The 110932-nt window shown below is 71.1% G+C and carries 114 protein-coding genes and 1 pseudogene (2 of these 115 only partly in view); 53 read left to right on the top strand and 62 right to left on the bottom strand.

Features of this window, described 5'->3' with window-relative positions:
- The 5 genes from KV102_RS05955 to KV102_RS05975 all read left to right on the top strand — a co-directional run.
- Nucleotides 1-808, top strand: the 3' portion of a protein-coding gene (locus KV102_RS05955; protein WP_220345587.1) for a class I mannose-6-phosphate isomerase. The gene continues 230 nt to the left of window position 1, outside the view; the window shows 808 of its 1038 coding nt (coding positions 231-1038); the start codon falls outside the window, past its left edge; it ends in the stop codon at nt 806-808.
- Nucleotides 808-1572: a L,D-transpeptidase family protein gene (locus KV102_RS05960; protein WP_220345588.1), complete on the top strand. Its 765-nt coding sequence runs from the start codon at nt 808-810 to the stop codon at nt 1570-1572. Before KV102_RS05955 ends, KV102_RS05960 begins: the two co-directional genes overlap by 1 nt.
- Nucleotides 1573-1711: 139 nt before the next feature.
- Complete coding sequence (locus tag KV102_RS05965) at nt 1712-1855, top strand: GPGG-motif small membrane protein (RefSeq protein WP_220342620.1); 144 nt, start codon at nt 1712-1714, stop codon at nt 1853-1855.
- Between the two features lie 24 nt (nt 1856-1879).
- Nucleotides 1880-2737 (top strand): hypothetical protein, encoded by an 858-nt coding sequence (locus KV102_RS05970; protein ID WP_220345589.1) that lies wholly within the window; start codon nt 1880-1882, stop codon nt 2735-2737.
- Between the two features lie 3 nt (nt 2738-2740).
- Nucleotides 2741-3271 carry a DUF1697 domain-containing protein gene (locus KV102_RS05975; RefSeq protein WP_220342622.1) on the top strand — a complete coding sequence of 177 codons (531 nt, stop codon included), beginning with the start codon at nt 2741-2743 and terminating at the stop codon, nt 3269-3271.
- Between the two features lie 3 nt (nt 3272-3274).
- Here KV102_RS05975 and KV102_RS05980 read toward each other — a convergent pair whose 3' ends face one another.
- A complete protein-coding gene (locus tag KV102_RS05980; protein ID WP_220345590.1) occupies nt 3275-3973 on the bottom strand; it encodes a YafY family protein in 699 nt (232 codons plus the stop codon).
- 49 nt (nt 3974-4022) lie between these two features.
- On the opposite strand from KV102_RS05980, the gene KV102_RS05985 reads away from it, so the two are divergent.
- On the top strand, nt 4023-4712 hold the full coding sequence (locus KV102_RS05985) for an alpha/beta fold hydrolase (RefSeq protein ID WP_220345591.1): 690 nt from the start codon (nt 4023-4025) through the stop codon (nt 4710-4712).
- 3 nt (nt 4713-4715) lie between these two features.
- Here the strand turns inward: KV102_RS05985 and serA are convergent, their stop codons facing one another.
- Nucleotides 4716-5960: a phosphoglycerate dehydrogenase gene (gene serA / locus KV102_RS05990; protein WP_255559874.1), complete on the bottom strand. Its 1245-nt coding sequence runs from the start codon at nt 5958-5960 to the stop codon at nt 4716-4718.
- Between the two features lie 211 nt (nt 5961-6171).
- Entirely contained in the window at nt 6172-6609 is a 438-nt protein-coding gene (locus KV102_RS05995) for a PaaI family thioesterase (protein WP_301022058.1), read from the bottom strand.
- Nucleotides 6610-6669: 60 nt separating this feature from the next.
- On the opposite strand from KV102_RS05995, the gene KV102_RS06000 reads away from it, so the two are divergent.
- From KV102_RS06000 to KV102_RS06010, 3 genes are read left to right on the top strand one after another with little or no spacing between them, the layout of a single operon-like run.
- Nucleotides 6670-6960, top strand: coding sequence for a metal-sensitive transcriptional regulator (locus KV102_RS06000; RefSeq protein ID WP_220342625.1), 291 nt, complete (start codon nt 6670-6672; stop codon nt 6958-6960).
- A 49-nt stretch (nt 6961-7009) separates the two neighbouring features.
- Nucleotides 7010-7228, top strand: a complete 219-nt coding sequence (locus KV102_RS06005) for a heavy-metal-associated domain-containing protein (RefSeq protein WP_220342626.1) — start codon at nt 7010-7012, stop codon at nt 7226-7228.
- Nucleotides 7225-9444 carry a heavy metal translocating P-type ATPase gene (locus KV102_RS06010; protein WP_308290237.1) on the top strand — a complete coding sequence of 740 codons (2220 nt, stop codon included), beginning with the start codon at nt 7225-7227 and terminating at the stop codon, nt 9442-9444. The genes KV102_RS06005 and KV102_RS06010 overlap by 4 nt, the downstream gene beginning before the upstream one ends.
- A 99-nt stretch (nt 9445-9543) precedes the next feature.
- Here the strand turns inward: KV102_RS06010 and KV102_RS06015 are convergent, their stop codons facing one another.
- Nucleotides 9544-10509 carry a GlxA family transcriptional regulator gene (locus KV102_RS06015; RefSeq protein ID WP_220345592.1) on the bottom strand — a complete coding sequence of 322 codons (966 nt, stop codon included), beginning with the start codon at nt 10507-10509 and terminating at the stop codon, nt 9544-9546.
- Nucleotides 10510-10596: 87 nt separating this feature from the next.
- Between KV102_RS06015 and KV102_RS06020 the strand changes: the two genes are divergently transcribed.
- The 3 genes from KV102_RS06020 (at nt 10597) to KV102_RS06030 (ending at nt 12578) form a co-directional block, all read left to right on the top strand.
- Nucleotides 10597-10734 carry a hypothetical protein gene (locus KV102_RS06020; RefSeq protein WP_220342628.1) on the top strand — a complete coding sequence of 46 codons (138 nt, stop codon included), beginning with the start codon at nt 10597-10599 and terminating at the stop codon, nt 10732-10734.
- Nucleotides 10735-10948: 214 nt separating this feature from the next.
- A complete protein-coding gene (locus KV102_RS06025) occupies nt 10949-11671 on the top strand; it encodes an alpha/beta hydrolase (RefSeq protein WP_220345593.1) in 723 nt (240 codons plus the stop codon).
- A 61-nt stretch (nt 11672-11732) separates the two neighbouring features.
- Nucleotides 11733-12578, top strand: a complete 846-nt coding sequence (locus KV102_RS06030) for an NAD(P)H-binding protein (protein WP_220345594.1) — start codon at nt 11733-11735, stop codon at nt 12576-12578.
- Here KV102_RS06030 and KV102_RS06035 read toward each other — a convergent pair.
- Both KV102_RS06035 and KV102_RS06040 read right to left on the bottom strand, forming a co-directional pair.
- The gene (locus KV102_RS06035) at nt 12559-13656 is read right to left on the bottom strand and encodes a dipeptidase (protein ID WP_308290238.1); all 1098 of its coding nucleotides are present in this window, start codon (nt 13654-13656) and stop codon (nt 12559-12561) included. The two genes, KV102_RS06030 and KV102_RS06035, sit on opposite strands and share 20 nt — an antisense overlap.
- A 79-nt stretch (nt 13657-13735) precedes the next feature.
- Nucleotides 13736-14302, bottom strand: a complete 567-nt coding sequence (locus KV102_RS06040; protein ID WP_220345595.1) for a DJ-1/PfpI/YhbO family deglycase/protease — start codon at nt 14300-14302, stop codon at nt 13736-13738.
- Between the two features lie 100 nt (nt 14303-14402).
- On the opposite strand from KV102_RS06040, the gene KV102_RS06045 reads away from it, so the two are divergent.
- The gene (locus tag KV102_RS06045; RefSeq protein WP_255559825.1) at nt 14403-16388 is read left to right on the top strand and encodes an ABC transporter ATP-binding protein; all 1986 of its coding nucleotides are present in this window, start codon (nt 14403-14405) and stop codon (nt 16386-16388) included.
- A 16-nt stretch (nt 16389-16404) separates the two neighbouring features.
- Here the strand turns inward: KV102_RS06045 and KV102_RS06050 are convergent.
- Both KV102_RS06050 and KV102_RS06055 read right to left on the bottom strand, forming a co-directional pair.
- Nucleotides 16405-16617, bottom strand: a pseudogene (locus KV102_RS06050) (VOC family protein); the annotation flags it as partial.
- 109 nt (nt 16618-16726) lie between these two features.
- A complete protein-coding gene (locus KV102_RS06055; RefSeq protein ID WP_220345597.1) occupies nt 16727-18175 on the bottom strand; it encodes an FAD-dependent oxidoreductase in 1449 nt (482 codons plus the stop codon).
- A 121-nt stretch (nt 18176-18296) separates the two neighbouring features.
- On the opposite strand from KV102_RS06055, the gene KV102_RS19535 reads away from it, so the two are divergent.
- Complete coding sequence (locus KV102_RS19535; protein ID WP_220342634.1) at nt 18297-19958, top strand: NAD(P)/FAD-dependent oxidoreductase; 1662 nt, start codon at nt 18297-18299, stop codon at nt 19956-19958.
- A complete protein-coding gene (locus KV102_RS06065; RefSeq protein ID WP_220345598.1) occupies nt 19939-20376 on the top strand; it encodes an SRPBCC family protein in 438 nt (145 codons plus the stop codon). Before KV102_RS19535 ends, KV102_RS06065 begins: the two co-directional genes overlap by 20 nt.
- A gap of 135 nt (nt 20377-20511) precedes the next feature.
- Here the strand turns inward: KV102_RS06065 and KV102_RS06070 are convergent, their stop codons facing one another.
- The 3 genes from KV102_RS06070 to gluQRS form a co-directional block, all read right to left on the bottom strand.
- Nucleotides 20512-21993: an NAD-dependent succinate-semialdehyde dehydrogenase gene (locus tag KV102_RS06070; protein WP_220345599.1), complete on the bottom strand. Its 1482-nt coding sequence runs from the start codon at nt 21991-21993 to the stop codon at nt 20512-20514.
- Nucleotides 21994-22089: 96 nt separating this feature from the next.
- Complete coding sequence (locus tag KV102_RS06075) at nt 22090-22629, bottom strand: hypothetical protein (protein ID WP_220342637.1); 540 nt, start codon at nt 22627-22629, stop codon at nt 22090-22092.
- 9 nt (nt 22630-22638) lie between these two features.
- Nucleotides 22639-23529: a tRNA glutamyl-Q(34) synthetase GluQRS gene (gene gluQRS / locus KV102_RS06080; protein WP_220345600.1), complete on the bottom strand. Its 891-nt coding sequence runs from the start codon at nt 23527-23529 to the stop codon at nt 22639-22641.
- Between the two features lie 80 nt (nt 23530-23609).
- On the opposite strand from gluQRS, the gene KV102_RS06085 reads away from it, so the two are divergent.
- The gene (locus KV102_RS06085; protein WP_255560567.1) at nt 23610-24539 is read left to right on the top strand and encodes a DNA-3-methyladenine glycosylase; all 930 of its coding nucleotides are present in this window, start codon (nt 23610-23612) and stop codon (nt 24537-24539) included.
- Nucleotides 24540-24591: 52 nt separating this feature from the next.
- Entirely contained in the window at nt 24592-25167 is a 576-nt protein-coding gene (locus tag KV102_RS06090; protein ID WP_220342639.1) for a hypothetical protein, read from the top strand.
- On the opposite strand, the gene KV102_RS06095 is transcribed toward KV102_RS06090, so the two are convergent.
- Genes KV102_RS06095 through KV102_RS06110 form a run of 4 tightly spaced genes read right to left on the bottom strand, consistent with a single transcriptional unit; the run spans nt 25080 to nt 27916 of the window.
- Nucleotides 25080-26477 (bottom strand): FAD-binding oxidoreductase, encoded by a 1398-nt coding sequence (locus KV102_RS06095; RefSeq protein ID WP_308290239.1) that lies wholly within the window; start codon nt 26475-26477, stop codon nt 25080-25082. The genes KV102_RS06090 and KV102_RS06095 overlap by 88 nt on opposite strands.
- The gene (locus tag KV102_RS06100; RefSeq protein ID WP_220342640.1) at nt 26474-27313 is read right to left on the bottom strand and encodes a PhzF family phenazine biosynthesis protein; all 840 of its coding nucleotides are present in this window, start codon (nt 27311-27313) and stop codon (nt 26474-26476) included. The genes KV102_RS06095 and KV102_RS06100 overlap by 4 nt, the downstream gene beginning before the upstream one ends.
- A gap of 49 nt (nt 27314-27362) precedes the next feature.
- Nucleotides 27363-27527 carry a hypothetical protein gene (locus tag KV102_RS06105; RefSeq protein WP_220345601.1) on the bottom strand — a complete coding sequence of 55 codons (165 nt, stop codon included), beginning with the start codon at nt 27525-27527 and terminating at the stop codon, nt 27363-27365.
- A gap of 38 nt (nt 27528-27565) precedes the next feature.
- A complete protein-coding gene (locus KV102_RS06110) occupies nt 27566-27916 on the bottom strand; it encodes a UBP-type zinc finger domain-containing protein (protein ID WP_220342642.1) in 351 nt (116 codons plus the stop codon).
- An 81-nt stretch (nt 27917-27997) separates the two neighbouring features.
- Here KV102_RS06110 and KV102_RS06115 point away from each other — a divergent pair, with 81 nt between their 5' ends.
- On the top strand, nt 27998-28552 hold the full coding sequence (locus KV102_RS06115) for a DsbA family protein (RefSeq protein WP_220342643.1): 555 nt from the start codon (nt 27998-28000) through the stop codon (nt 28550-28552).
- Here KV102_RS06115 and nhaA read toward each other — a convergent pair.
- On the bottom strand, nt 28520-29920 hold the full coding sequence (gene nhaA / locus KV102_RS06120) for a Na+/H+ antiporter NhaA (RefSeq protein WP_220345602.1): 1401 nt from the start codon (nt 29918-29920) through the stop codon (nt 28520-28522). The genes KV102_RS06115 and nhaA overlap by 33 nt on opposite strands.
- Before the next feature lie 105 nt (nt 29921-30025).
- On the opposite strand from nhaA, the gene KV102_RS06125 reads away from it, so the two are divergent.
- Nucleotides 30026-30949, top strand: coding sequence for a DMT family transporter (locus KV102_RS06125; protein WP_301022665.1), 924 nt, complete (start codon nt 30026-30028; stop codon nt 30947-30949).
- Between the two features lie 3 nt (nt 30950-30952).
- Here the strand turns inward: KV102_RS06125 and KV102_RS06130 are convergent, their stop codons facing one another.
- Nucleotides 30953-31555 carry a TetR/AcrR family transcriptional regulator gene (locus KV102_RS06130; protein WP_220342645.1) on the bottom strand — a complete coding sequence of 201 codons (603 nt, stop codon included), beginning with the start codon at nt 31553-31555 and terminating at the stop codon, nt 30953-30955.
- 275 nt (nt 31556-31830) lie between these two features.
- Between KV102_RS06130 and KV102_RS06135 the strand changes: the two genes are divergently transcribed.
- The gene (locus KV102_RS06135) at nt 31831-32157 is read left to right on the top strand and encodes a hypothetical protein (protein ID WP_220345603.1); all 327 of its coding nucleotides are present in this window, start codon (nt 31831-31833) and stop codon (nt 32155-32157) included.
- A gap of 2 nt (nt 32158-32159) precedes the next feature.
- On the opposite strand, the gene sigJ is transcribed toward KV102_RS06135, so the two are convergent.
- The 3 genes from sigJ to KV102_RS06150 all read right to left on the bottom strand — a co-directional run bounded on the left by sigJ (nt 32160) and on the right by KV102_RS06150 (nt 34912).
- On the bottom strand, nt 32160-33116 hold the full coding sequence (sigJ, locus tag KV102_RS06140; RefSeq protein WP_308290240.1) for an RNA polymerase sigma factor SigJ: 957 nt from the start codon (nt 33114-33116) through the stop codon (nt 32160-32162).
- Nucleotides 33092-33850 (bottom strand): SDR family oxidoreductase, encoded by a 759-nt coding sequence (locus tag KV102_RS06145; protein ID WP_220345604.1) that lies wholly within the window; start codon nt 33848-33850, stop codon nt 33092-33094. The genes sigJ and KV102_RS06145 overlap by 25 nt, the downstream gene beginning before the upstream one ends.
- Before the next feature lie 72 nt (nt 33851-33922).
- Complete coding sequence (locus tag KV102_RS06150; RefSeq protein ID WP_220345605.1) at nt 33923-34912, bottom strand: sigma-70 family RNA polymerase sigma factor; 990 nt, start codon at nt 34910-34912, stop codon at nt 33923-33925.
- A gap of 198 nt (nt 34913-35110) precedes the next feature.
- On the opposite strand from KV102_RS06150, the gene KV102_RS06155 reads away from it, so the two are divergent.
- Nucleotides 35111-39769, top strand: coding sequence for a family 78 glycoside hydrolase catalytic domain (locus KV102_RS06155; RefSeq protein WP_308290241.1), 4659 nt, complete (start codon nt 35111-35113; stop codon nt 39767-39769).
- A 418-nt stretch (nt 39770-40187) separates the two neighbouring features.
- Here KV102_RS06155 and KV102_RS06160 read toward each other — a convergent pair whose 3' ends face one another.
- The 10 genes from KV102_RS06160 to KV102_RS06205 form a co-directional block, all read right to left on the bottom strand.
- Nucleotides 40188-40397, bottom strand: a complete 210-nt coding sequence (locus tag KV102_RS06160) for a LuxR C-terminal-related transcriptional regulator (protein WP_220345606.1) — start codon at nt 40395-40397, stop codon at nt 40188-40190.
- 28 nt (nt 40398-40425) lie between these two features.
- Nucleotides 40426-41655, bottom strand: coding sequence for an alpha-hydroxy acid oxidase (locus KV102_RS06165; protein WP_220345607.1), 1230 nt, complete (start codon nt 41653-41655; stop codon nt 40426-40428).
- Entirely contained in the window at nt 41655-43082 is a 1428-nt protein-coding gene (locus tag KV102_RS06170) for a rhamnulokinase family protein (RefSeq protein ID WP_220345608.1), read from the bottom strand. The genes KV102_RS06165 and KV102_RS06170 overlap by 1 nt, the downstream gene beginning before the upstream one ends.
- A gap of 9 nt (nt 43083-43091) precedes the next feature.
- Nucleotides 43092-45161 carry a bifunctional aldolase/short-chain dehydrogenase gene (locus KV102_RS06175; RefSeq protein WP_255560569.1) on the bottom strand — a complete coding sequence of 690 codons (2070 nt, stop codon included), beginning with the start codon at nt 45159-45161 and terminating at the stop codon, nt 43092-43094.
- Nucleotides 45161-46324, bottom strand: coding sequence for an L-rhamnose isomerase (rhaI, locus tag KV102_RS06180; protein ID WP_220342651.1), 1164 nt, complete (start codon nt 46322-46324; stop codon nt 45161-45163). Before rhaI ends, KV102_RS06175 begins: the two co-directional genes overlap by 1 nt.
- A 1-nt stretch (nt 46325) precedes the next feature.
- Complete coding sequence (locus KV102_RS06185; protein WP_308290242.1) at nt 46326-46718, bottom strand: L-rhamnose mutarotase; 393 nt, start codon at nt 46716-46718, stop codon at nt 46326-46328.
- A gap of 167 nt (nt 46719-46885) precedes the next feature.
- Nucleotides 46886-47932, bottom strand: coding sequence for a rhamnose ABC transporter substrate-binding protein (gene rhaS / locus KV102_RS06190; protein ID WP_220342653.1), 1047 nt, complete (start codon nt 47930-47932; stop codon nt 46886-46888).
- A complete protein-coding gene (locus KV102_RS06195) occupies nt 47929-49038 on the bottom strand; it encodes an ABC transporter permease (protein WP_220345610.1) in 1110 nt (369 codons plus the stop codon). Before KV102_RS06195 ends, rhaS begins: the two co-directional genes overlap by 4 nt.
- Nucleotides 49035-50078: an ABC transporter permease gene (locus KV102_RS06200; RefSeq protein ID WP_220342655.1), complete on the bottom strand. Its 1044-nt coding sequence runs from the start codon at nt 50076-50078 to the stop codon at nt 49035-49037. Before KV102_RS06200 ends, KV102_RS06195 begins: the two co-directional genes overlap by 4 nt.
- Nucleotides 50075-51592 carry a sugar ABC transporter ATP-binding protein gene (locus tag KV102_RS06205; RefSeq protein WP_220345611.1) on the bottom strand — a complete coding sequence of 506 codons (1518 nt, stop codon included), beginning with the start codon at nt 51590-51592 and terminating at the stop codon, nt 50075-50077. Before KV102_RS06205 ends, KV102_RS06200 begins: the two co-directional genes overlap by 4 nt.
- A 180-nt stretch (nt 51593-51772) precedes the next feature.
- On the opposite strand from KV102_RS06205, the gene KV102_RS06210 reads away from it, so the two are divergent.
- A complete protein-coding gene (locus tag KV102_RS06210) occupies nt 51773-52804 on the top strand; it encodes a LacI family DNA-binding transcriptional regulator (protein WP_301021954.1) in 1032 nt (343 codons plus the stop codon).
- Nucleotides 52805-52921: 117 nt separating this feature from the next.
- On the opposite strand, the gene KV102_RS06215 is transcribed toward KV102_RS06210, so the two are convergent.
- From KV102_RS06215 to KV102_RS06230, 4 genes are all read right to left on the bottom strand, one after another.
- Nucleotides 52922-54355: an ATP-binding protein gene (locus tag KV102_RS06215; protein ID WP_308290243.1), complete on the bottom strand. Its 1434-nt coding sequence runs from the start codon at nt 54353-54355 to the stop codon at nt 52922-52924.
- A complete protein-coding gene (locus KV102_RS06220) occupies nt 54352-56040 on the bottom strand; it encodes an FAD-dependent oxidoreductase (protein ID WP_220345612.1) in 1689 nt (562 codons plus the stop codon). The genes KV102_RS06215 and KV102_RS06220 overlap by 4 nt, the downstream gene beginning before the upstream one ends.
- 80 nt (nt 56041-56120) lie before the next feature.
- A complete protein-coding gene (locus KV102_RS06225; RefSeq protein ID WP_308290244.1) occupies nt 56121-57833 on the bottom strand; it encodes a cation:proton antiporter in 1713 nt (570 codons plus the stop codon).
- Between the two features lie 183 nt (nt 57834-58016).
- Nucleotides 58017-58241, bottom strand: coding sequence for a hypothetical protein (locus KV102_RS06230; RefSeq protein ID WP_220345613.1), 225 nt, complete (start codon nt 58239-58241; stop codon nt 58017-58019).
- Nucleotides 58242-58315: 74 nt separating this feature from the next.
- On the opposite strand from KV102_RS06230, the gene KV102_RS06235 reads away from it, so the two are divergent.
- The 10 genes from KV102_RS06235 (at nt 58316) to KV102_RS06280 (ending at nt 70564) form a co-directional block, all read left to right on the top strand.
- Nucleotides 58316-59017 carry a GAP family protein gene (locus KV102_RS06235; protein WP_220345615.1) on the top strand — a complete coding sequence of 234 codons (702 nt, stop codon included), beginning with the start codon at nt 58316-58318 and terminating at the stop codon, nt 59015-59017.
- Between the two features lie 116 nt (nt 59018-59133).
- A complete protein-coding gene (locus KV102_RS06240; protein WP_220342662.1) occupies nt 59134-59613 on the top strand; it encodes a hypothetical protein in 480 nt (159 codons plus the stop codon).
- A 69-nt stretch (nt 59614-59682) separates the two neighbouring features.
- On the top strand, nt 59683-60285 hold the full coding sequence (locus KV102_RS06245) for a DUF1707 domain-containing protein (protein ID WP_220345616.1): 603 nt from the start codon (nt 59683-59685) through the stop codon (nt 60283-60285).
- Between the two features lie 143 nt (nt 60286-60428).
- A complete protein-coding gene (locus KV102_RS06250) occupies nt 60429-62111 on the top strand; it encodes an ABC-F family ATP-binding cassette domain-containing protein (protein WP_220345617.1) in 1683 nt (560 codons plus the stop codon).
- Between the two features lie 102 nt (nt 62112-62213).
- Nucleotides 62214-62915 carry an ABC transporter ATP-binding protein gene (locus KV102_RS06255; RefSeq protein ID WP_220342666.1) on the top strand — a complete coding sequence of 234 codons (702 nt, stop codon included), beginning with the start codon at nt 62214-62216 and terminating at the stop codon, nt 62913-62915.
- Nucleotides 62912-64270, top strand: a complete 1359-nt coding sequence (locus KV102_RS06260; RefSeq protein WP_220345618.1) for an FtsX-like permease family protein — start codon at nt 62912-62914, stop codon at nt 64268-64270. The genes KV102_RS06255 and KV102_RS06260 overlap by 4 nt, the downstream gene beginning before the upstream one ends.
- A gap of 125 nt (nt 64271-64395) precedes the next feature.
- Nucleotides 64396-65556: a hypothetical protein gene (locus KV102_RS06265; RefSeq protein WP_220345619.1), complete on the top strand. Its 1161-nt coding sequence runs from the start codon at nt 64396-64398 to the stop codon at nt 65554-65556.
- The gene (locus KV102_RS06270; protein WP_220342669.1) at nt 65553-66731 is read left to right on the top strand and encodes a sensor histidine kinase; all 1179 of its coding nucleotides are present in this window, start codon (nt 65553-65555) and stop codon (nt 66729-66731) included. The genes KV102_RS06265 and KV102_RS06270 overlap by 4 nt, the downstream gene beginning before the upstream one ends.
- Nucleotides 66728-67384: a response regulator transcription factor gene (locus tag KV102_RS06275; RefSeq protein ID WP_220342670.1), complete on the top strand. Its 657-nt coding sequence runs from the start codon at nt 66728-66730 to the stop codon at nt 67382-67384. Before KV102_RS06270 ends, KV102_RS06275 begins: the two co-directional genes overlap by 4 nt.
- A gap of 87 nt (nt 67385-67471) precedes the next feature.
- A complete protein-coding gene (locus tag KV102_RS06280; protein WP_220345620.1) occupies nt 67472-70564 on the top strand; it encodes a M14 family metallopeptidase in 3093 nt (1030 codons plus the stop codon).
- A gap of 69 nt (nt 70565-70633) precedes the next feature.
- On the opposite strand, the gene KV102_RS06285 is transcribed toward KV102_RS06280, so the two are convergent.
- Nucleotides 70634-71467: an NmrA family transcriptional regulator gene (locus tag KV102_RS06285; RefSeq protein WP_220345621.1), complete on the bottom strand. Its 834-nt coding sequence runs from the start codon at nt 71465-71467 to the stop codon at nt 70634-70636.
- Between the two features lie 121 nt (nt 71468-71588).
- Between KV102_RS06285 and KV102_RS06290 the strand changes: the two genes are divergently transcribed.
- Nucleotides 71589-72539: an AraC family transcriptional regulator gene (locus KV102_RS06290; protein ID WP_220345622.1), complete on the top strand. Its 951-nt coding sequence runs from the start codon at nt 71589-71591 to the stop codon at nt 72537-72539.
- Here KV102_RS06290 and KV102_RS06295 read toward each other — a convergent pair.
- A complete protein-coding gene (locus KV102_RS06295; RefSeq protein WP_220345623.1) occupies nt 72490-73005 on the bottom strand; it encodes an NUDIX domain-containing protein in 516 nt (171 codons plus the stop codon). The two genes, KV102_RS06290 and KV102_RS06295, sit on opposite strands and share 50 nt — an antisense overlap.
- A 39-nt stretch (nt 73006-73044) precedes the next feature.
- On the opposite strand from KV102_RS06295, the gene KV102_RS06300 reads away from it, so the two are divergent.
- Nucleotides 73045-73632 (top strand): DUF1707 domain-containing protein, encoded by a 588-nt coding sequence (locus KV102_RS06300; protein WP_220345624.1) that lies wholly within the window; start codon nt 73045-73047, stop codon nt 73630-73632.
- An 18-nt stretch (nt 73633-73650) separates the two neighbouring features.
- Here KV102_RS06300 and KV102_RS06305 read toward each other — a convergent pair whose 3' ends face one another.
- Entirely contained in the window at nt 73651-74859 is a 1209-nt protein-coding gene (locus KV102_RS06305) for a putative protein N(5)-glutamine methyltransferase (RefSeq protein WP_308290245.1), read from the bottom strand.
- A gap of 64 nt (nt 74860-74923) precedes the next feature.
- On the opposite strand from KV102_RS06305, the gene KV102_RS06310 reads away from it, so the two are divergent.
- Nucleotides 74924-75472: a GNAT family N-acetyltransferase gene (locus KV102_RS06310; protein ID WP_220345625.1), complete on the top strand. Its 549-nt coding sequence runs from the start codon at nt 74924-74926 to the stop codon at nt 75470-75472.
- A gap of 122 nt (nt 75473-75594) precedes the next feature.
- Nucleotides 75595-76674 carry an acyl-CoA desaturase gene (locus tag KV102_RS06315; RefSeq protein ID WP_220345626.1) on the top strand — a complete coding sequence of 360 codons (1080 nt, stop codon included), beginning with the start codon at nt 75595-75597 and terminating at the stop codon, nt 76672-76674.
- Here KV102_RS06315 and map read toward each other — a convergent pair.
- Complete coding sequence (gene map, locus KV102_RS06320; protein ID WP_220345627.1) at nt 76671-77477, bottom strand: type I methionyl aminopeptidase; 807 nt, start codon at nt 77475-77477, stop codon at nt 76671-76673. The genes KV102_RS06315 and map overlap by 4 nt on opposite strands.
- Nucleotides 77478-77538: 61 nt before the next feature.
- Between map and KV102_RS06325 the strand changes: the two genes are divergently transcribed.
- On the top strand, nt 77539-77826 hold the full coding sequence (locus KV102_RS06325) for a helix-turn-helix domain-containing protein (protein ID WP_220345628.1): 288 nt from the start codon (nt 77539-77541) through the stop codon (nt 77824-77826).
- Nucleotide 77827: 1 nt separating this feature from the next.
- Here the strand turns inward: KV102_RS06325 and KV102_RS06330 are convergent, their stop codons facing one another.
- The 4 genes from KV102_RS06330 to KV102_RS06345 all read right to left on the bottom strand — a co-directional run bounded on the left by KV102_RS06330 (nt 77828) and on the right by KV102_RS06345 (nt 80081).
- A complete protein-coding gene (locus KV102_RS06330) occupies nt 77828-78115 on the bottom strand; it encodes a DUF1905 domain-containing protein (RefSeq protein WP_220345629.1) in 288 nt (95 codons plus the stop codon).
- A 58-nt stretch (nt 78116-78173) separates the two neighbouring features.
- Nucleotides 78174-78917, bottom strand: a complete 744-nt coding sequence (locus KV102_RS06335; protein WP_220345630.1) for a VOC family protein — start codon at nt 78915-78917, stop codon at nt 78174-78176.
- 104 nt (nt 78918-79021) lie between these two features.
- Nucleotides 79022-79603, bottom strand: a complete 582-nt coding sequence (locus KV102_RS06340) for a dihydrofolate reductase family protein (RefSeq protein WP_220345631.1) — start codon at nt 79601-79603, stop codon at nt 79022-79024.
- Nucleotides 79604-79712: 109 nt separating this feature from the next.
- Nucleotides 79713-80081, bottom strand: a complete 369-nt coding sequence (locus tag KV102_RS06345; protein WP_220342684.1) for a DUF4180 domain-containing protein — start codon at nt 80079-80081, stop codon at nt 79713-79715.
- Nucleotides 80082-80150: 69 nt separating this feature from the next.
- Between KV102_RS06345 and KV102_RS06350 the strand changes: the two genes are divergently transcribed.
- Nucleotides 80151-80897, top strand: a complete 747-nt coding sequence (locus KV102_RS06350; RefSeq protein WP_220345632.1) for a metallophosphoesterase — start codon at nt 80151-80153, stop codon at nt 80895-80897.
- 9 nt (nt 80898-80906) lie between these two features.
- On the opposite strand, the gene KV102_RS06355 is transcribed toward KV102_RS06350, so the two are convergent.
- The gene (locus KV102_RS06355) at nt 80907-81419 is read right to left on the bottom strand and encodes an SRPBCC domain-containing protein (protein WP_220345633.1); all 513 of its coding nucleotides are present in this window, start codon (nt 81417-81419) and stop codon (nt 80907-80909) included.
- On the bottom strand, nt 81416-81793 hold the full coding sequence (locus KV102_RS06360) for a helix-turn-helix transcriptional regulator (RefSeq protein ID WP_220345634.1): 378 nt from the start codon (nt 81791-81793) through the stop codon (nt 81416-81418). The genes KV102_RS06355 and KV102_RS06360 overlap by 4 nt, the downstream gene beginning before the upstream one ends.
- A 109-nt stretch (nt 81794-81902) precedes the next feature.
- Between KV102_RS06360 and KV102_RS06365 the strand changes: the two genes are divergently transcribed.
- On the top strand, nt 81903-82727 hold the full coding sequence (locus KV102_RS06365) for an alpha/beta fold hydrolase (protein WP_220345635.1): 825 nt from the start codon (nt 81903-81905) through the stop codon (nt 82725-82727).
- Here the strand turns inward: KV102_RS06365 and KV102_RS06370 are convergent.
- The 3 genes from KV102_RS06370 to KV102_RS06380 form a co-directional block, all read right to left on the bottom strand.
- Nucleotides 82724-84433: an FAD-dependent oxidoreductase gene (locus KV102_RS06370; protein WP_308290310.1), complete on the bottom strand. Its 1710-nt coding sequence runs from the start codon at nt 84431-84433 to the stop codon at nt 82724-82726. The two genes, KV102_RS06365 and KV102_RS06370, sit on opposite strands and share 4 nt — an antisense overlap.
- Complete coding sequence (locus KV102_RS06375) at nt 84339-85202, bottom strand: CAP domain-containing protein (protein WP_220345637.1); 864 nt, start codon at nt 85200-85202, stop codon at nt 84339-84341. Before KV102_RS06375 ends, KV102_RS06370 begins: the two co-directional genes overlap by 95 nt.
- Before the next feature lie 67 nt (nt 85203-85269).
- Nucleotides 85270-86193 (bottom strand): M15 family metallopeptidase, encoded by a 924-nt coding sequence (locus tag KV102_RS06380; RefSeq protein WP_220345638.1) that lies wholly within the window; start codon nt 86191-86193, stop codon nt 85270-85272.
- 75 nt (nt 86194-86268) lie between these two features.
- Between KV102_RS06380 and KV102_RS19540 the strand changes: the two genes are divergently transcribed.
- A complete protein-coding gene (locus tag KV102_RS19540; protein WP_220345639.1) occupies nt 86269-87306 on the top strand; it encodes a phosphatase PAP2 family protein in 1038 nt (345 codons plus the stop codon).
- Nucleotides 87307-87420: 114 nt separating this feature from the next.
- Entirely contained in the window at nt 87421-87903 is a 483-nt protein-coding gene (locus KV102_RS06390) for a hypothetical protein (RefSeq protein ID WP_220345641.1), read from the top strand.
- A gap of 13 nt (nt 87904-87916) precedes the next feature.
- On the opposite strand, the gene KV102_RS06395 is transcribed toward KV102_RS06390, so the two are convergent.
- From KV102_RS06395 to KV102_RS06405, 3 genes are all read right to left on the bottom strand, one after another.
- Entirely contained in the window at nt 87917-90025 is a 2109-nt protein-coding gene (locus KV102_RS06395) for a M1 family metallopeptidase (RefSeq protein WP_220345642.1), read from the bottom strand.
- Nucleotides 90026-90119: 94 nt separating this feature from the next.
- Nucleotides 90120-90542 carry a hypothetical protein gene (locus KV102_RS06400; RefSeq protein WP_220342695.1) on the bottom strand — a complete coding sequence of 141 codons (423 nt, stop codon included), beginning with the start codon at nt 90540-90542 and terminating at the stop codon, nt 90120-90122.
- Nucleotides 90543-90552: 10 nt separating this feature from the next.
- The gene (locus tag KV102_RS06405; RefSeq protein WP_220345643.1) at nt 90553-91191 is read right to left on the bottom strand and encodes a TetR/AcrR family transcriptional regulator; all 639 of its coding nucleotides are present in this window, start codon (nt 91189-91191) and stop codon (nt 90553-90555) included.
- Nucleotides 91192-91420: 229 nt separating this feature from the next.
- On the opposite strand from KV102_RS06405, the gene KV102_RS06410 reads away from it, so the two are divergent.
- Nucleotides 91421-92263, top strand: a complete 843-nt coding sequence (locus KV102_RS06410) for an alpha/beta hydrolase (protein ID WP_220345645.1) — start codon at nt 91421-91423, stop codon at nt 92261-92263.
- Nucleotides 92263-93072 carry a phosphotransferase family protein gene (locus tag KV102_RS06415; protein WP_220345646.1) on the top strand — a complete coding sequence of 270 codons (810 nt, stop codon included), beginning with the start codon at nt 92263-92265 and terminating at the stop codon, nt 93070-93072. Before KV102_RS06410 ends, KV102_RS06415 begins: the two co-directional genes overlap by 1 nt.
- Here KV102_RS06415 and KV102_RS06420 read toward each other — a convergent pair whose 3' ends face one another.
- Nucleotides 93073-93738: a VOC family protein gene (locus KV102_RS06420; protein ID WP_220345647.1), complete on the bottom strand. Its 666-nt coding sequence runs from the start codon at nt 93736-93738 to the stop codon at nt 93073-93075.
- 93 nt (nt 93739-93831) lie between these two features.
- On the opposite strand from KV102_RS06420, the gene KV102_RS06425 reads away from it, so the two are divergent.
- Complete coding sequence (locus KV102_RS06425; RefSeq protein ID WP_220345648.1) at nt 93832-94293, top strand: thioesterase family protein; 462 nt, start codon at nt 93832-93834, stop codon at nt 94291-94293.
- A gap of 3 nt (nt 94294-94296) precedes the next feature.
- Here KV102_RS06425 and KV102_RS06430 read toward each other — a convergent pair whose 3' ends face one another.
- The gene (locus KV102_RS06430) at nt 94297-94884 is read right to left on the bottom strand and encodes a TetR/AcrR family transcriptional regulator (RefSeq protein ID WP_220345649.1); all 588 of its coding nucleotides are present in this window, start codon (nt 94882-94884) and stop codon (nt 94297-94299) included.
- Between the two features lie 9 nt (nt 94885-94893).
- Nucleotides 94894-95703: a hypothetical protein gene (locus tag KV102_RS06435; protein WP_220345650.1), complete on the bottom strand. Its 810-nt coding sequence runs from the start codon at nt 95701-95703 to the stop codon at nt 94894-94896.
- Between the two features lie 80 nt (nt 95704-95783).
- Between KV102_RS06435 and KV102_RS06440 the strand changes: the two genes are divergently transcribed.
- Nucleotides 95784-96371, top strand: coding sequence for a QsdR family transcriptional regulator (locus KV102_RS06440; protein ID WP_220342703.1), 588 nt, complete (start codon nt 95784-95786; stop codon nt 96369-96371).
- Between the two features lie 4 nt (nt 96372-96375).
- Here the strand turns inward: KV102_RS06440 and KV102_RS06445 are convergent, their stop codons facing one another.
- Nucleotides 96376-97965: a carboxylesterase/lipase family protein gene (locus KV102_RS06445; protein WP_220345651.1), complete on the bottom strand. Its 1590-nt coding sequence runs from the start codon at nt 97963-97965 to the stop codon at nt 96376-96378.
- A 163-nt stretch (nt 97966-98128) separates the two neighbouring features.
- Here KV102_RS06445 and KV102_RS06450 point away from each other — a divergent pair, with 163 nt between their 5' ends.
- Complete coding sequence (locus tag KV102_RS06450) at nt 98129-98593, top strand: hypothetical protein (RefSeq protein ID WP_220345652.1); 465 nt, start codon at nt 98129-98131, stop codon at nt 98591-98593.
- A 7-nt stretch (nt 98594-98600) separates the two neighbouring features.
- Here the strand turns inward: KV102_RS06450 and KV102_RS06455 are convergent, their stop codons facing one another.
- Nucleotides 98601-99461, bottom strand: coding sequence for a CHAD domain-containing protein (locus tag KV102_RS06455; RefSeq protein ID WP_220345653.1), 861 nt, complete (start codon nt 99459-99461; stop codon nt 98601-98603).
- Between the two features lie 53 nt (nt 99462-99514).
- Between KV102_RS06455 and KV102_RS06460 the strand changes: the two genes are divergently transcribed.
- Nucleotides 99515-100474, top strand: a complete 960-nt coding sequence (locus tag KV102_RS06460; protein ID WP_220342707.1) for a DUF389 domain-containing protein — start codon at nt 99515-99517, stop codon at nt 100472-100474.
- Between the two features lie 70 nt (nt 100475-100544).
- On the opposite strand, the gene KV102_RS06465 is transcribed toward KV102_RS06460, so the two are convergent.
- The 3 genes from KV102_RS06465 to KV102_RS06475 form a co-directional block, all read right to left on the bottom strand.
- Nucleotides 100545-101207, bottom strand: coding sequence for a pentapeptide repeat-containing protein (locus KV102_RS06465; protein WP_220342708.1), 663 nt, complete (start codon nt 101205-101207; stop codon nt 100545-100547).
- Between the two features lie 6 nt (nt 101208-101213).
- The gene (locus tag KV102_RS06470; RefSeq protein WP_220345654.1) at nt 101214-101687 is read right to left on the bottom strand and encodes an iron chaperone; all 474 of its coding nucleotides are present in this window, start codon (nt 101685-101687) and stop codon (nt 101214-101216) included.
- 85 nt (nt 101688-101772) lie between these two features.
- A complete protein-coding gene (locus tag KV102_RS06475; protein WP_220345655.1) occupies nt 101773-102894 on the bottom strand; it encodes an alanine racemase in 1122 nt (373 codons plus the stop codon).
- A 590-nt stretch (nt 102895-103484) separates the two neighbouring features.
- On the opposite strand from KV102_RS06475, the gene KV102_RS06480 reads away from it, so the two are divergent.
- The 3 genes from KV102_RS06480 to KV102_RS06490 all read left to right on the top strand — a co-directional run bounded on the left by KV102_RS06480 (nt 103485) and on the right by KV102_RS06490 (nt 105484).
- A complete protein-coding gene (locus KV102_RS06480) occupies nt 103485-103844 on the top strand; it encodes an MmcQ/YjbR family DNA-binding protein (protein WP_220342711.1) in 360 nt (119 codons plus the stop codon).
- A gap of 69 nt (nt 103845-103913) precedes the next feature.
- Nucleotides 103914-104225, top strand: coding sequence for a helix-turn-helix domain-containing protein (locus KV102_RS06485; RefSeq protein ID WP_220345656.1), 312 nt, complete (start codon nt 103914-103916; stop codon nt 104223-104225).
- The gene (locus tag KV102_RS06490; protein WP_220345657.1) at nt 104222-105484 is read left to right on the top strand and encodes a type II toxin-antitoxin system HipA family toxin; all 1263 of its coding nucleotides are present in this window, start codon (nt 104222-104224) and stop codon (nt 105482-105484) included. Before KV102_RS06485 ends, KV102_RS06490 begins: the two co-directional genes overlap by 4 nt.
- Here KV102_RS06490 and KV102_RS06495 read toward each other — a convergent pair.
- Complete coding sequence (locus KV102_RS06495) at nt 105477-105869, bottom strand: nuclear transport factor 2 family protein (RefSeq protein ID WP_220345658.1); 393 nt, start codon at nt 105867-105869, stop codon at nt 105477-105479. The two genes, KV102_RS06490 and KV102_RS06495, sit on opposite strands and share 8 nt — an antisense overlap.
- Before the next feature lie 94 nt (nt 105870-105963).
- Between KV102_RS06495 and KV102_RS06500 the strand changes: the two genes are divergently transcribed.
- Complete coding sequence (locus tag KV102_RS06500; RefSeq protein WP_220345659.1) at nt 105964-106317, top strand: hypothetical protein; 354 nt, start codon at nt 105964-105966, stop codon at nt 106315-106317.
- Here KV102_RS06500 and KV102_RS06505 read toward each other — a convergent pair.
- The 3 genes from KV102_RS06505 to KV102_RS06515 form a co-directional block, all read right to left on the bottom strand.
- Nucleotides 106314-107051 carry a hypothetical protein gene (locus tag KV102_RS06505; protein WP_220345660.1) on the bottom strand — a complete coding sequence of 246 codons (738 nt, stop codon included), beginning with the start codon at nt 107049-107051 and terminating at the stop codon, nt 106314-106316. The two genes, KV102_RS06500 and KV102_RS06505, sit on opposite strands and share 4 nt — an antisense overlap.
- A gap of 102 nt (nt 107052-107153) precedes the next feature.
- On the bottom strand, nt 107154-108545 hold the full coding sequence (dnaB, locus tag KV102_RS06510; protein WP_374107001.1) for a replicative DNA helicase: 1392 nt from the start codon (nt 108543-108545) through the stop codon (nt 107154-107156).
- A gap of 431 nt (nt 108546-108976) precedes the next feature.
- On the bottom strand, nt 108977-109471 hold the full coding sequence (locus KV102_RS06515) for a GbsR/MarR family transcriptional regulator (protein WP_220345663.1): 495 nt from the start codon (nt 109469-109471) through the stop codon (nt 108977-108979).
- 90 nt (nt 109472-109561) lie between these two features.
- Between KV102_RS06515 and KV102_RS06520 the strand changes: the two genes are divergently transcribed.
- A complete protein-coding gene (locus KV102_RS06520; RefSeq protein ID WP_220345664.1) occupies nt 109562-110491 on the top strand; it encodes an ABC transporter ATP-binding protein in 930 nt (309 codons plus the stop codon).
- Nucleotides 110488-110932: the 5' end (the start) of an ABC transporter permease gene (locus KV102_RS06525; protein WP_220345665.1), read on the top strand. It continues 1145 nt past the right edge of the window; only the first 445 of its 1590 coding nucleotides appear in the window; its start codon is at nt 110488-110490; its stop codon lies off the right edge, out of view. Before KV102_RS06520 ends, KV102_RS06525 begins: the two co-directional genes overlap by 4 nt.

Consider the following 110932-nt stretch of genomic DNA (forward strand, 5'->3'; position numbering starts at 1 on the left):
CATCGGCGGCGACACCGGGATCCTGCTCAAGCTGCTCGACGCCGGCCAGCGGCTCCCCGTCCACGTCCACCCCGATCGTGACTTCGCAGCGCGCCATCTCGACTGCCCGTACGGCAAGACCGAGGCATGGCTCGTGCTGGAGGCCACCGGCGACGCGGCGGTCTATCTCGGGTGGAGCGCCGACGTGGACCCCGACGAGCTCGCCGAGCGCCGAGACGCGCAGGACAGCGACTGGATGCTGAGCCGGCTCAACCGCATCCCCGTCCGTCCCGGCGACGCCTTCCTCGTCCCGGCCGGCACGCCGCACGCGATCGGCGAGGGGGTCTTCGTCGCCGAGGTGCAGGAGCCGACCGACTTCTCGATCCTGCTCGAGTGGTCGATCACGACCTCCACGCGCGACGAGTCCCACCTCGGCCTGGGCTTCGACCAGGCGATGGCGGCCGTCTCGACCGCGGGTCTGAGCGGTCAGGCGCTCGAGCAGCTCGTCGTCCACCACGACCTGGACGACCGCGTCGCGACGCCCGTCCCCCTCCTCCCGGAGGCGGGCGACCCCTACTTCCGGCTGCACCTGCTCGCCCCCGGGCCGGACGACGCCCCGGAGGTCCGGGAGGGCTTCGCCGCGCTCGTCGTGCTCTCGGGGACGGGGGTCCTCGAGGGCGCCACAGGGTCGGTGCCGGTCGGCGGCGGGCAGTCTCTCGTGGTGCCGAGCGCCTTCGGGCCGTGGCGGTTGGTCGGCGACGCACGCGTGCTCGTGGCGCGTCCGGGCGAGGGGTGGCGCGAAGCCCTCGGCCAGCGCATCGTGGGGTGATGTCGCCACGACTCCTCCTCGCGCTGCTCGGCGCCGCTGCCCTCGTCGTGGGCATCCCTGCCACGGCGACGCCCGTGACCTCCACGACCACCTCGACGTCCTCGGCCGCGAGCCCGGCGGCGGCGTCTCGCGCCGCCTCCACCGTCCGGCTCGACGGCGTGACCGTACGGCTGCGCGCCGGCACCCGCCAGGTGGTGACGGTCAACCGCACCCGGTCGTACCATGCGCGGGTCACGTTCTGGGTGCTCCGCGACGGCCGGTGGATCGTCAAGCGGCGCACCACCAACGGACGCATCGGGTACGGCGGGCTGGTCGCCGCGACCAAGCGCAAGCAGTCCACGGGCACGACGCCGCTCGGGACGTTCACGATGACCGAGGCGTTCGGACTCCGCGCCCGCCCGAGCGGCACGGCTCTGCCGTACAGGAAGGTCCGCAAGGGGGACTACTGGGTGCAGGACAACCGCTCCCGCGCCTACAACACGCTGCGCAACAAGAGCGCGGGCGGCTTCAGGTGGTGGCTCCCCGCCTCGAACCGCAACGCCTCGGAGCGTCTGCGCGACTACCGCCGCGCCTACGTCTGGTCGATCGTCGTCGACTTCAACCGTCCACCGAACGCGGTTCGCTATCGCGGGTCGGGCATCTTCCTCCACGCGAACGGCACGGGCGCGACCGCCGGATGCGTGTCCGCTCCAGCCTCGTTCATCCGCTTTGTTCTAAAATGGCTACGGGCAGATCGTGTACCTCTGATAACGATCGGGCGCTAAAAGTTCCCGATTCCGAGGAAAAGTCCCTCCGCGATCTGTCAAGCCCCCACGGAGGGGCTAGCGTTCTCAATCGTGCGGCGACGATGTCGCACCCCCCTAGCCCCGGGGCCCCCCGGCCCGGGAGAACGGAGTGAGAGACATGTCTTTCCTTCTCTGGATCCTTGCCGTCATCCTCGTCGTGGCCGGCATCGTTGCACTGGTTCGTCGCCAGGTCCTGTGGGGCGTCGTCCTCATCATCGTGGGCCTGCTCGTTGGCCCGGGTGGCGTGAGCCTCTTCGCTTAACCTCCGAACGCGTAGGCTGACGACATGGAGCTCGTAATCCTCGTCGTCGTCGCCGCGATCGCCCTGTACCTGGTCAGCGAGCGTCGCAAGACGGTTGCGCGAGAGCGCGCCGAGCTCGCTGACCAGGTTTCAGCGGTTCGTAAGACCGCGTTCGAGGACGTCACGGCCCTCGGCGAAGAGCTCCAGAAGCTCGATGCCGATCTGGTCGGGACACCCCTCGACGAGGGTGCCAACGCCGACTACCAGCGGGCCCTCGATGCGTACGAGTCGGCAAAGACGGCCGTCGATGCCCTCGAGAAGCCCGAGGATGTCCGGCACGTCACCGAGATCTTGGAAGACGGGCGCTACGCCATCGCGTGCGTCCAGGCGCGGGTGGTGGGCGACCCCCTCCCCGCGAAGCGCTCCCCCTGCTTCTTCGACCCGCGGCACGGCCTGTCGGTCGAGGACGTCCAGTACGCACCCACCGACGGCATCGTCCGCGACGTCCCCGCCTGCGCGCTGGACGCCGAGCGGGTCAGGGCGGGCGCCGAGCCCGACACCCGCAAGGTGATGGTCGGCGCGCAGCGCCTTCCCTACTGGCAGGCCGGTCCGGCCTACGCGCCGTACGCCGCCGGATACTTCTCTGCGTTCGCCTTCATGCCGGCGCTGTTCATGGGCACGATGCTCGGCGGCATGTTCGCCAGCGACGCCGGCCTCTCCGCCGCCGAGTACGGCGACGGCAGTGAGGGCGGCGGTGACGGCGGCGGGGATGCTGGCGGCGACGCTGGTGGTGACGCCGGCGGCGATGCTGGTGGTGACGGCGGCGGCTTCGACGGTGGTGGTGGCGGCTTCGACTGGGGCGGCGGCGGAGACGGCGGCGGGTTCGACTTCGGCGGCTTCTAGGCCGTGGCGTCCCAGAAGGTCGCCTACCTCCTGCGGGCCGTCAATGTCGGTGGCCACACGGTGCCGATGGCAGACCTGCGTACGCTCGCGAGCGACCTCGGCGCCCTCGACGTGGCGACGTACGTGAACAGCGGCAACCTCGTCTGCACGCCGCCGGGCGACCCAGCAGCCTTCGGCGCATCCCTCGAGGCGGGGATCGCCGACCGGATGGGCGTCACGACGGACGCCATTCCTCGTACCGCCGCCGAGCTGCGAGCCGCGCGCGACGCCTACCCGCACGATGTCCACGAGCCAAAGCTCTGCCACGTGTGGTTCCTCGCCTCCGAACCCAGCGCCGACGCGGTGCGCGCCCTTGAGTCCTACGACTTCGGCCCCGACCGCGTCGCACCGATCGGGCGAGAGCTGCACCTCCGCTACGCCGACGGGGTGGCACGCAGTGCGATCACGGCACCGCGGCTGCTCAAGCTGTCCGGCGTCGTCGGCACGGCGCGCAACCTCAGGACGGTCGAGAAGCTCGCCGCGATGGCGCAGTGACGCTCACAGGTCCGCGACGGGTGCCGCGGTCGCCGGCGGGGCTCCGATGCTCTCGACCGGGAGGTCGACGGCACGTGCTGCCGTGAGCCTCGCACGCTCGATCCGGTCCAGCCGGAACCAGCGGAGCGCGTCCTGCGTGCGGCAGTGCGCCACGAGGTACCACGAGCCGCGCGTGGAAGCGAGGATCTGCGGATCGACGCGGCGATCAGTGACGACCCCCGATCCGTCCCGATAACGCAGCGAGAGCACGCGCCTCTCCTGGAGCGCCACCTCCACCGCCCGGCGGGACCGCGCGTCGCCGGTGGTGTCGTCCGCGCGGTCGATCCACACCCGCTCGGAGAGAGCGGTCGCACGGAGGCGGGTCGGTGGCGCCATCCCGTCGAGCACCTTGGCGAGGGCGGCGCGCGCCTGGGTGTCGAACGGCTCGCCCCGATGGGCGGAGATCGCCGCGGCAAGCCCGGAGACCTCGGCCTCGGAGAAGTTCAACGGCGGAAGGGTCGCGTCCGGGTCCACGACGTAGCCCCCGTGACGACCCAGGCGCGCCCAGATCGGGAACCCGCCCTGCTGCAGTGCCGACACGTCCCGCTTGATCGTCCGGACGCTGACCTCGTACGTCGCGGCCAGCTGCTCGGCGGTGCGGCCCCGCGCGCCGGCGCGGCGCAGCTCCTCCCGGATCGCGTAGAGCCGATCGGTGCGGTTCATGAGAAAAGGGTGACACAAGGGTGACGAGTTCTGACGAGACGATCGGGTGATGACGAACTCCGGTGGACCTGTCCTCCTGCTCAGCGGCGCCGGGCTCCCGGCGTGGATCTGGGACGCGGCGCGCGAAGCGCTCGGCCCCGACCACGAGACCGCGGTCGCCTCCCGGCCCGACGGTCGTACGCCGAGCCTCTCCTCGTACGTCGACGCTGCCCTCGACTCCGCGCCGTGGGACCGGTTTGCCGTGGTCGCGCACTCGTCCGGCGGCGTCGTCGGCACCGAGCTCGCCCGTCGGGCTCACCCACGGGTCAGCGCCGTGATCGGAGTCAGCGCCGTCGTCCCGCCACCCGGCGGGTCGTTCGTCTCCTCGATGCCCTTCCCGCAGCGCCACCTGCTGAGCCTCGCGATGCTGCTCGCGGGCACCCGGCCACCGGACGGCGCCCTCCGCCGCGGCGTCGCCGCGGGCCTGGACGAGCCCACTGCCGCGCGGATCGTCGCCGAGTTCGCACCCGAGTCGCCCGACCTCTACCGCGGGCGGACCGGGACCGACGCGCTACGGGTGCCGACCGGGTACGTGACGACGACGCAGGACCGCGAGCTCTCCCCTGGCCTCCAAGGACGGTTCGCTGCCCGGCTCGGTACCCGCCGTGAGCGGAGCCTCGCCACGGGCCACCTGCCGATGCTCGAGGACGCGACCGGGCTCGCCGGCGCCCTCGCTGAGATGCTCGACCAGCGCGGCTGAGCGTCAGGTGAGCTGGCGGAGCCGGATCGTCTCGGGCAGCGTGCCGAGCGCCGCGAGCGTCTCGGGCTCGAGCTGCTTGTCGATGTCGGTGAGCACGTAGCCGATCTCGCCGCGAGTCCCCAGGATCTGACCGTCGATGTTGACGCCGTGGTCGCCGAGCACCACGTTGATGGCCGACAGCACGCCCGGCACGTTGTGGTGGATGTGCGCGAGACGGTGGTGGTCGCCGTACGACGGCAGCTGGAGGTGCGGCAGGTTCGGGGAGAGGTCGGTGGACCCGTCGACGAGGTAGGAGTGCAGCTTGCCCGAGACGAAGCGGCCGATGTCCTGCTGAGCCTCCATCGTCGAGCCGCCGACGTGCGGCGTGAGGATCACGTTGGGGAGCCCGCGAAGGTCGGACTCGAACGGCTCGCCCTGCTTCTTGGGCTCCACGGGGAACACGTCGACGGCGGCACCGGCGATGTGGCCCGACTCGATGTGCGCCCGCAGCGCGACGGTGTCGACGAGGATGCCGCGGGAGAGGTTGAGGAAGAGCGAGCGCGGCTTCATCCGCGCGAACTCCGCGGCGCCGAAGAGGCCGGCGTTGCCCGGCCGGCCGTCGACGTGCAGCGTCACGACGTCGACGGTCTCGAGCAGCTCGTGGAGCGTCGCGCACCGCTTGGCGTTGCCGAGTGCGAGCTTGTCGGCCACGTCGTAGTAGGAGACCTGCATGCCGAGGGCCTCAGCGAGCACGGACAGCTGGCTGCCGATGTTGCCGTAGCCCACGATGCCGAGCTTGCGGCCACGGATCTCGTGGCTGCCCTGCGCGGACTTGTTCCAGATGCCGGCGTGCATGTCATTGGTCTTCTCGTTGAGCCGGCGCGCGAGCGAGATGATCTCGCCGATGGCGAGCTCGACGACCGAGCGCGTGTTGGAGTACGGCGCGTTGAAGACGGCCACCCCGCGGGCCGCCGCCGCCTTGAGGTCGATCTGGTTGGTGCCGATGCAGAAGGCGCCGACCGAGAGGAGGTCGGGCGCCTGCGCGAGCACGCGCTCGGTGACGTACGTCGTGGAGCGGATGCCGAGGAGGTGAACGCCCTGGACTGCCTCGATCAGCTCGTCCTCGCCGAGGGCTCCGGTGCGCGTCTCCACCTGGTAGCCCTGCGCGCGCAGGAACTCGGCGCCGTCGGCGTGGATGTTCTCCAGCAGGAGGACACGGATGTCGTGGTCCTCGAGCCGTGGCGTGGTCACGGGAAGGTCTGAGGTCATGGTGTAGAGCGTCTGTGTCGTCACGGGGACGAGTCCTCCTGGTCAGGTCGGTCCACCCGGAGGTGGCGGTCGACCCAGGGCCCAGGCGTACGGTCCCGCGGTCTGTGCTGGTGTGTCGCTCCCTGGTGGTCGACCCACCTGAACGCCAGTCGCGACCGGACCAGTCTAGGTCGTCCTCCCGGCACGGCCGAACGCATTCCGCGCTTCGGGCCTACTCGGCGCCAAGCAGAGCGAGGAACTCCTCGGGCGGCGTCCCCGGGATGTGGGCGAGACGGACCTGTCCGCGGGCGACGAGCTTCCCCTCGGCGTTCGTCGTGTTCATCTCCCACAGCTGGGTCGTCCGCCCGCGGTGGATCGGCGTCGCGACCGTACGGAGCGTCTCACCCTCGCGGGCCTGCCGGAGGAAGTCGGTGTTGTTGTTGACCCCGACCACCAGACCCCTGTCGCGGAGCCACGCCTGCGCGCCCATGCTGGCGGCACTCTCGTGGGCCGCACAGTGCACACCGCCGTGGACGATCCCGAACGGCTGGAGGTGCTGCGCTCCCACGGTCCACTCGATGGTCGCGCGGTCACCGGAGAGCTCCACGAAGCGGAAGCCGAGGGCTCCGCCGAGGCCGGTCTCCGACATGGACGCCGTTGCATCAGTCACACGACGAGTGTGCCCACCGAGGTCTTGTCCCTCATACCCCCTAGGGGTATTCTCGGCGGCATGGACACCCACGCACCCGGTTACAGCGACGACAAGGCCGCAGTCCTCAAGCGGCTCAGGCGCGTCGAGGGTCAGGTCCGCGGGCTCCAGCGGATGGTCGAGGAGGACGTCTACTGCATCGACGTCCTCACCCAGGTCTCCGCCGCCACCAAGGCGCTGGAGTCCGTCGCCCTGACCTTGCTCGACGAGCACCTCTCGCACTGCGTCCACGACGCCATCGCCTCCGGCGACAGGGCTGAGGAAAAGATCGCCGAGGCCTCCGCCGCGATCGCTCGCCTCGTGCGGTCGTGACCCCAGCCCTTCCCCGTACCCTGCTCGACCGACTCTCGAGGAGCCCATCATGAACACGACCTACCACGTCACCGGGATGACCTGCGGCCACTGCGCAGGCGCCGTCAAGGAGGAGATCGGGGCGCTGGAGGGCGTCCGGTCCGTGGACGTCGACCTCGTCGCCGGCGGCACCTCGTCGGTGCACGTGACCAGCGACGTCCCGCTCGACGACGCCGCCGTCGCGGCCGCGGTCGACGAGGCGGGGAGCTATCAGGTCGTGGGGTCGTGACGCTCCAGACCCACGAGCTCGACATCGGCGGGATGACCTGCGCCTCGTGCGCCGCCCGTGTCGAGAAGAAGCTCAACAAGCTCGAGGGCGTCGAGGCGTCCGTCAACTTCGCGACCGAGCGGGCGTACGTGTCCGCGCCGGCGTTCGTCGACGTGGCCGACCTCGTCGCCACCGTCGAGAAGACGGGCTACTCCGCCGCTCCCGTCCGTGATCTGCCGGAGCCGGCCGCGACGGGGGACGCGACCGGCTCCGGCGCCACGCCCGACGAGGATCCCGAGCTGGTGTCCCTGCGGCAGCGGCTCGTGGTCTCGGCGCTCCTCGCGGCCCCGGTCCTGGTGCTGTCGATGGTTCCCGCGTGGCAGTTCGACAACTGGCAGTGGCTCGCGCTCACGCTCGCCGCCCCCGTCGCGGTGTGGGGTGCCTGGCCGTTCCACCGTGCCGCGCTGATCAACGCGCGCCACGGCGCCGCGACGATGGACACGTTGATCTCGATCGGCGTCACCGCCGCGTTCGCCTGGTCCGTCTATGCGTTGTTCTGGGGTCACGCCGGCGTGACCGGCATGACGATGGAGCTCACCTGGTTCGCCCAGGGGTCCGGGGCCGACGAGATCTACCTGGAGGTGGCCAGCGCGGTCACCGTCTTCATCCTGCTCGGTCGCTATCTCGAGCAGCGCGCCAAGCGGGACTCCGGCGCCGCCCTCCGCGCGCTCCTCTCGCTGGGCGCCAAGCGGGTCACTGTGCTCCGTGGCAACCGAGAGGTCGAGGTCCCCGTCTCCGAGCTCGGGGTCGGTGACACCTTCGTGGTGCGACCGGGCGAGAAGGTCGCCGCCGACGGTGAGGTCGTCTCGGGCAGCGCGTCGATCGACGCCGCGATGCTGACCGGCGAGAGCGTCCCGGTGGACGTCACAGCCGGTGACCGTGTCGTGGGCGGAACGGTCGCCGCCGGCGGCCGGCTCGTCGTCCGCGCCACGGCCGTCGGCGAGCGCACGCAGCTCGCCCAGATGGCACGCCTGGTGGAGAACGCTCAGAGCGGCAAGGCGCCGGTCCAGCGCCTCGCGGACCGCATCTCCGCCGTCTTCGTGCCGGTCGTCATCGTGATCGCCCTCGGCACGCTCGCCGGGTGGTTGCTGGCGGGCGGGACGCCCACGGAGGCGTTCACCGCGGCGGTCGCGGTCCTCATCATCGCCTGCCCCTGCGCTCTCGGGCTCGCGACGCCGACGGCGCTCCTGGCCGGGACCGGCCGCGGGGCGCAGATGGGCATCCTCGTCAAGGGCCCGGAGATCCTCGAGTCCACCCGCCGGGTCGACACCGTCGTGCTCGACAAGACCGGCACGGTGACCGAGGGAGCGATGCACGTCGTCGGCGTGGAGACCGTCGCCGGCACCGACGCCGGCGAGCTCCTGCGGCTCGCCGGTGCGGTCGAGGCGGCGTCGGAGCACCCCCTGGCCCGTGCGGTGACGACGGCGGCCCGCGAGGCGGGGGACCTGCCCGAGGTGCACGAGTTCGTCACCACGACTGGGCTCGGGGTCGGCGGCGTGGTCGAGGACCGCAAGGTTCTCGTCGGACGCCTCCCGTGGCTCCTCGAGCAGGGATCGAGCCTTCCTGACGGCCTGCCGGACACCGGTCCTGCGACCACGCCGGTCCACGTGGCGGTCGACGGCGAGGTTCGTGGGGTCGTCGCGGTGGCGGACCGGGTCAAGCCGACGTCGGCCGAGGCCGTACGCCGGCTGCGCGCGCTCGGCCTCGAGCCAGTCCTCCTCACCGGCGACCGACGCTCGGTCGCCGAGGACGTGGCGCGCGAGGTCGGCATCACCGAGGTCGTCGCCGAGGTGCTGCCGGAGGACAAGGCCGCGGCCGTCGCCGACCTGCAGGCCCGCGGGCGTACGGTCGCGATGGTCGGTGACGGGGTCAACGACGCACCGGCCCTCGCCGTCGCCGATCTCGGGATCGCCATGGGCACCGGCACCGACGTGGCGATCGAGGCGTCGGACCTGACCCTCGTCCGCGGCGACCTGCGCCTCGCTCCCCGGGCCATCGAGCTGTCGCGCCGTACGCTGCGCACCATCAAGCAGAACCTCGGATGGGCGTTCGGCTACAACGTGGCGGCGATCCCGCTCGCGGCGGCCGGCTTCCTCAACCCGCTGATCGCCGGCGCCGCGATGGCCGCGAGCTCGGTGCTCGTCGTCACGAACTCGCTGCGGCTGCGCAACCTCTGACCCGCCCCGCGCCGCGCCCCGTCCGCGTTTTGTCGAGTTGCGGTCGGTTTTCCCGGACGGAAGCGACCGCAAGTCGACGAAACGCGGACGGGGGCTCGTTCACGCCAGGGCGAAGGTCTTGCGGTACTCCCCCGGCGTGACGCCGACCAGTCGCCGGAAGTGGTGACGCAGCAGCGTGCCGGACGAGAAGCCGCAGCGGTGCGCGACGTGGTCGATGTCGAGGTCGGTCGACTCCAGGAGAGTGCGGGCCCGGAGGATCCGCTGCTGAGCCAGCCACTGGATCGGCGTCGTCCCCGTCTCTGCGGTGAAGCGACGAGCGAACGTCCGCGGCGACATCCCGGCGAGCTCCGCCAGGCGCGAGACCGGCTGCTGCTCCTCCAGGTGTTCGACCATCCAGTCGAGCACCTCGGCGAACATGTCGTCGCTGCACTCGGGCACGGGATGGTCGATGAACTGCCGCTGACCACCGTCGCGCTGCGGCGCCACCACCATGCGCCGCGCGATCGCGTTGGCGGCCTCGCTCCCGATCTCCCGGCGCACGAGGTGGAGTGCGGCGTCGATCCCGGCCGCCGTACCGGCGCTCGTGACGATGTCACCGTCGTCGACGAAGAGGACGTCCTCGTTGACCTCCGCGACCGGGAACATCGTGCGGAGCAGGGCGGCATGGCGCCAGTGGGTCGTGCACGGGCGCCCGTCGAGCAGCCCCGCCTCCGCGAGGATGAACGCGCCGCTGCAGAGACTGAGCATCGTGGCTCCGGAGGCGTGAGCGGCGCGCAGGGCGGACAGGATCGCCTCGTCCAGCGGCACGAGCGCCTCGCCGGTCCGTCGCCACGACGGGACGACGGCGACGAGATCGGCCCCCAGCAGCCCGTCGAGACCGTGGTCGGGGACGATCGACCCGCCGACCGAGAGGCGGACGGGAACTCCTGCCTCCGGGCCGCAGATCCGGAAGTCGAACGGCGGGACGCCATCCTCGGTCCGGTCGATCCCGAAGACCTCGCACACCACCCCCAGCTCGAAGGCGGTGACGTCGTCGGCGACCAAGGCAGCGACCGTACGGATCATGGAGTCGACGCTACGTGGCAGGATCTGTGCGGTCAACGACTTTTACACACCTTCTGTCTCGATCTGTACGAGCGCATGGTTGTTGCCATGAGGCATTCACGAAAGCATCTGATCACGACCAGCCCACGCTTCCCGGCGTTCCGCGTCGGCAACGGCAACCGCGACGCGCAGCGCCTGCGGTCGGAGCTCCAGGCGATCGCGACCCACAGCCAGCCCAAGGACTGAGGCGCGGCGACGCGCACCGAGACCGATCAGCGGAGGCGGGAGCCCCACATTGGTCGACCCGGAGAAGGGTCCTTGCTAGCCTTTCCGCACGCTGTGCGAGAGAACGAGGAGGTGCTACCCGTGAACGCAATGACGTGGGTGCTCCTCGGCGAGGTCACAGCCGGGCGATAGGTCGTCCGGGAGCGCCGTTCAAGCACTCCCGAAAGGCACGACCATGCGCATCACCTCCGAAGAACGCCTCGACGACGGCGTCCTCGAACGAGAGTTCACCCTCGGCGGCATCCCCGGCATGCTGTGGACCCCCACGTCCTCGCCAGCGCCGGTGCTCCTCATGGGCCACCCTGGCGGGCTTCGAACGATGTACCCGCGGCTGGTGGGGCGAGCGAGACACTCCGCAGCGAACGGCTTCGCCGCGGCCACGATCGAGCTGCCAGGGGCCGGCGGTCGACCTCCGTCGGCCGACGCCGAGCAGGCCCGGGCCGACCTGCGGCGAGCGGTGCTGGCCGGCGAGCCCGTCGACGAGATCGTCGACAGGCTGGTCCTTCCCCTGGTCGAGAACGCCGTCCCCGAGTGGCAGACGCTCCTGGACGACCTCCTCGCGCTGCCAGGGATCAGCGGCCCGGTCGGTTACTCGGGCGGGGTGACCGCCCTCGGGATCAGGCTGGCGCTGGTCGAGCCACGCATCGCGGCGCTAGGGCTGTTCGCCGGAACCTTCGTGCCGCGCGTCATGTTCGACGAGGCCCGTCAGATCACCGTGCCGCTGCACGTCCTGCTGCAGTGGGACGACGAAGGGAATGACCGGCAGCGGGCACTGGACCTCTTCGATGCCTTCGGCTCCCAGGAGAAGACGCTGCAAGCCAACATGGGCGGGCACACCGGGGTTCCGCCGTTCGCGGCGGACGACGCGGCCAGGTTCTTCGCCCGGCACCTGAGGTGACGCCACGTTCTCAGACCGGAGAGGCGACGCACCTCCAGACTCCCGTGTCACGATCGGGGGCATGACCACCCTCATCGGCATCACGGGAGCGACCGGCCGCGTCGGCCGGGCGGCCGCACGCCACCTCGCCGACGGCGGGTATGCCACGCGGCTGATCGTCCGCGATCCGGCACGCACGCCGACTCTGCCCCGGTCGGAGGTCGCGGTCGCCTCGTACGACGACGCGCCCGCATGCCGGGCGGCGTACGAAGGACTCGACACCCTCTTTCTGGTCTCGGCGACAGAGTCGGCCGACCGCGTCGCCCAGCACCGTACGGCGGTCGACGCGGCGGTCGCTGCGGGCGTACGCCAGCTGGTCTACCTGTCGTTCGTCGGGGCGGGTCCGGACGCAGGGTTCCTCCTCGCCCGCGACCACGGCGCGACCGAGGAGCTGATCGCCGCCGCTCCGGTGGAGTGGACGTTCCTGCGCGACAACCTCTACACCGAGGCGATCCAGACGATGTTCGGCGACGACGGCGTGATCCGCGGGCCCGCCGGTCGCGGCAGGGTCGCCTCCGTCTCCCAGGCCGACGTGGCGGCGGTGGTCGCACACGTGCTCGAGGACCCCACAGCGCACACGGGCAGGACGTACGAGCTCACCGGGCCCGAGGCCCTGACGCTCGACGAGATCGCGGCGCTCCTCACCACGGCGACCGGCAGACCTCACCGGTACGTCGCCGAGACGGTGCAGGAGGCGTTCGCCAGCCGGGCACGGTACGAGGCACCGCGCTGGCTGGTCGAGGCGTGGGTCAGCACCTACACCGCCGTCGCCGACGGCGAGCTGGAGCACGTGAGCGACGACGTTCCCGCGCTGCTGGGGCGCCCCGCGACCACGGTGGCGGAGGTGTTCAGCGGCCGCCGGACGTGACCGCGTCGAGCACGCGGAGCGCGTTGCCGCCCGCGAGCGCCGCCATGTCGTCGGCACTCCACCCCCGGGTTGCGAGCGCCTCGAGGACGCGCGGGTAGGTCGAGACGTCCTCCAGACCGACGGGGAACCGCACGAAGCCGTCATAGTCACCGCCCAGCCCGACGTGCTCGACGCCCATCACCTCACGAGCGTGCTCGATGTGGTCCACGACGTCTTGGACGGTGACCCGAGGCTCGGGGCCGACCTCGCCGCCGTGACGCCAGCGCGCCCAGCTCTCGCTGAGGAAACTCGGCACGAAGGCCACCATCAGCACGCCCCCGTTGTCACGCAGGCGGAGCAGCACGTCGTCCGGCACGTTGCGAGGGTGGTCGGTCACCGCGCGGCAGCTGGAGTGGCTGAAGATCACCGGCGCCGCCGTGACGTCGAGGGCGTCGTGCATGGTCGTCGTCGCCACGTGGGACAGGTCGACGAGCATCCCGAGCCTGTTCATCTCCCGAACCACGTCGCGACCGAGGTCGGTGAGACCGCCGTGGACCGGCTCGTCGGTCGCGGAGTCGGCCCACGCCGTGTTGTCGTTGTGCGTGAGGGTCATGTAGGCGACGCCGAGCCGCGAGAGCACCCGCAGCACGGCGAGCGAGTCGTCGATGCTGTGACCGCCCTCGGCGCCCAGCAGGGAGGCCACCTTGCCGTCGGCCCACACCGCCCGGACGTCGTCGCCCGTCCGTGCGAGCGCGAGGTCGTCCGGGTAGGCCGCCACCAGCCGGTGGACGAAGTCGATCTGCTCGAGGGTCGCCTCGACCGCGTCGGCACCCGCGAGCGACGTCGGCACGAACACCGACCAGAACTGTGCGCCGACCCCGCCACGGCGCAGGCGAGGGACGTCGGTGTGGAAGCGCCCGTGCGGAGCGACCTCTCCCAGGCCGTCCGTCGCGTACGCCGCCTCGACCCGCGACTCCCACGCGAGGTCGTTGTGGCCGTCGAAGACCAGCGCCTTCTCCAGCGCCGAGCGCACCGTCGGGTCGCCGGTCACCGCGAGCCGGGCTGCGGGATGGGGTGAGGAGGACGCCGCTGGATTCACCGGGCAACCCTGGCACGCCAGGAGCTGGTCGCGCACGGACCCGTCGTGGAGCGTGTCACGCGACGGGTCCGCACGCGAGCTATCGGGACCCCGAAAGCGCCCTGTCGATCTCCCGGAGGAAGTCCTCGAGGTCCTTCGGCGTCCGCGAGGTGATCAAGGTCGGCGTCCGGCTGTCGTCGACCACCGCGGCGTCGTCGACCCACTGGCCTCCGGCGTTGCGGATGTCGGTCTGTAGCGAGGCGTACGACGTGAGCCGTCGGCCGTCGACGACGCCGGCCTCGACCAGCGCCCACGGACCGTGACAGATCGCGGCGATCGGACGGCCGTTGCTCTCGAACGCCGTCACGACCCCGACCGCGTCCTCGTCGAGGCGGAGCTGGTCGGCGTTGATGGTGCCGCCCGGGAGCAGCAACAGGTGGTACGCCGACGGGTCCACCTGCGAGATCGTCGTCGTGGGAGTGACCGACTTGCCGGGGTCCTTGTCGCCGACCAGGGTCTCGATCGGGTCGTCCTCCACCGCGGCGACATCGACCTCGGCCCCGTGCTCACGCAGGTGGTCGACGGGCACCACGAGCTCGTCCTGCTCGACGCCGTAGTTGCTGACCAGGGCCAGGACTCGGCGTCCGCTGAGGTCGGGCTTGGACATCAGATGTCTCCTCTCGACTAGCGGAAGGTTGCCTCCGCCAGGTACCCACGTGGGGAGCCGTCACACCTTCGCCCCGCCGGATGCGACCTACGCTCGACCCATGACGTCATCGATGGAGGAGACGGCGCGTGCCGCGCGCCGCGCCGTCACCCGGGAGGACGCGGGGCGGGTGCTGCCGCGGATCGCCCACCTCCTCGCGCCGTACAAGCGCAAGATGCTGCTCGTCGGCCTCGCCGTCGTCGCCGGCGCCGTGCTGGCCTCGCTCGCGCCGTTCCTGACCAAGGCGGTGTTCGACGACGCCTTGTTCCCGCCCGGTGGTGGTGGCCCCGACCTCGGGCTCCTCGGGTGGCTGGTCGCCGGGCTGTGCGCGATCCCGGTCGTCACCTCGCTGATCGCGATCGGCCAGAACTATCTCACGTCGACGATCGGCAACTCCGCGATGGCGGACCTGCGCGGACGACTGTTCGCGCACCTGCAGACGATGGAGCTCGGCTTCTTCACCGCGACGAAGACCGGGGCGATCCAGTCGCGCCTGGCCAACGACGTCAGCGGCGTACGGACGGTGCTGACCGACACCGCGACCACCATCCTCCAGAACGCCGTCACGGTCCTCTCGGCCTTCGTCGCGATGGTGATCCTGTCCTGGCAGCTCACGATCATCACGCTGATCCTGATGCCGGTGTTCGTCGTCATCCAGGTGCGGGTCGGGCGGCGGCGCCAACGGCTCGCCCGCAAGACCCAGGAGTCGCTGTCGGAGATGACCGCGATCACCGAGGAGGCGCTGTCGGTCTCCGGGATCCTCCTCGCCAAGGTGTTCAACCGCGCCGAGAGCGAGACGCTGCGCTACCGCGACGAGAACCACCGCCAGACCCACCTCCAGGTCAGGGCCGCGATGACGGGCCGGACGTTCTTCGCGATGGTCCAGACGTTCTTCGCGATCACACCGGCCCTGATCTATCTTGTCTCGGGCCTGATGCTGACCGGGCGGCTGGACTCCTCCGGCGCCGCGCTGACGGCGGGCACCCTCGTCGCGTTCACCACGCTGCAAGCCCGGCTGCAGATGCCCCTGATCCAGCTCATGCGCGTCACCCTCGACGTCCAGACGTCGCTCGCGCTGTTCCGACGGATCTTCGAGTACCTCGACCTGGAGCCGGCGATCGTCGAGCGGCCCGACGCCCGGCCGCTTCCCGACACCGGAGAGGGAGGACGCGTCGAGTTCCGCGGCGTGTGGTTCCGCTACCCGCCACCGCGGCTCGTGGGCATCCAGCAGCCCCGCGGCACCGACGACCAGGACCCCGTGACGGAGGAGCGCTGGACGTTGCAGGACGTCTCGCTGACGGTCGAGCCGGGTCAGCTCGCGGCCATCGTGGGGCCGTCGGGATCGGGCAAGACCACCATGACGTACCTCGTACCCCGCTTCTACGACGTGACCGACGGCGCCGTCCTCATCGACGGCGTCGACGTCCGCGACGCGACCGAGCACTCGCTGGCGACCACGGCCGGGATGGTGACGCAGGAGCCGTACCTCTTCCACGGCACCGTCTACGACAACATCGCGTACGCCAAGGAGGGCGCGACGCCGGAGGAGGTCGAGCAGGCTGCGCGCGACGCCAACATCCACGACCGGATCATGAGCTTCGCCGAGGGCTACCAGACGGTGACCGGTGAGCGCGGCTACCGGCTGTCAGGGGGCGAGAAGCAGCGGATCGCGATCGCGCGAGTGTTCCTGATGAACCCCAGGGTCCTCATCCTCGACGAGGCGACGTCGGCGCTCGACACCGAGACCGAGCGCCTCGTCCAGGACGCTCTCGAGCGCGCGACCGTCGGGCGCACCACGATCGCGATCGCGCACCGGTTGTCGACGATCCAGAACGCCGACGTCATCTTCGGGCTCGAGGAGGGCCGGCTGGTGGAGCAGGGCACACACGCCGAGCTGCTCGCCGAGGGCGGGCTGTACTCGCGGCTCTACGTCGAGCAGTTCGGCGGCGGCGAGATCGAGGGCCGCTTCCGCGACGGTGTCGTGTTCCGCGACGGCGCGGTCTTCCACGACCGTGAGGACCACGTCCGCGCCGACGTCCCGCTCTGACCTGCCTCGCGTCTGGCTACTGCTGGATCACCGAGAGCACGTTGCCCGCGGGGTCGGTGAACCACGCGATGAGTGGTCCTCCTCCACGGAAGATGCCCGTGGCATCGGTGGCCATGGGCGTGCCCTCGTACCTCTCGAACGACACACCGCGCCCGGCGAGGGTGTCCACGGCCGTCTCGATGTCGGGCACCGGGAAGTTCAAGATGGTGAACGACGCCGGCTGGTGCTGGTCGCCCTTGGGGTAGACGAGCGTGTCGCCGCCGCCAGCGTCATGGTCGCCCTCCTTGCGGGGTCACGTCCGGACCCCTCCCGGTGCTGACCGGCTCAGCGTGCGGAACTCACCGGCACGGCTTGAGCGGACGGGTCGCCGGACCCTCGATGACCGAGCCGTCCTCGGCGAACCGCGACCCGTGCAGGGGGCAGTCCCAGGACCGCTCGGCGTCGTTCCACTCCACGATCCCGCCGAGGTGGGTGCAGACCGCCGAGACCGGCGCGCCGTTACCGGAGTCCGCGCAGGGCGGCACCCCGCCGACCGACGGCGGGGCGCCGTCGCGCGTCACCGCGGCCGAGACCCATCCCTTGCCCATCTCCACACCGACCGACGCGTTGAGCTCAGCCGCCTTCGCCGCATCACGCAGCGCGGGTCGGCGCCAGGATCTGACAGCGTCGCGCCACGAGGGCGTCTCGCCCAAGAGGTCACCGGCGAGGGCGAGGCCCGCGGCCGCACCCATCGCCAACCCCCACTTGTTGAAGCCGGTCGCGACGTGGACCGCCCCGCGGTTCGGCAGCAGCTTGCCGACGTAGGGCAGACCGGAGGCGGGCGCGTAGTCCTGCGCCGACCACGTGGCCAGCGGGTCCCCCACGCCGAAGGTGCTCTGGGACCAGGCGACGAGGTCGTCGACCTTCTGCGCCTCGGACCGGGCGCGCCCGGTGGTGTGCCCGTTGCCGCCGACGACGAGCACCGACTCGTCGGGCGTCGACGTCCGCAGGGAGCGGGTCGGAGTGTCGATCGACAGGTGCATCGCGTCCACCGCGGGACCGTCGGTGCGGAAGGCGGCGGCGTACGACCGCTCCGGGGAGAGGCGGGCGAAGAAGCCGCCACGGTCGAGGATCGGTATCCCGGTGGCGAGGACGACGTGGCGCGCGTCGACCGTCGCGTGCTCGGTCCGGACCCGGGGCCTCTCACCGCCGTCCACGCGAAGGACACGGGTCTGCTCGAAGAGCCGCGCCCCCGCCTCGACGGCATCGGCCATGATGCGGTCGGTGACCGCGACGGCATCGATCTGCCCCTGCCCGGCGAGCCGGATCGCGCCTCGCACCTCGTACGGGAGCTCGAGGCTGTCCTCCCACACCACCGGCAGTCCTGCCTCCACGCACGCCTCGTGCTCGCGCCGCAGCTGGCTCTCGCCGTGCGCGGTGGTCGCGTACGTCACCGCGTCGCGGACGTCGTACGGCAGACCGCTGCTCTGGCAGAACGCTCGGATCCACTCCTGGCCGGAGCGGTTGGCCTCGACGTAGCCCCGGAGGCGCTCGGGGTGGTGCCGCTGGAGCGTCGAGAGGCGCGAGCCCTGGAGGAGGCTCACCTTGCCGGTCGTACCCCCTGTCGTCCCGGCAGCGACGGTGCGCCCTTCGAGCACGACGACCGAGGTTCCGGCGCGAGCGAGCGCGAGCGCGGTCGTGGCCCCGACCAGGCCCGCGCCCACGACGACGACGTCGCACGAGAGGTCCTCGCTCAGCGGGGAGTAGGTCGGGCGGTCAGGGTTCTGGTCGTACCACCAGGAGTGCATCGGGTTCGTTCCTTCCGTCGGGCTCACCGGTACCCAGCCTCGCGCAGGACACGCGGGGTTTCAGACCGCCCTCCAGGGGTACCGCCGGGGGGCCGTCTACCGGATCCGAGAGGGAGTTCACGTGGCCACGACCGAGTACGACGCGGTCGTCGTCGGGGCCGGGCCGAACGGTCTCGTGGCGGCGAACCTCCTCGCCGACGCGGGACTCGACGTGGTCGTCCTCGAGGCGCAGCCGGAGGTGGGTGGAGCCGTGCGCAGCGCGCGCGACGTGCACCCCGACTACGAGCACGACACGTTCAGCTCGTTCTATCCCCTCGCGGCGGCGTCGGGCGCGATCGGCGGGCTCGGCCTCGAGAGGCACGGTCTGGAGTGGAGCCACGCGCCCGCCGTCCTCGGGCACCCGCTCCCTGACGGCTCGTGGGCGATGCTGCACCGTGACGTCGACGCGACCGCCCGGTCCCTCGAGGCGCTCGGCTCCGGCGACGGCGACCGCTGGCGCGCCTGGGTCGACGATTGGCGTCACGTCGGCGACGCGATGGTCGACGCCCTGACGACGCCGTTCCCGCCGCTGCGTGCCGGGGCCAGGACGTTGTGGGCGCTGCGCTCGGTCGGAGGGATCGACTACGTACGCCGTCTGCTGGAGCCCGCGGCCGCCCTCGGCAGCGACGGCTTCGAGGGTCCAGGCGCGGGCCTGCTGATCGCCGGCAACGCCGCGCACGCCGACATCCCCGCCGACGCCGCCGGCTCGGGGTTGATGGGTCTCCTCATGACGATGCTGGGGCAGACCGTCGGGTTCCCGGTGCCTCGGGGTGGGGCCGGCCGGCTCTCGGCGGCGCTGGCACGGCGGTTCGCCTCCCTGGGGGGCGACATCCGTACCTCCTCGCGCGTCGACCGTGTCCTGCTCCGTGACGGACGAGCGGTCGGCGTCCGGGTCGCGGACGGCGAGGTCGTCACCGCCCGACGTGCGGTCGTGGCCGACGTCGTGGCCTCGTCGCTGTACGGCGACCTGATCCCGGAGGCCGAGCTCCCCGCGCGCCTGCGCCGTCGGATGCAGCGGTTCCAGCTCGACCCGGGGACGATCAAGGTCGACTGGGCGCTCGACGGCCCGGTGCCCTGGTCGTCGCCGCCGGACGCCCCGCCCGGCACAGTCCATCTCGCCGACTCCGTGAGCGAGATCGCCGAGACGACCGCGCAGATCAACGCGCACACCGTGCCCGGCGAGCCGTTCGTCCTCGTCGGCCAGATGACCACCGCCGACCCGACCCGCTCCCCGGCGGGGACCGAGGCCCTCTGGGCTTACGCGCACGTGCCCCAGGACGTCCGGCACGACGCCGGCGGTGACCGCATCACGGGTCGCTGGGACCGCGACGAGGTCGAGCGCTTCGCCGATCGGATGCAACGCCGGCTCGAGGCCCATGCCCCGGACCTCGCGAGCCGGATCGTCGCTCGACGGGTCCTCGGTCCGCGCGAGCTCGAGGCTCGGGACGCGAACCTCGTCGGGGGTGCCATCAACGGCGGCACCTCCGCGATCCACCAACAGCTCGTCTTCCGTCCCGTCCCGGGCAACGGTCGAGCCTCGACCCCGGTGCCCGGTCTGTTCCTGGCCTCGGCGTCGGCCCACCCCGGCGGCGGTGTGCACGGAGCCCCCGGGGCGAACGCGGCCCGCGCCGTGCTCGCCGAACCTGCCCTGCTCCGCCGCGCGCGTCCGCTCGTCGCCCGTCTGCGCCGCGGAGATGTCCCCACCCTTCGAGAAGGAGCACCTGATGACCGTCGTCTCACGTGAGATCGCCGCCCCCGCCGACCAGGTCTTCGCCGTCCTCGCCGACGGCTGGACCTATGCCGGATGGGTCGTCGGCGCCTCCCGCATCCGTCGGGTCGACGACGGGTTCCCCGAGCCGGGCACCAAGATCCACCACTCGGTCGGGACGTGGCCGATGCTCATCGACGACACCACGAGCGTCATCGCCTGCGATCCGGGACGGCGGCTCGAGCTCCGCGTCCGCGCGTGGCCGCTCGGCGAGGGCGTCGTCCGTCTCACGCTCGAGGACAACGGGGCGACGACGACGGTCGAGATGGAGGAGCACACCGTCAGCGGGCCTGCGAAGCTCCTTCCGAAGCCCGTGGAGTCCCTCGGCCTCCAGGCGCGCAACCGTGAGTCGCTCCGTCGGCTGGCGTTCCTCGCCGAGGGCCGCCACCTCTAGCCGACCGGTCCCGTCCGTCCCGTCCCCGATTTGTGCAGTCGGTCAGGGTTCTTCGACGCGAGACCTTCACCAACTGCACAAATCGGGGGCGGGGGCGGGGGAAATGGGGGCGGGGGAAATGGGCGCGGGCGGGCCCTAGAGCGCGAGGCCCACGTACTTCGCCTCGAGGTACTCGTCGATGCCCTCCGCGCCACCCTCACGGCCGAAGCCGGAGGCCTTCACGCCCCCGAACGGCGCGGCGGGGTTGGAGACGACGCCCTGGTTGATCCCGACCATCCCGGTCTCGAGACCCTCATAGACCCGTACGGCGCGCGCGAGGCTCTCCGTGAACGCGTACGCGACGAGGCCGTACTCCGTGTCGTTCGCCATCCGGATCGCCTCCTCGTCGGAGGAGAACGTGAAGACCGGCGCGACGGGTCCGAAGATCTCCTCGCGGAAGACCTGGGCGTCCGGGCTGACTCCGGCGAGGACGGTGGGCGGGTAGAAATAGCCCGGCCCGTCCGGGACCTCGCCGCCGGTGAGCACGGTCGCGCCGGTCTCGACGGCGTCGGAGACCAGCTCGGCGACCTTGTCGCGCGCCTTCCCCTCCACCAGCGGACCGACCTCGACGCCGTCCTCCGAGCCGCGCCCGATGCTCATCGCGCCCATCCGCTCGGCGAGCCGGCGGCCGAACTCGTCGGCGACGGACTCGTGGACGAGGAAGCGGTTGGCCGCGGTGCAGGCCTCACCCACGTTGCGCATCTTGGCGAGCATCGCACCGTCCACGGCCTTGTCGAGATCGGCGTCCTCGAAGACGAGGAAGGGCGCGTTGCCGCCGAGCTCCATCGACACCCGCAGGATGCCTTCGGCGCTCTGCTCGATGAGCTTGCGGCCCACCGGCGTCGACCCGGTGAACGTGAGCTTGCGCAGGCGCGGGTCGCGGATCAGCGGCTCCATCACCTCGCTGGTCGAGCTCGTGGTCACGACGTTCAGGACGCCCTCCGGCAGCCCTGCCTCGGTGAGGAGGTCGGCGAGCGCGAGCATCGTCAGCGGCGTGAGCCCGGCCGGCTTGACGACCATCGTGCAACCGGCGGCGATCGCCGGACCGATCTTGCGGGTCCCCATCGCGAGGGGGAAGTTCCACGGCGTGATCATCAGGCACGGGCCGACCGGCTGCTTGAGGGTCAGCAGACGCGTCGCACCGTTGGGCGCGACGGCGTAGCGGCCGTTGATCCGTACGGCCTCCTCGGAGAACCAGCGGAAGAACTCCGCGCCGTACGCGATCTCGGCCTTGGACTCCGACAGCGGCTTGCCCATCTCCAGCGTCATCAGCAGCGCGAGGTCGTCGGCGCGGGCGGTGATCAGCTCGAAAGCCTTGCGGAGGATCTCGCCGCGCTCTCGCGGCGGCGTCCTGGCCCAGTCGGACTGTGCCGCCACCGCGGCGTCGAGCGCGGCCCGCCCGTCGGCGACCGACGCGTCGGCGACGTGCGCGATCGTCTCGCCGGTGGACGGGTCCTCGACGGCGAAGGTCTTCTGGCCCTCGGCGTCACGCCACTTGCCGCCGATGAAGAGCTGGGGATGCACCCCGGCGACGACCTCGGACTCGCGACCCTGCAGAACTCCACCGTTCACCGGCATGGTGACCTCCTCGTACGTACGCGGCGTTCCCGACGATCCTCTCGCGACGGCCCCGCCGGTGCACGGGGCGAGATGTCGCCCGCGCCGACCAGACCGTTACACGTCGTGGGTACCCGCTCGACGCTCGACCAGCACCAGCCCCGCGTGGAGGAGCAGACCGATCACGGCCCCGACCGCGATCCCGTAGAGGTTGTCCCCCACGTCCTCACCCGACAACCCGTCGCGGGCGGTGGGCATGACCGCCTGCCACCACTCCACGAGCCACGGGGCGGCGAGGACGACGAGCGACGGCCACCATTGGCGCAGCTCCAGCGAGAGCAGCACGGCCGAGGCTCCTAGCGCTAGCCCGGCCCAGACGTTGAGCGAGCGGGAGTCGATCCCGGTCAGCAGGGCATCCCACCGTGGCGGGTCGACGTGCAGACCCAACGGGCTGACCCAGCGCCAGCCCTGGTCGAGTGCGCCCGGCATCATCGTGACGGCGGCGTACGATCCCAGCGCGGCGGCGTACAACCAGACCCGCAGCGGCGAGACGGTCCCCGTCCGGAGCGCCACCGCCGCCAGCGTGGTGGCGAGGAGCAGCGCCAGCACGACGCCGATGCCGGACAGCGGCGTCTCGCGGAAGTAGGCGTCGAGCACGCCTCCGAGTCAAGCAGCCGGAGCCTCGGGTGGGACGAAGACCCACGGGGTACGGGGCAGCGCGGCGGGGTCGAACTCGGCCAGCATCCCCGCGGCGCTGCGCGCGGACATCCCCAACGAGTCCGCGATCACCGCGACCAGGTCGGCCGACGTCCACCCCAGCGCCTCGAGGTCTGCGAGGGTCACGGCGCCGTCGCGCTTGGCCAGTCGCTTGCCCTCGGTGTTGAGCGCGAGCGGGACGTGGGCGTACTCCGGCGGCGTGATGCCGAGGAGCGTCGCCAGGTAGGCCTGCCGAGGCGCCGACGTGAGCAGGTCGTCGCCCCGCACGACCTGGTCGACGTCCATCGCGGCGTCGTCGACGACGACTGCCAGGTTGTACGCCGCCACACCGTCGTTGCGGACCAGGACGAGGTCGTCGACCGGCCCGGTGACGGTGCCGTGGAGGACGTCGTGGACGGCGAACTCGTCGACGTCCGACGCGAGCCTGAGCGCCGCGGGGCGCTGCGAGCGGCGGGCCTCACGCTCGGCGTCGCTCAGCCGTCGGCACGTCCCCGGGTAGTGGCCCGGGACGCCGTGCGGGGCCGACGCAGCCTCGGCGATCTCGCGGCGCGTGCAGAAGCACTCGTAGGTCAGTCCCCGCGCGGCGAGCGTCGCGACGGCGTCCGCGTAGTCCGCCTGCCGTGACGACTGGAGGACCACCGGGGGGTCCCAGTCGATGCCGAGCGCAGCGAGGTCGGCGAGCTGCCGCTCCTGGGCTCCTGGGCGGACCCGGTCGAGGTCCTCCACCCGCATCCGGAAGCCCCGACCGGTCGAGCGGGCGAACATCCACGCGAGCATCGCGGTCCGCAGGTTGCCGACGTGGAGGTCACCCGACGGGCTCGGGGCGTAGCGGCCGTTCATGGGTGCGCCAGGCAGAGAGTTCCACTCATCAGGACGGCATCCTACGCAGGAGAGTCGGGGGCACGTGTCACGATCGAAGGGTGACGACCTCTCCCGCACTTCGCTCCGGCGCCTCGCGCACCTGGCGTCCTGCCGGCGCGGTCGACGTGCGCTGGACGCTGGGCAGGCTCGGCAAGGGGCCGTACGACCCGGCGCACCACGTCGCCTCGGACGGTGCGGTGTGGCGAGCGGGGCGCATGCGGTCCGGCCCGGTCACCTACCGGGTCGCCGAGGTCGCCGGAGAGATCACCGTCGACGCCTGGGGCGACGGCACCGACGAGCTGCTGGACGAGGTCCCCGGGCTGCTCGGCCACCAAGACGACTGGTCGGGGTTCGAGCCGCGCATCCCGCTCGTCGCGCGTGCTCTGCAGCGTCACCCGGGCCTCCGCCTGCCCACCCAGCGCCGGATCTTCGAGACGCTCGTCCCCGCGATCCTCGAGCAGCGGGTGCCCTCCGTCGACGCGTACGCAGCCTGGCGGCGTCTGCTCCGCGCTCACGGCGAGCCCGCCCCCGGGCCTACCCCGGTCCCGATGGTCGTCCCGCTCGCGCCCGAGCAGTGGCGCGCGCTCCCCTCGTGGGCGTGGCACCGCGCCGGAGTCGACCCTGCACGGTCCCGCACCGTCGTGCAGGCCGCGCAGCGGGCCACGGCCGTCGAGCGGCTCGTCGACCGGTCGTACGCCGAGGTGTCGGCGGGGCTGCGGTCGCTCCCGGGCATCGGCGTGTGGACCAGCGCCGAGGTGAGGCAGCGTCTCGGTGACCCCGACGCCGTCTCGGTCGGCGACTACAACCTGGCCAAGGACGTCGGCTGGGCCTTCGTCGGCGAGCCGGTCGACGACGCGGCGATGCTCGAGATCCTGGAGCCCTGGCGCGGCCACCGGGGCCGGGTGATCAACCTGCTGTACGCCGACGGGGTGCTCCGCCGTCCGCGCCGCGGCCCTCGCCTGACCCTGATGGATCACCGGCGCCGCTGACCGGATCGGTCGCTCTCGTGCCGTATCAGCCGACTCGGGTCATGATGTCCTCATGCGACGTTCGGGGGACGTCGCGCTCCGGGTTGTCGTGCTGCTGGGAGTCTGGATCGTCCTCGGACGGACCGTCGGGCTCCTGGTCGGCGGCACCCCCGACGCGACGATCGCATCCGCGGTCGTGACCACAGCGGTGTGGTTCGCGACGGCCGGAGCCGTCGCGCTCCGCGACGGGCGGCGAGGGCTCCCCAAGCCCTACCCCCTGTGGGCCTGCGTCGGCGTCGTGTCCGCCGTCGTCTGCGTCACCTGGCAGTGGGCCGCGAGCGCGATCGCCGCTGGAGGCACCGACGTGACGCTGCTCCGCGACGACCTCCTGGTGCTCTCACCCGGGCTGGTCGTCGGGGCGTGGGGTTGTTCCACCGTCGGTCTGGCGCTCGGTCGGCACGACGCCGCGGCTCGGCGCAGGCGCGAGGCCACCACCACGACCCCCGAGCCCGTCCGCACACCCGTCTTCGCCCGCAGCGCCTTCAGGCGCGCGGTGCTGTCTCACCGGCCGCTGACGGCATCGGCGAGCCGGGCGATCCGCGACGTCCGCCCGCCTCGCGAGTCCTCGCGGCGATCCGCCGCACGATAGGCCGCGTACATCGCCTGCACCCCCAGCCACCGCAGCGGCTCGGGCTCCCAGCGCCGGGTGCGGTGACCGACCCACGGCAGCGCCGTCAGGGCGCTCTCCTCGCCGAGGACGAGGTCGCGCAGCGTCCGCCCGGCCAGGTTCGTGGTCGCCACCCCGTGCCCGGTGTAGCCGCCCGCGGCCGCCAGCCCGGTCGTACGGTCGAGCGTGACCGTCGCGCACCAGTCGCGCGGGACCCCGAGCACCCCCGCCCAGGCATGGTCCAGACGAGCGCCGGCGGCTGCGGGGAAGCGCCGCGCGAGCACGTCACGAAGGCTGTCGATGGTCGCGCGCTGGGTCGCGCCGTCGTGGTCGGTGCGCGAGCCATAGCGGTACGGCACGCCGCGACCGCCGATCGCGATCCGGTCGTCGGCCGTCCGCTGGGCGTACATGTAGGCGTGGGCCTGGTCGCCGACCGTCTCGTAGCCCGACCAGCCGATGGTGTCCCAGACGGCCGCGCCCAGCGGCTCGGTGACGACCATCGCGGAGTTCATCGGGAGCCAGGTGCGCCGCAGCCCTGGCAGGGAAGCGGTGAAGCCCTCGGTCGCCCGCACGACGTACGTCGCGGCGACGGTGCCCGTCGCCGACCCGCTCCGGAACCGGACGCGACGCGGCTCGATCGCGGTCACCGCGGTGCCCTCGTACACCTCGACGCCCAGGCGCTCGACCGCGGCGGCCAGCCCGGTGACCAGCTTGGCGGGGTGGAGGCGTGCGCAGTGCGGGGTCCAGAGGCCGCTGACCGCCTCGGCGACGGCGACCCGGGCGGCGACGTCGCCGGCGTCCAGCAGCTCGTGGTCGTGGTCGCCCCAGGACTCGGCGTACGCGTGGTCGGCCCGGAGCCGCTCGTCCTGCGCCGCGTTGCAGGCGACGGTGAGCTCGCCACCCTTGACCACGTCGGCGTCGATGCCCTCGGAGGCTGCGACGGCGATCACCTCGTCGACCGTCGCCTTCATCGCCTCGCTGAGCGCCACGACGCCCTCGCGGCCACGGGCTGCGGCGTACACCTCCCGCGAGCCCGCCATCGCCGACGTGAGCCAGCCACCGTTGCGACCCGACGCACCGTAGCCGCAGACCTCGCGCTCGAGCACCGCGATCCGCAGGGTCGGCTCGGCCTGCGCGAGGTAGTAGGCGGTCCAGAGTCCGGTGAAACCCCCGCCCACGATCGCGACATCGACCCGGTGGTCGCCCCCGAGCGGCGGACGGGTGGGCTTGGTACGGCCGAGCTCGCTCATCCAGTACGAGACCGCACCGTTGACCAGGGGTGCGTCGCTCACAGCGCGACGGCCTTGCCGCTGACCCGCACGCGCGGCGAGTCGCTGCTCAGGGTCACATGGATGAGGCTCGGCCGGCCCATGTCGACACCCTGCTCGATGGTGAACGACGCGGCCGGCGAGGCGAGGCCGTGGTGAGCAAGGTAGGCCCCGAAGGCAGCTGCGGCCGCTCCGGTGGCAGGGTCCTCGACCACACCACCGACCGGGAAAGGATTGCGCGACTGGTAGGTGTCGTAGTGGTCGGGCCAGACGAGCTGGAGGGTGGTGAGCCGAGACCGCTCCATGACGTCGCGGAGCTGGTCGAAGTCGTACGACAGTCGTGCGAGCCGCTCGCGGGTGCGGGTGACGAGGACGAGGTGCCAGACGCCGGCGTTGGCGCACGAGACCGGATAGCGGGGGTCGAGGTCGTCGCGAGCCCATCCGAGCGCGTCGAGCACCTCGGCGACGAGGGACGTGTCGGCCGGGACGACCTGCGGGTCCACGCTGGTCAGCGTCGCCCACAGCCGACCGTCGCGTTCGACCGTGTCCACGTCGATCGTCCCGGCCGGCGTGTGCATGGTGAGCGCACCGGCACCCGCGCGCTCGGCCACCGCGACGGCGGACGCGATGGTCGCGTGCCCGCAGAACGGGACCTCCGCCTCGGGGGCGAAGTAGCGGACGTCGTAGACCCGCCCGCCCTCGTCACGGGGCACGAGGAACGCCGTCTCTGAGTAGCCGACCTCGGCCGCCGTCGCGAGCATCTCCGACTCGGTCATCCCAGCAGCGTCGAGCACGACGCCAGCGGGATTGCCGCCCGCCGGGTGGTCGGAGAACGCGGTGTAGCGCAGCACGTCAGGCATGGAGGTCACGCTAGCCCGGACCAGGTCGGCGCCACGGTCGGACGACAACCTAGGACCGGCGACCCAGGAAGGCGACCAGCCGCTCGGTCCCGGACGCCTCGGGCCCGACCGGGACCTCGTCGCCGATCTGGCCACTGGTCCGCAAGAGGTCGCCGAGCTCGTCGGTCCGCCCGCGGGCCCACGCGATGTCACGGTCCTCGGTCGTGTCGGTCATGGGGAGAGCGTAGGACCGCGTCCCGACATCGTCACCGCTCAGCGCGGGACGTGCATCATCCAGTCGCGAGGCACCCGGCCGGCGGGTCCCGGGGACGGCTGGTCGTCCGGGTGCGAGGTCGGCGGCGCCAGCTGGGGGCCGGTGAGGATCGACTCCTCCTCGTAGTCGTAGAACCAGTCCTCGCCCGGCTCGTACGACTGGACATAGCGGTGCCCGGTGGCTTTCCAGTGGGCCGTGGCGTGCGCGGCCGGCGAGGAGTCGCAGCAGCCGACGTGCCCGCACTGGGCGCAGCGCCTCAGGTGGAACCACCACCCCTGCGGGTCGGCCGCGTCGCACTCCGCGCACCCAGGTCCGCTCGGTGGCACGCTCACGTCGATGCCGTCCGTCATGGCAGCCCCCCTTCGGGTCCCGTCACAGGCTACGTCGCCCGGTCGCCCGCCACCTGTCGAAGCCCGTGCCACGATGGAGCCATGGCTGACGAGGAGGAGCGCGAGCACGACAACGAGTTCGCCTTCCGCTGGTCGTACGGCAACCCTGAGGCGCCGTTCACGATCGTGGAGTTCGGGGACTTCGAGTGCCCCTACTGCGGGGCGGCCAAGCCGGTGCTGCACGACCTGATCGAGGGCTCCGAGGGCCAGGTTCGCCTGATCTGGCGCCATTTCCCGCTGTTCACGGTGCACCCGTTCGCGCTCACCGCCGCGTTGGCCGCGGAGGCCGCCGGCAACCAAGGAGCGTTCTGGCCGATGGCCGGTCTGCTGTTCAAGAACCAGAACAGTCTCGACGACGCCTCGATCGTCCGGTACGGGAAGCAGCTCGACCTCGACACCGACCAGCTCGTCGGTGACGCGGCGCAGGCCTACGCCAGTGCGGTCCGCGCCGACTACGTCGAGGGCATCGAGGCAGGGGTGCACGGGACCCCCACGCTGTTCGTCAACGGAGAGCCGTACACCGACGCGGTCACCGTCAAGGACCTCCGCGAAGCCGTCGGGCTGTCACGCCGGCGCGCGCCACGGCCCCTCCGGTAGCGGAGGCGGCCCATCGGCCTCGTCGGGAGAGCACAACGGCAGGCGGTCGCCGAAGTAGCGCAGCACCAGCGCTCCGACCAGCCCTGCGGTCAAGGACCCGAGGAGGATGCCGACCTTGGCCTCGTTGCGCAGCGCCTCGTCGTCGAAGGCGAGCTCGCTGACGAACAGCGCGATGGTGAAGCCGATGCCGCAGAGGAAGGCGCCGCCGACCACGTGCCCGTACTGGACGCGCCCGGGAAGCGACCCGAGCCCGGTGCGGAGCGCGACGAACGCCCCGAGGGTGACGCCGACGACCTTGCCGACGAGCAGGCCGGCGACCACACCGAGCGTGATCGGGCTGCTCATGGCGTCGCCGATCGCGCCGCCGGTCAGAACCACGCCTGCGTTGGCCAGACCGAACAACGGCACGATCAGGTACGAGCTGAGCGGGTGGAGCGCGTCGAGCAGCCGGTCGCTGGTGGGGATGGCCGAGCGTACGGCGGTGACGGCCAGGCGCGACCGCGACGACTCGAGGTCCTCGATCAGCGCACGACCGTAGAACCCCAGGTAGCGCCTGACCTCGTCCTCGCGACCGCGCCGTCGGGTCGGGACCGACAGGCCGACCAGGACACCCGCGAGGGTCGGGTGCAGGCCCGACTCGAGGACGGTGACCCAGAGCCCGATGCCGACGAGGATGTACGGGGGGATCTGCCAGATGCCGACCCACCGCATCCCGAACAGGACCGCGACGAGGACACCGCTCAGCACGAGCGCCTTGATCGACAGGTCGTCGGCGTAGAACGCGCCGAGGAGCGCGATCGCGCCGATGTCGTCGAAGATCGCGAGCGTGAGGAGGAAGACCCGCAGCTGGTCGGGGCACCGCGGGCCGACGAGGGCGAGCACGCCGATCACGAACGCGGTGTCGGTCGACATCGGGACGCCCCAGCCCGCCGAGTCCGGCCCCGAGGGCGCGATGAGGAGATAGAGAGCGATCGGGACGACAAGACCTCCGACCGCGGCGAACAGCGGGACCGACGCGGCACGGAAGCTGCGCAGCTCGCCGACGGTCAGCTCTCGGTTGACCTCGAGTCCGACGACGAGGAAGAAGATCGCCATCAAGGCGTCGTTGACCCAGTGGTGCAGGGACAGGTGCACGCCCCAGCTCCCCACCTCGAGGGTCGTCGCGGTCTCCCAGAGGTGCTCGTACGACTCGCCCGGAAGGTTGGCCCAGACCAGCGCGGCGGCCGACGCGGCCAGCAGGAGCGTGGCGCCCCCACCCTCGGTCGCGAAGTAGCGACGGAGCCCGGGGGTCAGGCGCGGGTACGGCACCACGACGCGCGGCCGCGGTCCTGGACGAGTGGGGACACCGGTGGGAATCGGGTCGGTCACGGACATCAGCGTGCCAGACCGCCGGTTGGTGGGTGGCGCGATCCGTACGCGGGATCGGCAGGAATCGCGTGGTGTTCTGTCGTACCTGATCCTTATTGTCGAGCGGTGACTACCTCGACCACCGGCACCGGCCAGCCCGGCACCACCGTCCCCGCCGGGCGAGACCTGTCCTTCGCCGCGCTCGGCGTCACCGTCCTCCTCTGGGCGTCGGCGTTCGTCGGCATCCGTGCGATCGGCGAGAGCTACTCTCCCGGTGCCCTCTCGCTCGGTCGGCTGGCCGTGGCGGCGATCGCACTCTCGGTGCTCTTCGTCCCGCGGCAGCTGTCGGCCCGACGCGAGCGCCTGCCGCGGGGGCGCACGGCCTGGTTGATCGCCGGCTACGGCGTGCTGTGGTTCGGCGCCTACAACGTCGCGCTCAACGCCGGGGAGCAGCACGTCGACGCGGGCACCGCCGCGATGCTCGTCCAGCTCGGCCCGATCCTCATCGCCGTGATCGCCGGCCTCTTCCTCGGCGAGGGGTTCCCCAAGACCCTGGTGATCGGCCTGGCGATCGGGTTCGCCGGCGTCACGCTGATCGCGCTCGGCGGTGACGGCTCCCGCAACGACCTGGTCGGGGTCGTCCTCTGCGTCCTCGCGGCCGTGCTGTACGCGGCGGGCGTGCTGCTCCAGAAGCCGGTCATGGGCACGGTCAGCCCGCTCACGGTGACCTGGCTCGGCTGCGTCATCGGTGTCGTGACGTGCCTGCCCTTCGTCGGGCAGCTGGTGGAGGAGACCGCCGACGCGCCCACCAGCGCGATCCTCGGTGTCGTCTACCTCGGGCTCTTCCCCACCGCTCTCGCGTTCACGGTCTGGGCGTACGCGCTCCGCCGCGTCGGTGCCGGTCCCGCCAGCGCCACCACCTATCTGGTGCCGGCGATCGCGATCGGTCTCTCCTGGCTGTTCCTCGCCGAGGTGCCCACCCTTCTCGGATTCGCCGGCGGAGTGCTGTGCCTGGTGGGAGTGGCCGTCACCCGCCTCCGCCGGCGGTGACCGTCAGACCAGCAGGCCGCGGACCAGTCGGCTCAGGACCTCGCCGCACTCCTCCCGGACGCGAGGGCGGTCGTCGGGCGACGCCGCGGCGATCGTCATCGCGCACCCCCCGAGCATCGTGAACGCCACCGACGAGGTGGTCTCGATCGGGAGGGCCGGGATGCGCCCGGAGGAGACCAGGCGGGTCACGATCTGCTCGATCAGCCCTGCGGCGTACTCCTCCTCGCACGCCTTCCACTGCTCCCAGCCCAGCGCGATGGGGCCTTGCCGGAGCACGATCTCGGCGTAGTCGGAGTTCGTGGCGTGGTCGAGATAGGCGCTCATCGCGGCGAACGCGCCCGCAACAGGGTCCTCGTGGGCGAGGAAGGCATCGCGGGCTGCGCCCAGCCCTTCGGTCTCCGTCCGCTCCAGCACGGCGCGGTAGAGGTCCTGCTTGTCCTTGAAGTGGTGATAGACCGCGCCGCGCGTGACCTGCGCCGCCGACGCGACCTCGGAGAGGGCCGTCTTGGTGAACCCGCGCTCGACGAACATCGAGGTCGCCGTCGTGAGCAACGCCTCACGTGTCTCCTCGGAGTACTGCTCGCGTCTGCTGCGGGGGCGTGGCATACTCCCAGCATATGACATACACTGTGTATGTGACCGACAGGACGCAGGTCAGAGACTCCGCGTCTGTCGAACCGGCTCGAGGCCCCGGGACGAGAGGACTCCGATGACCACCTCGACGATCGACCGCTCCGCGTGGGAGCAGACCACGCGGCGCCAGCGCGCCCTCCACGCGCTCACCGAAACCATCAGCCAGGACCCCACCGCGCTGCCGGCTGCCGTGCGCCGCGCCCGGTCGGAGACGTTCGGCTCGCTCGACTCCCTCCTGCTCGCCGCCCATGCGCACTGGGTCCGCACCTTCGAGGCACGCCTCGACCACCTGCTCGAGCAGGGCGGGTACGGCGACCAGGCCGCCGTCGAGCGCGTCTGGCGCGACCGCTCAGGTTCTCGACGGAACCGCCGCGCTGCTCGACGCGTACGCCGACCACGAGGTGCTCGCGCGCGCCCACGCCGACCACCGTCGGCGTGCCCGGAGCACGGCGGGTGTCGACCTTCCGTCTCGCTGGGTCGGCGCCTCGCGACCGGCACAGCGCGCCCAGCGACCGGCACAGCGCGTCGAGCGTGCCGGCTGGCGGTGCCGAGCCCGGGCTCTGCTGACGCACTGATCTCACCGGTCAGGACGCGCCAGGTCTCCCAGCTTGTCGGGGTTGCGGACGATGTCGATGGCCGCGACGAGGCCGTCGACCACCGTGAACGACGTGACCGACCAGGTGCCCGTCGAGTCGCACATGACGATGCCGTAGCCGCCGTTCACGAGGGCCGGACGCACCTCGCGCGGCGGTCGCCGCAGGAACCCGAGCATGATGCGGGCCACCTGCACGGCCCCGTGCTGCGCGGCACGAGGGGCGGGCACATTGCCCCCGCCGTCCGAGCGCATCACGACGTCCGGATCGAGCACGCTGACCAACGCCGCCAGGTCACCCCCGGCGCAGGCGGCGATGAAGGCCTCGACGACCTCGCGCTGCTCGCGGACCGACGGGTTCGCCCTCGGGGCACCCTCGCGGACGTCCTTGCGCGCCCGCGCCGCGAGCTGCCGCACCGCTGCCGGGGTCCGACCGACAACACGGGCCACCTCGTCGAAGGACATCCCGAAGACGTCGTGGAACAGATAGGCCACCCGCTGCGCCGGTGTCAGCTGCTCGAGGACGACGAGCAGGGCCATGCTGACCGACTCGTCGAGGGTCACCCGGTCGGCTGGGTCGATCGCGCGAGAGGCGGCGGCGAGCGGCGGGAGCGGCTCCACGACGGGCTCCGGCAGCCACGTGCCGACGTAACGCTCGCGCCGGGCCTGGGCGCTCCCGAGCTGGTCGAGCGCGAGGTGTCCCACGGTGGTCGTGAGCCACGCGCGCAGGTCTCGGATCGCTCCGTGGTCGGCCCGCTGGAGCCGCAGCCAGGACTCCTGGACACAGTCCTCGGCAGCCGCACGGGAGCCGGTGACGGCGTAGGCCACCCGCTCCAGGTGCGCCCGGTGCTCCTCGAACCCCACGGCGAGGAGCTCGTCGGCGGTGGTCTCGCCGCCGGGAGGGCGCACGTCGTCGATCATGCGTACCGCGCCTTCAGCCACGAGGCGAACGTGGTCATCCCTCGCACGTCGGGGTCGTCGTCGACCAGCGCCCCGGCTCCGACCTCGCGCAGCGGCCCCCACGCGGGCACACGCACCGGGAGGCGTCGGCGACCGGTTGCCACGGACCATGTCCGACCAAGATCTCGCAGAGATGCCACCTGCGGGCCGGCGACCGCGAGCGTGCGACCCAGCGGGCCCGAGTCGACGGCGTCGGCGATCGCGTGAGCGACGTCGCCGACGTCGACCGGTTGCAGGGGCGCCTCCACGGAGGGGCGGATCCCGACCTTGGCGGCGCCGGCGAACAGCGTGTCGAGGAGGTCGTGGAACTGGGTCGCCCGCACGAGCGTCCACGGGACGGGCCCCGTCCGTACGACCTCCTCCTGCTCGACCTTGGCCCGGTAGTACCCGAATCCGCCCGCGTTCTGGACCTTGTCGCAGCCGACGATGGAGACCACCACGTGGTGGGCTACCCCGACCGCGCTCTCCACCTCCAGGAGACGCCGGGATCCGTCGATCAGGACCGCCTGCGCTGCCTTGGAGCCGAACCCGTTGCTCGCGTCCACGACCGCCGCGCACCCGTCGAGCACCTCGCGCAGACCCGCTCCGGTGCTCAGGTCCACCGGATGACTCGCGCTGCTGCGGCTCGCCCGCCGCACCTCGTGACCGCGCGCCTGCAACGCGGCGACCACCACGCTGCCCAGCGTGCCCGTCCCCCCGATGACTGCGACCCTCATTGTCGTCCCCTTCGCTGTGGAAGTGCTCCTACTGAGGGGACGGCGCAGCGGGCGCCGGTGTGACATGTGGCGTTATGGGACCTCGTACGGTCGCTCCGGGGGCGTCCCCGGGAGTCCGAGCAACGGGAACAGGCGGGTGTCCAGGAAGGTCGAGATGTTCGTGACCTCGCCGCCCTGGACGTCGAGGACAGTGATCGACCACGGGACGAACCCGCCCTCGGGCGCGGGCCGCCACTGCGCCAGCGCTGGAGCGCCGTTGACACTCATCGGCTCCACGCGAGATCCCAGACACTCCTTGCCGGGCCCCTCCATCCACGTCCGGATGTCCTCCCGTCCCTGGAGCCACATGACAAAAGGGGGCATGCTCTGCGTGGCGTCCTCTCTCAACAGGGACACGAAGGTGTCCATGTCGTACGCCTCGAACGCGGCGACGTACTTCGCGAGAAGCTCCTGCTGATCGGCGTCGAGCTCGTCGTAGGTGTCTCCGGACGTCGACCGCACCGTGCTCAAGGTCGCCCGGGCCCGCTGGAGCGCGCTGTTGACGGAGGCGACCGACGTGTCGAGGAGGTCGGCGACCTCGGCAGCCCTCCACCGGAGCACCTCACGGAGCACCAGCACCGCACGCTGACGCGGCGGCAGATGCTGCAGAGCCGCCACGAACGCGAGTCTGATCGACTCACGGCCTGCCGCCACCTCCGCGGGGTCGGCCGAGTCGGGGAGGATGCGCTCGTCGAGCATCGGCTCCATCCACGCCTCGTTGGCGCGCTGCGCCGCGAGCGAGTGGACGACCGGCTGCCAGGCGGTCGCGGAGAGGTCCATCGGGCGGGCGCGCCGCTGGCCGGAGCCGAGGATGTCCATGCAGACGTTGGTCGCGATCCGGTAGAGCCAGGACCGCAGGGACGATCGGCCCTCGAACTTGTCGAGGCTTCGCCAGGCGCGAACCATCGTCTCCTGGACGGCGTCCTCGGCATCGAACGCAGAGCCCAGCATGCGGTAGCAGTAGCCGGTCAGCTCCCGGCGATAGGTCTCGAGCTCGAGCTCGGTCGTTGCAATGGCCGTCATGGTCCCTCCCCCATCCGCAGCAGTTTCCCACCGCCACACCCACAGGAAAACGTACGCAACTGACAGTTCTCGGACGAGCGAGTTGTCAGCCGGTTGCCGGGCGCCCGTGGCCGGAACCGGTCACAGGGCTAGCGGAGTGACCTACGTCACTCTAGCGTCTGTTGAAACGTTCCAAACGCTTCCAGCGAAGGAGCCACCGTGGTGATCCCACCCCGCCCTCTCGTTCTCGTCGCCGCAGCCGCACTCCTGCTCGGCCTCCAGACGCCCGCCGCCGCCACGATCGACGCCTCAGCCTCCACCGCCGCCACCGCGTCGTCCGCTCCGCCGACGGTCGGCGCGCTCCGGGTCAACGGAACGGAGAACCCGCTCGGGATCGACGGCAGGAAACCACGCCTGGGCTGGCAGCTCGACGCGGACCGCCGCGGCGTCACCCAGAGCGCCTACCAGGTCCGCGTGGCGCGCAGCGAAGCGCGGCTGAGCGACCCCGACGTGTGGGACAGCGGCAAGGTCGAGTCCCGCCAGTCCGTCGAGGTGCCGTACGGCGGGCCTGCTCTGGCCTCCGGCACCGGCTACGTGTGGTCGGTCCGGGTCTGGGACGACACGGGCGCGGCGTCGTCGTGGAGCGACCCCGCCACGTTCGAGACCGGTCTCCTCACGGCCTCGGACTGGAAGGCCGCGTGGGTCGGCGCCGCCCGCCCAGAGCTGGGCGCGCACTGGACGGACTACACGATCGAGTTCACGGCCTCGCGTATCTCCGGCGCCCTCGGCGTCTACTTCCGCGGCCGCGACACCGAACACGCCTACATGTGGCAGATCAGCGAGGCGGAGAAGTCGCTGCGACCGCACGTCAAGGACGGCGGATACCGAGTCCTCCCGGCGACGCCGTTCCCTGCCGGCTTCGACTTCGCGGCCGAGCACCGCTACCGCGTCGAGGTCGACGGCACGACGATCAGGACCTCGGTGGACGGGGCGCTGCTCGACGAGCGCACCGACGCAACCTTCACCGGCGCCGGCGCCCTCGGCTTCCGCACCAGCGCACCCGAGACCGGGCTGGTGCACGACGTGGTGGTCACCTCCGACGACGGCACCACGCTCGTCGACACCACCTTCCCCGCTGGCGACCGCACCTTCTCTGCCGGCACGGTCGCCGACGGCACGCTCAGGGTCGACGCCGCCGGCCCCGAGGTGTGGCTGCGACGCGACGATCCCGTCCCCCTGCTCCGCAAGGAGTTCGACCTGGCGGGCAAAGAGGTGGAGCGTGCGCGCGTCTACGCGTCCGCGCGCGGCGTCTACCGCCTGCACCTCAACGGCGAGCGTGTCGGCGACCACGAGCTCGCCCCCGGCTGGACCGCGTACGACAAGCGCATCGACCACCAGACGTACGACGTCACCGACCTCGTCCGCTCCGGCGACAACGCCTTCGGGGCCGAGCTCTCCCGCGGCTGGTACACCGGCAACATCGCGATGTTCGGCCCCAACACGTACGGCACCGACACCTCCCTGATCGCCCAGCTCGTGGTCGACTTCACCGACGGCACCTCGACCACGGTCGCGACCGACGGCTCCTGGAACGCGACCGACGGCCCTGTGCGCGCGGCCGACCTGCTCGACGGAGAGACCTTCGACCGGCGGCGTGCCGATGCCCTCGGTGACTGGGACGAGCCGTCGTACGAGCCCGAGGGCTGGACCGACGTGGTCGTCCGCGACGAGCCGGTGGACACGCTCGAGCCGCAGACCGCGCCGCCGGTCCGCGTGACCCAGGAGCTCACCGAGACCCGCCGGATCGACTCTCCGACCGACGGTGCCCACCTCTACGACCTCGGCCAGAACATGGTCGGCCACGTCCGCCTGACCCTCGACGGCGACAAGGGCGACACGGTCCGGATCCGTCACGGCGAGGTGCTCAATCCCGACGGCACCCTCTACACCGCCAACCTCCGCAGCGCGAAGGCGACCGACTACTACACGCTCGGCTCCGACGGCCCCGAGACGTACGAGCCCGCGTTCACGTTCCACGGATTCCGCTACGTCGAGGTCACCGGCGTCGATGAAGCGCCGGACGCCGAGGACGTCGTGGGTGTCGTCGTGGGCACCGACGGAGAGCTCACCTCCGAGCTCGACACCTCCTCCGACCTCGTCGACCAGCTCCACCGCAACATCGTCTGGGGCATGCGGGGCAACTTCCTCTCGATCCCGACCGACACCCCGGCTCGCGACGAGCGGATGGGGTGGACCGGTGATATCAACGTGTTCGCCCGCACGGCGGTCTACGACATGGACGCGCAGACGTTCCTGGACAAGTGGCTCCAGGACCTCCGCGACACCCAGCGCGCCAACGGGTCGCTGCCGGGCGTCGCGCCGATCGTGCCCGGACGGTTCGACGGCGGGTACGAGTCGGCGGGGTGGATGGACGCCGGCGTGCACGTGCCGTGGACGCTGTGGCGGGCGTACGGAGACACCGAGGTGATCCGCGACAACTACACGATGATGAAGAAGTACGTCGACTTCCTCGACGCCGACTCGACCAACCACATCCGGTCGGCCGGCGGATACCTCGACTGGCTCAACCTCGACGACCCGACGCCGGCCGACGTGCTGGACACCGCCTTCGTCGCGAAGAGCACCCGCGAGTTCGCCCAGATGGCTGAGGCGATCGGCAACGACGCGGACGCTGCGGCCTACCAGGCACGGTACGAGGCGATCCGCGCTGCGTACCAGGACGCCTTCGTCGCCGCCGACGGGACGGTGAAGGGCGACAGCCAGACCTCGTACATCCTCACGATCATCAACGACCTGGCACCGGCCGACCGGCTCGACGCGGTGGTCGACCAGTTCGTCGAGACGCTCGAGCGCCGCGACTACCACCTCTCGACCGGCTTCCTCGGGGTCGACGGACTGCTGCCGGCGCTGACGAAGGCGGGCCGCACCGACATCGCGTACCGGCTCCTGCAGAACGAGGACTACCCCTCCTGGGGGTACGAGATCGGCAAGGGCGCGACCACGATCTGGGAGCGCTGGAACTCGATCAACCCCGACGGCACCTTCAACGACGTCGGCATGAACTCGTTCAACCACTACGCGTACGGCGCTGTCGGCGAGTGGATGTACCGGACGATGGCCGGGGTCTCCGAGCTCGAGCCGGGCTACCGCAAGGTGCTGGTCGCGCCGGAGCCGGGCGAGGGCATCGACCACGTGACGTTTGCGGTCGAGACGCGCTACGGACCGGTCCGCAGCGCGTGGAAGAAGGTCAGCGGCGGGCTCGATCTCGAGGTGTCCGTGCCGGCGAACACGACGGCGGAGATCCGGATCCCGGCACCAGGCCGCTGGGCGGTGACCGAGGGCGGTGGTGCCGCGGAGTCGGCCGACGGGGTGCGGTTCGTCGCGTACGAGGACGGGCACGCCGTGTACGAGGTGGGGTCGGGCGACTACCGCTTCGGCATCGACCGCGCGCTCGGCGAGCTGGGTGAGGCGGCCGCGGACGTGGACGTGCTGGCCGGGCAGGTCGACGCGCTGGCGACGAAGGGCCTGCTGACGCGGCTGCTGAAGCGGCACCTGCAGGCCGAGGTCGCCACGCTGGACCGCCAGGTCGAGCAGGCTCGCGCGGCTCGCGCCGAGGGCGACCGTGACACGGCGGCAACGCGAACTCACCAGGGGCTCGCCACCGTGTCGGCGCTCGAGCTGTGGGTTGACCTGCAGCGCGTGCTGCGGCTGGTCGACACACCGACCGCCGCGTCGCTGAAGGCGACGCTCGCGCGCATCGACGGGCATCTCTCGGCCGCGTCGGGCGTCATCGTCGGGGCGGTCGCCAAGGCCGAGCCGCGGGGCCCGGTCCACCTGGCGGGCGACACCGTACGGGTCGCGGTGACGTTGCAGAACACCGGCACGAAGTCCCTGCCGAACGTGACGAGCGCGCTGCGCTCGGCATCGGGCTGGACAGTGGAGCCGGTCGGGGCGCGGCCGGCCACGGTCGCTGCCGGGACGACGGTCACCCACCTGTACGACGTGGTCGTGCCTGACGGCTCTCCGATCGGTGCGGAGACACTGACGGGCACGGTGTCGTACCGCCAGAGCTGGGGCAGGGCCACGCTCCCGGTCTCCGCCGACGTCGTCGTCTCCCCCACGCTCACGCTCGACTCCGCGGCCGTGGCGCCACAGGCCGCGACCGCAGGCGACGAGGTGACGGTGACGGCGGTCGTCCGCAACCACAGCACGCGGCCGGCCTCGGGCGAGCTGACGGTGTCAGGCCCCGGGGTGACCTCGCCGGCACCGACGTCGTACACGGTGCCGGCCGGCGCCACGGCGGACGTGCCGGTGACGGTGACGGTTCCGACGACGGTCGTCGGAGGCCCGCTGACACTCACCGCCTCGACGGGAGCGACGGAGTCGCAGAAGGCGGCGGCGACCCTCGGCGTGACGTTGACGACGCCGCCGCCCGGTGCCGTCGACCACGTCGACGTGGGCCTCTCCGCGTCGGAGCAGGCGCACGGCCTGACCGCGTCGCCGAACAGCGGCACGAACGTCGAAGCCGGACTGACCCGCCGCTACACGCACTCGTCGTACCCGGGGGGCTGGTTCGAGATGGACCTCGACGTGCCGGCGGGCAAGGCGTTCGTGCTGCGGGCCGTCGAGACGTACGACGGGGCGCGCCGCAAGACGTACGACATCGTCGTGGACGGTGTGGTCGTGCACTCGCACGACGCGAGGCGTACGGAGGGTGGCGAGGGCACGCAGACGTACCAGGTGCTCGTCGACCGGCCCGACCTCACCGCAGACGGCACGGTGCGCGTGAGGTTCCAGGACACCGGCGCCGACTACGACCCGTCGATCGCCGACGTCTGGTCGCTCCCGGTCTCGTAGACACCCCGCACCCCGCTCGCGGGTCACTCTCCTCGGCCCGCGGGTCACTCTCCTCGGCCCGCGGGTCACTCTCCTCGGCCCGCGGGTCACTCTCCTCGGCCCGCGGGTCACTCTCCTCGGCCCGCGGGTCACTCTCCTCGGCCCGCGGGTCACTCGCTTCGGCCCGCGGGTCACTCGCTTCGGCTCGCGGGTCACTCTCCTCGGCCCGCGGGTCACTCGCTTTGGCTCGCGGGTCACTCGCTTTGGCCCGCGGGTCACTCTCCTCGGCCCGCGGGTCACTCTCCCGGTCGAGGGTGACCCACGAGTCCCAGGGAGTGACCCGCGAGTCCCAGAGGGTGACCCGCGAGTCCCAGAGGGTGACCCGCGAGTCCCAGGGAGTGACCCCCGACGGCCAAAGGGTGACCCGCGAGTGGTCGGGTCAGATGAGGTCGTGGCGTACGGCCCAGACGACGGCCTCGATCGGTGTCGAGACCTCGAGCGCCGAGCACACCGTGCGCAGACGGCGCCGTACGGTCCGCTCCGACAGGAGGAGGCGACGGCCGACCGCCTCGACCGTGAGCCCTTTCGCGACGAGAGCGAGCAGGACGAGGTCGTCACGGTCGAGCCGACCCTGGCCGTCCCGTGTCACCGTTCCCCCGTCCCCCCGCACGTTGTGTTTACCCCCTGGGGATCAGCCGTTGGAGCTGGGTGACGTGCGACGGCTGCAGCTCGTCGACGCTGCTGACTCCCAGCAGGCGCATGGTGCGCTCGAGCTGGGTGGAGAGGATCTCGATCGCGCGGTCGACACCGGCCCGTCCACCGGCCATCAACCCGTACAGGTAGGCGCGTCCGATGAGCGTGAAGTCGGCCCCCAGGGCGAGCGCCGCGACGATGTCGGCGCCGGACATGATGCCGGTGTCGAGGTGGATCTCGGTCGTGCCCTTGACCTCGCGGGCGACGTCCGGCAGCAGGTGGAACGGGATGGGCGCTCGGTCGAGCTGACGGCCACCGTGGTTGGAGAGCACGATCGCGTCGACACCCATCTCGGCGAGGCGCGAGGCGTCCTCGACGCTCTGCACCCCCTTGACGACGAGCTTGCCCGGCCACTGCTCCTTGATCCACGCGAGGTCCTCGTAGTCGACCGTCGGGTCGAACATCGTGTCGAGGAGCTCGGCGACCGTGCCCGACCAGCGGTCGAGCGAGGCGAACGCCAGGGGCTCGGTCGTGAGGAAGTTGATCCACCAGGCCGGCCGCGGGATCGCGTTGACCACTGTCCGCGGCGTGAGCGTGGGCGGGATCGTCATGCCGTTGCGGGTGTCGCGCAGCCGCGCGCCGGCCACCGGGACGTCGACGGTCACGACGAGCGCCTCGAACCCCGCCGCGGCGGCGCGCTCGACCAGCGCCATCGACCGCTCGCGGTCCTTCCACATGTAGAGCTGGAACCAGTTGCGCCCTGCCGGGTTGGCTGCCCGTACGTCCTCGATCGAGGCAGTGCCCATCGTCGACAGCGCGAACGGGATGCCGGCCGCTCCCGCCGCGCCCGCCCCGGCGTACTCGCCCTCGGTCTGCATCATGCGGGTGAAGCCGGTCGGCGCGATCCCGAACGGCAGCGCCGACGTGGCGCCGAGGACCTGGCACGAGGTGTCGACCTTGGAGACGTCGCGGAGGATCCGAGGGTGGAACGTCACGTCCTGGAACGCCTGACGCGCTCGGGCCAGCGACAGCTCCTCCTCAGCGGCTCCGTCGGTGTAGTCGAACGCCGGGCGTGGGGTCCGCCGCTTCGCGATCGTACGGAGATCGTCGATCGTGAGGGCCGACGCGAGCCGACGCTCGCGCGGGCTGAGGACCGGCTTCTTGAACTTCAGCAGCGGTCCGAGATCGCGGGGGTGGGGTACGCGTCGATCCATCAGGAGACCTTTCCGAGCGGGCGAGGAAGATAGTGCTGCTGGTCCAGCGTGCTCCCGACGAGAGCGCGGAGCGCGTCCAGGTCGCCGGACACGGCGCCGAGCGTCCGGCCCTGCACGAGCGCGTTGCCGAGCGCGGTGGCCTCCACCGGTCCGGCGAGCACCTCGAGCCCTGATCGGTCGGCGGTGAGCTGGCACAGCAGCCCGTTGAGCGCGCCACCACCGACGATCTGGATCCGGCGGACCCGGCGACCCGCGAGCTCCGCGGCGCGGCGGAGCGTGGTCGCGAACGCCTCGGCGAGGCTCTCGAGGATCGCGCGTGTCGTCTCCGGGCGACCGGTCGGCGGCCGCAGGCCGTGCTCTGCGGCGTACGCACGGATCCGTGCCGGGACGTCGCCCGGCGGGAGGAAGCGCGGGTCGTCGACGTCGAAGAGCAGCGGTGTCTCGACCTCGGCGGCGGCAGCCAGCAGGGACGCCAGCTCGACCGGTCGCCCGTCCTCGCGCTCCCACGTGCGTACGGACTCGCTCAGCAGCCACAGACCCATCACGTTGTGGAGGAACCGGACGCGCCCGTCGACGCCCCCCTCGTTCGTGAAGCCTGCCTGCCGTGCCGCGTCGTCGAGGACAGGTCGCTCGAGCTCGAGCCCGGCCAGCCCCCAGGTGCCGCACGACACGTACGCGTCGTCCGGCCCCAGCACCGTGCCGGCGACCGCCGAGGCCGTGTCGTGCGAGCCCACGGTGGTGACGGTCAGGTCGTGCCCGCCGAGCTCCGCCGCGACGTGCGGCAGCAGCCCTCCGAGCGTGGTCCCGGGGGCGACCAGCGGCGCCAGGAGGTCCGGCGCGATGCCGAGCGTCTTGGCGAGGTCGGTGTCCCAGGTGCCGGTCGTCACGTCGAGCAGGCCCGTGGTCGAGGCGTTGGTGAGCTCGGTCCCGACGTGGCCGCTCAGCCAGTGCCCGATGAGGTCCGGCACCATCAGCATCGTGTCGGCGTGCTCCAGGTGGGTGCCGTCGGCGACGAGCTGGAAGACCGTGTTGAACGGCAGGTGCTGCAGCCCGTTGCGCGCATAGAGGGCAGCGGGCGCCATAGTCGCGTGCACGGACTCCACGGCGGCCGCGGTGCGGCTGTCGCGGTAGTGGAACGGCGTCGAGACCATCCGCCCGTCCCGCAGCAGGGCGTAGTCGACCGCCCAGCTGTCGACCGCCACGCCGGCGAGGCCGGGCGTGGAGCGTACGGCGAGCCGCAGGCCGTCGACGACCTCGCGGAAGAGCCCGACGACGTCCCAGTGCAGACCGTCGGGCAGCCGCACCGGTGCGTTCGCGAACCGGTGCACGACCTCCAGCCGCGCACCGTCCGGGCCGACCTCGGCCACCACCACGCGTCCGCTGGTGGCGCCGAGGTCGACCGAGGCGACGTGGACAGGCTCAGACATGCACCGGCCTCAGCGCAGGAACGCGGCGGCGACGCCGGCGTCCACGGGGATGTGCAGCCCGGTCGTGTGGCTCAGCTCGGCGCTGCAGAGGACGAACACCGCGTTGGCGATGTTGGCAGGCAGCACCTCGCGCTTGAGGATGGTCCGCTGCGCGTAGAACTTGCCGAGGTCCTTCTCCTCCACGCCGTAGACCGCGGCGCGGTTCGCGCCCCAGCCGCTGGCGAAGATGCCCGAGCCCTGGACGACACCGTCGGGGTTCACGCCGTTGACCTTGATGCCGTACGCGCCGAGCTCGGCCGCGAGCAACCGGACCTGGTGCGCCTGGTCGGCCTTCGCCGCGCCGTACGCCACGTTGTTGGGGCCGGCGAAGATCGAGTTCTTCGAGGAGATGTAGACGACGTCGCCGCCCATCTCCTGCTCGATCATCACCTTCGCCGTGGCCTTCGAGACGAGGAACGACCCCTTGGCCATGACGTCGTGCTGGAGGTCCCAGTCCTTCTCGGTGGTCTCCAGCAGCGAGCGCGAGAGCGAGAGGCCGGCGTTGTTGACGACGAGGTCGACACCGCCGAACGCGAGCACCGCCGCGTCCACGGCTGCCTGGACGGCGTCGGCGTCGGAGACGTCGACCTGGACGCCGACCGCGACGTCGGTGCTCCCGAGCTCGGCCGCAGCCTCCTGGGCCTTCTCCAGATCGAGGTCGGCGATGACGACGCAGGCGCCCTCGGCGGCGAGCTTCTCCGCGGTGGCCCTGCCGATGCCGGACGCAGCGCCGGTGACGAGCGCGACGCGGGTGGCCAGCGGCTTGGGCTTCGGCATCCGCTGGAGCTTGGCCTCCTCCAGCGCCCAGTACTCGATGCGGAACTTCTCCGACTCGTCGATCGGCGCGTATGTCGAGAGCCCCTCGGCGCCGCGCATCACGTTGATCGCGTTGACGTAGAACTCACCGGCGACGCGGGCGGTCTGCTTGTCCTTGCCGAAGCTGAACATGCCGACACCCGGGACCAGCACGATGAGCGGATCGGCACCCCGGATCGCGGGGCTGTCCGACGTCGCGTGCCGGTCGTAGTACGCCTGGTAGTCCTCGCGGTAGGACCCCGCGAGCTCCTTCAGGCGGGCGATCGAGTCCTCGACCGACGCGTCCGCGGGGAGGTCGAGCACGAGCGGCTTGACCTTCGTACGGAGGAAGTGGTCGGGGCACGAGGTGCCGAGCTCGGCGAGCCGCGGGTGCTCGGCGTGCGAGAGGAAGTCGAGCACCACGTCGGAGTCGGTGAAGTGGCCGACCATCGGGCGGTCCTGGCTCGCGATCCCGCGGATCGTCGGCGCGAGCGCGGCAGCCTTGGCGCGCCGCTCGTCCTCCGGCAGCGCGGTGTACCCGTCGAGGGCGGGGCCGAACGGCTCGGGCTTGCTGTGCTCCTCGATGTAGGCCGCCGCGGTGCGGATGATCCACAGCGAGTTCTGCTCGGCCTCCTCGGAGGTGTCGCCCCACGCCGTGATGCCGTGCCCGCCGAGGACGCAGCCGATCGCCTGCGGGTTCTTGGCCTTGATCTCGGCGATGTCGAGCCCGAGCTGGAAGCCGGGACGACGCCACGGGACCCAGACGACCTTGTCGCCGAAGATCTTGCCGGTCAGCTCCTCGCCGTCGGCGGCGGTCGCGACCGCGATCCCGGAGTCGGGGTGCAGGTGGTCGACGTGCGCCGCGTCGACGAGCCCGTGCATCGCGGTGTCGATCGACGGAGCGGCACCACCCTTGCCGTGGAGGCAGTAGTCGAACGCCGCGACCATCTCGTCCTCGCGCTCGACGCCCGGGTAGACGTCGACGAGCGCACGCATGCGGTCCAGGCGCAGGACGGCGAGGCCGGACTCCTTGAGCGTGCCGAGGTCGCCTCCCGAGCCCTTGACCCACAGGAGGTCGACGGCCTCGCCGGTGACCGGGTCGGTCTCGGTGCCCTTGGCAGACGTGTTGCCGCCGGCGTAGTTGGTGTTGCGCGGATCGGCGCCGAGGCGGTTCGAGCGCTCGATGAGCGCCTTCGCGGTCTCGTTGGCGGCGTTCGCCGTGGTGTTGTCGGACATCGTGCTCATCAGCTCCATCCGGCCTGGGTCCCGCCGACCCGATCGGCCTCGATCTGTTCCTGGTAGCCGCTGGCGAGGTAGGCCTGCATCGGGTTGGACGGCAGGCCCTGCGTCTCGCGCCATGCGGCGAGGTCGGTACGTACGTCGGTGTAGAAGGCGTCCATGAAGATCTCGTTGGCAAGGAGGACGTCACCGTCAGCCTGGGCCGCGGTCAGCGCCGCGGTGTCGACGAGCAGCGCACGCGCGGTCATCTCCTGCACGTTGAGCACCGAGCGGATCTGCCCGGGGATCTTCTTCTCGATGTTGTGGCACTGGTCGAGCATGAACGCGACGTCGCCGTCCTTGCCGTACCCGCCGCCACGGACGACCTCGAACAGGATCCGGAAGAGCTGGTACGGGTCCGCCGCGCCCACGATGAGGTCGTCGTCGGCGTAGAAGCGCGAGTTGAAGTCGAACGAGCCGAGCTTCCCGAGGCGCAGCAGCTGGGCGACGATGAACTCGATGTTGGTGCCGGGGGCGTGGTGGCCGGTGTCGAGGCAGACGACCGCGTTGTCCCCGAGGGCGGCGACCTGCGTGTACGCCGTGCCCCAGTCCGGCACGTCGGTGTGGTAGAAGGACGGCTCGAAGAACTTGTACTCGAGCACGAGACGCTGGTCGGCGGACAGGCGCTCATAGATCGTGGCGAGCGACTCCGCGAGGCGGTCCTGCCGTCCGCGCATGTCCGCCTGGCCGGGGTAGTTGCTGCCCTCGGCGAGCCAGATCTTGAGGTCGCGCGAGCCGGTCGCGTCCATCACGTCGATGCACTCGAAGTGGTGGTCGATCGCCTTCTGGCGGATCTTCGGATCGGTGTGGGTCAGGGCGCCGAGCTTGTAGTCGTCGTCCTGGAACGTGTTGCTGTTGATGGTGCCCAGGCCGATGCCCTGGTCCTCGGCGAAGCGGCGCAGCGCCGCGTAGTCGTCGGTCTGGTCCCACGGGATGTGGAGCGCGACGCGCGGGGCGAGGCCGGTGAAGCGGTGGACCGCGGCCGCGTCGGCGATCTTCTCCTCGACCGTACGAGGTGTGCCGGGCGAGCCGAAGACCTTGAAGCGCGTGCCGGAGTTGCCGTAGGCCCAGGAGGGAACCTCGATCTCCTGCTCGGTGAGCCGCGACGCGATGTCGGCGAAGTTCGTCATGTCAGTTGCTCTCTCCTCGCGCACGGGTCTCGCGCGCGGTCGTCTGTGCCGTCGAAGTCTCGGTCGCCTGGTGGGCAGCCAGCTGGTCCTCGAGGTGGAAGATCTCCTCCAGCTCGAGGAAGCCTTCGTCAGGTGCTCCGTCGAGGTCCTCGAAGAGCTCGGCCATCTCGGCCTGCCACCGCCGGTTGACGTCGGTGGCCGCCATCCGGGCGCGGGCCCGCTCGAGCGACTCGGTCTCGAGGTAGCCGATCAGGAGCCCGTCGGGGCGGAGGAACAGCGAGTAGTTGTGCCAGCCGGCGGCGTCCAGGGCCTCCAACATCTCTGGCCACACCGCGGCGTGGCGCCGGCGGTACTCGTCGATCCGGTCCTGCCGGACCTGAAGCTGGAAGCACACGCGGCGCATCGTTCCTCCGGAAGTGTTCGGGAGTGGTTCCCGGTCACCCCTGGCCGCAGGGGCGACCGGGAACCACGTCGTGGTGCCGGGCGGGTGGCCCGGCGAGCTCAGACCTCCTGGTCAGAGGTGCTGTGCTCGGGCGTACGACTCGTCCGAGACGTCAGGTCTCAGAACTGGAAGTCGTCGATGTTGTCCTTGTTGAACTCGAGCGGGTCGCCGAGGAGCACGACACCGTCGGCGCCGACGGTGTACTCGCCGAGCTTGCCCGCCTCAAACGTGTCACCCTCTTCGCCCTTGATGTCGCCGTCGACGAGCGCCTTGGCGGCGAAGGCGGTCAGGTAGCCGAGGTCCTCGGGGTTCCAGAGGGCGAAGGAGCCGACCGTGCCGTTCTTGACGTACTCGCGCATCTGGTCGGGCGTGCCCAGACCGGTGAGCTGGACCTTGCCCTTGTACTGCGAGTCCGAGAGGTAGCGCGCCGCTGCGGCGATGCCGACCGTGGTGGGCGAGACGATGCCCTTGAGGTCGGGGTGCTTCTGCAGGAGTGCGGCGGTCTTGTCGAACGACGTCTGGTCGTCGTCGTCGCCGTAGACCGTCTCGACGAGCTGGATCTTCGGGTGGTTCGCCTTGAGATCCTCCTCCATGAGCTTGATCCACTCGTTCTGGTTCGTCGCGTTCGCCGACGCCGAGAGGATCGCGATCTTGCCCTGGTCGCCGATGGCCTTGGCGATGAGCTCGACCTGCTTGGAGGCGATGCCCTTCGCATCCGCCTGGTTCACGAAGAGGTCGCGGTACTCCGGCTTGGTGTCGGAGTCGAAGGTGACGACCTTGGTGCCGGCGTCACGCGCCTCCTGGAGCGCGTCGCCGATGGCCTCGGGGTCGTTGGCCGAGATCGCGATGGCGCCGGTCCCCTGCTGGGTCAGCGTGTTGATGTAGCTGACCTGCGAGTCGGGGGTCGCCTCGGACGGGCCGACCTCCTTGAAGGTGCCCTCGAACTCCTCGACGGCAGCCTTGCCGCCCTTGGAGGACGTCTCGAAGTAGGGGTTGCCGAGGTTCTTGGGGAGGAAGGTGACCGAGACGTCGTCGCCGCCGCCTCCGCCGTTACCCTCGTCGTCGCTCCCGCCGCAGGCGGCGAGCACCAGGCTCATGCCCAGCACGGCGGCGACGGCCGGGACGAACCGCGCGAGGCCGCGTCGCCTCGTGGTCTGTGTGGTCATCGGTCTTCTCTCTCTCGATTGCTGACCGGCCCGTCCGGGTCGGCCTGGGGGGTGGTGCTGTTGGGCTCGGGGGCGCCACGACGTCGCCGGCTGCCGATCCAGCCGAGGACGCTGGAGCCCACGACGGAGACGACCAGCAGCAGGCCGGTGACGATGTTGATGACGTCGGCGGTCTGGTCGGCCAGGCGCAGTGCGCTGCCGATCGCCCCGATGAGGAGCACGCCGGCGATCACGCCGGGGAGTGCGCCACGTCCGCCGAAGATGGAGACGCCGCCGAGCAGCACGGCGGCGATGACCTGGAGCTCCATGCCGTTGGCGTTGTCGCCGCGGGCGCTGCCGTAGCGCAGCGTGTAATAGATGCCTGCCATGGCCGACACGACACCGGTCAGCATGAACAGCACCAGCTTGGTGCGCTCGACCCGAATCCCGGAGAACCGGGCGGCGCCCTCGTTGAGGCCGATCGCGAAGATGCCGCGGCCGAAGGCGGTGAAGTGGAGCAGGACGATGAAGAGGACGGCCAGCACCGCGAACACGATCATGATCGACGGGATGTCTGACTCGCCGATCCGGCCGCGTGCCCAGTCGGTCCACGCCTCGGGGAAGTCGGTGACGGCGGTGGTGCCGAGCAGGCCCACCGCGATCCCGCGGTAGAGCGCGAGCGTGCCGATCGTGACGGCCAGCGACGGCAGCCCGACCACGGTGACGAGGAAGCCGTTGAACGCACCGCAGACGACCCCGACGAGCAGGGCGGCGACCGCCGCGAGGACGACGGGCGTGCCCTTGTCGTAGAGCACGCCGAACGACACGCTCGCGAGCGCCACGGTGCTGGCGACCGAGAGGTCGATCTCTCCGGTGATGATCACGAGCGTCATCGGGAGCGCGATCAGGAGGATCGGGGCGACGTCGAGGAGGAGGTACGTGATGGTGATCGGCCGGTCGAAGAACGGCACGGTCGCCGAGGCGTACAGGTAGACGACGACCAGGGCGGCCCAGACCGCGACGTCGCGGCTGAGCAGGACCCGCTGCCACAGCGGACGCTGATGGTCGCGGTAGGTCCGGCCGCGCGAGGGCGTGGAGGTGTCGGAGGGGTCGATCAGGCTGGTCATTCGGCGTCCCTCTCTGCCAGCAGCTTCTTGTGCTGTCGGTCCTTGAGGACCTTGTCCAGCACGATCGCGACGATGATGAGCAGGCCGACGACCGCGCGCTGCCAGAAGTCCTGGATGCCGAGGATCGGGAGACCGCGGTTGATCGTCATGAGGAGGTACGCGCCGACCGCCGCACCGAGGACGGTGCCGCTGCCGCCGAAGATCGCGACGCCACCGATCACGGCGGCGCCGACCGCCTCGAACTCGATGCCGAGCCCGGCGCCGGAGCTGATGGTGCCGTAGCGCGCGACGTAGAGGACGGCCGCGAGCCCGGCCAGACCGCCGGAGACCGCGAAGGCGACGAGGGTGCGCTTGGTCTTGGGCAGCCCGTAGAGCGTGGCGGCCTCGGGGTCGGAGCCGAGGGCGTACATCTCGCGCCCGGCGCGCGAGCTGCGCATCAAGACGATGGCGACCCCGAGCACGGCGAACGAGATCCACGCGAGCGTCGGGATGCCGAGCACCGACGACGTACCGAACGTGAGCAGGTCGCGCGGGATGTCGGAGGCGTTGATCCGGTCGGAGCCGGCCCACGACATCATGATGCCGCGATAGACGTAGAGCGTGCCGAGCGTGATCACCAGCGCCGGCACCTTGGCGAACGCGACGAGTGCGCCGTTGATCAGGCCGAGCACGACGCCGAGCAGGATCGCGAGCAGCAGCACGACGATGATCGGCAGCCCTGTGTCGACGAAGAGCCGGCCGGTCGCGTAGGCGACCAGACCGAGGATCGACCCGACCGACAGGTCCACGTTGCGGGTGATGATGACGATCGCCTGGCCGACGGCGAGCACCACGAGGATCGACGGCGTCAGGAAGAGGTCGCGCCAGCCGTCCTTGCTGAAGAGGAACGACGGGTTGATCGCGGTGGTCACGGCCAGGACCACGAGGAAGGCCAGGACGATGCCGGTCTCGCGCGCCTGGAGGACCTTGCGGACCCGGGCGCCGACGCTCGGGGGCGGCGGGGGCGCCGGCGTCGTCGCGGTCGTGGCTGCGGTGCTCATGCGGAGGCTCCCTCGGTGTTGGTCGCCGCGAACATCACGGCCTCGGGGGTCGCCTGCTCACGGCTCAGCTCGGCCGTGATCCGGCCCTCGTGCACGACGACGACCCGGTCGGCCATCCCGAGCACCTCGGGCAGCTCCGACGAGATCATGACGATGCCCATGCCCTCGCCGGCGAGGGCAGACAGGAGCCGGTGCACCTCGGCCTTGGTGCCGACGTCGATGCCGCGGGTCGGCTCGTCGACGATCAGCACGTCGGGTGCGGTGCTGAGCCACTTGGCGAGCACGACCTTCTGCTGGTTGCCGCCGCTGAGGGTGCCGGCGAGAGCGTCGAGCGTCGCCGCCTTGACCTCCAGGCGCGAGGCCCAGTCACGGGCTGTCGCGTTCTCGGCTCCGGACGACAGGATGCCGGCGCGCGAGAGGCGACGGCGGATCGCCATGGTGATGTTGCGGGCGATCGAGGCGTCGAGGACGAGGCCGTGCTTGCGCCGGTCCTCCGGGACCAGGGCGAGCCCGAGGCGGATGGCGGCCGCGGGGTCCCCGGCAGGGACGGCCTTGCCGGCCACCCTGACCGTGCCCGAGTCGTACGGGTCGACCCCGAACGCCGCCTGCATGATCTCGCTCCGGCCGGCGCCGACGAGACCGGCGAGCCCGACGATCTCGCCCCGCCGGACCTGGAGGTCGACGTCGTGGAACACACCGGCACGGGTGAGGCCCTCGATCTCGAGGACGACGTCGCCGATCTGCGCGTCCTGCTTGGGATAGAGGTCCTCGACGTCGCGCCCGACGAGTCGGCGCACGATGTCGTCGACGGTGACGTCGGCGACCGCGTCGGTCGAGACGTACGAGCCGTCGCGCATCACGGTGATCGTGTCGCAGAGGCTGAAGACCTCGTCGAAGCGGTGGGAGATGAAGACCAGTGCGCGGCCCTCGTCGCGCAGCGCGCGGGCGATCGTCATCAGGCGGTCGACCTCGATGCCGCTCAGTGCGGCGGTCGGCTCGTCCATGATGAGGACGCGGGCGTCGAGGGAGATGGCCTTCGCGATCTCGATGATCTGCTGGTCCGCGATGGACAGGCCGTCAGCGGGGCGCTCCGGGTCGATGGCGACGCCGAGACGGGCGAACAACGCGCGCGCCTCGGTGTCCATGGCCTTGCGGTCGATGCTGCCGAACCGCGACCGCGGCTGGCGCCCCATGAAGATGTTCTCGGTGACGCTGAGGTCGGGGAACAGCGTCGGCTCCTGGTAGATCACCGCGATGCCGGCGTCCTTGGCGTCGGCGGTGGTCCGGAAGTCGACCGGCTCGCCGAACAGCTCGTACGATCCGGAGTCCGGCCGATAGAGGCCCGCGATGATCTTGACCATCGTCGACTTGCCTGCGCCGTTCTCGCCGACCAGCGCGTGGATGGACCCGGTGGTGACGGTCAGGCTGCCTGCACGCAGGGCGACCACCTGCCCGAACCTCTTCGAGACGTCGCTCAGGGCGAGCGCGACCGTCCCGGTGGCGGCTGTGGCCATCGACTTCCTCACCGACTTCCGTACGCACTGAGGGGTAGCGCGTTTGAATCGTTTCAATTAACGTGGCGTTCACAAGGTATATGAGCCGACTCACAAGGGTCAAGGGACCCCTTGAAACGATTCAGTGGCAGACTTCACGCACCGTCCGCCATGCGACAGACCTAGATACAGGAGATGCCGGTGGCAAAGCCCCCGTCGACACCGACCCCGGCAGCCAGCCTCCGTGACGTCGCTGCGCTCGCAGGCGTCTCCGTCGGCACGGTCTCCAACGTGCTCAACCACCCTGCCAAGGTGTCGGAGCAGACCGCGGAGCGGGTCTTCGCGGCGATCCGCGACCTCGGGTTCGTCCGCAACGAGGCGGCCCGTCAGCTCCGGCAGGGACACAGCCGGTCGATCGGGCTCATCGTGCTCGACATCCGCAACCCCTTCTTCACCGACGTCGCCCAGGGTGTCGAGGACGAGGCGACCGCGCGGTCGCGCAGCGTCCTGCTCGCCAACTGCGCGGAGGACGCCGCCCGGGAGAGTGCCTATCTCGACCTCTTCGAGGAGCAGCGTGTCGACGGCCTGCTCATCTCACCGGTCGGTGACGTCCTCGACCGCCTCGACCGCCTCCGCTCACGCGGCATGGCGGTGATCCTCCTGGACCGGCTCGCGTCGACGGAGTCGTACAGCTCAGTCTCGGTCGACGACGAGCGCGGTGGTCGACTCGCGGTCGAGCACCTGCTCGAGACCGGGCGGCGACGCATCACCTTCGTCGGCGCCTCCACCGACATCGAGCAGGTCCGCGACCGCCTCGCCGGTGGACGGCGAGCGGTCGAGGGTGTCGGCAACGCCTCGCTGGACTACCGCGAGATCACAGGGATGCACGTCGCCCCGGCACTGGCCGAGGGCGAGCGGATCGTCGCGCTGCCGGCCGACGAGCGTCCTGACGCGGTGTTCGCGGCCAACGACCTGATCGCGATGGGGATGCTCCAGGCCTTCACCCGGGGGGGGTTGAGGACGCCCGACGACATCGCGCTGATCGGCTACGACGACATCGACTACGCCGCCTCGGCAGCCATCCCGCTGTCCTCGGTGCGCCAGCCCTCACGCGAGATGGGCCGGCGCGCCGCCGAGCTGCTCCTCGCCGAGATCGAGGCCGGCGGCAGCGGTGAGCGCCAGCACATCGTCTTCGCCCCGGAGCTGGTGGCCCGCGCGTCGACCCTCGGCTGACCGCCCCGCGCCTCGCCCCGTACGCGATTTGTGCACCTCCTCAAGGAATCGGCACCCGGATTCCTTGATCAACTGCACAAATCGGGGACGGGAGGGACGCTCGGGGACGGGAGGGGGTCAGCCGGCCGCGTCGTACGGGAGGCGGACCGTGAAGCGGGTGCTGCCGGGCTCCGACTCCACCGTCAGGTCACCATGGTGCTTCCTGACCACGATCCGCCAGGAGATGTCGAGCCCGAGTCCCGTCCCTTCGCCGACGGCCTTGGTCGTGAAGAACGGCTCGAAGATCCGCTCCTGGTTCTCCGGCGTGATCCCCGGACCGGTGTCCGCGACCTCCACCTCGCACCAGTCCTCCACGCGACGCGTGGTGAGAGTCAGGGTCCCTTCTCCCGCCATCGCCTGTGCCGCGTTGACGATCAAGTTGGTCCACACCTGGTTCATCTCCGCCGCGAACATCGGGACGGGCGCGATGCTGCGGTCGTAGTGCTTGACCACGGTGATGCCGCGCAGCTTCATCTGCAGCATCAACAGGGTCGCGTCGAGCAGCTCGTGGACGTCGGTGCGGACGAACGGGGCGCGGTCGAGCTGGGAGTACTGCTTCGCCGCGTTGACCAGGGTCGACACCCGGTTGGTCGCATCCTCGATCTCGGCGATCAGCTCCTCGGTCTCGAGCGTGTAGCCGAGCCAGCGCATCGCGCCGGCGAGCGCGCTGGGGTCCACCCGGGCCGCCGCGGCGTCGAGCCACGTCTCGTCGATGCCGCCCTGCACGAGCACCGGGGCGATCTCCCAACCGTTCTCGATCCCGTGGTCGTCGAGCCAGTCGGCGAGCCGGTCCTCCAGGTCGGACGCCTCGAGGACACCGAGCACGTCCGCCGATACGGCGTCGGCGCGACGCGCCAGTGCGTCCTCCTGGAGCGCCATCAGCGCGGTGATCGTCTCGCGGTCGTGGGTGCCCTCGGCGATCATCGCGAGCTTGTGGCGCATCGCCGCGACCCGCTCGCGCAGTGTCGCGGTCGCCCGCACGGCCGCGGACGCGGGATTGTTGAGCTCGTGGGTGAGGCCGGCCGACAAGGACCCCAGAGCCAGCAGCCGCTCACGCTGCCCGACCGCCTCCTGGGTGTTGCGCGTCCCGAAGAAGAGGCCCTCGAGGAGGTGCACCGCCATCGGGAACCAGTCGGCCATCAGCTTGGCGAAGTCGGCGGCGTCCAGGACGAAGAACCGCGACGGCTCCAGCACCTTGGTCGAGCCGGTGTACACCTGCGGAGCACGGTCCCCCAGGTACGCCGACCAGGCTCCGGTGTACACGCCGGCCCGGGCGGTCCGGGAGGTCTCGACGTCGTCACCGCCGACCGTGCGATAGAGAGCGATCTCCCCCTCCAGCATCACGTAGAAGCACGTCGCCGGATCGCCCTCGCGGATGAGCCATCCCGGCTTCGCGTGCTCCACCCGGCCGTGCTCGCACAGCCACGCCAGCTGCCAGTCCTCGAGGCGCTCGAACAGGAACATCCGGCGCAGCTCGGCGACGTCGCACGGCAACGGCTCGGGCGTGCTCACAGCTGCTCCAGGTAGCGGTGCACCAGCATCACGGCCATGGCTCCTTCTCCGACGGCGGAGGCGACCCTCTTCGCCGACTCGGCCCGGACGTCGCCGGCGGCGAAGATGCCGGCCACGCTGCTCTCGAGGTGGTACGGCACCCGGTCGAGCGTCCACCCCGGTGGTCGCGCGCCGTCCTGCAGGAGGTCGGGGCCCGTCGGGACGAACCCGTAGCGGTCGCGCACGACCACCCCGTCGAGCCACTCCGTCCGCGGCACGGCGCCGATGAAGACGAACGCCCACCCGCACGGGACCGTGGTCATACGTCCCGTGCTGAGGTCGCGCAGCACCAGGCCCTCGAGGTGCCCGTCTCCGCATCCCGCCGCGACCTCGGTCGACGTCATCACCCGGATCCGGGGGTGCGCCTCGACCTGCTCCACGAGGTACGCCGACATCGACTGCGTCAACGCTGGCCCACGGACGAGGATGGTCACGCTGCGAGCCTCGCGGGCCAGCGCGATCGCGGCCTGGCCGGCGGAGTTCGCCCCGCCGACGACGTACACGTCCTGGCCGGCGCAGGCGGCCACATTGGTCAGCGCCGACCCGTAGTAGAGCCCTCGCCCAGTCATGTCGTCCAACAGGGGGCCGTCGAGCCGCCGGTACGTGACTCCGCCGGCCAGGATGATCGTCTGCGCGTCGAGGGAGCTGCCATCGGGGAAGCGGACGGTGCGTGCCGGCCCGTTGACCTCCAGCCCGACGGCGTCGCGGGTGGTGACGATCTCCGCACCGAACTTGAGCGCCTGACGCCGTGCGCGCTCGGCAAGCTGGGCGCCCGAGACGCCGTCGGGGAAGCCGAGGTAGTTCTCGATCCGCGAGCTCTGCCCCGCCTGTCCTCCGGTGGCGGTGCGCTCGACGAGCACGGTCCTGAGCCCTTCGGACGCCCCGTAGAGCGCCGCGCTGAGACCGGCGGGCCCGCCGCCGACGACGATCAGGTCGTAGAAGTCGGACCGAGGCTGCGTCACCAACCCGACCCGTTCGGCGAGCGCGGCGTCGGTGGGCGCCACCAGCACGTTGCCGCCCGGCGTGACGACGACCGGGAGCTGCGGGTCGTCCAGAGTCGCGGCCGTGAAGAGCGCGTGTGCCTCGGCCGAGTCGGAGGCGAACCACCGGTACGGCACCTGGTTGCGTGCCAGGAACTCGCGCACCTCCGACGAGCGTGCCGACCAGCGGTGCCCGACCAGCTTCGTCTCGCCCACCGGGTGGCGGTCGGTACGGGACCACGCGTCGAGCTGGTCGTCGATCACCGGATAGAGCTTCTCGTCGGGAGGATCCCAAGGCTTGAGCAGGTAGTAGTCCAGGTCGACGAGGTTGATCGCGTCGATCGCCGCCTCGGTGTCGGCATAGGCGGTGACGAGCACGCGGCGTGCGGCGGGGAACAGGTCGATCGCCTTCTCGAGGAACTCGATGCCCGTCATCTGGGGCATCCGGTGGTCGGCCAGGAGGACCGCCACCTCCTCGCCACGGAGCTTGAGCTCACGCAGCGCCTCGAGAGCCTGCTCCCCGGACTCGGCGCGCACGATCCGGTGGGTGGCGCCGTAACGGCGCCGTAGGTCTCGCGCGATCGAGCGTGACACCGCCGGATCGTCGTCCACGGTGAGGAGGGCGACACGGTGCTCCACGCGCCCGGGGGAGGTCGTTGCCGTCATGTCGGTCCTTCGCGGTGGTGGCCGAGGTCCCCATCGTCGCGCCTTCGCCGCCCCGAGGCCAGGCTGGTTCTCGGCCGCGATCAGCCGGCTGCGTCGTCGTCGAGCATCGGGCCCGCCCTCAGCTCGGTGTTGATCTGCTCCGCGTCGAGCACGTTCAACGCCTCCGACAACGTCGCCGAGCTGTACGTGCCGAGGGCGCGCGCCCGCAGCAGCGCCGCCCGCTCCGCGGCGACGATGAGGAGCCGCAGCTCGTGGTACTGCGCGACGATCCGGGAGCTGTCCTCGACCGCCTCCTCGTCCTCCGACAGCCGGATGGTGACCAGGCTCCGCGCGTGCTCCATGACGTCCTCGTCGTACGGCGAGCCGTCGGGCCGACGCAGGTCCGGTGACGCGAGGCGGTCGTCGGCCGCCTTCGCCAGCTCGCCGAAGAGTGCCCGTCGCTCGGACCCGTCGTCGGAGGCCTGGCCGGCCAGCCCCAACGCCCGGACGACCCAGGGCAGGGTCCCTCCCTGGACGAGGAGGCTGCCGACGGCGACGACGAACGCGATCAGGATGAGCGACGAACGCTCGGGCGTCTCCTGCGGCAATGACTGTGCCGCGGCGAGCGTGACGACGCCGCGCAGACCCGCCCAGACGAGCACGACGCCCTCTCGCCAGCCGAGGGGCTCGGCCATGATGTAGTTCACGTCGGCCAGCGACCGGCGGATCCGTCTGCGCAGGACCTGCTGCCGACCCGGGAGCTCGCCCGAGTCGAGCCGGTCCTGGATCCCCTCGATGTGCTTGCGGACCCGCGGCGCGGCGCGGCGGCGGCGGCGCGCCGAGAGCAGGAGCGGGAGGACGTACGCCGCGCGGATCACGAGCACGATCGCGCCCGCACTGACACCGACGAGCAGGGCGTTCAGAGCGCTGTTGTGAGCCTCCCGGACGTCCTCCAGCACCCCGTAGAGCTCGAGGCCGATGAGCAGGAAGACCGATCCCTCGAGCAGCAGCTCGATCGTCCGCCAGTTCGAGGCCTCGTAGAGCCGGTCCTGCGGCCGCAGATACTTCGGCGCCCCCTGTCCGGTGACCAGGCCGGCGGTGACGGCAGCGACGAGGCCTGAGGCGCCGAGCTGCTCCGCGGGAACGTAGGCGACGAACGGGACGACGAACGAGATGGCGGTGTTGAGCGGGGCCTCGGTGATCCTCGCGCGGACCCGGAGGTTGGCGCCGCCGACGAGCAGACCGATGACGACGGCCGCGACGACCGCCCACACGAAGTCGCCGGCCACACCCCACAGCGACACCGACGCCGCCGTCGCCGCGATCGCCGAGCGGAGCAGCACGAGGGCGGAGGCGTCGTTGAGGAGACTCTCGCCCTCCAGCACGGTGACGACCCGCGGCGACACCCCGAGCCTGCGCACGATCGAGGTCGCGACCGCGTCCGTCGGGCTCACGATCGCCCCGAGCGCGATGCCCGTCGAGAGCTCGATGCCAGGGATCACCGCACGGAAGTACAGCCCCAGCAGGAGAGCACTGAGGATGACGAGGAGGACGGAGAGTCCGCTGATCGCGGTGAAGTCCCGACGGAAGTCCATCGCGGGCATCGACACGGCAGTGGAGTACAGCAGCGGCGGCAGCACCCCTGCGAGAACCAGCTCCGGCTCGATCTCGATCGCGGGCACAGCCGGGAGCAGGCTGATCGTGACGCCGATCAGCACGAGGAGCAGCGGCGCCGCGACACCGACCCGGGGTGAGAGCACCGTGACCGCGACGATGCACACGATCCCGGCGATGCCGACGAGAAGGAAGTCCACGCGCACCCCTTTCGGCCAGGTCAGCCCATTCTCTCCTGCGATCGCGAACTCGCCCGACCGCGCTCAGCCGACCCCCGCCACCACCGGGAACGCCGACAGCACCCGCGACCGAGAGGACGGCGGCGACGAGGTTCGGCCGGTCGGTGGCGATCACGAGGTAGCTCACCGCGGCGACCGAGAGCATCAGCGTCGCGAGCCTGTGGTGCGCGTACGGCACCTCGTCGCCGGCTGCGGTGAACGAGCGACGCAGACCGCCCGGCCCCACGAGGACCCGCACGCCAGGGCGACGCCGCCGAGCATGCCGACCGCGATCACGGTGTGCCGTCCTGCCTGTCGTCCCGCCTCGTCGATCAGCTCGTAGACGAGGGCGAGCGCGCCGCCCAGCACGAACGACGCACCAGCGACCACCCCCTACCAAAGGTGGAGCGGGCGTTGGACCTCAGACCGACGCCCGGGGCGTTCTGGATGGCGATGATCGAGAGATGACACTCGCGCTCGCCGGATTTCTCGTGGCCATGGCTCTGGTCGACAGCACCAGCATGGGGACGCTGATCATCCCGGTGTGGCTCGTCCTGGCGACGCGACGGGGCCATCAGGGACGGGTCGTGATCTACCTCCTGACGATCGCGGCCTTCTACCTCGTGCTCGGGATCGCGCTCGCCGCCGGTGCCCAAGCACTGGTCCCGGTGCTGGGTGACATCGTCACCTCGAGGCCGGGTCGCGTGGTGATGGTGGTGGTCGGTGTCGGGCTCGTCTGGCTGAGCTATCGGATCGACCCCAAGTATCGGGCCAAGCGCGGCCACGACCCCGCCGAGTCGTCACGACGGTGGCAGGAACGCATCACCGGGGCGCTGTCCACGCCGGGCGGAATGGTCGGCCTGGCCGTGGTCGCCGGTGGGATCGAGGCGGCGAGCATGCTGCCCTATCTGGCCGCGATCGGCGCCCTGACCGCGGCGGACATCGGGATGGCGGCCACCACCGCAACGTTGGCCGTCTACTGCCTCGTGATGATTCTCCCCGCGCTGCTGATCCTCGCGCTGCGGCTCGTCGCCGCACGCTGGGTCGATCGACCGCTCGAACGACTCGGCTCGTGGGCCGGGCAGCGCGCCGGCAGCGCGACCGCGTGGACGGTCGGAATCGTCGGTGTACTCGTGGCGCTGCAGGGCGTCGGCGGGCTCCTGTGACGGGGCTCACGCTCTCGCCTGCTAGCAAACGCTTGCAAATGCAAGCAGCGCCACGAAGACTGAAGGCGGAGTCCACGCCACCTGGCGCGGCCCGCACGACCGAGGGAGAAGCAATCATGGCCATCAAGGAACAGCTCACGACGTCCACACCGTTCCTCGCCGTCGTCGGCGCCGGCGACATCGTCGTCGAGAAGGTCCGCGCGTCGGTCCCGTCGTCCGATGACGTCGACGGCGTCATCAACGACCTCAAGGGTCTGCCCGAGCAGCTCAAGACCGTGCCGGAGCAGCTCAAGGTGTTCCCCGAGAAGGCTCAGGCCGCTGCTCTCGAGGCGCTCAAGGACCTGGAGACCACGTACGCCGGACTGGCCGAGCGTGGCGAGACCCTCGTCGGCCGCATCCGCAAACAGCAGGCGACCGCCGACGTCAAGAAGTCGGCCAAGTCCACCGAGGCGAAGGTGAAGGCGACGACCACCACCGCCAAGAAGTCCACCGCGTCGACGAAGTCGGCCGCCAAGGGCGCCGCCACGTCGGCCCGCAAGACCGCCGGCAACGCGGCGAAGGCCACCAAGGCCGGCGCGGAGAAGGTCGGCGACTGACCCCGTGGGCGCGGGGCCTGTCTCGGTCGGTCCCGCGCCCGCTCCGGCCGCTCCCGTAGCCTGGCCGACATGCAGCTTCCCGATGAGCCCGCACGCCGGATGCGGGTCTCCGACGCCGACCGCGAGCAGGTCGCCGAGATCCTGCGCAGCGCGGCCGGTGAGGGACGGATCGACACCGACGAGCTCGACGAACGGCTGGAGGCGGCGTACGACGCCAAGACCGTGGCCGACCTGGTCCCCCTGACCGACGATCTTCCCGCCACTCCGCCGTACGCGCAGCCGGTTCCGGCGCGCCACGTCTCGCCCGTCACCTCGGTCGGCGAGCCCACCCACCAGCGCGGCGTCGCGATCATGAGCGGCTTCGAGCGCAGCGGCGACTGGCTGGTGCCGTCCGAGCTGACGGTCACCGCCGTGATGGGCGGGGCCGACATCGACGTGCGCCGCGCCCGCTTCAGCGCTCCCGAGGTGGTCATCACCGTCAACGCGATCATGGGCGGCGCGCAGATCACCGTGAACCCGACGACGCGTGTCGTCGTCGAGGGCATCGGCATCATGGGTGGCTTCAGCGGGCCCCGCGACGACAGCGAGGTCGCGCCCGGTGCTCCCACCGTGCGGGTCCGGGGCTTCGCGCTGTGGGGCGGCGTCGGTGTCGTCCGCCGACCCCTGGACTGAGTGCGCACCGTGGCGGTGTGCCCGGCTTAACCGCTTGACCTCCCGTGCCACGATGGACGGGCTATGAAGATCTGACACCGATCCCGCTCGCGTCCGCGGCGCCCCTTGCCCGGCGAGCCCCTTCTGACCCTGTGAGGTCATCGGTGTCTCTCCCCTTCAGCCCGTCCTCCACGACGGAAGCCGCCGCGACCAGCCGTGCTCTCGTCGCCCGCGGCATCACGGTCGAGTACGGGATGCGTCCCGTCCTCGACGACCTCGACGTCACCGCGTCCCCCGGCGAGCGCCTCGGCCTGGTCGGGGAGAACGGCGTGGGCAAGTCCACGCTGCTCCGCGTGCTGGCGGGACGCCAGGCGCCCGACGACGGCACCGTCAGCAGGCCGACGCGCGTGACCTACCTCGGCCAGGTCCCCGACCTCCCTGACTCCGGCCGGGTGCGGGACGCGATCGACGGTGCGCTCGCCGACTTCCGCGGTCTCGAGAGCGAGATGAGAACCCTCGAGGACGCGATGGCCGACGGCGATCCTGACGCCGCGGCGCTCGAGGCGTACGGCGACGCGCTCGACGAGTACGAGCGGCGTGACGGCTGGTCGGCAGACTCTCGGGCGGCACGCGCGATCGCCGGGCTCGGTCTCGGCGACGTCGGCGAGGACCGCCGACTGGGGACGCTCTCGGGGGGCCAACGCTCTCGGCTCGCCCTCGCGCTGGCGCTGGTGACGTCGGCGGACCTGATGCTGCTGGACGAGCCGACCAACCACCTCGACGATGCCGCCGTGGGCTATCTGGAGCGCTCGCTCAAGGACCAGCGCGGTGTCGTCATCGTGGTCTCGCACGATCGGGCGTTCCTCGACGCGACCTGCACGGCGATCCTGGACCTCGACGCGACGCTGCACGTGGCACCGGACGGTACGACCTCCACCGGGCCTGCGCGCTACACCGGTGACTACACGGCGTACCTCGACGCGAAGGCGTCCGCGCTCGTGCGCTGGGCGCAGGCGCGCGACGCCTGGGAGGACGCGTACGACGACGCGAAGGCGGTGCTCAGCACCGGCAGCCGTCAGATCGGGCACGGCTACCGAGCGCCCCGCGACAACGACAAGTTCATCGGCCACTTCCTCGGTGAGCGCAAGGACGCGGCGGTGTCGCGGCGGGTGCGTGACGCCGAGGCGCGGCTGGAGCGGCTGGTGGCCAGTCCTGTCCCGCCACCGCCCGAGAGGAGGGCGTTCGCCGGCCTCGTCGGGGTCTCTCCTGCTGACGGTGTGCTGGTCTCGGTCCGCGACGTGGAGGTGCGTGGAAGGCTCCGCCTCGCCGCGCTCGACGTCACCGCCGACAGCCGCCTGCTGGTCGTCGGCCCCAACGGTGCGGGCAAGTCGACGCTGCTCGGCGTCCTCGCCGGTGCGATCGAGCCCGAGGCGGGCACCGTGCGCCGGCAGCGACGGCTGCGGATCGGCTACCTGCCGCAGGAGGATGCGTACGCCGACCCCCGCGCGAGCGCGCTCACGGTGTTCGCGGACGGGCGGGACGGTCCGGTTGAGGAGTGGCGGGACGCTCTTCGCCGGACGGGCCTGCTGCACCCCCGCGACCTCGACACGGCGGTGGGCGACCTGTCCGTCGGGCAGCAGCGGCGGCTCTCCCTCGCCCGGGTCGTGAGCGGAGCGCCGCAGCTGCTCCTGCTCGACGAGCCCACCAACCACCTCTCGGTCGCTCTCGTGGACGAGCTCCAGGACGCTCTGGTCAGCTCACGCGTGCCCGTCGTCCTGGTGACACACGACCGCTGGTGGCGGGCCCGCTGGGACGGCGCGACGCTGCCGCTCGGCACGACGGGGTGATCGTCTGGCTTCGTCGCTCTCCGACCGGAGTATGACGTGGCCGCGGCGAGCCCGTCCCGCAGACCGACGCACCGACACAGTCGCGATTCCTAGCGTGGTGGCATGAACTCCCCACTCGTCGCCACCGACCTCGTCCAGACCTACGGCGAGGGGTCGACCGCCACGCACGCCCTCGCCGGCGTCAGTCTCTCGGTCGCGCCGGGTGAGTCCCTCGCGATCATGGGCCCGTCCGGATCGGGCAAGACCACGCTGCTGCACTGTCTCGCGGGAGTCCTCGCGCCGACCTCGGGCTCGATCGTGTGGAAGGGAGCCGACCTCGCAAGCCTGTCCGACCGACGACGTACGGCGCTGCGACGCACCGACTTCGGCTTCGTGTTCCAGTCCGGGCAGCTCCTGCCCGAGCTTCCCGCGGTGGAGAACGCCGCACTGCCGCTCATGCTCGCGGGGACGTCACGGACCGAGGCGACGCGGGTCGCTGCCGCCTGGCTCGCCCACCTCGGGCTGGCGGGGTTGGAGCAACGGCGCCCCGGTGAGCTCTCCGGGGGACAGTCGCAGCGAGTCGCCATCGCGCGTGCGCTCGCCGGATCACCGGGCGTGGTCTTCGCCGACGAACCGACCGGCGCGCTGGACCAGGCGACCGGCGCGGACGTGCTGAGCGTCCTCACCTCCGCCACGCGGTCGACCGGAGCCGCCCTCGTGGTCGTCACCCACGACGAGGCTGTCGCTCGTCACTGCTCACGCATGATCACCATGCGCGACGGCCGGGTCACGGGCGAGTACGTGCACGAGGAGGCCGCACGATGAGGACCACGATCTCCCTGTGGGCCCTGCTCCGCTCGCACGGCTCCGGGCGCCGCGACCCGCAGCGCCTCACCGAGGTGCTCGCGGTCGTCGCGTTCGCGACGACGACAGCCGTCCTCCTCCTGGTGATCGGCGGGTTCCAGGCCTTCTGGGACCGGGCGGGAGGTGCCCCCGGCATCCGCGCCGGTCTCGACGCCCCGGAGACGCCGTACGCCATCCAGTACCCGTTCCTCGCCGGTATCGCCGTCCTCCTGATCCTCGTCCCGCTCGGCACGCTCGGTGCCGCCGCCGCCAGGTTGGCGGCCGAACGGCGGGATGCCCGGCTCGCCGCGCTGCGACTGTGCGGAGCGACGCGCAGCCAGGTCGCCGGGCTGACCGTCCTCGACGCGACCGCACAGGCGGCCGTGGGCGCAATCGCCGGGCTCGCCGGGTACGCGCTGCTCGTCCCGCTGGTTGCTCAGGTGCGGTTCCAGGATCGTCGGTTCGCCTTCTCCGAGCTCTGGGTGGGGGTGCCGGTCGTGGTTCTCGCTGTCGCGGCCGTGCTCGCGATCGCGGTGCTCTCGGCGGCGGCGAGCCTTCGGCGGGTCGCGATCACCCCGCTGGGCGTCGCCAACAGAGTCACTCCTCCGGGCCTGCGGAGAGTTCGGCTGCTCGCGACCGTGGGTGGCTGCCTCGCGCTCGTCGTCGCACCCCAGGTCCTCGGCGGATCGGTGGGCGTCGCCCTCGCCGTCCTCGTGACCCTGCTCGTGCTCACGTTCGCGACGCTCAACCTCGTCGGCCCCTTCGTGATCGGGGTCGTCGGTCGCGTCACGGCTGCGGCGGCGCGCTCGGTGCCGACCCTCCTCGCCGGACGACGGATCGTCGACTCGCCCAGGACGGCATGGCGCTCCGTGGGTGGTGTCGCGCTCGCGACCTTCATCGCCGGTCTCACGGCGACGTTCTCGCTGCTCGATCCCAACACCGTCGGCCGTCCGGACGAGGCGGCGTTCATCGCCGACCTCAAGACCGGCGGCTTCTTGACGCTGGCGATCGCCGGGGCGCTGGCGGCCGTCTCCACCGGAGTGATGCAGGCAGGTCGGGTGATCGAGCAGCGCGAGGAGCACCGGGCGCTCGTCCTGGCCGGGACCGACCACCGCACGCTCGACCGCGCTCGGACGAGGGAGACGATCATCCCGCTCGTGGCCAGTGTCGGCGTCGCCACGGCGACCGCGCTGATGGTGCTGGTGCCGGTCGTCGGCCTTCAACCGGTGGCCCAGCCCTCGGTCATCGCCCAGTACCTGCTGTGCGTCGTCGTGGCCTCGGGTCTGGTCCTCGCCGGCGCCGCGACGTCCCGCAGGGTGGCACGGACGGTGGCCTGAGCGCCGCGACGGGGCGACCGTACGGACCTCCCCCGGCGGCCGCCGGAGCTCCCCCGTACGGGGGAACCGCGCGGCAGTGAAGGTGACGAATGTGGAGGAGTCCACTTCCTCACGAAGGAGAACTCATGGTCCACGATCTCGCCCTCCGCGCCCGCACTCCGCTCGCGCTCGGGGCCACCTCGGTGCTCGCCCTCGCGCTGGGAGCGCTGTGGCTCCTGGAGCCCAGCAGCAGTCCGTACGAGGACACGGACGGAGCGGTGTCCCTGCTCTCCCTGCTTCCCGACGTCGTGGCGCCGGTCCTCGTGCTCCTCGGCGGGGTCCTGGGCCTCGCGACCTCGGTCGCGCTGGCGACCGCCTCACGATCACCGGTCGGCCGCCGAGGCCTCATCGCCGCCGCGGCCACGGTCGCCCTCGTACTGTCGGTCTTCTGCATGGACTCGCAGCTGATCGCGTTCATCGGCTACTTCTGCGCGATGACGATCCCGGTGATCGCGGTGGTGCTCCTGGTGGCGGCGCTCCGCCGCTCGATGGCCGCGCGTGCGACTGCCCTCGTGGCGACCGGGCTCGTCACCTGGTGGGGCATCGGCTCGGGCTCCTTCGCTCCCGACACGATCGGCGAGCTGGTCCGCACCCTCGGTGAGGGGTACGCACGGGTCGGTTTCCACCCGTGGATCCTCCTCGGGCTCGCCGCGCTGACCGTCCAGTGGATGTCGGCGTCGCTGGCGTGGGCCGCGCCGTACACCGCGCGCCTGCAGCAGCCGTCGACCAGGCTCGACCGGATCACGACCATCGCCACCGTGGTCGCCGCCGTCTGCCCCCTCCCGTACGTGCTCCTGCGATCGACGTGGCTGTTCCCGGACGCGCTGTTCACCGGGCCGCTCACCCCGGCCGACCTCGACCCCGCCATGCGGCTGTGGGGTCTCCTGCTCGGTGCCGCGGCACTCGGCGGATCGATCCTCACCGTCGGGCTGCTCCGCCCGTGGGGCCGGGTCTTCCCCGCATGGATGCCCTCCCTCGGTGGTCGCACCGTCCCTGTCGCGGCGGCCGCGGTCCCCGGTTATGCGGTCGCCTTCGTCCTCACCGCGACGGCGCCCTCGATCGTGCTCCTGTCGATCGAGCAGGCGGCCGACGGCGACACCGCGGCCCTGTGGATGCTGGGCGTCCTGCCCTTCTGGGCGTGGGGCCCGGCACTGGCCGTCGCCTTGTGGGGCTACGTCCGGAGCCGGCGGGCGGCGGGCGCGCAGACGACGCGACCGACCCGCGAGACGGGCAAGATGGCGGCATGAGCGCACGAGCCGAGGCGAGGACGGCGCTTCTGCGTACGGCGCTCCTGCGCACGGTGTTCGTCCTCATCGGGACGGCGCTGTTCCTGGCCTTCGGCCTGCTCGGCCTCAGTGTCGCGGCGACCGGACGCGAGACTGCCAACACCGGAGTGGCGGTGACCGGGGCGGTCCTGGTGGCAGCGCTGCTCGTCGCGGTCTCGCTGTTCCCGGCCGTGCGAGACATGGAGGTCGCCGGCGCCCGCATCCTGCTCGATCCTCCGGGTGAGCTCGTCGACGAGCCGGTGGACCGCCGCCACCACCGGTGGCGGACCACCTGGTTCGTGCTCGCCCACGTGCTGGCCGGAGGCGCCGCGGGCGTCACGCTCGTGATCGGGATCCCCTTCGCGTTCTCCGAGCTGCCGTGGTGGGTCGCGGTGAGCGCTACCGGCGCGATCCTCGCTCTGGTCGTCGCCCTCGGCGCCGGTCTCGCCTGGCTCTCCGTCGTCTGCCTCGGGCCGACCGACGCCGACCGGCTCGCCGTGGCGCAGCAGCGCATCGGCCGGGAGCAGGCACAACGCGCTCTCGCCCGTGACCTCCACGACGGAATCGGGCACGCCCTCAGCGTGATCTCGTTGCAGGCGGCCGCCGGCCGGCAGCTGGTGCGTCGTGACGTCGACCATGCCGAGGAGTCGCTCGGCATCATCGCCGACACCGCGAGACGGGCCCTCGACGAGCTGGACCACGCCCTCGGCCTCCTACGGGACGAGCCCGGCCCGGCCGATCGCGCGCCGGCGCACGGCCTGGACGACATCTCGGTCCTCGTCGCCTCCTACGTCGCCGGCGGCGCCGACGTCCGGGCAGACCTCGCCGATCCCGTCGGGATCCCGGACCTCGTGTCGCGGGAGGCGTTCCGGATCGTGCAGGAAGGGCTCACCAACGCCTACGAGCACGGTGACGGCACGGCGATCCACCTCGAGACGCAGGTCGGCGAGGCGGTGGTCGTCGCCGTACGCAACGGTGTCCCTCGCTCCGGTGCCGGTGGTCGCGCCGCGCGGACCTCCGGGCGTGGCCTCGACGGCCTGCGGGAGCGGGTCGCCCTGCTCGGTGGTGACCTGGACGTACGGCAGGCCGACGGGACGTGGCACCTCGTCGCCCGGCTGCCGCTACCTCCGGCCGACCGGCGGGAAGCAGCGCGATGAGCGCCCCCATCCGTGTGCTCCTCGTCGACGACGAGCCGCTCGTACGGCGCGGCCTGCGCGCGATCCTGGAGAGCGACCCGGGGATCGAGGTCGTCGGGGAGGCGGCCGACGGCGCGGCGGCGCTGACGTCGACGCGGTCGCTCTCGCCCGACGTCGTGTGCATGGACGTGCGGATGCCGGGCGTCGACGGCATCCGCGCCACGGAGCTGCTCCTCGCGCTGGACCCGGCGCCGCGGGTGCTGGTCGTGACGACGTTCGAGAGCGACGAGTACGTCTTCGAGGCCCTGCGCGCCGGCGCCTCGGGCTTCCTGCTCAAGCGGGCCGACGCCGACCAGGTGGTGACGGCGGTGCGTGCGGTCGCGGCCGGCGAGAGCCTTCTCTTCCCTGAGTCGGTGCGCCGGCTCGCGGTACGGCACGCGCCGGCGCAGCCGACATACGCCGGTCCCGCCCTGACTCCGAGGGAGTCGGAGGTGCTGGCGCTGGCGGCGCGCGGGATGTCCAATCCGGAGATCGCCGGCGAGCTCGTCCTCGGAGTGGAGACGGTCCGCACCCACGTGGCGAACGTGCTCGCCAAGCTCGGTGCGCGGGACCGGACGCAGGCGGTCGTGATCGCGTACGAGTCCGGCCTGGTCCCGCACGGACGGTTGCCTTGAACAACCGTTGACACAAGCGACGGACGCTGGAAGATTTCCGGCATTACGTGTCTTCGATGGCACGACCTCATCCTGCGGAGGACCAGCATGCGACGACCTGCTGCGATCGTGTTCACCACCGCCCTCGTCGGAGGACTCCTCGGAGTGCTCCCGGCGACCGCGGCACCCCCCAAGGCCCCGACCGACTCACCACCTGTCGACCTCGAGATCTACAGCGCCACCGTCGACGCGAAGGGACTCGACCTCCTCGCCGAGGCCGGCGTCGACCGGAGCCACGACGTCGTCAGCTCCAAGGGGGGCAAGGCCGAGGTGGAGGTGGTGCTGCCACCGAGCCAGGCGCGCAAGCTCCGTGAGGAAGGCGTGGACCTCAAGGTCAAGAAGATCGACGGCGTCAAGGCGAGCACGCTCTCCGCACGCCAGTCGGCGGCCGGCTACGACGTCTTCACCTCCTACAGCGAGGCCGGCGGCATCCGGGACGACATGGTGGCGGCGACCAAGCGCTACCCGAGGCTCACCAAGCTCGTGAAGGCCGGCAAGTCGGGCACCGGGCAGGACATCCTCGCCGTGAAGGTCGGCAAGAACGCCAGCAAGTCCCGGGACGGCAGCAAGCCCGCCGTCCTGTACGGGGGCACCCAGCACGCGCGCGAGTGGATCACGCCCGAGATGGTCCAGCGCCTGATGCACTACATGCTCGACCGTTACGGCAAGGACCGTCGCATCACCAAGATCCTCGACACGACGGAGCTGTGGTTCCTGCCGGTGCAGAACCCGGACGGTTACGACTTCACGTTCACCGAGGGCAACCGTCTGTGGCGCAAGACCGTGCGCGACAACAACGGCGACGGGCAGGTCACCGCCGGGGACGGCGTCGACATGAACCGGAACTTCCCCTTCAAGTGGGGGTACGACAACGAGGGCAGCTCGCCGCAGCCCTTCAGCGAGACCTACCGCGGACCCGCGCCGGCCTCGGAGCCGGAGACCCGCGCCACGATCGGTCTGGTCGACAAGGTCGGGTTCGAGTTCTTCGTCAACTACCACTCCGCTGCCGAGCTGCTTCTCTACGGCACCGGCTGGCAGGTCGAGACGCCGACACCCGACGACGAGATCTACGCCGCGCTCGCCGGCAACGACGCGAACCCGGCGGTCCCCGGCTACGACCCCGACCTCTCGGCGGAGCTCTACACCACCAACGGCGACACGAACGGGCACGTCCACGAGGAGCAGGGCACGCTCGCGTACACGCCGGAGATGGCGACCTGCGAGACGGCCAGCGCCTCCGACCCCGACGACGAGTGGGACCCGGCGGCATGCGTGAGCATCTTCTCGTTCCCCGACGACGAGGAGCTCGTCCAGGCCGAGTTCGAGAAGAACATCCCGTTCGCGCTCTCCCTCGCGGAGTCCGCGCACGACCCGGACGACCCCAAGTCGTCGGTCGGCATCACGGTGAAGGACATCCGTCCTGACGTCTTCACCACCTCCTACGGCCGCAAGCAGACCGTCGCGGTGACCGCGAAGCGCAAGCTCAAGGGCCTGCTGATGACCACCCGGATCAACGGTCGCGTCCGCGGCATCACGCGGATGAGGGAGTGGCGAGGCGGTGAGAAGTACGGCAACGAGAACGACAAGTACTACGACGAGTACCGCGCTGAGGTGAAGGGCCAGAAGCCTGGCGACAGGGTGACGGTGACCTTCACAGGGCTCAACGTGAAGCCGTTGCGCGGCTCACGCGAGTCGTTCTCGTACACCGTCGCCGACGACATCGGCGGTGACGTGCTGATCCTCGCGGCCGAGGACTACACCGGGCTGTCACCGGCACAAGCTGTCAGCTCGCCGAAGTACGTCTCGGCCTACGCCGACGCGCTCAACGCTGCCGGCTACAGCACCGACGTGTACGACGTCGACGCCGCCGGCCGCACGGCTCCGCACGACCTCGGGGTCCTGTCGCACTACGACGCTGTCGTCTGGGAGACCGGCGACGACCTCATCCCGAGGAACACCGGGCAGATCGGAGGCACGGCGGCCAAGTGGGCGTACGACACCGAGCTGCGCGTCCGCGACTACCTCAACGAGGGCGGCAAGGTGCTGGTCGCCGGCAAGTACGCGCTCTACGCGCAGGCGGCTGACGGCAGCTACTACTACCACCCCGACGAGGAGACGGCCGGGTCCTGCACGACTCCGGGGGCCTACCCGTGCCTGCCGCTGGGCAACGACTTCCTCCAGTACTGGCTGGGGTCGTACCAGTACGTCGACGACGGCGGCACCCGTGAGGACGGCACGACCTTCCCGCTCCAGGGTGACGAGGACGGTCCGTTCGAGGGCTTCACGGCACAGCTCGACGGCTCGCAGGACCACACCGGCGCGTTCGTGTCGACGTCGTCGTTCCTGCCGGTCGAGGAGTTCCCGCAGTTCGAGTCGAGTGCCCCGCTGTCGTGGCTGCGCGGCTCCGGGGACCCCTACGCGCCGTTCACCGGCGACTGGTTCATGACCTCGGGCTCGGCCGACCAGGCCTACAAGCGGCTCGCGACGACCGTGGACCTGACAGGGGCGACGTCGGGATCGCTGGACTTCAAGTTCAGCGCCGACGTCGAGGCCGGCTGGGATGCGGTGTTCGTGGAGGCGAGGCCGGTCGGCACCGACGACTGGACGACCCTCCCCGACGCCAACGGCAACACGACGCAGGCCACCGGAGAAAGCTGCACGTCAGGATGGGCGATCACCCTCCATCCGCAGCTGACCCACTACGTCGACGCAACCTGCCAGCCCACGGGCACCACGGGCGAGTGGAACGCCTTCAGCGGCAACTCCGGAGGCTGGCAGGACTGGAGTGCAGACCTGTCGGCGTACGCCGGTCAGCAGGTCGAGGTCGCGATCGTCTATGCCACCGACTGGGGCACCACGGGCCTGGGCGTGTGGATCGACGACGCGAAGACCACGGTCGGCGGGGCGACGGCGACCGAGACGTCGTTCGAGACCGATCTTGGCGCCTGGACGGTGCCCGGTGCGCCCGCCGGCTCAGGGGTCAACCCCAACGACTGGGAGCGCGGCCAGCAGTCCGTCGACGAGGGCGCCGCGGTCATGACGCCCGACTCGGTGCTGTTCGGCTTCGGGTTGGAGGGCCTCGACGCGGCGAAGCGCCAGGACCTCCTGTCGCGGTCGTTGGACACGCTGCTCGACGACTAGCCACACACAGCAGCACGACTGACGGGCGGTGGGTCGGCCGTCACCGGATCACCTCCGGTGAAGGCAGGCTCACCGCCCGTTCGTGTGCCCGGCCACCGGACGGACGACGTCGGCCAGCGACGTCGCCGGCCGGGCGAGCACGCGCTCGATCGTGTCGGTCGTCGCGACGTTGCGACCGTCCATGACCTCGGCGAAGAGCTCGACCAACCCGTACGCGAGCTCGGCCGGCTCCCCGGCTGCGACCACGGCGGTGACGAACTCCTCGACCGAGGCCGATCGGAACGAGACCGGGCTCCCGAGGGCGTCACCGATCGCCGCGACGGCCTCGCCGAAGGTGAGCGCCTGCGGCCCCGTCAGCTCGAGCACCGAGCCGGCGTAGGCGTCGTCGCGCAGTGCCGCGACCGCCACATCGGCCACGTCGTCGAGGTCGACGAACGGCTCCGGCACGTCCGGCGGGACCGGGATCGCCAGCTCACCGGCGCGGACGTCGTCGGCGAACATCCCTTCGGTGAAGTTCTGGGCGAAGAACGAGCAGCGCACGACGCTCGCGGTCGGGACGGCGTCCAGCAGTGCGAGCTCCGAGGCCCGGGCACCGGCCTCCCCACGGCCTGACAGGAGGACGACACGCTCGACGCCTCGCTCGGCGAGTCGACCCGCGAGCGCCGCCACCTGGTCGGAGGCGCCGGGGAAGGCGAGATCGGGCGCGTACGAGAGGTAGGCCCCAGAGACGCCGTCGAGCGCCGCGTCCCACGTCGACGGATGCGACCAGTCGAATGGCACGGCCGTGGTGCGGGACGCCGGCCGGACCGGCAGACCGAGGGCTTCGAGGCGTGCGGTGACGCGACGGGCCGTCTTGCCGGCTCCGCCGACGACGAGGACGGGAGCGTCGTACGAGATGGACATGGTTCCTCCTGTGGGTGTTGCGGGACGAGGACTCCATCCCACCCGAGCATGGCGAGACGATCCATGGCTGATAGCGCCGATCCCATACGAATCCGTCTCGCGCTCGCTAGGCTGTGGTGGCATGGACATCCTCAGCGGGCTCCTCGACGGACCCCGGGCCGACGGGGCGTTCCTGCTGCGCTCGGTGTTCGAGCCGCCGTGGTCCTTGCGGATCCGCGACCGCGCACCGCTCTCGGTGGTCGTGATCGCACGCGGCAGGGCGTGGGTCGTCCCGACAGAAGGCGACCCGGTCCGTCTCGACCGGGGCGACCTCGTCCTCGTCCGCGGCCCCGCCCCGTACACGGTGGCCGACGATCCACAGACGCCCCCGCAGGTCTTCGTCGAGCCCGGCCAGGTCTGCACCGACGCGAGCGGGCGCTCGCTCTCGGCGGAGATGATGCTCGGCCTGCGCACCTGGGGCAATGCGACCGACGGCGCGACCACGATGGTCACCGGCACGTACGAGCGCGCGTCCGCGGTGAGCGAGCGCCTGCTGCGAGCGCTGCCGGAGACGGTCGTGCTCCACGGTGACGCGTGGAGCTCCGACCTCGTCACGCTGCTGTGCACCGAGATGCAGCGCGACGTGCCTGGTCAGGAGGTGTTCCTCGACCGTCTGCTCGACCTCGTCGTCCTCTCGGCCGTGCGCACGTGGCTCAACGACCAGGAGGACGCCGCGCCGGGGTGGTACCGCGCGGCGACCGATCCGGTCGTCGGCCCGGCGCTGCAGGCGCTCCACCTGCGGGTCGCCGACCCGTGGACGGTCGGGACGCTCGCCGCCGAGGTCCAGGTGTCACGCGCCGTCCTCGCGCGCCGGTTCGCCTCCGTCGTGGGAGAGCCGCCGATGGCCTACCTCACCAGCCTCCGGCTCGCCCTGGCCGCCGACCTCCTCGAGCGCACCGACCGCACCCTCACGTCGATCGCGCACGAGGTCGGCTACGCGAGCCCGTTCGCGCTGAGCGCGGCGTTCTCACGCGAGCGCGGGGTCAGTCCGACCGCGTACCGGTCACGAACGAGGGGCCTGCCTCCGGCCTGAGGAGGAAGTCATCGCTACGGCGCACGGCGGCGATGCTCGTGCTCGCCAGGTCGTCAGGGAGGTCGTCTCGCGCGAACCAGCCCACCTCGAGCGACTCGTCGTCCGCGGCGTACGGGTGCTCGGCCGCAGCAGCGTCCACGGGTCGGCAGACGAAGCAGAGGTCGAGGTACTGCGAGACGTCACCGTTCGGGTAGTGGACCGGCTCGGTGACGCTGACCGCCGCGAGAGCCTCCACGGCGACGACGACCCCGGTCTCCTCCCGTACCTCGCGCACGATGCCGACCGCCGGCTCCTCGCCAGGATCGAGGATGCCGCTGATCAGCGCCCACTGGCCCGAGTCGACACGTCGGCCGAGCAGCACCCGCTGTCCGGAGTCGTCGAGGACGAGCGCCGTCACCCCCGGCAACCAGAGCAGATCGGTCCCGATCTTGCGTCGGAGGGCGGAGACGTACGGAGGGATGGGCACGTGCCGAGCCTAGGTGCAGACGGCCGGTACGGTGACGCCATGGACCGCCTCGACCCGCTCGACATGCGTGCCGGTGATCCCGATCGGGAGCGCACCGCCGAGGTGCTGCGCCGCGCCGCCGGTGACGGTCGCATCGACCTGGACGAGCTCGACGACCGGCTCGGACGCGCCTACGCCGCCAAGACGTACCGCGACCTCCAGGCCGTCGTCGCCGACCTCCCCCACGACCCGGCGACCAGAGCGCCGCTCGCCCCGCTCGCCCCCGTGGACCGCACCGAGACGCTCGAGCTGAGGGCAGGCATCAGCGACGTCCGGCGCAGCGGCACGTGGGCCGTCCCCGCACGCCTGCGCGTCTGGCCCTCCATGGGCAACGTGAAGCTCGACTTCCGTCGCGCCGACTGCCCCCACCGGCTCGTCGAGATCGACGTCAACGGCGGTGCCGGCAACCTCGTGCTGATCCTTCCCGAGGGATGGGCCGTCGACGTCGACGGCCTCCGTACGGGCTGGGGTGCGGTCAAGAACCGACGCAGCGGCACCCCGGGACCCGACGGCGTGCTCGTCCGCGTCACCGGCGGCATGGGGATGGGGTCGCTGGTCGCGCGCGATGCCTACTTCTACGAGAAGTGACCGCGCTCGCTCGATGGCCTAGAGGCTCTTGACGACCCTCAACCGCTGCAGGACGACATTGGTGTCGTCGTCGACGGTGAACGCCGGCGCACCCAGGAACGTCCGCATCTCGTCTCCCTCCCAGAACCGCGTGCGGTTCTCGCGCCACTGCGCCACGGTACGGTCACCCTCGCCCTCGTCGAGGACGTGCTGAAGGTCGACGTCGGCGACCCGGGACACCCGGACCTCCACCGTCTCCACGACGCAGACCTCTGACCCGGTGGAGTCCACGATCCGCCACCGCTCACCCACGGCCGGCATGCCCTCGTCGTCCTCCCCGCCGGTGACCAGGAGCTCCCGCACCAGCGACGAGGTGGTCGTCTTCACACCGTCCAGCACGAGGCCCACGAGCCGGTCGCGCACCGGACCGGCGAACGCGAACTCGAGCGGCGGCAGCTCCTCGACGGCGAGGTCGGGCTCGACCGGTCTCCCGCAGACGACCGCGGTGCCGATCTCGGCGTCCCAGCTGGCCAGGCGGGCGCGAAGACCGCGCTGCGCGAGCGCCAACGCCGTCCACGGCACCTGCATACGGCTCGTCTCGATCAGGACCTGGCCGTGCGGAGCGAGCCAGGAGGCCACGTCCGCGGCCACACGGCGGTGCACGTCGACACCGTCGGGCCCGCCGTCGAGCGCGGCCCGCGGCTCGTGGTCCCGCGCCTCGGGCGGCATGAGGGCGATGGCGTCGGTCGGGACGTACGGCGCGTTGACAGCGACGACGTCCACCTCTCCCAGCAGCCCTTCGGGGAGTGCGTCGAAGAGGTCTCCCTCGTACACCGTCCCGTGGACGAGGTTCTGCGTCGCGCACCGGACCGCGAGCGGGTCGATGTCGGCGGCGATCACGTGGACGTCGGGGCGCTCGTCCTCCACGAAGGCACCCACGGCGCCCGAGCCGCAGCAGAGGTCGACCACCGTCCCGTCGTGGGGCGCAGCGTCGACCGCCGCCCGGGCGAGCAGCTCCGTCCTCCGGCGCGGGACGAAGACGCCCGGCGCGACGTGCACCCGGAGGTGACCGAAGTCGGCCCACCCGACCACGTGCTCCAACGGCTCGCCGGCGAGACGGCGTGCCGTCATCGCCTCGAGCTCGTCGGAGGAGGTCGCCGACTCGCGGAGAACCCGCGCCTCGTCCTCGGCGAAGACGGACCCGGACGCGCGCAGACGCGCGACGAGTCCGTCCTCGGAAGTGTTCACAGGTGAATCCTTGCAGTCGTCCTGGGTCACGCGGCGAGGGACCCGGGGTGAGTACCGTCTGTGCATGACCTTCGCGACACGCGACGCGACCACCGAGGACGCTTCGGCGTGCGCGGCGATCTACACGCCGTACGTCGAGCGGACCGCGGTCACCTTCGAGTCGGTGCCTCCGACGCCGGACGAGATGGCGCAGCGGATCGCCGCGGCGCACGAGTCCCACGCCTGGGTCGTGCTCGTCGACGGCGACCGGGTGTGCGGCTACGCGTACGGAGCACCGTTCAAGACGCGACCGGCGTACGCCTGGTCGTGCGAGGTCAGCGTGTATCTGGGTGAGACCGCACCGCGCCGCAGCGGCGCGGGCCGAGCTCTCTACGACGCGCTGTTCACGCGGCTCGAGGAGCGCGGGTTCAGGACCCTCGTCGCCGGCATCGCCCTGCCGAACCCTGCGAGCATCGGGCTCCACGCCGCGCTCGGGTTCTCGCCGGTGGGGACGCTGCGGGAGATCGGCTGGAAGCACGGAGCGTGGCAGGACGTGGCCTGGATGCAACGTCGGATCGGCGACGACTCGCCACCGGCATCCTCGCCACAACCACCCGCCGCCGCGAGCCCGTAGGCTAGGTGGTACTAGCACCACCGACGACCTGGCCGTGGGCCCCTTGCGAGAGCGGATCCCGAATCCTAGCGTCGAGACACGAGCGCGGAACGCGCGCTCGCCGACGAACGATTCGAGGTCCCATGACCCTCCAGGCCGAACCCACCCGCCCGTCCGCCCATCCGACGACGGCACGCTTCTCCGAGCTGCTCAACGAGGTCCGCGACCACGGTCTGCTCGAGCGCCGGCACGGCTGGTACGCCGTGCGCATCACCGCGACCATCGGTGCGTTCTTCGGACTCTGGGTGGCCTTCTTCCTGATCGGCGACTCGTGGTGGCAGCTGGCGGTCGCAGCAGCGCTCGGCTTCGTCATGACACAGTTCGGCTTCCTCGGCCACGACGCCGCGCACCGGCAGATCTTCCGCTCGGGAGCGGCCAACGCATGGGCCGCCCGCGTCCTCGCCTGCGGGTTCGCCGGTCTCAGCTACGGCTGGTGGCGCGCCAAGCACAACAAGCACCACAAGGGCCCCAACCAGGAGGTCGTCGACCCCGACATCGCCCCCGGTGCTCTCGCCTTCACCCCCGAGATCGTGCAGCAGCGCCGGACGGCGTTCGGTCGCTGGTTCGCCGCCAACCAGGGCTGGTTCTTCTTCCCCCTGCTCACCCTCGAAGGGCTCAACCTGCACTATGCGAGCGTCCGCACGACGATGGACCGCTCCTCGGGCCTTCCGTGGCGGCGACTCGAGCTGACCGTCGTGTCGCTCCGCCTCCTCGCGTTCGTGGTGATCCTCCTGGTCGCGCTCCCGCTCGGTATGGCCGTGGCGTTCTTCGCGGTGCAGATGGCGGTGTTCGGCGTGCTCCTGGGCATGTCGTTCGCACCCAACCACAAGGGCATGCCGATCGTGCCGGAGGCGATGCGCCTCGACTTCCTGCGGCGTCAGGTCCTCGTCTCGCGCAACGTTCGCGGCGGCCCGTTCACCGACCTGATGATGGGCGGCCTGAACTACCAGATCGAGCACCACCTCTTCCCCAGCATGCCGCGCGTCAACCTGCGCCGGGCGCAGCCGATCGTCCGCCGGTTCTGCGAGCGGCACGCCGTCCCGTACACCGAGGTCGGGCTGCTCCGGTCGTACCGGATCGTCGTCGACTACCTCAACAACGTCGGCCTGCGAGCGCGCGACCCGTTCGACTGCCCGCTGGCCGCGCAGCTGCGTACGGCCTAGCTCGACGGGTCGGCGCCGGCCTGTCCGCGCGCCGGCCCGGGCAGGGTCAGGATCTCGGCCCCGTCGGCAGTGATGGCGACCGTGTGCTCGCTGTGCGCCGTACGGGAGCCGGTCGCGCTGCGCAGCGTCCACCCGTCGGCATCGGTGACGAGCCGATCGGTGTCGGCCATGACCCAGGGCTCCAGCGCCAGCAGCAGCCCGGGCCGCAACCGATAACCACGGCCGGGCCGCCCGGTGTTGGGGATGTGCGGGTCCTGGTGCATCGTCGACCCGACACCGTGGCCGCCGAACTCGGTGTTGATCGGATATCCCGCCTCGCTGAGCACCGTCCCGATGGCATGGGCGACGTCACCGACCCGAGCGTCCGGCCCGGCGACGGCGATCCCGGCCGCCAGGGCGCGCTCGGTCACGTCGATCAGCGCGACGTCCTCCGGGGCCGGCGAGTCGCCCACCACGAAGCTGATGGCCGAGTCGGCGACCACACCACCCAGGGAGACGGCCAGGTCGAGCGACACCAGGTCACCGTCGACGAGCGTGTAGTCGTGGGGCAGGCCGTGGAGGACGGCATCGTTGACGGACGTGCAGATGTAGTGCCCGAACGGCCCGCGACCGAAGGCCGGCGCATAGTCCACGTAGCAGGACTGCGCCCCCGCCTCGACGATCATCGTCTGGGCCCACCGGTCGATGTCGAGGAGGTTCGTCCCGACCGCGGCGCGACCCTTGAGCGTGTGCAGGATGTCGGCGACCAGTGCTCCGGTCTCCCTCGCTCGGGGCAGCCGGGCGGGGGTCAGGATCTCGATCATGCGACGCCTTCCTCGTACCAATAACTATCCCGGTCAGGTTATCCCGGTCTAGAATCGCCGCATGGTCAGGTTGCCGCACACGGCGGCCGAGGTGGAGCGAGGACGGCGCCTCGGCACCCTGCTGCGTCGTGCGAGGGGTGACCGCTCGATGCTCGACATCGCGCTCCACGCCCGCGTCTCGCCGGAGACCCTCCGCAAGATCGAGGCGGGCCGCGTCGCGACCCCGGCCTTCACGACCATCGCCGCGCTCGCCGATGCTCTCGACCTCTCCCTGGACGTCGTCTGGGCCGAGATCAACCAGTCCGGTCGCGCGCGACTCTCGGCACCTGTCGCCGGCGACGGCGCGTAGGTCAGCTCAGCCGCTGCTCGAGGCGGACGTCGACCGGCTCGCCCGCGGCGTCCTTGCCGATCGCTCGACAGAGGTCCCTACGGACGGGAAGCCAGTGGGGTCCCTGTCCGGACGGCATCAGCGTGGCCGCGAACGGGTGTCCGTCCATGGTCCCAGTGACCTTCACCGCGCGGCGCGTCCCCAGCAGCTCAGCAGAACCGGGAACGGTGAGATAGGTGGCGAAGGCGCCGTCCTTCTCGATCGGCGCGGTGAACGTGTGGTCGAGCGGTTGCGGCAGGGCACGATCCATGACGAGCTCCTCGTTGGTTGGTGTCGGTCTCTCGACAGACCGCGACCCGACCGCGAACTCATCGCGGAGGCTCTCGCCGGGTGACGCAGTAGTTGCGGCCAGACGGGTCGCGCAGGGTGATCCACCCCTGCGACCTCCACCGCTCGTCGGCACCGAGCGCCTTGTGGCGGTCGGCCACCGCATCGGCTCCGTCCCGGCCACCGGCGAGGTCGAGGTGAGCGGTCACCGCGCCGTGCGCAGGCGGGTCCTCCAGGCGTTGGAGCAGGATGCCCAACGGCATCCCCTCCGGCCGCACGAGCCGTGCGAACTCCGGAGTGTCCTCGTCACGGAACGTCCACCCGGTGAGCCCGGCCCAGAACCGGCACTCGCCGGCGTACGACGCCGGCGGGATGTCGAGGCACACCTGGTCGAGGACGCTTCGCGCACCGCTCTCCCACGCGATCGGTGCGGGCACCTCGTGCTCACCCTCGTACGGCACGAGGCAGAACGGCATGCCACCCGGTGAGCTGAGCACGACGTGGGTGCCGGGCTCGGCCGTGATCGTGGCACCCTCGCGCACCGCGGCTTCCCGCCCCGCCGCCAGGTCGTCCACGTGCAGGTCCAGGTGGACCCGTGGAAGACCGTCCGGGACGACCTGGAGGCGGAGGTAGGCATCGCCGTGCGGCGGCAGCAACGTGCGGAACTCGTCGTTCTCCCCCCGAGGCGGCGACGCCTGCGTGCCGGTGACCCCCTCCCAGAACGCCAGTGCGCTGCTGGCCGAGTCGGCGGGCTGGTCGATGAACGCCGTGACCCACCGCGGCACGCCCCCGCGCGCGCCCCCGCCCTCACCCCCGCGCGCGCCCCCGCCCTCACCCCCGCGATTCGGTGAGGAGATCGGGGGTCCCGGCTCGGACTCGCCCGATTTCGTCACCGAATCGCGCGGTGGTAGGTGAGGACGGCGCAGCCGTTGTCGAACGTCGCCACGTCGTCGAGCGCGAACGCTGTGGGCCGGAACGCCGCCGTGAACGCGGGGACGCCCGTGCCGGCGACGACCGGGTACTTCTTGACAACCATCCGGTCGATCTCGTCGAGCAGCTGACCGGCGAGCACACCACCACCGGCGAGATAGATCCCCAGGGGCGACTCCTCCGCCTTGAGCTCGCGCACCCGTGTCACCGGGTCGGCGGTGGTGACCTCGACCTTGGGGTCGGGCGACTCTGCGAGCGAGCGGCTGAAGACCACCGTGCGGAGATGGGCGTACGGGTCGGTGAGCCCGAGCGCCAGGCCCGGGTCGTACGTGCGCCGTCCCATCACGACCGTGTCGTACGTGGTCAACGGCGTGTCAGCAACGCCGAGTGCCTCGCGTGCCTGGACCGGGAGGGCATCAGCGCACTCGGTCGCCATGAAGCCCATGAAGTCGTCGGACATCGGGAAGAAGTCGACCTCGTCGTCCGGTCCGGCGATGAAGCCGTCGAGGGTGAGGCCGATGTAGTAGGTCATCGTTCGCATAGCGCCGACACAACCATGCACGGCGGAGGACGTCACCCGAATTCGGGCCACGTCAGCGCGCGATTCGGTGAGGAAATCGGGTGCACCCGGCGGAGCAGGCTCGATCTCCTCACCGAATCGCGGAGGAGAGGCGGGCGGCGAGGGCGTCCTCGTCCGGGACGAACCACGCCTGGCTCCCCTTGTTGGACTCGCGTACGAGATCACGCAGCGCGTCGCTCGCCTCGACGTACGCCGTGATGTCGCCCAGCACGGCGAGCCGGATGCGGTAGTTCACCAGCTTCTGGAGGATCTCCCCCGCCAACCCCGAGCGGAGCCGGAAGAACTCCGGATCGAGCCGGGAAGCGGGCACCACGACCATCTGCGCGTCGTGCGCCCAGGCGTCGCCGACGAGCTGGGCGCCGTCGGCCGGGGTGGCGATCGGCGGCCCGTCGGGGTCGAGCGAGAGGACGCGGAGGTCCCCGTGCTGGTCGATGCGCATGCCGGTGACCGTACGACGACACCGTGGCCGAGCGCACCCGGATTCTCGCTTCCGCGCTACGTTCGGCCCGTGGTCTCCTCGATCGCCGTCCTCTCCGACGTCCACGGTGTGCTCCCCGTGCTCGACGCGGTCCTCGCCGAGCCCGACGTCGCCCGCGCCGACCGGATCGTCGTCACCGGTGACCATGCTGCGGGCCCGATGCCCGTGGAGGTGCTCGACCGCCTCGTGTCGCTGGGCGACCGCGCGGTCCTCGTCCGCGGCAACGCCGACCGCGAGCTCGTGGTGGTGGCTCGAGGGGGGACGTCGGAGCACCCCGAGTCGCTGTGGGCGGGACGGCAGCTGCGGCCTGACCAGGTCGCGCTCCTCGACGCGCTCCCGCACCCGGTGCGCCTCGACGTCGACGGGTTCGGTCCGGTGGTCTTCTGCCACGGGACACCCCGCGACGACGGCGAGGTCGTGCTCGTCGACACCCGGCTCGAGCGGTGGGCCGAGGTGTTCGCCGACCTCGGCGACGAGGTCCGCACCGTGGTCTGCGGCCACACCCACATGCCGTTCGTACGGCTCGTCGACCGGCGTCTGGTGGTCAACTCCGGCAGCATCGGCATGCCGTACGGACGACCGGGAGGCTCGTGGGCGCTGCTGCGAGACGGTCAGGTCAGCCTGCGTCACACCTCGATCGAGGTCGACGCCGTGGTCGCGGAGGTCGTCCGGCGATCGGCGTACGGGCGCCGTGCGGAGTGGGCCGACGAGTACGTGCGCGCACGCCACAGCGACGCGGTGGCCGTGCATGCCTTCGGCCCGCGTGACGGACGCTGACCGCTGCGCTCAGGAGAACGCCGAGCGGTAGTACTCGGACTGGTCCGCGGCGTACTGCTCGTAGTCGAGCTCGCCCGGGTCGTCCCCCCGCTCGGCGACGACCAGCCGGTCGAGGTAGTAGTCCCAGCCGGGGCCGACGCTCGAGGCGGTCTCGGCGTCGGGCATCGCCTGCGCGAACGCCAGCGTCGTGAAACCTTCGGAGTCGTCCAGGTCGAGCTCGAGCACCCAGTCCGGTCCCGAGCCTTCGGACGGATCCGCGAACCGGACGACGAGGCGCCGCGGCGGCGCGCACTCCTCGACCACGTAGCGCTCCTCGGGCGTGTCCGGGCCCTCGGCCGTCATCGTGAAGGTGACCTCCCCCGTCGCGGGGTCACCGGTCCACGTGCCGATCCAGCGCTCGAGCCGCTCAGGCTCGGTGACGGCCGCCCACACGTCCTCGACCGGAGCGGCGAACCGGCGGTGGAAGACGACGTACTCGGTGCCGTTGCGGCTCTCGCGGCGTCCGGTCGGTGCGATGGTCATGCGGTCTCCTCGTGGTGGGGGTGGTCCTGCTCGGTCGCGGGTCGCCCTGCTGCCCGCTCCCGGACCGTACGGCGGACCTCGAGGTCGAGGCCGTCGAGAGCACGCTCGCTGAAGCGGGACGTCGGAGTGCGCATCTCGTCGAGCCAGACGCGCAAGGGCTCGAGGCCCTCGAGCCGGACCCGGTAGCGGCGTTCGCGCCCGACGGTCTCCGCCTCGACGAGCCCGACGTCAGCAAGCACCTTGAGGTGTCTGCTGATCGCAGGCCTGCTGATGGGGTGCGCAGCCGCGAGGTCGACAACCCGGCTCGGCCCGTCGAGCAGTCGGGTCAGCAGATCGCGGCGTACCGGGTCCGACACCGCCTCGAAAACCTCCATCGCCCATTGGTAACTGAGACGTTACCTATTGTCAAGACCCGGTGCCCCGTCGGCCCGATGAGTTGTGCCGACACCGGCGGTCTGCCCCAAGAACCATGCAGGAGGAACCATGCTGTCCATCCACGACCACACCACGACGTCCGCGGACGGCACGGTGATCGCCTACGACCGCCGGGGGGCCGGGCCACCGCTCGTGCTCGTCGAGCCGGCAGCCCACTTCCGCGGCTCCAGCGCCTTCGACGGACTCGCCGAGCGCCTCGCCTCTGACTTCCGCGTCTACCAGTACGACCGGCGCGGGCGCGGCCTGAGCGCGGACACCCCGCCGTACGCCGTGAGCCGCGAGGTCGAGGACCTGGCCGCGGTCGTCGCCGCCGCCGGGGCTCCCGCCTTCGCGTACGGCTTCTCCAGCGGGGCACTCGTGGCCCTGCACGCCGCTGCCGCCGGCGTCGGCCTGCGCGCGCTCGCCCTTCTCGAACCCCCGTTCCAGGCCGAGCCGGCAGAGGGTGACAGCGCGTTCACGGTCACGCTGGAGTCGCTGCTCGCGGCGGGCCGTCACGACGAGGCGACCACGTACTTCCACCGGTCGATCGGGGTCCCCGACGAGATCACCGACGGCATGCGTGACACCCCAGCGTGGGAGGCGATGGTCTCGGTCGCGCCGACCCTGGCCTATGACGCGCGACTCTCGGACGAGTCGTCGCACCGTCTCCTGGAGCGCGTCGACGTCCCTGCGCTCGTCCTCGACAGCAGCGGCAGCACCGACGACCTCACGGGCTGGGCCTCCGCGGCGTCCCGCGCCCTTCCCTACGGCAGCCACCGGAGTCTGCCGGGCGGGTGGCACGGCGTTGACCAGGAGGCCCTGGCCCTCGCGCTCTCGGACTTCTTCGGGACGGCGGACCGCGCGGCACGCGAGGTGGTCGGTCGGCAGCGCTAGGACCGAGCCGGCCCGAACCACGTCGTGAGGGCCTCCCTGAGTCCCGCCGGCGTTCCGTCCCCCACCCAGGCGACATGACCGTCGGGCCGGACGAGCACGGCGCTCGGAGCGGCGACCTCGCCCAGCACGGGCAGCTCCCACGCTCCTGCGACCTGCGCCCGTACGTGCTGGACGCGGTCCGCCCACGGCTCGGCGCCGAGATGCTCGGTCGTCCCGAGGTCGAGGAGGACGGGGCGGGCACCGTGCAGCAGGGAGTAGACACGACGGTCGCCGTCGGGCGCGACCAGGTCGAGGTCGGGCATGCGACGACCGAGCAGGACATGGCCCTCGCCGAGGTCGTAGGCGGTGTCCAGCCCCGAGGCGAGACCCGCCATCAGGGTGCGAGGGCCGTCGAACCCCACCATCTGGGCGATCGTGCGGCTCAGCGCCGCGGTCCGGGCATCACCTCGCTGGAGCATCGACTGCGCCATCGTGTACTCGAGCACGCGGGCGGTGGCCGGGTGCCGCTCCGCCTGGTAGGTGTCCAGGAGCTCGACGGGCGAGGTGCCCTTGACCACCTGCGCCAGCTTCCAGCCCAGGTTCACCGCGTCCTGCACGCCGAGACCGATCCCCTGCCCACCCGCCGGGTGATGGACGTGGGCGGCGTCGCCGGCGACGAGCACCCGTCCTGCCCGATAGGCGGCGGCCTGCCGGGTCGCGTCGGTGAACCGTGAGACCCACGTCGGGTCGTGGACGCCGAAGTCCGTGCCGTACACGTCCTTCAACGCCTCACCGAGGTCTTCGAGCGTGGGATCGGTGGCGGGGCCGAGCCGCTGCTCGGTCACCACGACCCGGACGGTGCGCCCGTCGTCCATGACGCCCAACCCGTGGATGCCCGTCGCGTCGAGACGGATCCCGTCCGGGATGTCTTCCCTCACCTGCACCTCGGCGATCAGGTGGCTGCGCGTCGCGTCCGAGCCCTCGAACGCGATGCCGGCCTCCTTGCGGACGATGCTGCGTCCGCCGTCGGCACCGACGACGTACGGCGCCCGGAGCGGTGACCCGTCCGCAAGACGGAGGACGACCCCGGTCTCGTCCTGGGCGACACCCGTCACCTCGAGGCCGCGACGGATGGGCACCCCCAGCTCCTCCACCCAGCCGAGCAGGATGCGCTCGATGTGGTTCTGCCACAACCCCAGCGAGTACGGGTGCCGGGTGGGGAAGTTGCTCTGGTCCAGCATCGTGCTGCCGAAGCTGACCACCTGGACCGTCTGCCCCTCGGCCAGGAACCTGTCGGCGATCCCCCGCTGGTCGAGCACCTCGATCGTGCGCGCGTGGAACCCACCCGCCCGGGAGCCCGCGAGCTCCGGTGTCGGTCGCCGCTCGACGACCGTGACCTCCACTCCTGCCAAGGCCAGCTCTCCCGCGAGCATCAGCCCCGTTGGCCCGCTTCCTACGACGACCACGTCGTTCATCTCAGCCCTCCTGTTCGCTCGGCACCGAGCAGTCTGGGGCAGCGACGGGGGCTTGCCGCAAGCCCAGGGGTGCGCTATACGTTGAGGAGGGCAGGGAGCATGGCTTCCTGCCTTCGTCGTGCCCGCGCCCGGATCGGTCGGCGCCCCGCGAGGGTCGTCAGCCGCGGTGGCGGCCGGAGTCAGCCGTACGCCGGCGAAGGCCCAGAGCCAGCGCGGCCAGCGAGACCGCGCCGACTCCAGCGACCACGGCAGCCGAGGTCGTACGACCGACTCCGTCGAGCGGATCGGAGGCGACAGGGCGGGCGCGGTCCGACGGACCACCCGGCTCCGCGAGTGCGCCGGCGACGGGCGCGGAGGTCTCCGCCGTCGTCGGGGTCGGGGCCGTGCTCGGGCTGGGCGTCACGCTCGGCGTCGGTGTCGTCCGAGGAGGCTTCGGCGCCTGGGTCGGAGCGGTTGTCGGTCGCGGTGACGTCCGCGCGGCCTTCGGCTTCGCGGGTGCCGCGCTCGGCTTCGGTGTCGGGGTGGCCGAGGGAGTCGTGGGGGCCGCGGGAGCCGGTCGCGCGCCGGAGCCGGGATAGTTCGCGAACACCTGCACGCCCCAGGTGCTGCCGCCCGCCCTGATGAAGGCGATCCCGATGTCGGTGTAGTCGCCGAGGATGTTCGCACGGTGTCCCGAGGAGTCCATCCAGCCGCCGTGCATGGCGGCACCGCTCGGATAGCCCATCGCGACGTTCTCACCCACCCGACGCCACCCGCTCGGGATCTGGTCGGCGACGTCGGGGTTGTGCGACATGCGCCGGGCATCGGCCATCCGGTGTGCCCAGGCGAGCGCGACCGCGTCGAGGCTGGCGTTGCGGGTCAGCGGTGCGAGGCCCTGCGCCGCGCGGGCAGCGTTCGCGCGTGCACCGATGGTGTCGGCGTCGGACCCAGCGAGGGCGGGGGCGCCCCCGACCAGCACGAGGAGGAACGTCAGCGCCAGGACCACGACGGGCGCGGCCACCCTTCGGTCTCGTGTCGTCACCCGTGGAGACTAGCGGTTCCCCCGGGGGTCGGGTCCAGTCGCGCGACGGGGCTGCTCGGCGGCCGGCTCAGCGGTCGTCGCGGCTGAAGTGCTGGTAGTCCTTGAGCGTCCTCCACGCCCCGCCCCATCCCCAGCCGATCGTCTCGAACGCCCGGACGACCGGTCCGCCGGCGAGGATCATCCCGGGCCGGACGCGGTTGCGGTCGACATAGGCGGTCGCCAGCTCGGGCAGGACCACGTCGCCCTTGACGTACGGGTTCTGGAACGGGTTGATGTCGACCGCCAGACCATAGGCGTGCTCGGAGAACGTGGTCGTGCCGCGGGTGGGCCGGCAGTTGAAGGCACCGGTGTTGTTGCCGTCACCGGTCGGCGGTGCCGACAGCTCCGCCGCGCGGGTGATGCGCATCTCCTCGATCGGGAAGCGGTCGGCGTACATCGCCCGGAAGGCGCGGACGACCTTGCGGGCGACCGTCTTGTTGACCAGGAGCTCGCCGGTGTGGCGGGCGTCGTCGAAGCCCCAGAACGTCAGGCGGATCCAGGCGAGGTCGGACCGCGCGACCGGGCACCCGGGCCGCCAGGTGGAGCGGTCGATGACGCTGTCCGGCGGTGGCGACACGATCCGGCTGGCGAAACCCGACCCGGGCAACGCCGGCAGCTGGTCCGGGAGGGTGAACCGACGGTTCCGCAGTGCCGGAGGGGTCGGGCGGACCTCACCGAAGCCGTCCTCGGTGACGGGGAGCACCCGCCTGCCCAACCACGCCGGAGGCACCGTGCCCGGGGCGGGCCTCGACGAGGGCGTCGGCGTGGCCGCGGGTGGTGTCGTCGCGGAGGGCGCGGTCGTCGGTGGGCTCGCGCTCGGCGACGCCGATGCCAGGGTGCTCTCGGAGCCGGTCGTCGGCTGCGCGTCCGGGTCACCGTTGCAGCCCGCGAGCACGACGGCCAGCGCGATCCCGAGAGCAGGGAGCGAGGTGCGTACGCGGCGGCGCTGCATCCTTCCGAGTCTAGAACCCGATGTTGTCGGCGCCGCCGAACGAACGAGGCACTCGCCCCGGCGTACGCTGCGACCGTGGGGCCAACCACCCGCTCCGACGGTGTCACCGGGTCGAGCGCCCGGTGGCGGATCCGCTGGGGACAGGGCTGGTACTGGCGTACGTGGCTCGTGGTCGGTGCGTTCGCCGTCGTGACGCTGGTCGGCGCTTCTGTCGCCGGCATCCCGATCCGCGACCCGGGCAACGCCTTCTTCCTCTCACGGCTGGCGATCGCGCTGCCCGGACTGCTGGTGCTCGCCGTCGTCGACGCCTGCTGGCGGGCCCACCCACGGACGGTGCGTACGACCCTGGGCGCTCTCCGCGCGAGGTGGACGGCACGCAGGACCGCCGCCGCGGTGAGCGGGCTCGTCGCCTACTACCTCGTCTATCTCTGCTACCACAACCTGAAGAGCTGGGACGTCCTGCTCGACCCCCGCGACGACCTGCTCCTGAGCTGGGACCGGTGGCTGTTCTTCGGCAGCACTCCGGGCGAGGCGCTGCACGACCTGCTGGGCGAGGGGGTCGCGATGTCGATCCTCTCGGTCGTCTACACCGCTTTCACGCCCGTCGTGACGGCGATGCTGCTCGGCGCGTTGGTGTTCACGGCGCGCATCCGGCACGGGTTCGTGATGCTCGTGGCGGGCATGTGGGGATGGATCCTCGGGGTCGGCTCGTACTACCTGATCCCATCCCTGGGACCGTTCTGGCGGCTGCCGGAGGACTACGCCGATCTTCCCCGCACGGTCATCCAGGACATGTGGGAGAAGGACATCGCTGGTCGCGAGCAGCTGCTGGCCCATCCAGAGGCGCCGGACGCGTTCGCGCAGATCTCCGCGTTCGCGAGCCTGCACGTCGCGTTCACCACGCTGGTCTGGTTGATGGCGCGCTACTACGGGCTCCGGCGCCTGAGCCACGTCCTCGGCGTCTTCGTCCTCGCCACGATCGTGGCGACGTTCTACCTTGGCTGGCACTACGTCGCCGACGACGTGGCCGGGGTCGCGATCGGCTTCCTCGCCGTCTTCCTGGGCCGCAAGACGGTCTACCCCCGGCGGTCGGAGGAGCCGAGCCGAGAATGAGGGCGGCGGCGTCCCTCTCGTCTGCGGATCGGGACGGGCGGATCACCTTTGGTCGCGGCCGGGCTAGTCCTTCGGACGATGCCGGGACGCCCGCACCGTTCGTACGGTCGGGCCATGACCGTCGAACCTCCCACCACGACGCTCGGCTACACGCGCTCGGACGCGATCGGCACCGCCGTCGTCTTCGGTGTCGGCGGGCTCCTCCTCTTCCTGCTCGCCCCCGTCCTGGCGGCATGGCTGGCCGACGTCCCTGTCGTCCCGTTCAAGGGCCCGCTGGAGTGGGTGGCGTCGTTCGACCAGCCGTGGGCGTGGGTGGCGCGTCCCACCGTCGGTCTGCTCCTCGGCCTCGCCCTCGCTGCCTCCGAGATCTGGGGCGCCTACCGGTTGGAGGTCGACGACGACGCCGTGGTGGTGCACCACGGCGACGACCGTCGCCGCATCGACCGTACGCAGGTCGTGGCGGTCTATCGCGACGGCAAGAAGGTCGTCGTCGACGGCCACGACGGTCGTCGCCTCTTCGAGCAGGAGGTGGAGGCGAGTCGCAAGGCAGTCGCCGCCGCGTTCCAACGCCACGGCTATCCGTGGGAAGGGCTGTGACGACGACCTCGAGTCAGCGCCGAGCGCGCCACTCCCTCGCAAACGGCGGCAGACCCGTCACCGGCGACCTCCGGAGGAAGGTGCCGGTGACCTCCGGACGGCTGGCCGTGTAGAGCCACGTGTCGAAGAGGTCGTCGAGCTGCTGCCCCGAGACACGCTCGGCGTAGGCGATGAACTGCGGGGTCGTGACGTTGCCGCCCGCGTTGCGCCGTGCCCAGCCGCGCAGGATCGCGAAGAAGTCGTCGTCTCCGACGGCGAGCCGCAGCTGGTGCAACGTCATCGCACCGCGGTCGTACACCGCGTTCGCGAACAGGCCGTCCGGTCCCGGGTCGCCGATCGTGAGGTCCCAGAACGGGTCCTCGGCCGGGTAGGCCGCGTAGGTGTCGTCGAAGATCTCCTGGGCCGTGGCCTCGCCCTTGTCCTCCCACCAGAGCCACTCGGCGTACGACGCGAAGCCTTCGTTGAGCCAGATGTCGCTCCACCGCTCGACCGCGAGGCTGTCCCCGTACCACTGATGGGCGAGCTCGTGCACGACCACGGCCTCGGCGGCCTGTTCGCTTCCACCGATCTGCTCCTGCGAGTAGATCGGCCGCGTCTGGTTCTCCAGGGCGAACCCGAGGTTGGGGTACGCATCGACGATGCCACCGGACGAGGAGAACGGGTAGCGCCCGAAGGTGTCCTGCAAGAAGTCGAGGATCCGCGGGTGCTTGGCGAACGCCGCCTCCGCCTTGTCGCCGACGGTCGCGGGGCCTTCGTCCGGCGTGCCGGCGATCCAGTCGTTGGGGTTGGGCTCGCTCCCTGCGGGAGCGCCGCTGACGGTCCAGCCGTCCAGCTCGTCGCCGTCGGCCTCGAACGACGTGCTGCCTGCTCCGGTCGGGGTGGTGATGTCGTCGACGAAGACGCCGCCGGCCTGGACCACGTCGTCGCTCGCATACGTCAGGGACAGCTCCACCGACCGGCCCGTCCAGGCACCCAGGTCGACGCGCCACTGCTCGTAACCGTCGGACTGGCCGGTGGCGGCGTTCCAGGACCCGCTCGAGCCCGTCGCTGCGCACGTGTCGTCGCCCTGCGCCGTCTGGTAGTGCTCGAGGAACGGGTGCAGCGTCAGCCAGTACGGGCAGGAGTTGCCGACCTCGGTGCTGGTCGCTCCGCCGAGGTCGGGCAGGGTCGTCCAGTCGTCCGCTCCAGGGGTCCGCGCCTCCACGAAGAAGTAGTCCCAGTCCTCCTCGGTCGACCGGTCCACCCAGAACCTCAGCTGCCCACCGGCCGCCGGGACCTCGACCGTGCGGGTCAGCCGCTTGTAGGACAGGCTGGCGGCCTGCGAGATGGCGTACTGGTCGCCGGTGCGCGCCGGCACCCGCTCGTACAGCTTGGGGTCGATCGCCTCGATCATCCGGATCCCGTCATAGCGGTAGTCCTTCACCCGGAAGTCGCTGATGGTCGCGGTCGTGAGGTACGACGCCATCGGCTCGCGTGCCTCCCACAGCCAGGTGGTCCACCCTCGCGAGGTCGACTGACCACGCGGGACCCCGTTGGCGACGGCCCGCAGGCCCTTCGGCGCGGTGATCTTGAACGAGTACGACGCCTTGTCGCTCGGGTGGTCGTTGACCGGATACCAGGTGTCGGCGACGTGGGGCTGACCGACGACGAGCGCCCCGTCGTCGGTGTGGATGAAGCCCGAGCCGTCCTCGAGAGTCTGCGGGACCCCGTCGTACCGGATGTCGGTGACGAAGGTGGTGCGCTTGCGGAGGCCGCGTGGCGGGGTGATCGTCAGCTCACCGCCGGTGTGCCGCCAGGTCGCACGGCGCCCGTTCACCCGCACGGAACGGACGGTCAGTCCCTCGAGGTCGAGGTTGAACCGAGACAGGTTCTGGGTGGCACGGGCACGCATGCGAGCCTGTCCGGCCAGCCGGTCCGTGGCCGGGTCGTACCGGACGTCGAGCGTGTAGTGGATCGCGTCGTAGCCGCCGTTGCCGTCGGTCGGGAAGTACGGGTCGCCGATGCCCGCGGCCCCCGGGGTGAAGTGGGGCCGATCATGAGCGCTCGCTGGCCCGCCGAGCAGGGCGGCACCGAGAGCGAGGGCGGAGAAGACCGAGACGAGGGCAGGGAACGTGCGGCGCATGGCGACCTCCGGAGACGAACCGTCGGTTCCTCACTGTTGTCCACGTCACACTCCCGCGCAAGAGGGCGCAGACCACCGTGCCCCGGTCGACCGGTCAGCCGCGGCGACGGTCGCGCCAGGCTCCGGTGGCCCACAGCGCCCACAGGACGAGCAACGGCTGGAACAGCAGCCTGACGGCCCGAGCCCTGTCGTCGTTGAGACCGAACGCGTCGGTGTGCGTGACGTACTGCGAGATGTTGCCGGGGAAGATCGCCACGAAGAACGCCGCCGTGAGCCATCCGACCGGGACGCGCCTGCCGGGAAGGCCGATCAGGGCGCCGCCGAGCCCGACCTCCACGAAGCCGGACGCGATGACCACCGTGTCGGCGCCGACCGGGACCCAGTCCGGGACCTGGGCGAGGAACTCGCGGCGCGCGAAGGTGAGGTGGCTGATGCCGGCGAAGAGGAGGAAGGCGCCGAGCGCCCACCGTCCGATCGTACGGGGCGTCGAGAGCGGTGGCGGTGAGGTGTCGGGCATGGACCTCAGGCTATGGGCAAAGCATCTGCAGGAGTGCCGCACACTCGCGCCGCAGCGTGTCGGCGGCATCGGTACGCCCGGCCAGCAGGTCGATCAGCGCTCGGAGGAAGAGCCCGTCGTAGAGGGCGTACGCGACGGGTGACGAGACCCGGGGAGGGCTGTCGGCGAGGTCGGCGTAGCGGCAGACGACACGCCACACCATCTGCTCGAGGAGGAGGTCGATCTCCTCGATGACGCCCTCGAGCTCGGGCGTGTACATGCTCTGGTTGCGCAGGTCGTACCACATGCGGTGCAGGTCGGTCTCGTCACGGAGCGTGGCGACCATGGCGTCGGAGTAACCGTCCCGGAGCTCCCTCGCCGTGATCGCGGACTCGATGATGGAGTCGTAGTGCTTGACGCAGTCTCGCTTGTACTGCCGCACGCAGTGCTGCATCAGGTCGAGCTTGTCGCTGAAGTAGTAGTGGACGACACCGTGCGAGTACGGAGAGTTCTGGGCGATGTCACGCAGGCTCGTGTTGGCGAAGCCCCGATCGGCCAGGGTGGAGAGAGCCGAGCTGGCCAGCTCGGCTCGTCGTTGCTCGAACTTGTCGTCCGAGGCACGACCGGCTCGCGCCTGCCGGCGCGTGGCGCGTCCCCCCGCGGTACTCACGGGCCCCACGATACGCCGGTCGAAAGTCACCGACTCCCTCGTGCAAAAAAAGAATCTTGACAGATGTATACGAAAATCTTGTCAACCGTCAAGATGTCTGTTTATCTATTCATATCCGTTCGGTCTCGTACCAGGCGGATGAAGGGGCTCGGGCCGGCGGGGGCGGCACCGGGCCCCTCACGCGTCCCCGCACTGGCGACCAGGTGACCGCTGAGCGACAGGACGCGACATGACCGACACCCGCCCCGACACGATCGTGCTCGTGCACGGACTCTGGATGACCCCCCGCAGCTGGGAAGGCTGGGTGGACTACTACGGTGCCAAGGGATTCAGCGTCCTGACGCCCGGCTACCCCGGCTTCGAGATCGAGGTGGAGGCGCTGCGCGAGAACACCGACGTGATCGCCCGCCTCACCGTCCCTGACACCGTCGGCCACCTCGCTTCTGTCATCGAGGGTCTCGACTCGCCGCCGGTCATCATGGGCCACTCCTTCGGCGGCACGCTCACCCAGCTTCTCCTTGCACGCGGCCTCGGCGCTGCGGGTGTCGTGATCGACTCGGCACCGACCGAGGGGGTCCACGTCACCCCGCCGTCACAGGTGAGATCGCTCTTTCCCATCCTCAAGAACCCGGCCACCCGGACCAAGGCGGTCGGATTCACTCCGGAGGAGTTCCACTACTCGTTCGCCAACACCCTGTCCAGGGCGGAGTCCGACCAGGCGTGGGAGCGCTACCAGGTCCCCGCGCCGGGCAGCTGGGTCTGGGAGTACGGGCTGCTCGCAAACATCAAGCCGGGCCACCAGGAGACGTGGGTCGACTACGACAACGACGACCGGGCGCCGTTGCTGTTCATCGCGGGCGGCGAGGACCACATCATGCCGCCGTCGGTCAACAGGGCGAACGCCAAGCACTACAAGAGGTCCGCCGCACTCACCGACTACCACGAGTTCGAGGGGCGCGACCACTGGACGTGTGCCGCTCCGGGCTGGGAGGCCGTCGCCGACCACGCGCTCGAGTGGTCCCTCGAGCATGCCGGCACGACGTCCCGTACGGCGCCCGTCACCGACACGTGATGCCGCTGTCCGACGGTCACGACCACGAGGTTCGGCGCAGCGAGCGCGGCACGCTCGTACGGCGCCGCCTCCCAGGCGCCGACTGCCTGACCTCGTGGGACGAGGCGGCCCTGCTTCGGCTCGTCGCGGCGGTCTCGCCCTTGCCCGTCCCCCAGGTGCTCGATGTCAGACGGGACGACGACGTGATGGAGATGGTTCTCGTCCCGGGCGGCCCGCTGCTCACCAGGCTCGCCGAGCTGGACCAGCCGACGCGAGATCGACTCGGCGCCGACCTGGGCGCCTTCCTCTCCGCGCTGCACGGCATCCCCGTGGCCTCCGTCTCCGGGCTCGTCCCCGTCGACGACACCGCACCGGCCGATCTGCTCGCCGAGGGAGTCGAGCTCCTCGGGGCGTGTGCCGGCGCGATCCCCGTGGGCCGTCACCGCGCCGTCGAACGCTTCCTCGAGTCGCCCGCACCGCGGCCGTCCCCGCGACGGGTGCTCTCCCACAATGACCTGGGCGCGGAGCACGTCTTCGTCGACGAGGACGCCCAGGTCATCACCGGGGTCATCGACTGGTCGGACGCCGCGCTGACCGATCCCGCGCTGGACCTGGGACTGGTGCTGCGAGACCTCGGCGTCGGCGCGTTCGACCGTGCACTCGACGCGGACGACGGCGAGCCCGAGGTCGACGACCTTCGGACTCGGGCGATCTTCCACGCCCGGATCCGCGCGCTCGAGGACCTCGCCTACGGCATCGAGACCGACCGGGACCTCTATCGGCGCAACGCGTCTCGGGCCATCGCCGCCCTCTTCGACGACGAGGGTTAGTCAGTCGCGGTCCTGCCAGGTGCAGAGGCAGACCTTGTTGCCCTCGGGATCGGCGAGCACCCAGAAGCTGGGCGCCTCGTCGTCGCTGGCGACGGTGCCCCCCGCGGCGAGGGCGGCGTCGATCCGCGACTGGACCTGGTCGGGCGGCACCCACACGTCGAGGTGCCACCGCTGGCGTGGCTCCTCGCTGCCGGACGGCTGGAACCAGACGGTCGGCAGGGCACGATGCTGGTCGCGGATCTCGTCGTCGACCTCCGGCACGGGTGACTCCTCCACCGCCAGGGCGGCTCGCCAGAACGGCAGCACCTCGCCGTACGCCGGACTGTCCAGAGCGAGCTCGATCCGGGAGACGGTCGCCGGCTCGAGAGAGACGTCGTCGTCCGCGTCCGCAACGACGGCGCTGATCCGGCGCGCGAGGTCGACGTCGACGCGGGTGACGCCTCCCGCCGCGTGGTGCGTCAGACGGACGTCGACGTGGGTGGGTCGCAGGTCGAGGTCGGGGTCGTGGTGGGTCGACCCCGCGGCCGCGCCGATCGCGTTCGCGACACGGAGCGCTGCGGCGAAGTCGGGGACGCGTATCCGCGTCTGGAGCCCACCGAGGAGGTAGACCCAGCCGTCCAGCTTCTCGTCGGCGACCCTCTGCCCGGTCAAGGTTTCGATGCTCATGGACCCATGCTGACGTCAAGGCGGCCTGGCGCACAGGTCGACGCGCAGCAAACCCCGTGACATCACGACCGATCGGTCGTAATGTTTGGTCGCATGACGCTCACTCACGGCAGGACGACCACGGACGAGCCACCGTACGGGGTGGTGGTCCCGGTCCGGGTCTACCTCGACGACCTCGACGGCTTCGGGATGCTCAACCACGTCGAGTACGCACGGCTCTTCGACCACGCGGTCATCGACTTCTGGACCGGGGCCGGCTGGGTCCTCGACCCGTCGACGTCGGTCCAGGTCATCCGCGACCTCCACCTGACGTTCCACCAGCCCGTGACCGCCGTCGGCGACGTGGCCGTGCACCTGTGGGTCGAGGAGGTCGGCAGGACAAGCGTCAACTACCACTTCCGGATCCTGTCCAGCGATCACGAGACCCTGCACGCCGAGGGCACGCGGCGGCTCATCAACCTCGACTCGGCGACGTTGCGGCCGACGCCGTTGACCGACGAGCAGTGGGAGTACGCGGCGCCACTGCTCCGCGGCGACGTCCGGCGCACCACCTAGCTGCTAGCCGAGCGCACCGATCACGTCGAGGGCACAGCCGACGGCCAGCCCGAGCTCCTCGTCGTCCTCGAACAGGGCGTAGCGGACACTGCCCGCGGAAAGGAACGCGTCGAGCTGGAAGGCGACCGTGCGTCCGTCCCCGCCCGCAGCCTCCGCGTCGGCTGCCAAGAGGTCGAGCCACTCTCGCTCGAGACGACGCACCGCGTCGGCGACCGCGCCGTGCTGCGCGCCGTACTCTGCCGAGGTCGTCACCAGGAAGCACCCACCGGGGAAGACACGGCGGCGGACGTAGGCGGCCCAGCTCTCGACGAGCGCCGTCAACCGGCGCGATCCCGACCCGGCCGACCACACGGGCGCGATCACCTCGGAGATGAAGACGCGGCGGGCCTCGGCGATCGCCGCGAGCTGGATCGCCTCCCGGTTCTCGAAGACGGTCAGGATGCCGCTCTTGCTGACCCCGGTCGCGGTCGCGAGCCGACCGACGGAGACAGAGTCGAGCCCGTGCAGCGTCGCCACGTCCGCGGCGCAGCGGGCGACCTTCTGACGAGACGCGTCACCGCGCGCTCGACGTCCGTCGGTGGTCGCGGTCATGACGCGAGTCTAGGTGGCGCTCACGACCCTGGACGAGCTCGAGCGACGGCGAAGGATCAGCACTGCGTTGACGGTCACGATCACCACCGCAGCGGCGGCTGCGGTGAGGACGAGCGCGTCCGAGGTGTCGCGGACCGCGACCATCACGCCGATCAGCGCCCACACCAGCGTGGCGGCGTACGCCCAGGAGCCGCCGAGGAGCACGCTGATGGCCAGCGCGACGAGGGCGAGCACGACCAGGGCACCCAGCTGCCAGGCGACCTCGTCCCCGTCGAGCCATCCCGACTCCACCATGGCCGAGCAGACGTTGACGATGCCGGCCGCGGTGACCCACCCGGCGTACACGCCCGTCGTCACCCGCGCCAGAAGGGTCAGCCAGATCGGCGCACCGACGTCGGAGGACACACGCCTCTTCGCGACCGTCGCGGCGTCGACCGCGACGACGACCATCGCGACGAGAACGGCGGCGGTCACCCACGTCCACTCCAGCGCCGAGACGACGATCCACAACGCCGCACCCGCGTACAGGAGCACGAGGTCGCGCAGCAGACGGTCCGGTTGCCGCGTCCCGGTCGACCGCTTCACGAGGACCACGACGGCGAAGACCACCGTCAGCAGGTAGATCAGGCTCCAGATCGAGAACGTGTAGCCGGCCGGGGTGATCAGCAGGTCCTCGCCCTGGCTGCTCGGCGGTGCGCCGAGACCGCCCAGCGACTGGACGGCGGGGACCAGGATCTGGACCGCGGCGGCGGCGAGGGCCGCCCATGCGAGAGCACGGGACGGCGTGGTCGTGGCGTTCGTCTTCGTCGAAGTGGTCATCGCTCTCCACGCTAGCGACGTACGGCCGAGCGCACAGACAACGCGCCGAGCCTTGCCGACGTCCGGGTCGGCATGGTCCGATGACCGCCATGCCGACCCGGGTGATCGAGCCGCACGACGCCGTCGCCGTCGCGCGCTCCTGGTTCCTGGAGGGACGTGCCGTCGACATGCGTGAGCTCGCCACCGTGCTGGCGGTCGGTCGGGCGACGCTCTATCGGGTCGTCGGCAGCAGGGACCGGCTGCTCGGAGACGTCGTCGACTCGCTCGGTCAGGCGACGCTCGCCGCATCGGTCGCCACCGCGGTGAGGGCGGGGCTTGCGCCGGGTGTGGAGCGTATCGTCGGGGCAGCCACCCTGATGAACCAGGCCATCGTCGGCTTCGGCCCGCTCCGCACGTTCGCGACCGCCGAGCCGGAGACGGCCTTCCGCGTCCTCTTCATGCCGGCGGCCCGCGTCCATGCCCGGGCGGTCGAGGGGTGGCGCCGGGTCCTTGCTGAGGCCGCGGCCGCCGGCGAGCTCCGGCTGCGCGCCGACCCCGGTCGGGTGGCCTACATGTGGGTCCGGATCGGGGAGTCGGTGATCTACGCCGACCTGCTCGCGGACCGCGAGCCCGACCTCGAGCTCGCCGTCACGCTCCAGCGCGCGCTGCTCGAGGCCGGACCCGGCTGATCGGTCACCCCAGCTGCGACCAGAAGCCGCACTGGGCCGCCGCGGCGACGTCCTCGACACCGATCCCTCCGGCCGCTGGGAGGTCCAGCGCCATCACGTCACCCGGTCGGTCGTACTCCGGCCACCGGGGCAGGCCGCGGCCGGACGGACGACCGCGGGCCGCGAAGCTCGTCCAGTACGCCACCATCGCGTCGGACAGCGTCTCCTGCTCGGCGCTGAGACCGTCACCGAAGAGGCCCGGGAAGAGGAACGGCAGCTCTGTCGCGTGGGAGGCGCCGTTCTGCGTCCCGAGGATCGGGACCAGCGGGTCCGCGGTTCGGTCCTGGAACTGGTAGGCGTAGACCCGCGCGCCACGCCGCTCGGACGCCACCTCGTACGCGTCGACGTGCGAGCAGGTCGAGAGCGCGGTGCCGTAGTCGCTGAACACGGTCGACAGCGCGATGATCGGCGAGCCGTACGACTCGACGGGATATCTCGCGAGCACGGCGTCGGCCGCCGCGCCGAACCGGGCACGGATCGCCGCGGTGTACTGCGCCGCGGTGAGGGTGGTGCCGTACTGGAGCGGGACGAAGAGCCGGTTCTCGTCGAGGGTGTTCCCGTGCATCAGGTCGACACGGTTGGCGGTCCCCGTGGCGAGGGCGTCCCCGGGCTGTCGGGGCAGCGCGGTGCCACCGACGGCGAACGCCCCACCTGCCCACGCACGCAGCAGCGTCTCGGGGTCGCGCTGGCGCAGGCACGCGGGCACGTCGGCCGCGGCCCCGCAACCGACCGCCTCGGCGTACGCCTCCCCCGCCGCCTGCGCACTCGCGAGCGTCGCGAAGTCGGAGGTGCACGAATAGCTCTGCGCGATCGCGCGACGGAAGAGTCCTCGCGCTCGGGGTGAGGCGACGTTGGCGCACACCGACGCGCTCCCCGCGGACTCGCCGAAGACGGTGACGTTGCGGGGGTTGCCGCCGAAAGCGCGTGCGTTGCGCTGGACCCAGCGCAACGCTGCCTGCTGGTCCAGGAGCGCTGCATTGCTCGAGCGGAGGCTCGGGTGCGCGAGGAATCCGAACGGCCCCAGCCGGTAGTTGATGGTCACCACGACCACGTCACCCTGCGTGGCGAGCTTGGAAGCGTCGTAGTCGGCTCCGCTGCCGGTCAGGAACGAGCCGCCGTGGATCCACACCATCACCGGCAGTCCGGCCGGCCGCGCAGACCGCCCGGCGGGCGTGGTCACGTTCAGATAGAGGCAGTCCTCCCCGTACGTCTGGGGGTTGCCCGTCCCGTTGGAGAGCTGGGCGCACTGTGGTCGCGGCGCGGTCGCGTCCAGGACGCCGCGCCACCGGCTCACGGGCTTGGGCGCCCGGAAGCGGAGGTCACCGACCGGAGGCGCGGCGTACGGGATGCCCTGGAACGTCCGATAACCCTCCGCGGCCGTGCCTCGCACCGCGCCCTCTGCGACCCGCACGACGGTGTCGTCCCGGTGGCCCGGCGGCTTCGCCTCCGCTGGGGCGACCAGGGCGGCGGCCGCCAGCCCCGCGATCGCGAGCGCCGAGACGGCAACCCGCACGACGGGACGGACGAGGACGTGATGGGGACGCGTGACAGGCACGAGAACCTCCCGAGGGTCGGCGACGCGGTCCTCACGGAGCCGCTCTCCGGACGCTAGTCAGGAGCCCACGGTGCCGCCAGGAGCACCGACCAACGTGAGACCGCGTCCCAGCCCGGGAGGCAAACGGGACCCGGGCGAACGACTGGCTTCGTACGGTGTCTCGATGGGACTCGATGCCGACTATCCCGCCGCGCGGGTGAGCAACCCCGCCGACAGCGTTCCGATCTATGACGGCAGGCGGGTGATCGCCCATCTCGGGCCGGACGACCACTTCCACTCCGCAGCCACCAACGTCACGTGCCGCATCAGCCGCCGCAACGGCGCTTGGTACCGGCTCCTCAACCCCGCCGGCTGGGATCCGAGCGCGGTCACCGCGTACGTGTCGGCGAGCCGCACCACGTTGTTCGGCACCGACGCGCCCCACCCGATGCACGACTGCGTCGGCAACGCCGACCAACCGGGGCCGCCGTGGTGGCGTGACGCCGTGACGACGACAGTGGTCGTGGGAGCGGCTCTCGCGGCAGCGTTGGCCGCGCACCGACTGGTCAGAGTGCGGCCGCCGCTCCCTTCACCACCGGAGCCGCGCGCGCTCGACGTCGACGCGCCAGGCAGGTCGGCCGGCGGCTGAGCATGTCTCAACGGAAGCGTGCGAGTGCGTCCCTCAGCTCCTCGACCGCGCGCGGAAGGGCGCTCAGCCGAGCCGCGGCGACAGCTCGTGCGCGCACCGCAGGGGAGTCGGCGGGACGGTCGACGGACGCGTACGACTCCGCGAAGGCGATCGCGTCCCGGTGGTCGCCCAGCAGGTCGTGGATGCGCTCGGCCGAGTCCGCCAGAGCCGGTGCCTTCGCGCCGAACAAACCCACCGGGGGCCGCGTGACCGCCTCGGTCGCATAGCGCAACCGCCGAGCCGCCTTGCGCAGCTCGTGCAACGCCGGGAGCGAGGCGGGCTCGGCAGCCGCCGTCTCGGCCCGCCGCAGCACCCGCTCGCCTTCCTTGACGAGCCTGCGGCGCACGCTGCGCGCGGCGGGACGGCGTGCCTTCTCCGTACGCGGTGGCGCGGCGAGGAAGTCCGCCAGATCCGATCGCCTCCGCACCGCCACGAGGCTCGTCCCGCGTCTGGCAACCCACCGCTCGGCAGATCGGTGGTCACGCTGCAGGTCCGCGAGCCTGCGGTGATCGGCCGACGATCCTTCGTCCACGTCGAGGAACCGGCGGGTGACCGCGATCCGCACCTCGGCGTCACGCACCTCGCCCAGCTCTCTGCCCCAGTCGCGGTAGACGCGGTGCAGGTGCCGGACGGCCTCGTCGTCGAAGAACGGCCGGTAGGCCGACAGCGTGCTCCGAAGGCGCCGTACGGCCTTGCGGTGGCGGTGCACACCGTCAGGCTGGTCGAGCAGCGCCGGCCCGAGGGTCGCGTCGAGCTCCGCGGCCACAGCCTCCAGCGCCCTGACCACTGCGTCACCTGCGTCGACAGGTCGGCCCGCGCCTTCGCCCATGCTCGGACGGTACTCCGCCACGTCGGTGCGCGGGGATGCGCAAGACTGCGAGCGTGCTCCACCTTCGCATCGTGGCTCCGTCGGACCTGACCGACGACGTGACGCGACTGCTCACTGCGGACGAGGCGGTGAGCAGCGTCACCGTGGTGCACGGCGCCGCCGTCAAGCCGGCGGGTGACGTCATCGACGCCGACGTCGCCCGCGAGGCGGCCAACGAGATCATCGACGGTCTCCACGACCTCGGAGTCCACCGTCGCGGGACGGTGCAGATCGAGCCCGTCGGGACGTGGCTGTCCCAGGCCGGCTACGTCGCGGACTCGCGCGCGCCCGGGAGCAGCGCCGACTCGGTCGTCTGGGCGTCGGTGACGGAGCAGGCGTACGAGGACTCCGAGGCCAACTGGACGTTCATGTCGTTCATGGTCCTGGCGACCACGTTGGCCGCGATCGCGATCGTGGTCGACTCCCAGATCCTGGTCATCGGCGCGATGGTGCTGGGGCCGGAGTTCGGCGCGGTCGCCGCGCTCGGCGTCGCGCTCGTACGCCGACGCTCCCACCTGCTGCTGGCCGCGTCGCGCACGCTCGTCTTGGGATTCGTCACCGCGATCCTGATCACGACCTGCCTCGTCCTGCTCGCCCGCGCGCTCGGGTGGATCACGCCAGACACCCTCGCCGCTCCACGTCCCGACACGGCGTTCATCTACTCCCCCGACAAGTGGTCGTTCATCGTGGCGGTCATCGCCGCAGCGGCAGGCGCCCTGTCGCTCACCTCCGCACGGATCGGCGGGCTCTCGGGCGTCTTCATCTCGGTCACCACGATCCCCGCGGCCGGGAACGTCGCACTCGGCCTCGCCTTCGGCAGCTGGAGCGAGGTGCGCGGCAGTTCGCTGCAGCTTCTGATCAACATCGCCGGGATGGCGCTCGCGGGCTGGGCGACCCTCGCTCTCCAGCAGTCGGTCTGGTCGCGGGTGTCGGCCCAGCGGGCGCGACTGCGACGGCGGCGGCAGCGGCGGTAGGACCGCGGCAGCACGCTCGGCGTCGTAGGCCGTGACGAGCTGCCGGTAGCGCAGGCTGACAGCCGTGACGCTAGGGTCCGGGCGGCCGCCGAGGCTTCTCGACTCCTGACCAGTCGGGACCGGTCGGCTCGTCCTCGACCACGATGCCGAGGCTGTCCGCGATGATCGGCGCGAGGAGCGAGAGCTGGAGCGGACTGATCGTCACGCCACGCAGTGCCGTCACCCCGACGATCTCGCGGAGCTCGGCTCCTCGCAGGTCCAGATGCGACGCCGACGCGTGCTGCAGGTCGAGCCGGGCAATCGTGCACCTGACGAAGCTGACCCGGAGGACGGTCGCCTCGACGAGGTCGAGCTCGTCGATGACGCAGTCGGAGAAGACGACGTCGCGCAACCTCGTCCCACGCAGATTGACGAAGGACAGCTTGCAGCCGGAGACGAGCACAGAGTCCCACTCGCTGTCGTAGAGGTCGGCCGACCCGATCCTGCTGCCCTCGATGCGGACGTCGCGCAGCCTCACCCGCGGCGCTCGCAGGACAGCGACGTTGACGCGATCGAGCAGTGCCTCACGCAGCCGTGCGCCCGCAAGGCTGAGCGAGTCGGCAGTCAGGTCGCGGAAAGCCGCACCCTCGAGGTCGGCGGACGGAACGAGGTCGTCGGCGACGCCCTCGTCGAAGCCCTCCACTGCGAGCGGGTCGAGCTGAGGGCGACGGGTCGTGGTTCGAGGTCTTCCCACGTGACCTCAGCTCACGGCCCGCGCGACGAGGGCCTCGATCTTCGTCGCGTCGGCGTCCGTCAGGTCGGTCAGCGCGTACGAGGTGGACCACATGCTGCCGTCGTCGAGCCGGGCCGCCTCCTCGAAACCGAGCGTGGCGTAGCGCGAGTCGTACTTGTCCGCGCCCTTGAAGAAGCAGACGACCTTGCCGTTCTCGTCGGCGTACGCGGGCATCCCGTACCAGGTCTTGGGATCGAGGTGCGGCGCGACGGCGGTGACGATCGTGTGGATCCGCTCGGCCATCCCACGGTCCGGCTGCGGCATCTCGGCGATCTTCGCGAGCACGTTGGCGAGATCGTCGGCCTTCTTCTTGCCGCCGCGCCCGCTCGACCTCAGCTCCGCGGCACGCTCCTTCATCGCGGCGCGCTCGACGTCGCTGAAGCCTCCTGCCGCGTCGGCCTGATCGGTGGTCTCGTCGGCGGTATTCTTGCTTCTGGGCATCGGGCCCTCCTCATCGGTCACCGCTGGTTGTCGCTCACCACGATGCCCGCACCATCTCCCACCGCGCTTCTCCAATCGTGACCGATCACGCGTTCAGACCGCGGGCCGCCACCGACCACATCTCCCTCTCGCCTCCGTCGTGGACGTGGACGCGGTCGGCGAGGTTGATGGCGGTGCAGACGTGGTTCGGCAGCACGGCGACGCGGTCTCCGACCCGCGGGACCACCGCTGGGTCGGCAGCGCTCACGTCGACCACGCCGTGGTGCTCCCAGATCCGGTCGATGCGCGCGCTCGGCACCCCGACGAGGAGCCCGTGCCCGTCGACGTACGGCGGCCGGTCCGCGGCGAGCGTCTTGCTGCCCGCGTCGAGGACGATCCGGTCGCGAGCGGGGGCGCTCACGACCGTGGCGACCACCGCGAGAGCCACGTCGTCGACGCCCGCCGTACCGAGCGCGACCTGCTGCGCGTCCCCGAACGCGTACACGCCCGGGCGCGTCTCGGTGACGATCGTCGTGTCGGTCGCCTCGTACGTGGGAGTGGCCCCACCGCTGACCACGTCACAGCGCAGACCCGCGGCGGCGAAGGACTCCACGGCGCTGGTGAGCGCACGTGCCTCGGCCGCCGCCGCAGCGGTTGACGCGCCGACGGCATAACCATGTCCCGGGAATGTGAACGCGCCGTCGACCGTGATGCCTTCACCGACCGCGTACGCGGCGAGGGCGCCGGCGTCCTCGGGGACAACCCCCGTACGACGCAGGCCGCACTCGACCTCGACGAGGAGCGAGAGGTGTGGGTGAGCGGCCAGACCGTGACGTACGAGGGCGTCGACGCCCTCCCGCGAGTCGATCCCGAGGACGACGGTCGCCTTGTCGAGCAACCGTCGCAGGCGCTCGGCGACGGCAGCCGTCGTCCGGACCGGGTACGCGATCAGCAGGTCGTCGAAGCCCACGTCCGCGAAGCACTCGGCCTCACCGACGGTCGCCAGGGTCAGTCCCCGGGCTCCCGCCTCGACCTGGAGCCGCGCCACCTCCGGCATCTTGTGAGTCTTCACGTGCGGGCGGAGCCGTAGCCCTGCGTCGTCGCAGAACGCCTGGGTGCGGGTGATGTTGCGTTCCAGCGTGGGACGGTCGACGGCGAGGAACGGTGTCGGGATCCCCTCCCAGCGATCCGGCGACCACCGCTCCAGGGCCCTTCGCTCCTCGCTCATGTCCGCCACCCTAGGCGGCCGTGGCACTCGTGCCGAGCCACACGCGGGGGCCCTTGCACCCTGCGGGCGCAGAGAGTCCGTCGAGGTCGAACCTGGCGGGCGTCCCGGTGACCTCGAGCAGTGTCCCGTACCTATAGGCCGTGCCATCATGCGAGACCGTGTCCTCATCGGTTCTCGTCTCGCCCTCGGGAAACGCGATGACCCATTTCCGTGCCGGACCCTCCGACCGGCTCTCGATCAGGTAGACGCAATCTCCGTCGAGCTCGAGGCGCCCTTTGAGGGTAGACGGCTTCCCATCGCCGAGAGGTGCGGTGTACGACGCAACAAAGGGGCCCGTGGGTCCCGTGACGCACTCATCAAACGCACACGTGCACGCAGACACCGCGATGCTCCCAACCGCCAGAAGAATCGTGCCGAACAGCATCCTCACACTCGCTCGCACGTCTCGCTGCCTCGACGAACCTGGCGGCGCGGTTCTGCTCGTCATGGAAACGATCCTGGCCCACCCGGATGCAGGGGCACCACCCCGACGAGGAGGAGTCCGGCCGGCGGCACCGATGAGTCCGGCTCGGCGACGCAGTCGGCTCAGCATGGCGGTGATCGACGACGTCCGGTCCCTGGGCTCCGAGCTGGAGCGCTCGTACGAGGTGTACGTGCGCGGAAGGCTGAAGTTCCGTGTCAAGCAGATCGTCTATGTGGCGTTCTCGCTCGACGAGCGCGTGATGGGCTTCGGCTTCCCCAAGGAGGAGCGGGCCGGACTCGTCGCGAGCGCGCCGAACACGTTCCACCTGCCCTCGGAATCGGACATGCGCTTCAACTGGGTCCATGCCGATCTCGCGGCGCTGGACCCTCGAGAGGCTCGCGAGCTCGTCGTCGACGCGTGGCGCATGGTCGTCCCTCAGAAGGTGTCGCGCGCCTACGACCTGATCCACCCTCACGGGCCAGGGTGATCCATAGTGCTCCGTACATAAGGTTTTATCTTGCTTTGCGTATCGTATACAGCGCATTAGGATGGAATGATGGCGAACCGTGACGCACGACCTCCCAATGCGCGAGCAGACCGCAATCGACGCGACCTCGCCGACCGGATCTCGACCTGGCGCAAGCTCATGGGGCTGACCCAAGACCAGCTCGCTCAGCGGGCCGGCGTCTCGCGCGGGGCGTACGCACGTCTGGAGAAGGGCGACCCCGGGGTCACGCTCGATGTGCTGATGCGAGTCCTGACGGTGACACGGCTCGCCGATGATGTGATCGAGGCGCTCGATCCGATGCGAACCGACCTGGGCCGTGCACGAGCCGATCAGCAGCTCCCTCAGCGAGTCCGCCGATGAATCGACAGATCGACGTGGTCACGCGACTGGGTGGCGAGGACGTCGAGGTCGGGACACTCACCGTCACCGAGGGTCGCGTGCTGTCCTCGACCTTCCGCTACTCCTTCGACTACCTCTCCCGCACCGATGCCTACGCGCTCGAGCCGGCCATGCCGCTCGACGACGCGGCGCACCTCGTACGGGACGGGCTCCCCCTCTCGCTGCAGGACTCCTCGCCGGACCACTGGGGCAAGAACCTCCTGACGATGCAGCGGCGGGCCGACAACCTGGCCGGCGCCGATCTCCCGTCGGAGCTCAACGCCCTCGACTTCCTCCTGGGTGTCAGTGATGTCACCCGTCAGGGAGCGCTCCGGTTCCGTGTCGGCGACGGGCCGTTCCTGCAGGAGTCGGTCGGCGTCCCGAAGATGCTCGACCTCGACGTGCTCCTGCACGCCGCAGACGTGATCGTCGAGGAGTCCCCGACGGGTTGGCGCGAAGCGGTCAAGACGATGCTCGATGCTGGGACCGGCGCGCTCGGCGGCGCGCTCCCCAAGGCGGCGGTCGTCGACGACGGCCGGCTGTGCCTAGCGAAGTTCCCGATGCTGGGTGACCGCGTCGACCGCGCTGTCTGGGAAAAGACGGCGCTCGACCTTGCCGAGGCCGCCGGCGTGCCGACGCCGCGGCGGCGGATCGTGACCGTCGCGGGACGAGGCGTCCTCCTGGTCGAACGCTTCGACCGGCGCGGTGAGGATCGAGTCCCCTACATCAGCGCGCGGACCCTCGCGCAGGAGCACGGCGACGGCGGCACCGCCGAGTACGAGGACGTCGCCGACGCCCTGCGTTTCGAGGGCGTCGCGCCTCGTGACGACCTGGTGGTGCTCTATCGCCTCGTCGCGGTCGGTGCCCTCATCCACAACACCGACAACCACCTGCGCAACCACGGCTTCCTCCGTGAAGGCGCCGGGTGGCGGCTCGCTCCCGCCTTCGACCTCAACCCGAATCCGGACGCGGGCGCCTCCCGCGCGACGAGCATCGCGGGGTCGTACCAGCCGAGGGACACCGGACGGGGTCTGATGGCGTTCGCGCCATACTGCGGCCTCGACCCAGCGCAGGCGCGACGCGTCGTCGCCGAGGTCGCCGAGGTGGTCCGTCGGTGGCGGGAGGTCGCCGAGAGCAACGGCGCGACCGGCCGCGAGATCGAGAGGTACGAGGAGTCGTTCTCGTCTCTCGACGCGAACGTGCGCAACGCGTTCGGGTTCGGGTTCGGCGCACCTACCTGAGTGGCGACGGGAGGCTCGACACCGGGCGCGTCGCCGTCGGCGGCACTGCGTCGACGTCCGTCCACACCTCGGTCATCGACGAAATCTGGCTGTCGGTCGCGGTGATGAACGTCGCGACCTCGAAGTGCACGAGCCCGCCGTCAGCCCGGGCGGTCACGTGGCAGCGGGCCACAGCCCTGTCTCCGGACGCCACGAGGTCGTCGATGACGAGGTGCTCGAACCCTGGGTAGTCGGCGTTGAGGCGTACCCACGAGTCTCGGTCGAAGGTCTCACCCGTGTGCACATATCGGCAGACGAAGTCCTCGTGGAGCAGCGGGGCCAACTCGTCCCACGCGTGCGCGTCGATGGCCTGGCACAGCCGCGTCAGCAGCTCGTTGGCGTCCATGCGCACACAACCTAGTGGTCGGCCAGGACACGGAGCGGTGTCGATGCGGTAGGCGCCCGCGGGCTCGGTGTCGCCGGTCTGGCAGACTCGCGCGATGACGGAGAGTGGATACCTCTTTTTCGGGGTGTTGCCCGTCGCCGTCATGGTGAGCATCCCGCTCGGGGTCGCGGCGGCCGCGTACACGAGTCTCCACGTCGTCGTCCGCTGGGTGTTCGCCGGCGCGACCATCGCGATGGGAGCCGCCGCGATCGGCGCCGTCGCCGCGTGGCTCGTACCCGGCCTCAACGGGTGGAGCCGGGGCCCCGCCCTTGACCGCTACGCCGAGGTCTTCGTCGACTACCTTCTCTGGACATTCGCGTTCGCAGCGCTGCTGTCCTTCGCAGCGGTCGTGGCGCTCGCCGCCGTCGCGCTCGAGCACCTGACCTCGCCACGTCGCCGCTCGCACTAGTGCGGACCCCGACCTTGCGTGCTGCCGTCGCTCAGGGTGACGGTGTAGTGCCACGCGCCCATGACTTCGGGGTGCTTGCTGCTGGGCCGTTCTGAGGGCCACCACGCGGCGAAGCGTCCGTTCCTGACCGTCGCTTCGACGTCGGTCCCGAGAGGAGTTCGGACCGTCACGCTGGTGACGTCGTTGCCTGCGTACCCGTAGGTCCAGGTCAGCCATCCTCTGCGGAACCAGCCCTCGTCGGTGCTGACGCCGGTGCTTCCGGTCTCGACGATCTGGCGAGGGTCCACCGTTGCCGTCGGGGTGGGTTCGGCGAGGTCGGCGAAGATCTCGTGGCCCTCAGGGTCCTGGCCGGCTGCCGCGTTGCGCATCAGGCAGGTTGCCTCACCGACGGGTGCGGAGATGAAGACGTACGTCCAGCCACCGCGTCGCTCGGCCAGCAGGGTCTGGTTGTCACCGTCGGGCATCCCGAGCCTGGTACGGCAGGTGTCCGCGACTGCGGCGGTGTCCGGACCGGTGAGGGGTTCCGGCTTCACCGTCCATGACGCGAAGGCTGAGCTGCCACCGAGCGTCAGCTCTGCAGCTGCAACTGCTGCTGCGGCGGCGGCGGCGGCGAGCATGCCGATCGGGACCAGTCGCCGCCAGCGACGCCGAAGCCACGTCGGCTCCTTCGCAGGCGGGACGGCGGTCGGGCTTGTCAGTCCGGTGTTCATGTCGTCAGTGGTCGGCTTGGCCACTGGACCTCCTCCCGGGGACATCCGCTGCTGCGCTTCATCCGCAGGCGCGCTTATCCGTCCCACGCCCACGTCGCCGGAGGCCGCGCTACGCCACGCCAGTGCTCAGCCGAACTCCTTCGGCATGTCGATGAAGCGAGAGTAGTGACCCTGGAACGTCACCGTGGCCGTACCCGGCTGGCCGGAGCGGTTCTTGGCGACGATGAAGTCAGCCTCGCCGAGGCGCTCCGACTCCTGCTCGTACATGTCGGGGCGGTGCAGGAGCACCACGATGTCGGCGTCCTGCTCGATCGAGCCGGACTCACGCAGGTCCGACAGCATCGGGCGCTTGTCGGTGCGCTGCTCGGAGCCACGGTTGAGCTGGCTGATCGCGATGATCGGGACCTCGAGCTCCTTGGCGAGCAGCTTGATCTGGCGCGAGAACTCCGAGACCTCGACCTGGCGGCTCTCGACCTTCTTGCCCGACGTCATCAGCTGGAGGTAGTCGATCACGATCATCTTGAGGTCGTGGCGCTGCTTGAGGCGCCGCGCCTTCGCGCGGATCTCCATCATCGTCATGTTGGGCGAGTCGTCGATGAACATCGGCGCGGTCGAGACCTCACCCATCCGGCGCGCGAGCTTGGCCCACTGGTCGTCGCTCAACGAGCCGGACCGCATCTCGTGGAGGCCGACCCGAGCCTCGGCGGACAGCAGGCGCATCGTGATCTCGATGCGGCTCATCTCCAGCGAGAAGATGGCGGTCGTCAGCCCGTGCTTGATCGCCGCCGAGCGGCAGACGTCGAGGCCGAGGGTGGACTTGCCGACACCGGGTCGTGCGGCGACGACGATCATCTGGCCGGGGTGGAAGCCGTTGGTGAGCCGGTCGAGGTCGGTGAACCCGGTGGGGACACCTGCCATCTGACCGTCGCGGGCGGCGATCGCCTCGAGCTCGTCGAACGTGGCCTCCATGAGGTCGTTCAGGACCGAGTAGTCCTCGCTCGTGCGCTGCTCGGTGACACCGAAGACCTCCGACTGGGCCGTGTCGACGATGTCGTCGATCTCGCCCTCTCCGGCGTAGCCCATCTGCGCGATCTTGGTGCCGGCCGAGATGAGCCGCCGCAGGATCGCCTTCTCGCGCACGATGTCGGCGTAGTAGCCCGCGTTGGCGGCGATCGGAACGTTGGCGACGAGTGTGTGCAGGTAGGGAGCGCCGCCGACCTTCGCGAGCTCGCCACGCTTCTGCAGCGCGGCCGCGACCGTCACGGCGTCGGCCGGCTCGCCACGACCGTAGAGGTCGAGGATCGCGTCGAAGATCTCCTCGTGCGCCGGTCGGTAGAAGTCGATCGACTTGACCGACTCGAGGACGTCGGCGATGGCGTCCTTGGAGAGCATCATCGCGCCGAGGACCGACTGCTCGGCGTTGTTGTCCTGAGGTGGGGTGCGGTCGACCTGGCTGCCTCCGTAGCCGTAGTCGTCGTCCGGCGGCTCAGGCACCGCTCCCAGCTCGGCAACGCTCAACGCGAGTCCACTCCTCATACGCTCGAACCCCGTCACGGACACCGCGGACCCACGGACGCCGCACGGAATGACACAGATGTCATTCACCTCGAGCGTACGGGGGACCACCGACGGACCTTCGAAGAACCCGCGTCGACCTCCCGGACGAGACGACTTCTCGAGAACCACCGAACGAGATGCAACCTACGCGCGTGGACGGCTCTCGGCGAAGTCACACATCACAGGCTCTGTGGACGACTCATCCATTGATGTGGATAAAGGTGCTCATGCATGTGCACAGGTTGTGGGTATCTGTGTGGATTGCCCTGTCGCGCTGTCCACATCTGTGGGTTGACCTGGGGAAATGATGTCCCACACGTGTGGATCGAAACTCGCGTACGGGCGTGTCTCGCCAGCTTGCACACAGGCGGGAAGCCTTCTAACCTCTCCCGTCACCGCGCCGGCGGGTGATTCAGCCCGTCGAGCCTCGCGTCGCGATACGCCTCCCACCGGGCGAGCATCGCGCGAACGTCCTCGGCCATGAACGAGAAGAGCATCGCGCCCAGCTCCAGCGGTGCACCGGGCTCGTCGTGCCGCCCACCGAGGTCCGTCGCAGCCTGCGCGAGCGCCTCGTACCGGCGGACGAGGATCGCCTCGCGTCGCCTGATCATCGAGGCCCACAGGTCACCGGGCGGCAGGCGGTAGTGGTGGCGCCGGTCGGCGCCACCATGGCGCTCGAGCATGCCGACCCCGATCAGGTAGGTGACGGCACCCGAGATCGCCGCGGGGCTCGCGCCGGTCGCTTCTGTGAGGTCGGCGGCCGTGTAGCTGCGGCGTCCGAGACCCAGGACGTACGCGAAGGTCCGCGCCGGCATCGGCGGCACCCCGGAGTCCCGCAAGATCGTCGAGAACTGGTCGACGAAGTCCGTCAAGGTGTCGTTGGCCATCGCATCCCACCTCCGCTCGTACGACTCGAGGTTCCGAGGTTCGCTGTATTTATCTTCACAGATTTCTGAATCATCTGTAACGTCCGTGAGGTGACTCAGGCGATCGAGATCGCAGGGCTCCACAAGAGCTTCGGCACCACGCACGCCCTCGACGGGCTCGACCTCACGGTGGCCACCGGCGAGGTCCACGGCTTCCTCGGCCCCAACGGCGCAGGCAAGTCCACCGCCATCCGCATCCTCCTCGGTCTCCTGCGCAAGGACTCCGGCACCGCTCTGCTCCTCGGCGGAGACCCGTGGTCCGAGGCCACGGCCCTGCACCGGCGCCTCGCCTACGTGCCGGGAGACGTGACCTTGTGGCCCAACCTCTCGGGCGGCGAGGTCATCGACCTCCTCGGGCGGCTGCGCGGCGGCGTCGACCGCGGACGGCGCGACGAGCTGCTCGAGCGCTTCCAGCTCGACCCGACCAAACGCGGCCGCACCTACTCCAAGGGCAACCGGCAGAAGGTCGCACTCGTCGCCGGTCTCGCCTCGGACGCCGAGCTCCTGCTGCTCGACGAGCCCACCTCCGGACTCGACCCGGTGATGGAGGAGGTCTTCCGGGAGTGCATCCAGGAGGTCCGCGAGGAGGGACGCACCGTCCTGCTCTCCAGCCACATCCTCAGCGAGGTCGAGGCGCTGTGCGACCGCGTCACGATCATCCGGGAGGGCCGCACGGTCGAGTCCGGGACGCTCGTCCAGATGCGCCACCTGACGCGCACGTCGATCGACGTCTCCACGGAGCGACCGATCGACGGGATCACCCAGCTCAGCGGCATCCACGATCTCGTGACCGAGGCCGACGGGACCCGAGCGCGCTTCGACGTCGACACCCCTCGGATCGGTGACGTGCTCGCACGGCTGGGCGCGTTCGGCATCACCGCACTCTCCAGCTCCCCGCCGACCCTCGAGGAGATGTTTCTCCGCCACTACGGCGACGACCCGTCGGAGGACACCGAGCCGTCGACAGAGCTGTCATCGTGAGCGACGCCCTCGCCGGGACCACAGTCCTCGTGCGGTTCGCGTTGCGCCGGTCACGGATGGCGATCGTGTGGTGGATCCTCGGCATCACCTCGCTCTACCCCGTCCAGGCGCTCGCGCTCGAGGCCACCTACCCCACGCAGGCGGACCTCGACCAGCTCGCCGCCAGCCTCTCGGGCAACGCCGCGATCATCGCCATCGCCGGCCCCGAGTACGCCCTCGACACGATCGGTGGGCAGACCGCCTGGCAGACCTCGGCGTTCGGCGCGGTCCTCGCCGGCCTGATGAGCACGTTCTTGATCGTGCGCCAGACGCGCGCCGGCGAGGAGAACGGCGCTGACGAGCTCGTCCGTGCCGGCGCCGTCGGTCGCGCGGCCCCCAGCGCCGCAGCGGTCACCGTCGCCACGGCCGCGAACCTCACGCTCATCGCCGCGATCGCGCTCC

It is taken from the genome of Mumia sp. zg.B53 (genome assembly GCF_019550935.1).
Classification (GTDB): domain Bacteria; phylum Actinomycetota; class Actinomycetes; order Propionibacteriales; family Nocardioidaceae; genus Mumia.

What these genes read in the sequence shown, in the direction of transcription:
- KV102_RS06030 (WP_220345594.1), top strand. Translation starts at nt 11,733, where the DNA reads ATGACCACCCTCATCGGCATCACGGGAGCGACCGGCCGCGTCGGCCGG.
- KV102_RS05980 (WP_220345590.1), bottom strand. Translation starts at nt 3,973, where the DNA reads ATGAACCGCACCGATCGGCTCTACGCGATCCGGGAGGAGCTGCGCCGC.
- KV102_RS06390 (WP_220345641.1), top strand. Translation starts at nt 87,421, where the DNA reads ATGACCGTCGAACCTCCCACCACGACGCTCGGCTACACGCGCTCGGAC.
- KV102_RS06240 (WP_220342662.1), top strand. Translation starts at nt 59,134, where the DNA reads ATGGCCATCAAGGAACAGCTCACGACGTCCACACCGTTCCTCGCCGTC.
- KV102_RS05960 (WP_220345588.1), top strand. Translation starts at nt 808, where the DNA reads ATGTCGCCACGACTCCTCCTCGCGCTGCTCGGCGCCGCTGCCCTCGTC.
- KV102_RS06345 (WP_220342684.1), bottom strand. Translation starts at nt 80,081, where the DNA reads ATGCGCATCGACCAGCACGGGGACCTCCGCGTCCTCTCGCTCGACCCC.
- KV102_RS05965 (WP_220342620.1), top strand. Translation starts at nt 1,712, where the DNA reads ATGTCTTTCCTTCTCTGGATCCTTGCCGTCATCCTCGTCGTGGCCGGC.
- KV102_RS06410 (WP_220345645.1), top strand. Translation starts at nt 91,421, where the DNA reads ATGACCGACACCCGCCCCGACACGATCGTGCTCGTGCACGGACTCTGG.
- KV102_RS06255 (WP_220342666.1), top strand. Translation starts at nt 62,214, where the DNA reads ATGAACTCCCCACTCGTCGCCACCGACCTCGTCCAGACCTACGGCGAG.
- KV102_RS06065 (WP_220345598.1), top strand. Translation starts at nt 19,939, where the DNA reads ATGACCGTCGTCTCACGTGAGATCGCCGCCCCCGCCGACCAGGTCTTC.
- KV102_RS06145 (WP_220345604.1), bottom strand. Translation starts at nt 33,850, where the DNA reads ATGAGGGTCGCAGTCATCGGGGGGACGGGCACGCTGGGCAGCGTGGTG.
- KV102_RS06110 (WP_220342642.1), bottom strand. Translation starts at nt 27,916, where the DNA reads ATGACGGACGGCATCGACGTGAGCGTGCCACCGAGCGGACCTGGGTGC.
- KV102_RS06455 (WP_220345653.1), bottom strand. Translation starts at nt 99,461, where the DNA reads ATGGGCGAAGGCGCGGGCCGACCTGTCGACGCAGGTGACGCAGTGGTC.
- gluQRS (WP_220345600.1), bottom strand. Translation starts at nt 23,529, where the DNA reads ATGAACGGCCGCTACGCCCCGAGCCCGTCGGGTGACCTCCACGTCGGC.
- KV102_RS06020 (WP_220342628.1), top strand. Translation starts at nt 10,597, where the DNA reads ATGAGGCATTCACGAAAGCATCTGATCACGACCAGCCCACGCTTCCCG.
- KV102_RS06100 (WP_220342640.1), bottom strand. Translation starts at nt 27,313, where the DNA reads ATGCCTGACGTGCTGCGCTACACCGCGTTCTCCGACCACCCGGCGGGC.
- KV102_RS06275 (WP_220342670.1), top strand. Translation starts at nt 66,728, where the DNA reads ATGAGCGCCCCCATCCGTGTGCTCCTCGTCGACGACGAGCCGCTCGTA.
- KV102_RS06425 (WP_220345648.1), top strand. Translation starts at nt 93,832, where the DNA reads ATGACGCTCACTCACGGCAGGACGACCACGGACGAGCCACCGTACGGG.
- KV102_RS06045 (WP_255559825.1), top strand. Translation starts at nt 14,403, where the DNA reads ATGACGTCATCGATGGAGGAGACGGCGCGTGCCGCGCGCCGCGCCGTC.
- KV102_RS06055 (WP_220345597.1), bottom strand. Translation starts at nt 18,175, where the DNA reads ATGCACTCCTGGTGGTACGACCAGAACCCTGACCGCCCGACCTACTCC.
- KV102_RS06495 (WP_220345658.1), bottom strand. Translation starts at nt 105,869, where the DNA reads ATGGACGCCAACGAGCTGCTGACGCGGCTGTGCCAGGCCATCGACGCG.
- KV102_RS06450 (WP_220345652.1), top strand. Translation starts at nt 98,129, where the DNA reads ATGGGACTCGATGCCGACTATCCCGCCGCGCGGGTGAGCAACCCCGCC.
- KV102_RS06500 (WP_220345659.1), top strand. Translation starts at nt 105,964, where the DNA reads ATGACGGAGAGTGGATACCTCTTTTTCGGGGTGTTGCCCGTCGCCGTC.
- KV102_RS06005 (WP_220342626.1), top strand. Translation starts at nt 7,010, where the DNA reads ATGAACACGACCTACCACGTCACCGGGATGACCTGCGGCCACTGCGCA.
- KV102_RS06195 (WP_220345610.1), bottom strand. Translation starts at nt 49,038, where the DNA reads ATGACCAGCCTGATCGACCCCTCCGACACCTCCACGCCCTCGCGCGGC.
- KV102_RS06420 (WP_220345647.1), bottom strand. Translation starts at nt 93,738, where the DNA reads ATGAGCATCGAAACCTTGACCGGGCAGAGGGTCGCCGACGAGAAGCTG.
- KV102_RS06365 (WP_220345635.1), top strand. Translation starts at nt 81,903, where the DNA reads ATGCTGTCCATCCACGACCACACCACGACGTCCGCGGACGGCACGGTG.
- KV102_RS06395 (WP_220345642.1), bottom strand. Translation starts at nt 90,025, where the DNA reads ATGCGCCGCACGTTCCCTGCCCTCGTCTCGGTCTTCTCCGCCCTCGCT.
- KV102_RS06170 (WP_220345608.1), bottom strand. Translation starts at nt 43,082, where the DNA reads ATGTCTGAGCCTGTCCACGTCGCCTCGGTCGACCTCGGCGCCACCAGC.
- KV102_RS05970 (WP_220345589.1), top strand. Translation starts at nt 1,880, where the DNA reads ATGGAGCTCGTAATCCTCGTCGTCGTCGCCGCGATCGCCCTGTACCTG.
- rhaS (WP_220342653.1), bottom strand. Translation starts at nt 47,932, where the DNA reads ATGACCACACAGACCACGAGGCGACGCGGCCTCGCGCGGTTCGTCCCG.
- rhaI (WP_220342651.1), bottom strand. Translation starts at nt 46,324, where the DNA reads ATGACGAACTTCGCCGACATCGCGTCGCGGCTCACCGAGCAGGAGATC.
- KV102_RS06040 (WP_220345595.1), bottom strand. Translation starts at nt 14,302, where the DNA reads ATGTCCAAGCCCGACCTCAGCGGACGCCGAGTCCTGGCCCTGGTCAGC.
- KV102_RS06355 (WP_220345633.1), bottom strand. Translation starts at nt 81,419, where the DNA reads ATGACCATCGCACCGACCGGACGCCGCGAGAGCCGCAACGGCACCGAG.
- KV102_RS06310 (WP_220345625.1), top strand. Translation starts at nt 74,924, where the DNA reads ATGACCTTCGCGACACGCGACGCGACCACCGAGGACGCTTCGGCGTGC.
- KV102_RS06015 (WP_220345592.1), bottom strand. Translation starts at nt 10,509, where the DNA reads ATGATCCGTACGGTCGCTGCCTTGGTCGCCGACGACGTCACCGCCTTC.
- KV102_RS06485 (WP_220345656.1), top strand. Translation starts at nt 103,914, where the DNA reads ATGGCGAACCGTGACGCACGACCTCCCAATGCGCGAGCAGACCGCAAT.
- KV102_RS06235 (WP_220345615.1), top strand. Translation starts at nt 58,316, where the DNA reads ATGACACTCGCGCTCGCCGGATTTCTCGTGGCCATGGCTCTGGTCGAC.
- KV102_RS06490 (WP_220345657.1), top strand. Translation starts at nt 104,222, where the DNA reads ATGAATCGACAGATCGACGTGGTCACGCGACTGGGTGGCGAGGACGTC.
- KV102_RS06025 (WP_220345593.1), top strand. Translation starts at nt 10,949, where the DNA reads ATGCGCATCACCTCCGAAGAACGCCTCGACGACGGCGTCCTCGAACGA.
- KV102_RS06470 (WP_220345654.1), bottom strand. Translation starts at nt 101,687, where the DNA reads ATGCCCAGAAGCAAGAATACCGCCGACGAGACCACCGATCAGGCCGAC.
- KV102_RS06000 (WP_220342625.1), top strand. Translation starts at nt 6,670, where the DNA reads ATGGACACCCACGCACCCGGTTACAGCGACGACAAGGCCGCAGTCCTC.
- KV102_RS06115 (WP_220342643.1), top strand. Translation starts at nt 27,998, where the DNA reads ATGGCTGACGAGGAGGAGCGCGAGCACGACAACGAGTTCGCCTTCCGC.
- serA (WP_255559874.1), bottom strand. Translation starts at nt 5,960, where the DNA reads ATGACCTCAGACCTTCCCGTGACCACGCCACGGCTCGAGGACCACGAC.
- KV102_RS06150 (WP_220345605.1), bottom strand. Translation starts at nt 34,912, where the DNA reads ATGACGGCCATTGCAACGACCGAGCTCGAGCTCGAGACCTATCGCCGG.
- KV102_RS06280 (WP_220345620.1), top strand. Translation starts at nt 67,472, where the DNA reads ATGCGACGACCTGCTGCGATCGTGTTCACCACCGCCCTCGTCGGAGGA.
- KV102_RS06415 (WP_220345646.1), top strand. Translation starts at nt 92,263, where the DNA reads ATGCCGCTGTCCGACGGTCACGACCACGAGGTTCGGCGCAGCGAGCGC.
- KV102_RS06330 (WP_220345629.1), bottom strand. Translation starts at nt 78,115, where the DNA reads ATGGATCGTGCCCTGCCGCAACCGCTCGACCACACGTTCACCGCGCCG.
- KV102_RS06475 (WP_220345655.1), bottom strand. Translation starts at nt 102,894, where the DNA reads ATGAGCGAGGAGCGAAGGGCCCTGGAGCGGTGGTCGCCGGATCGCTGG.
- KV102_RS06435 (WP_220345650.1), bottom strand. Translation starts at nt 95,703, where the DNA reads ATGACCACTTCGACGAAGACGAACGCCACGACCACGCCGTCCCGTGCT.
- KV102_RS06325 (WP_220345628.1), top strand. Translation starts at nt 77,539, where the DNA reads ATGGTCAGGTTGCCGCACACGGCGGCCGAGGTGGAGCGAGGACGGCGC.
- KV102_RS06260 (WP_220345618.1), top strand. Translation starts at nt 62,912, where the DNA reads ATGAGGACCACGATCTCCCTGTGGGCCCTGCTCCGCTCGCACGGCTCC.
- map (WP_220345627.1), bottom strand. Translation starts at nt 77,477, where the DNA reads ATGATCGAGATCCTGACCCCCGCCCGGCTGCCCCGAGCGAGGGAGACC.
- KV102_RS06290 (WP_220345622.1), top strand. Translation starts at nt 71,589, where the DNA reads ATGGACATCCTCAGCGGGCTCCTCGACGGACCCCGGGCCGACGGGGCG.
- KV102_RS06090 (WP_220342639.1), top strand. Translation starts at nt 24,592, where the DNA reads ATGCGACGTTCGGGGGACGTCGCGCTCCGGGTTGTCGTGCTGCTGGGA.
- KV102_RS06315 (WP_220345626.1), top strand. Translation starts at nt 75,595, where the DNA reads ATGACCCTCCAGGCCGAACCCACCCGCCCGTCCGCCCATCCGACGACG.
- KV102_RS05985 (WP_220345591.1), top strand. Translation starts at nt 4,023, where the DNA reads ATGACGAACTCCGGTGGACCTGTCCTCCTGCTCAGCGGCGCCGGGCTC.
- KV102_RS06135 (WP_220345603.1), top strand. Translation starts at nt 31,831, where the DNA reads ATGCGCACTGGGTCCGCACCTTCGAGGCACGCCTCGACCACCTGCTCG.
- KV102_RS06265 (WP_220345619.1), top strand. Translation starts at nt 64,396, where the DNA reads ATGGTCCACGATCTCGCCCTCCGCGCCCGCACTCCGCTCGCGCTCGGG.
- KV102_RS06300 (WP_220345624.1), top strand. Translation starts at nt 73,045, where the DNA reads ATGGACCGCCTCGACCCGCTCGACATGCGTGCCGGTGATCCCGATCGG.
- KV102_RS06245 (WP_220345616.1), top strand. Translation starts at nt 59,683, where the DNA reads ATGCAGCTTCCCGATGAGCCCGCACGCCGGATGCGGGTCTCCGACGCC.
- KV102_RS06285 (WP_220345621.1), bottom strand. Translation starts at nt 71,467, where the DNA reads ATGTCCATCTCGTACGACGCTCCCGTCCTCGTCGTCGGCGGAGCCGGC.
- KV102_RS06480 (WP_220342711.1), top strand. Translation starts at nt 103,485, where the DNA reads ATGGCGGTGATCGACGACGTCCGGTCCCTGGGCTCCGAGCTGGAGCGC.
- KV102_RS06175 (WP_255560569.1), bottom strand. Translation starts at nt 45,161, where the DNA reads ATGAGCACGATGTCCGACAACACCACGGCGAACGCCGCCAACGAGACC.
- KV102_RS06200 (WP_220342655.1), bottom strand. Translation starts at nt 50,078, where the DNA reads ATGAGCACCGCAGCCACGACCGCGACGACGCCGGCGCCCCCGCCGCCC.
- KV102_RS06130 (WP_220342645.1), bottom strand. Translation starts at nt 31,555, where the DNA reads ATGCCACGCCCCCGCAGCAGACGCGAGCAGTACTCCGAGGAGACACGT.
- KV102_RS06440 (WP_220342703.1), top strand. Translation starts at nt 95,784, where the DNA reads ATGACCGCCATGCCGACCCGGGTGATCGAGCCGCACGACGCCGTCGCC.
- KV102_RS06105 (WP_220345601.1), bottom strand. Translation starts at nt 27,527, where the DNA reads ATGACCGACACGACCGAGGACCGTGACATCGCGTGGGCCCGCGGGCGG.
- KV102_RS06205 (WP_220345611.1), bottom strand. Translation starts at nt 51,592, where the DNA reads ATGGCCACAGCCGCCACCGGGACGGTCGCGCTCGCCCTGAGCGACGTC.
- KV102_RS06340 (WP_220345631.1), bottom strand. Translation starts at nt 79,603, where the DNA reads ATGCGAACGATGACCTACTACATCGGCCTCACCCTCGACGGCTTCATC.
- KV102_RS06220 (WP_220345612.1), bottom strand. Translation starts at nt 56,040, where the DNA reads ATGACGGCAACGACCTCCCCCGGGCGCGTGGAGCACCGTGTCGCCCTC.
- KV102_RS06400 (WP_220342695.1), bottom strand. Translation starts at nt 90,542, where the DNA reads ATGCCCGACACCTCACCGCCACCGCTCTCGACGCCCCGTACGATCGGA.
- KV102_RS06270 (WP_220342669.1), top strand. Translation starts at nt 65,553, where the DNA reads ATGAGCGCACGAGCCGAGGCGAGGACGGCGCTTCTGCGTACGGCGCTC.
- KV102_RS06070 (WP_220345599.1), bottom strand. Translation starts at nt 21,993, where the DNA reads ATGCCGGTGAACGGTGGAGTTCTGCAGGGTCGCGAGTCCGAGGTCGTC.
- KV102_RS06380 (WP_220345638.1), bottom strand. Translation starts at nt 86,193, where the DNA reads ATGCAGCGCCGCCGCGTACGCACCTCGCTCCCTGCTCTCGGGATCGCG.
- KV102_RS06165 (WP_220345607.1), bottom strand. Translation starts at nt 41,655, where the DNA reads ATGGATCGACGCGTACCCCACCCCCGCGATCTCGGACCGCTGCTGAAG.
- KV102_RS06430 (WP_220345649.1), bottom strand. Translation starts at nt 94,884, where the DNA reads ATGACCGCGACCACCGACGGACGTCGAGCGCGCGGTGACGCGTCTCGT.
- KV102_RS06360 (WP_220345634.1), bottom strand. Translation starts at nt 81,793, where the DNA reads ATGGAGGTTTTCGAGGCGGTGTCGGACCCGGTACGCCGCGATCTGCTG.
- KV102_RS06515 (WP_220345663.1), bottom strand. Translation starts at nt 109,471, where the DNA reads ATGGCCAACGACACCTTGACGGACTTCGTCGACCAGTTCTCGACGATC.